The following is a 115,343-nucleotide window of genomic DNA, read 5'->3' on the forward strand; positions in this document are numbered from 1 at the left end:
GTCCGACATTGAATTTAAGTTGCCACAACCCAATTATACTGTAAATACCTTAGCGCATCTAAGAGATAAATTCCCGCAGCATGAGTTTTCGTTGATTATGGGTGAAGATAATTTGAATTCGCTTCACAAATGGAAAAACTACGAGTATATTCTAGAACATCACAATATTTATGTTTATCCTAGATTGAATTCAGGTGAAATAGATGAGCAATTTGTCAATCATAACAAAATCCATCGTGTTGGTGCGCCAGTCATCGAACTTTCATCAACTTTTATCCGAGAAAGCATCAAAAACAAGAAAAATGTAATGCCGATGTTGCCACAAAAAGTTTGGCAATATGTAGATGATAATAATTTTTATAGGAAATAGAAATTATGTTCAGAGGAGAAATTTTCATCCCAAAAAAGAAACCGTTTTTAAATTTAACGTTATCAGAAAAGTTGAATTGGGGTTCGTTAGTAGCTATTTTTATTTATTGTTCTGTTTTTCTAATTGATGAAAAATGGAATTTAAGTGAAATAAATAATTATGTGAAAGAATATGTGTCTTTAAATCAAATAGTTGGTGTTGTTTTTGGGATTACTTTTATTTCAAGTATTTTTCTTCGTTTTAAAGAATTTGAAAACCTTAATGGAGAATTAAAGGGTAAATTAATTATCGATAGAAATGGAATAATTGTTAACGATAAATTATACGAAGCATCAAAAATTCTAAATTTTAAAATTAATATGATTGATTATTATGGACAAAAAACAAACTACTCAAAATCTGGTCCATATTATTTTCAAGGTGTAAAAAACAACTTAAGCTTTGATTTTAACTTAGAAAAAGTTGTTGTTAATTTTCAAATAAATTCAGAAAGACATCTTTATGATTTGAAATGGATGTTATTGAATATAATTTGTGAAGAAAAAAATCCTTTTCAAAGAAGTTATTTAAAGTTTTTTGATGATGAGTTTAGAGATACACCAACATTTAAAAGATTTACCGAAAAACTTTTGTTAGAAAAAAGATTAGTTCATTCAGATATCGAATAATAACTTAACATTCCTTTACCACTTGTTCCTTTAATCGTTTCGTAAATTTGCATTCTAAATATTTTTACAATGAACAATTTCGAATTATACAATCCGGTCAATTATATTTTTGGCAAAGGACAAACAGAAAAACTAGCTACATTAGTTCCAAAAGAGGCGAAAGTTTTATTGGCTTATGGTGGCGGAAGTATCTTTAAAAATGGCGTTCACGAAGCCGTAACTTCAGCTTTAAAAGGTTATGATATCGTTGAGTTTGGTGGCATCGAACCCAATCCAAGATTTGAAACCTTGATGAAAGCCGTTCAAATTATTCGCGAACAAAAAATCGATTTTATTTTAGCCGTTGGTGGTGGAAGCGTGATTGATGGCGTAAAATTTATTTCGGCAGCTGTCAATTTTGAAGGCGATGAAGCCGACATTCTTAAAAAGAGAATTTTATTTACTGATGTTTCAAAAGTCATTCCGTTTGGAACCGTTTTAACCTTGCCAGCAACAGGTTCCGAGATGAATTCTGGTGCTGTGGTAACTATTGAAGCAACCCAAGAAAAACTAACGCTTGGCGGAAGTGCTTTGTTTCCAAAATTCTCAATCGTTGATCCAACTGTAATTACTTCGTTACCAAAACGTCAGTTACAAAATGGCGTTGTTGATGCTTTCACTCACGTAATGGAACAATATTTAACTTATCCGCACGATGCGCTTTTGCAAGACCGATTTGCCGAAAGCATTTTAAAAACCTTAATCGAAGTTGGACCAAATGTTGTTGAAAATCCTAGTGATTATAAATTGGCTTCCAACTTTGTTTGGAGCGCAACGATGGCATTAAACGGCTTGATTCAAAAAGGTGTTCCGTCCGATTGGGCAACGCACATGATTGGTCACGAATTGACCGCTTTATATGAAATTGACCATGCTAGAACGTTGGCAATTATTGGTCCAAATTTGTACAAAGTCATGTTTGAAACCAAAAAAGACAAACTAGCACAATACGGTGAAAGAGTTTGGAACATCACCGGAAATTCTATCGAAGAAAAAGCCGAAAAAGCCATCGAAAAAACCGTAGAATTCTTCCACACCATGGGAATGAAAACCAAAATCTCCGAAAACGCAGAAAACATCGAAAAAACAGCCGATTTTATCGTAAATCGTTTTGAAGAAAGAGGTTGGAAAGCCATGGGCGAAAAACAAAATATCACTTTAGAAAAAGTACGTGAAATTGTTGAGATGAGTTACTAAGTTTTTACAATAAAAATAGTTGAAGCGTTCGGAAGTAATTCTGAGCGCTTTTTTATTCAGAAGCTAATCCTGCTTTCCATTCCAAGATTGCTTGCATAAATCTTTTTTTCTAAATCCTAGAAAGAGCTTCCGTTGGTCGCTTTTCTAAGATAAGAAAAAATAGATTTTCACTGCGCAATGCTTTCCATTTCAATCAGGGCTAAACAAGTCAGTGAAGGTTTGCCCAAGCCATAAAAAAACAGTATTTTTGGTCTTTCAAACGATATAGTAATGAATACAAAACCAAAGTTTGCCGTTATTGGCGGTGGAAGTTGGGCAACTGCGATTGCCAAAATGCTTTGTGTAAATCTTGATGAAATTGCTTGGTACATGCGAAACCAATCGGCAATCGAACATTTAAAAGCTTACAAACATAATCCAAACTATCTAAGTTCGGTTGAATTTGATACCAATAAACTAAAGCTAACTTCCGATATTAACGAAGCCGTTACATATGCCGATTATTTGATTTTTGCTATTCCATCGGCGTTTTTAAGCGCTGAATTAGAAAAACTCACCGTTTCCCTGGAAAACAAAATTATCTTCTCTGCAATCAAAGGAATTGTACCTGAAACCTTTTTGATTGTTGGCGAACATTTCAATAAAAAATTCGATATTCCATTTGAAAATATTGGAGTAATAACTGGTCCATGTCATGCCGAAGAAGTGGCTTTGGAACGACTTTCTTATTTAACGATTGCTTGTGGCGATTCCAGCAAAGCAAAAGTTATGGCGAAATACTTAGCCGGAAACTATATCAAAACCAAAATCTCCGATGACATTATCGGAACAGAATATGCCGCAATGCTGAAAAATATTTATGCTATTGCCGCCGGAATTGCTCATGGATTGGGTTATGGCGATAATTTCCAATCGGTAATTATGAGTAACGCCATTCGTGAAATGAAGAAATTCATTCGAAAGGTTCACAAAATGAAACGTAACATTAATAATTCGGCTTACTTGGGCGATTTATTGGTAACCGGTTATTCTGTTTTTTCCCGAAATAGAATGTTCGGAAACATGATAGGAAAAGGTTATACCGTAAAATCAGCCATGATGGAAATGTCTATGGTTGCAGAAGGTTATTATGCCGTAAAAAGTGCTTACAAATTAAACCAAGAATATGGTGCCAAAACGCCAATTATTGATGCGGTTTACCAAATTTTATACGAAGGAAAAGACGCTAGAAGCACATTTAAAAAATTAACGGAGAAGTTGGATTAAAATGAGTAAAGAGTGATTAGTAAGTAGTGAAGAGCGAAAAAGCATAATTCACTAATCACTTTTTACTAAAACTATCTAACAACAACGCCATTTACCCATAAATGTGGTACTTCTTCAGTAGCGTGTTCGTTAATCATGTTTTTTCTAAAAGTGAATTTTTTGTCGTAAAGTGTATTTCCAATGAAATAGGTCACCATAAATTCATTGTTTAAAGCCAAAACGCTTTTTTCCACCAATTCTACTTTTACTGCTGAAACCGTTGGAACTTTTACAAAAGCATGACGTAAAAGCGATGTTTTTTTCATTTCGCCATCAATAGTGCCAAAAGCTTTAGAAACGACCATTACGCTATCTAAATCAAAGTCAGAATCATTAACTAAATAAATATACCAAACCTTTTCCATAAAATCATCGCTCCATTCTTGAACGGCAGCAAGGAAAACGTTTTCAACTTTTGGGATTACTATATCGGATTTCATGGGATTGTTGATTTAAGATTAACGATTTTTGATTGCAGATTTTAAAATTCTTAAATCAAAAATCGTTAATCATCATTCTTAAATCTAAATACTTGATTTAAACTGCTCCAAGAAACGAACGTCGTTTTCATAGAACATTCTGATGTCGCCAATTTGGTACAACAACATTGCAATACGTTCGATTCCCATTCCGAAAGCAAATCCGTTGTATTCGTCAGGATTGATTCCGCAGTTTTTCAAAACATTTGGATCAACCATTCCACAACCCATGATTTCTAACCAACCTGTTCCTTTGGTAATTCTATAATCGGTTTCGGTTTTTAAACCCCAATAAATATCAACTTCAGCACTTGGTTCAGTAAATGGAAAATAACTTGGACGTAAACGAATTTTTGATTTTCCGAACATTTCTTTGGTGAAATATAAAAGCGTTTGCTTTAAATCGGCAAACGAAACGTCTTTGTCAATATACAAACCTTCAACTTGGTGGAAAATACAGTGCGAACGAGACGAAACCGCTTCATTACGAAAAACTCTTCCTGGAGAAATGGTACGAATTGGTGGTTTGTTGTTTTCCATATAACGAACCTGAACAGATGAAGTGTGAGTTCTCAGCAACACATCAGGATTGGTTTGGATGAAAAAAGTATCTTGCATATCGCGAGCTGGATGGTATTCTGGTAAGTTTAATGCGGTAAAATTATGCCAATCGTCTTCGATTTCTGGACCTTCGGAAACATTAAACCCGATGGTGGAAAAAATATCGATAATTTGGTTTTTTACGATAGAAATAGGATGACGCGAACCGATAGAAATAGGTTCTGATGGACGTGTTAAATCGCCATAGAAACCTTTTACTTCTTCTTTACTTTCTAGTTCTTCCTGAATTGCTTTTACTTTTTCTTCGGCAACAGTTTTCAAGGTATTGATAACTTGTCCAAAGTCTTTTTTCTGGTCGTTCGGGATATTTTTAAATTCAGTAAAAAGCTCTTTTAAAAGTCCTTTACTTCCTAAATATTTTATACGAAAGTTTTCTAAAGCTTCTTTGTTTTTGGTGTTGAATGCTTTAGCTTCTTCGATATGTTCTTTAATCTTGTCTATCATCGTCATTTTTGTAAAGGTGCAAATTTAGTTAAAAGTTACGAGTTGCGAGTTACGAGTTGCGAGTTTTTTGAATATTCTAAACTGAAAACTGCGACCGCGACTGAGAGCTATTCAATCACTTCTTTTTCCAAAAAATAATTCACAATCGCATCTTTCATTAAAATGGATTGTTCGCCAGCTTTTAATGGTGGAAGTTCTTCTTTTACTTTGTAATGTGGCCAACCATCTTTGTCAAAAAAGTCAAATTCGTAGTAACCATAAGGTTCGAGCAAACGACAAATAGCAATATGCATTAGGTTTACTTTTTCGTCTTTTTTGAAAGCTTGTTTGAATTTGCCTAATTCTTGTACTCCAATTAGGTATATAATGGCGTCTAAATCCAACACTTCGCCATCAGCAAACTGATTGGAAAGGATTTCAACGACTTTGTTCCAGCGATTTTTTAATTGTTCGTCTCTTGACATTGTAAAATAGAAAAAAGAAAATAGAAAAAGGAGAATAGACTTTATGCCTAGACTTCAAACTCTACATTCTAAGTTAGGATTGCAAAGATAGACATACTGAACACTAATTACAGAACACTGACGATTAATTCTTAATTTCCTTAATCGCTGAACTTTCAATCCAACCGGTTGTTTCGTCGGTGAGTTCAATTTTCTTCCAGTTGGCAATGCTTTCCAAGATGTACACTTTTGTTCCTTCGTGAAGGATAAAAGCATCAGGACTTGCCGTTTTTGGTTCGTTTTTTACTGGCGTAGTTTCGGCAAAAACGATGGCTGGTTTTTCATTTTCCAAACGGTTTCTTTCAAAAATTCCAGCGGAAACACTCAATGTAATTCCTAGTAAAATAACAAACATTCCTGTGAAAAAAATGCGTTTTTTTAATGTTGTTCCCGAAAAATAATAGCCTAAAAAGAACAAAAAGAAAACCAATGCCAAAGCTACTGCAATCCAAGCCCAAGTATCATAATAATAAGTTGAGGTAAAATCCTGAATGAGTTTATGAAAACCAACTTTTGGAATGATTTTAATATCATCGATTGCCATTTTTCGGGCAAAATCGAGATTGGTTTTTATTTCTTGGTCATTTGGATTTAGAAGCAATGCTTTTTCATAATTATAAACTGCTGGACCAACTTTATGTAATTTGTAATAACAATTTCCAAGATTAAAATAGACATCAGCCGATTCTTTTCCAGAGTTTATAATGCTTTCATAACTGGAAATCGCCGCTTGGAAATTTTCTTTTTGATAATACTGATTTCCTTGTTCAAAAGCATTTTGAGCCCAAGATAATTGAGCAATAAAAAACAATATGTAGAATAGTTTTCTCATTTTTTTAACCACGAAGATCACAAAGAAAGCACTAAGGCCACAATGTTTTTTTAAAGATTACCATTGATAACTCTTCGAACACCTTCTTTTAATAGTTTAACATTAAAGTTTATTAATAATCCTAATTTACAGTCAGATAGTTTTAAATAAGTTAATAATTGTGCCAAATGAACATCATTCAAAGCTTCGACTGATTTTATTTCAACAATAAATTTGTTTTCAATAATGATATCAAGTCTATAACCAATGTCTAATTTTACTTCTTCATAAATCAATGGCAAAGGTTTTTGTTTTTCAACAACTAAATCATATTTTTTTAATTCATAAAACAAACATTCTTCATAAGCACTTTCCAATAATCCCGGACCAAGAGTTTTATGCACCTTTAACGCAGCTTCAAAAACAATTTTTGATATTTCGTCTTCCGTTATCATACATGAAAATTATTTGGTGCTCTTTGTGCTTTCTTTGTGAACTTTGTGTTTAAGAAATCTGTTTTGCTAAATCTGAAATAATACTAACCGCTTTATTGTAATCTTGTTGAATGCTAGCTTCGGTTGATGGCGCATATCGTGCAAATTCACAGTTTTCGGTTAATTTGATAAATTCAGCAACGGTTACTGGATTTCCTTTTCGCGAAAGCAAAATTTCAGTTATTTTTTCTTTGCTCATTTCCGAAGTTTCAATGTTCAATTTGGCTTTCAAGAAATTGTGCATTGCTTTTTCTAAAGCGATATAAAAAGGTTCTTTGTTATTCAGATGTTTATTGGCTTCGGATAAATATTTTTTTGCCAAGGCATTCGATTTTCGGATTTTGTTACCAACAATATCGTTATCCATTGCTTCTTTTTTCTTTTTAGCAACAACTACAAAAGGAATGGCTAAAAACGGCAAAATTAACAACGAGTAAAACAATCCAGAACCAAGAAAATCTTCTTTTTCGGCCGATTTTAAAGTTGTTTTTTGTTTGATATAAGCAAAAGATTTTGGCGCTTCAATTTTGTTTTTTGACGGTTCGTTTTGAGCAATAATTGGCGAAGCGGCAATTCCTGGTCCATCGAGTACATTAATCACAATTTCACCAGAACTGATGGTTTTATAACGTTTTGTAGCCAAATCAAAATAACTGAATGTCAAAGGTTTTATTTTATAATTTCCTTTATATTGTGGAATTATGGTGTATTTATCGGTGATACTTCCAGTCATTCCCGATAATGGAGTTGTAACATTTTCAGTATGTTCTGGATCATACATTTCCAAAGCTGCTGGAACAACTGGTTTTGGTAAATTGAATAATTTCAGGTTTCCGGTTCCAACAACTTTTAAAGTTAAATCCAATGATTCGCCACTTTTTAAAGTTGTTTTTGACGGAATAGCTTTGAAATCAAATTTTCCAACAGCACCATCAAAATCGGCTGGTTTTCCGGCTTCGGGTAAAGCTTTTACCGAAATTACCTTCTTTCCTGCTGAAACGCGTTTGCTGTCTTCGGTTAAAATAGGTTGTCCCCAAAAATTTCGTTTGTTTGTTGGAACTTGACAATCAATATCTAACGAAAGCGGTTCGATTTCTAATTTCCCAGATTTTTGCGGATATAAAACCGTTTTTCTCAAAACAACATAACGATAACGTTCGCCTTTAAACATTCCTTCTTCGGCAACGAGTTGTTTAATGTCAATATTTTGGCTCCAAAAATCGTTGTATTTTGGTTTGCTTAATTCGCGCCAATTTGAAATCCCGATGTTATAACTAAAATATAGTTTGTAAACCACAGTAATCGGTTCGTTTACATACGGATTTGAATTGGAAATATCGGCTACTAAATACAGATTGTCATCGGCAGAAATGGCTGGCATTTCGTTAGGATTTTTAGGCAATTCAACTGCATTGGTAACGTTGATTTTTATTGGCGTAGTTTTATAAATTTGATTATTAATTTCTATTGATGCTTGACGAATGGTTAACGAACCTTTTTGCATTGGCATCAAAATATAAGTATAGGATTTATTGAACGAACTTTTTCCGTTTATCCACGATTGACTGATGGATTGACTTGGTCCTCCAACAACTTTAAAACCTGAGGCTTCAAAATTTGGTGGTGTAAAATTATCACCATCGGCATTCATGGTAAAATCAATGCGAAGCTTTTCGTTTAATCCCAAAGAGTTTTTGCTCACTTTGGCTTCAAATTCTACTTGAGCCAAAAGCGATTGGGTAAAAAATACCAGAATTAAAACTATTACTTTTTTCATTTTAAAAACACAGATTGCACAAATTTACACAGATTTGTTTTTCCTCAATTCTTAATTATATTTTCTCTAACATCCATAGTTTACCAATCTTTTTCAGGTTTGTTTGGATTGGCTCTAACTTTTTCTTTGTTGACTTTATCCTGAACTTTTTTCTCTTCATTTTGCACAGCATCTAACAAGTTTTGTAATCGTTCTTTTGAAATTCCACCAGGTTGAGGTTTTGGTTTTCCTTGATTATTTTCTTTGTTATCCTTGTTGTCTTTATCGTTTTTGCCGTCTTTTTTATCTTCGTTTTTGTCCTTGTCTTTATCTTTATTGTCCTTGTTATCCTTGTTTTGATCTTTCTTTTCTTTCTCTTTTTCGTCTTTGTTTTTGTCCTTATTTTTATTCTTGTCGTCTTCCGATTTTGGCGGATTATTTTTCAGATATTCTTTGGCTAAAGCAAAGTTATATCGTGTTTCTTCATCATTTGGATTACTTCGTAATGCATTTTTATAAGCTTCAACTGCGCCACCATATTCTTTTTCGGTAAAAAGACAATTACCAAGATTATGAAACGCACGATGTTTTTCGGTTTTGGTTTTAGCTTCTTTTATCGCTTTTGCAAATTGATTTTTGGCTTCGGAAACTTGTTTTTGACGATAAATGGAATTTCCTAAATTATAGGAAGCAACCGCTTTTTTTGGATATTTTGATTGCGAAATACGATAATCAGCTTCGGCATCGGCATATTTTTTTTCTGCAAAAGCATCGTTACCTTTTGGCAATGTCTTGTCTTTCTCTTGCGCATTGGTTACACAAGAAATAAAAAGCATGAAACAAGTTATTATTTTTATCATTTTCATAATCATAATCTGGAGATAATTTATTTTTCTCGCTAAGACACAAAGTCGCAAAGCTTTATTTTTTGTCTATCGTCTTTTATCTATTATCTCTTTTCTTCATTAAATAAGTTCATTTTTTTCACCCATTTGGTTTTCTTTTCGAATAAAAACAAATCGATGAAAAGCACTAAAAACCCAAACGCCAAAAACCATTGAAACTGTGATTGAAAATTTGCCATTTGCGTACTTTCAAATTCGGTTTTTTCGATGTTTTCTAAGGCATTTTTGATATAATCGATGACCGTTTTGGTTGAATTTCCATCCACATATCCGCCTTTGGTGCTTTTGGCGATTTTGGTCAAAACTTCGGCGTTTCTCTTGGTAATAACGACTTCATTGTTTTGGTCGCGTTGAAAACTTTCAACTACGCCATTTTTTTTTAATGGAATTGGTCCGCCTTTTTCAGTTCCAACGCCAATAGTAATGATTTTTATTCCTAATTTTTTAGCTTCTTCTGCAGCATTTTCAGCATTATCTGAATGATCTTCACCATCAGAAATGATAATCAGCAACTTATTGGTTTTGTCTTTTTTATCTACAAAAGTTGATGCCAAGTTTATCGCTTCGTCAATTGATGTTCCTTGCGAAGAAACAATTCCTGGGTTCATGCTTTGCAAAAACATTTTGGCAACGCCATAATCCGTCGTAATAGGCAAAACCGGGAAAGCACTTCCTGAATAAGCAATAATTCCAATTCGGTCGCTTCCTAATTGATTGATGATTTGGGAAACCAATTGTTTGCTTTTCTCCAAACGATTTGGCGCAACGTCTTCTGCCAACATACTTTTGGAAACGTCAACTGCAAAAACAATGTCAATTCCTTCGCGTTTTACCGTTTCGAGTTTCGTTCCAATTTTTGGATTAATCAATCCGATGATTAAAAATGTTAGTCCTAATAATACTAAAACTAATTTGAAAACGGATTTAAAAACTGACTTTTCTGGACTTAATTTTTTGATTAAATCCAAATCGCCAAATTCGCGTTGTTTTTTCTTCTTCCAATATTGAATGTACAAGAAAAGTACTGTCAATGCCGGAATGACTAGCAATAAATAAAAATATCCTTTTTCTTCTAACTCGTACATAATTTTTTTCTTAACCACTAAGTACACAAGGTTTTTACACAAAGTGCACAAAATTATTTTAAAATGAACATAGTGAGCTTTGTGCTTTCTTTATGTTCTTTGTGTTTAAATTATTTAGATAAAGCTTCTAAAAACCGTATTTCGCAATCCAAATTCGATTAAAACTAATATTCCGGCAATCCAAACGAATGGTCGGTATTTTTCGTCATAATCATAGAACTTTAATTCTTCGATTTCGGTGGTTTCTAGTTTGTTTATTTCGTTATAAATTTCTTCTAGTTTGCTGTTGCTTGAGGCACGGAAATATTTTCCGCCAGTGTTTTTAGCAATGGTTTTCATCAATTCTTGATCGATTTCTACCGGCATCATTTTGAATAAAAATCCGTTACCGTTTGGCGCATAAGCATAAGGAAATTCAGCCATTCCATTGGTTCCAATTCCAATCGTATATACTTTAATTCCATATTCTTTGGCAATTTGCGAAGCGGTTTCGGGTTCGATAAATCCGGCATTGTTTACGCCATCGGTTAACAGGATGATGACTTTGCTTTTGGCTTTGCTATCCTTTAATCGATTAATCGCTGTAGTTAAACCCATTCCAATTCCAGTTCCGTCTTGTAAAACATTATCATATTTGATGCTTAAAATGGCATCTTGAACAATTCCTTTGTCGCTGGTAACCGGAGTTTTGGTGTAACTTTCGGCAGCGTAAACCACAATTCCAATTCTATCATTTGGTCTTCCTTGCACGAAATTAGAAGCCACTTTTTTCAACGCTTCCATTCGGTTTGGCTTTAAATCTTTTGCCAACATACTTCCCGAAACGTCGATTGCCATTACAATATCAATTCCTTTTGTGGTTTTGGTTTGATTACTAATGTCAACTTTTCTTGGTCTTGCCATAGCGATGATTAGTGAACTCAAAGCCAAAATTCTCAACACAAAAAGGAACGGTTTGATTTTGGTTTTCCATGTTGATGAAAAACCTTTGGTTCCGCTTAACTTTAGCGAAGCTGAGACTTCTTTTCGTTTCCAAAATTGCCAAAAAATAGCGATTGGAAGCAATAAAAACAGCCAGAAAAATTCGGGATTTAAAAAAGAAACGTCTTTCATCATGGCTGGTTACTATTTTGAAGTTCGACCGAATTTAGAATACGTCCCAACATTTGTTTTCCATATTTATCATCTTCTCGATGCATAATTGTGATTTGTTGTAAACCATTATTTTGACCGAAAACTAGAATTTCATAGTACATTTTTACAGATTTTCCACTGATTTTGTCCACCATAACCATTGTTCCATAAGCTTTTCTACCTTTGATCCCTTGTTGTGTGTCAAACTCTTCGGTTTTTACAAAAATATTGGTTGCGCCTTGAGCTTCAAAAACTTTCAAACTTCCTTCTGCGGCTTGTTCTAAGTCGAGTTGTGTTTGTTGTTTAAATGTCGCTGTAGAAACGCCAATGTAGAAATCATCAGTCAAACTTCCATACATGAAAATTTGCATTTCTTTGATTAATGCCATAGCATTTTTAGGCAAAACTTTTTCGGCATCCATTCGTTTCAAGACTTTTGGTGTCTCGATTTTTACAGTTGGATTTCCGTATTCGCTATAAATCCATTCGCCTTCGACTAAATCTTTTGTTGGATGACCAATAAAATTGTCTTTTACGTAATCAAAACCTTTGATAGCGATTAAAATTCCTAACGTTGTGACAACCAAGAAAACACTAACGCTAACACCAATAATGATGCGCTTTCTTTTCTCTTTTTTGAGTTTTTCCAGTCGCGCTTTTTCCTTTTGTTGCTCGTTCCAAAGTTCTAATTCGTCATTTTCTTCAACAATTTCTGGAATAGAATTATGAATGGTTACTATACTATTTGAAATACGTTTTTTATCTTCTTCAATTTCAAAATCAAGCGGTTTTACTTTGGCAAATTTTACCAAATCGGCTTGTTTTAATACTTTTTCCAGATTTTCAACTGTTTCGGCAGAAAGTTTTAATTTCTTTTGTTTGGCGGCATTTCGCAAGCCTAAAATCAATTCAGAAGTTGTGCTTTCCATTGCTGGAATTTGAATTTCTTCTTCGATATAATTTCGGGCAATATCTGTTAGTTCTGAATAATAATTTTTGATTTCACCTTTTTGCCAAAGTTCTTTTTTCTCCAATTGCTGAAGTAAAGTGGTTGCTTTTTCGATTGGCGATTTAAACTCAATAACGACTGGTTTTTCTTCGGTTTTTTTCTTTTTAATAAATCGATAAACGAAATAACCAATTACCGCTAAACCGAGTAAAATCAACAGATAAATCCACCAATTTCCAAAATCACTTTTTACCGGAATGATGTTTTTGATGTCATACATTTTTTGTTTTAATGTATCGACTTTTACATCGCTGATTTCAATTTTTATGCTGTCGCTGAATACTTTCTTTCCGTTAATGATTACGGGTAATTTTGGTATCAGATATTTTCCGCTGTCGAATTGAGTTAAACCATATTTTTTAATCAATTCGTATCGGTTTCCGTTGCGAATGGTATCAATTTTATAACTTTCTAATACTTCAAGATTGCCAAAAAACTTTCCGTTTGGGAATTTTACTTTGGAAAAAGTATCAACATCAGTTTTCAACGTCAGTTTAAACTCGGCACCGATTTTCTTTTTAGTAGAATCAATAGAAGTTGTGACTTTTTGGGCAAAAAGCGATGTTGTGAATAGTAATAATATGTATAATATTTTTTTCATTTTTAGTTTTTTAACCACAAAGTTCACAAAGGTTTCACAATGTTCACTAAGTTTGTGCGCTTTGCGCTTTCTTCGTGTTCTTGGTGGTTATACTATTTATCTCGATTTAAAATAACCTAATAATTTCGTTACATAACTTTCGTCAACTCGTGTGCTGACTGTTCCTGAACCACATTTTGAAAAAATATCCTTGAAATAATTTACTTTTTCGTGATAGTTTTTTTCATATTCCATTCGCGCTTTTTTGGAAGTCGTGTCAATCGTGATGATTTTCCCTGATTCGGCATCTTCAACTTCAATTACACCAACATTTGGCATTTTTTCTTCTCTTTGATCATATACTCGAATTCCGGTAACATCGTGTTTTTTTCCGGCAATTTTCAGTGTTTTTTCATAATCATCATCAACCATAAAATCGGATATCAGGAAAACAATCGCTTTTTTCTTTTGCGTAGCCGATAAAAATTTCAAAGCTTGTGACAAATCAGTTTTTTTACTTTTTGGCTGAAATTCAATCAGTTCACGAATAATTCTCAAAACGTGAGACTTTCCTTTTTTTGGCGGAATGTATAATTCGATGTCATCAGAAAATAGAATTAATCCAATTTTATCGTTATTCTGAGTTGCCGAAAAAGCCATTGTTGCCGCAATTTCGGTTACGATTTCACTTTTCAGTTGGTTTTTTGTTCCAAAATTTTCTGAACCCGAAATATCAACCATCAACATCATCGTCAATTCGCGTTCTTCTTCAAAAACTTTTACATAAGGTTCGTTATATCGCGCGGTAACATTCCAATCAATCGCACGAATATCGTCGCCAAACTGATATTGACGCACTTCAGAAAAGGTCATTCCGCGTCCTTTAAACGACGTGTGATACTCGCCCGAAAAGATATGATCGCTCAATCTTCGGGTTTTGATTTCTATTTTACGAACTTTTTTGAGTAAGTCTTTTGTTTCCATGTTTTGGTTTCGGGTTTCGAGTTTCGGGTTTCGAGTTGATTCAGAAAACTTTCAACTCGTAACTTTCAACTCGTAACCTAATAAATTAAGGTACTTCAATTTCATTCACGATTTTATTGATGATGTCAACCGAAGTTATGTTTTCGGCTTCAGCTTCATAAGTAATACCAATTCTGTGACGTAAAACATCGTGAACCACGGCGCGAACATCTTCAGGAATTACATAACCGCGACGTTTGATAAATGCATAACATTTGGCAGCTGTTGCTAAATTGATACTTCCACGTGGTGAAGCACCAAAACCGATTAATGGTTTTAAAGATTCAAGTTTATATTTTTCTGGGAAACGTGTTGCAAAAATGATGTCTAAGATATATTTCTCGATTTTTTCGTCCATATAAACTTCACGAACGGCTTCTTGCGCACGAAGAATTTGCTCAACCGAAACTACGGCGTTTACTTTTTCATAAGAACCTTTCAGATTTTGACGAATGACAAATCGTTCTTCATCAATTTTTGGATATTCGATAACCGTTTTCAGCATAAAACGATCGACTTGTGCTTCTGGTAACGGATATGTTCCTTCTTGTTCAATTGGATTTTGTGTAGCCAATACTAAAAATGGTTTTTCCAATTTAAAAGTAGTATCGCCAATAGTAACTTGTTTTTCCTGCATCGCTTCAAGTAAAGCCGACTGTACTTTTGCCGGAGCACGATTTATCTCATCGGCAAGAACGAAATTGGCAAAAATTGGTCCTTTTTTGATGGAAAAATCATTGGCTTTGATATTATAAATCATGGTTCCAACAACGTCGGCAGGCAATAAATCGGGAGTAAACTGAATTCTACTGAAACTTCCTTGAACGGCTTGCGAAAGTGTGTTGATTGCAAGTGTTTTTGCCAATCCCGGAACACCTTCCAATAAAATATGTCCTTGACCTAAAAGTCCGATTAACAATCTTTCGACCATGTGTTTTTGACCTACGATAACTTTGTTCATTTCCATCGTCAATAAGTCAATAAATGCACTTTCTCTTTCTATTTTTTCATTGATTGCTCTGATGTCTAAAGCAGCAACATTTTCTTCCATAATTATATTTTTAAAACATTCAATTAGCCAAAAAATTTTAACATTTCAAAAGTGACAATTAAATCACAAGTTGGATGTTAATAATGCGTTAAAACTTTGCAAAACATAGTCTTTTTAAGGACGATTTATGATTTTCTTTTCATAATTTTAAGACCGAAAAGGTTTTTCAAAGTTTTGTTGCCAAAATAATAAAATTTTCAAAAATCAAGCAATACTATATTTAATTTAGGAACATTTAAAATAAACAAATGAAAACACAACTTTCACCCATAGTTGCCGGAACCATGAATTGGGGAATTTGGGATAAAAAACTTTCTACTTCAGAAATGATACATTTAATCAATATTTGTATCGAAAATAAAATTTCAACTTTTGATCACGCCGATATTTATGGTAGTTATACTACTGAAGCTGAGTTTGGAAAAGCATTTGCCGAAAGTAAAATTGCGAGAGAAAAAATTCAGTTGATTTCAAAATGTGGAATTCAGCTTGAAGGAAATCGAAAGAATACAAATAAACACTACGATTATTCTAAGGAATATATAATTTGGAGTGCTGAAAATTCATTGAAAAATCTTCAAACGGATTATTTGGATGTTTTTCTTTTGCATCGTCCAAGTCCTTTGATGATTGCAGATGAAATAGCCGAAGCTGTTGAAAAACTTAAAAAAGATGGAAAAATTATCGATTTCGGATTGTCAAATTTTACTTCTTCGCAAACAGAGTTGATTCGCAAAAAAGCGGAAGTTAGCTATAACCAAGTTCAATTTTCGGCAACGCATCATGAAGCAATGCTTGACGGAAGTTTTGATTATATGCAGGTACATGGCATTCGACCAATGAGTTGGAATCCGCTTGGAACTGTTTTTCGAGAAGATACAGAACAAACTCGCCGACTGAAAAAAGTTTTGGCAGAATTGGTTGAAAAATATGGTGTTGGTTCAGATACGATTTTGTTGGCTTGGATTTTACAACATCCGGCACAAGTTATTCCGGTTGCCGGAACGGTAAATATTGCCCGAATTCAACAATTTATGAAAGCCGTAGAATTGAAAATGGATAAACAAGATTGGTTTGCCATTTGGACAGAAAGTATGGGAAATGAAGTGCCTTAAAAAGGTAATTAGTGAAAAGTGATTAGTGAATAGTAGTTTGCTAATCACTTTTTACTTTTTACTAATTACTAAAAAGAAATGATCAACAAACGTCTTCTTATTAAAAATCTGCTTGCTCACAACGATGAGAGTACTTTTTATGATAAAAAGCGTCAGTTGAATTTGCATACCAAAGAAGGAAAAGCCAAGTTTTTGAAACATATTTGTGCCTTGTCGAATTCCAATCCTTCCAATAATTCGTATATCGTTGTTGGTGTGGAAGATGAAAGCAACGAAATTGTAGGCGATGATTTTTTTGATGACAGCCGAATCCAAAATCTGGTAAATGCTTTTCTCGAAAATCCGCCTAAAATTCAATACGAAAATGTTCCGTTTCCCAATTTGCCCAAAGACAGAGTTGTTGGATTAGTAACGATTAAACCCAAACACAAAACGTCTTTTTTTAAAAAAAATATTCATACGATTTTGGCGAATACTGTTTTTGTTCGTCGTGGAAGCAATTCAATTCCTACGGAAGAAAAAATTCCTTATTCCAAGCAAAATATTGAAACTATTATCAGTATTGAGAATAATTCGAGAAATAGTATTGCTCATACATTGGATGGTGTGATGAATTTTATGGTTGAAAGACATGCTGATATGCTTTCGCAATACAAGGTTTTCAAGGAATTGTTTGTGATTTGTTGGGCTGGAAATCCAAAAAAGATTAGAGATACAACTTATTTGTCGCGAGTTGATATTGAGTTGATTAACGAACAAATTAAGCTGTTTTATTCGGCACTTGATGTGGTTACCATTTCATTTGATGACGAAAGTTTTACCATAATTGAACATGTTCCGCTGGGGTTGAATGATAAAACGAGTTATTATCCATTGGAACAATTGACAATTCGGTTTTTTGACAATGGATATTACAAAATGGAAACCGAAATGCTTTTTGAACCGCCAAAATACAATACCAAAATGTTGCATCATATTTACAATGCTAATCTGGCTGTTTTGAGTAAACTTCAAAAATCTGTTCCAATTTCGGAACGGGAAGAAAAAGACTTGGAGAATTTCCCTTATACGTTAATGATTTGCTATTTGAATGGTTTTCAAGATGCTAAACAAAAACTGATTGATGCCAAACCTTTTTTGAAAGCCAATTCAAATCCATTGGTGTATTTGAATTTTAAAGAAGCGATGCGAATTTTAAGAAAAATGAAATATAACGAATAAGTTTTTTTAACTGTATCGTTCTTTTTTACAGCTAGTTATATTGTTTTTCGGTTTATAATTAAATACTGTTTTAGCAGAATTCTTAGTTTGTTTTTTCGTAAAAGCAACATTTGATTTTGGCGAAGTATTTACCGTCATAATCCACAAATCTCCAAAATATTTTCCATCTAAATTCGAATTATAATAACTTGAAGCAGCATTAAAATCTGAATGATTGCTTACGTAAACATAGCGGTAATTGTTTATCGGATTTATAAAATAATTAGCCGATATTCCTTTCTTTTTAAGTTTTTCGATAAATCGTGTTGCATTTGACGGAACCGCAAAAACATTAGCAATAATATAATAACCTTGAGATAAAGATGAAATAGAAATTGAAGGACTTTCGATAGCTGTAATTCGCACTTTTTTATTGGTTTCAGTAGTTTTTGGAGCTACTTTTGAAACTGAATTTTGATTATTGTTTTTAATAATCGGTTGCGATTTTTCTACTTTTTTTTCAGTTGTTTTTACAACATTTTCTTTGCTTTCGGCTATTGCAACTTTATTAACTGTATTCGTAATCGTTGGAGTTGCGTTGTTAGTAATCGTTGTTGCAACTGCGTTAATTTCAGTATTTAGTTTTTCAGGTTTTATAACTTCCACACAAAAAGCGGTAAAAAACATAAAAAAGCGATCACCATAAGTTTTTAATTGCAACGTAGCTTCTTTAGTATCATTACCAATGATTGAATTATTTGGATTATTAATCGACATGATAAATGAATCGTATCCCAAAGTGTTACTACTGTTAGGATTTCGGGTTTCAAACATGGAGTTTTCTATAGAAATGGAACTGTTAAATACATTCGATTTTTCTCTTAAACCATTTGATAATTGAACAAATTCATCGTTTTTAGATGATTTGAATAAAAGTTGATCGCCTTTTAGATTAAAATCGCCTTCCAAAGCAGCACAAGCAATTTTTGCATTGATATTTCCTTGTGGCATGGTTTGAAATCCGGTGAAATTTATATCTAACGAATTTTTGGTAATTCCGGCAAAACCATCATAAAAAGTGATAAATTTTTCGGTCATGGTTGAATCTTCATAAATGAAGAAAATAGACCAACCAGCAGCTGCGCCACCGCTAATTTTTCCAAGTGTTGATTTTATATTTCCAACAGTATACGTTCCAAATGGATTGCTAGAATTTGTAACCAATGACGTAATGTCGGCAAACATTACATAAGGTGCGCTTGTTTGGAATTTTGGAACATTAAAACCATCAAAAAGCAATTCGCCAACAATATCAGTATATGAATTTTGATTAGGTAATTTGATTTTTACAGTGTCAAATGATGTTCGAGTAGAATCTACAACTTCAAATTTTTGTTTTTTAGAAAGTTTTCCTTCTTTAAACGGATAGGTTGCTGACCAATATAAACCAGCATAGATGATTTTTTTATTTTTTTCGTTGTCTAATTTTAAATCGGCGCTACTGGAAGAAAATGTAGAAGAATCATCATCGATATCGATGTATCGCATGTTTGATTCATCGTTTAATTTGCTTTTAATGTCTCTTTCGTTATAGGGATTGTTTGGACTTTTTTTAATAGCATCAGTATTTACTATGTTGTTGGAAATCATAGTTATATCGCCTTTTATGAATTCTTGATGACGAACTTTGAACGGTTTAGATTGTTGCGAAAATCCTTGAACGGAAACAATAAGAAGAAAACCAATAAGTAGGTGTATTTTAAATACTAAGTTCATATAAAGTTCTATAAAATGACAACAAATACAGACGTAATGTAAAATCAAATGTAAATAAAAAAATCTATTTACTAAATTGAAGCGTTGAAAAAACGAATAAAACTTAAACTAAAGTTGGTATTGCAGTTGTCATTTTTTGGATTACATTTGGTTTTATATACCTTTATATGAGCAGAACATTAGTAATTGGTGACATTCACGGCGGATTAAGAGCTTTGCATCAAATTTTTGATAGAGCAAACGTTTCGAAAGAAGATACTTTAATTTTTCTCGGTGATTATGTTGACGGCTGGAGTGAATCGCCACAAACCATAGATTTTTTAATCAATTTAGGAAAGAAACAAAACTGTATTTTCATTCGCGGAAATCATGATGAACTTTTGTTGGAATGGTTAGAGAACAGCACTGATAACAGAGAATGGTACAAACACGGCGGCGAAGCTACGGTTTTAGCCTATCAAAAAGTAGATTTTGAAACCAAACAAAAGCACATTCAATTTCTGAAAAATTTACAAAATTACTATCACGATGACCAAAATAGATTGTTCATTCATGCTGGTTTTACCAATATGAACGGCATAAATTTTGAATATTTTCCGAAGTTATTTTATTGGGATAGAACACTTTGGGAAATGGCATTGGCATTGAACGAAAGCATTCCAAAAGAAAGCGAATTGTATCCAAGACGATTTCAATTGTATGACGAAATATACATTGGTCATACGCCAGTAACTCGAATTGGCGAAACTGTTCCGATACAAAAAGCCTGTGTTTGGAACGTTGATACTGGCGCAGCATTTAAAGGTTCGTTGACCATTATGGATATTGATACTAAGGAATTTTGGCAAAGTGAACCGTTAAATGAGTTGTATTTCAACGAAAAAGGAAGAAATTAAGTATAAATAACTACTTTTGTAGAATAATAAAAACAGACATAAAATGAGAAAAGTATTCATAATTATTGCAGTATTTAGTGTGTCATTTGCCAATGCACAAGCGTTCAAAGGAAAAGGCGATTTAAAAGGACAAGTAGGATTAACACTTCAAGATGGCGGAACTGGAATTGGAATTTCGACCGATTTTGGAATGGGTGAAAACATGTCTTTTGGAATTGTTGCAGGTTATATGCTGAATGCCGATGAAATTGGTGGCGTAAAAGCACGATTTGAAGACAGAGCCGATTTGAAAGTGCGTTTCAGTGCTAACATTGGAAACGTATTAAAATTAGATGAAAACATGGATGTTTATCCAGGTTTGAATTTAGGTTTGCGCAATTTTGGTGGACATCTTGGGTTTAGATATTTCTTTACCGATGGTTTTGGAATGTTTGCTGAAGCCAATGCGCCGTTAGCACGTTATGATACCGATGTAAACGGATTTGAACATTATAACAACCAATTTGTATTCACGATTGGCGCATCATTTAATTTATAATTGCCAAAATAAAAAATGAGTATCGTTACCGAAAAAAGATTAAAAGACAGAAGCGGTTCAGTATGTGAAATTAGCGGAAGTGATGAAAATCTAGTGGTTTATTTAGTGGAACCTAAAACAGAAGACATTCCCGAAAATTGTATTTTAATTACCAAAAACCTAAAAGATCAAATCGAGAATCCTGAAACCATGAATCCTAACGATTGGCGTGGTTTATCAGATAGTATGTGGAACGAAAACCTTCCGGTGCAAATTGTTTCTTGGCGAATGCTAGCGCGATTGAAAAATCACGATTTGTTGGAAATGATGTATTTGGATGAAGATGCGTTAGAATGGGCAAAAGCAACAGGCGAAGCCGATGATGACGAAGGAAAAATTATCCACAAAGATTCCAACGGAAATATCCTGAAAGATGGCGATTCGGTAGTTTTGATTAAAGATTTAGATGTAAAAGGTGCAACGTTTACTGCAAAACGCGGTGCTGCGGTTCATAATATCAAATTAGTTTGGGATAACGCTGAACAAATTGAAGGTAGAGTTGAAAACCAACATATTGTTATTTTGACGCAATATGTGAAGAAGACGAAGTAATACTATTTTGTCATTCCGAGGAACGAGGAATCTCATCAAGTTGAGATGAATGTTGATTTAGATAATGAGATTTCCATATTTCGGAGAGACAAGATTGAGAGATAGAAAACCTGAAATTTTCAGGTTTTCTGTCTTTTATATAAAAGTCTGTAATTTTTCAAGTCGTTCTATACTTTTTGGGTCGTGACAAGGCAAAATAATTGTAGGTTCGTTGCTTGCAAATTCTTTAATGTTTTGCAAGGTTTTTAGAGCAATTTCGGGTTGAAAGGTTACACCGTCTGTCTTTTCGGTGCGAATGTTTTCTTCGTTATAAGAAGCATCTCCTGCAATAAAATAAGTAATGGTTTCATCTCGGACTACAACGGATAAATGTCCTGTACAATGTCCTGGTGTAGGAATCAAAAATATTTTTCTGTCAGAAGTAATTGGATGAGAGAAAGGAAAATTTCCAACAGGATTTTCAGTGAAATCTATTAATTCAGGTTTTAGCCAGATTGGTTTTCTATGAGGAAGATAGCCCGCTATTTTTCCTTTCAGACTGTTGTATTCATTCCAATTTTCTCTGCTTCCGATTATTTTGGTATGTGGAAAGTGATCCAAACCTCCTGTGTGGTCGTGATGAAAATGAGTTAAAATAACCGCTTTGATGTCTTTTGCAGGATTGATTCCCATTTGATGAAGTTTAAAACCGATTTCTTCTACGGGAGCAACTTTTATGGAAACCATTTTTGTAAAAAAAGGATTCCAAGTTGGTAAATATCCCGGAACAGAATTTTTAGCAGTGTCGCCTGTATCAACGAGAAACAGACCTTCCGGATGTTCAATTAAAAAAGCCAGAATGGGTAATGGTTGCACAAAATTTTGGTCTTGGAAAATATCAATTTTTCTTCCAATTGCAGAGCGACCTTCTTTTGCAGTAACTTGTCTTGTTTTGCAAACAGCTTTCCCTGTTTCTATTGCAGTAACTTTTATCATATTATAAAAATTTGCGACAAAATTTCAAAAACTTTTGAAAACTATTTTTGATTTCAATCAAAAATCAACGTTTTGCTCTTAATCGGCTCAAAGTTTCTTGAGTAATTCCCAAATAAGAAGCAATATGCCCTAAAGGGGAATGTAAAAAAATGGAAGGGAAAGCTGTTTGTAACATTTCATAACGTTCTTTTGGTGTTTGGAATTTGAGATTATAGATTCTGTCGGTTGCATTTTTTACGTAAGAAATCATCATAGAATTGGTAAATTTTTGCAGATTAGGAATCTGTTCTGTGAGTGTTTGCCATTTTTCATAATTGATTGTTGCAACTGTTCCTTTGCTTATAGCTTCAATTCCGAATTTACAGATTTGGTCGTAAAAAATACTGTCAACAGGAAGTCCGATTTGATTTTCTTGAAGAAAATAAAGGGTTATGTCTTTTTCTTTTTTGGCATAGAAAACTCGACAAAACCCGTCTTCAATAAAGAATATTTTTTTAGAGGAATTTTCAACAGGAAGAATTAGTTCTTTTCTATCAAATTTTTTTCTAGAAATGATTTTTGAAATTTGCTCTATTTCAGTTTCGGAGAGTTCAATTTTCGTTTTCAAAAATTCTATAATGTTCATTTATATGGAGTTTTGAAAAAATATTGCTTAAAGTGTAAATATACGAAACACTCCAAATATCCAAATGATATTAGGATAACTTTCAAAAAATTCAAAATAAATACAAATAAAAAACCGCAACATTTTGTGTTACGGTTTTTCTATTATTCTTTAAAAGCTACAAGCTAAATTTAATTAGCAACCAAAACTACATGAATTTGTTCCGGAATAACGTGACATTGATCTCTCGTTATTGAAATAACTCCAGAAGTAAAAGTTTGATAACCTTCTTTGGAAACGGTTATGGTATAATTTCCTTGTCGTTCAAACGCACCAATAAATGTTGGATTGGTTGTGTTTATAACTTGTAATGTTTCTGAATAATTTCCATCGGTTGCTACAACAGTTACACCATCGCTAGTTGGAGTTGTCGAATCGCCTAAACGTACAGTTACATTTAAAGCCGCAACAGCTTCTGTGGTGCAAAAAATGGTTTCGTCGTTGTCATCGCAAGTTGTTGCTAAAAGCAAAGGCGCGCAAAATAGTAATAGAATTATTTTTTTCATAGTTGTTAGGATTTGTTTAATTGAAGATGTGAAATCTTCGGATTAGTTGCGTAGCAAAATAAAAAAGCGTTCCAAAAATTATTTCGGGACGCTTTTTTTAGATTTCCTGCAAGGTCTTTTTTGACCTTGTAGGTATGAAATTATAAATCCTACAAGGTTTTCAAAACCTTGCAGGATAATGCTACAAATCAAATTTAATTCCTTGTGCTAATGGCAAACTAGTTGTATAGTTGATGGTATTGGTTTGTCTTCTCATGTAAACTTTCCAAGCGTCCGAACCTGATTCTCTTCCGCCGCCGGTTTCTTTTTCACCACCAAAAGCACCGCCAATTTCAGCTCCAGAAGTTCCAATGTTTACATTGGCAATTCCACAGTCTGAACCTGCATGCGATAAGAAAGCTTCGGCTTCACGAAGATTATTAGTCATAATTGCTGATGATAATCCTTGTGCCACACCGTTTTGAATAGCGATGGCATCATGAACATCACCGGAATATTTCAATAAGTATAAAACCGGAGCAAAAGTTTCGTGTTGTACGATTTCATAATGATTTTGAGCTTCGGCAATCGCTGGTTTTACATAACAACCGCTTTCATAACCTTCGCCTGAAAGAACACCACCTTGAACGATGATATTTCCGCCTTCGGCAACTACTTTTTCTAACGCTTTGTTATATAATTCTACCGCATGCGTATCGATAAGTGGACCAACGTGATTGTTTTGATCCAATGGATTTCCAATACGCAATTGTCCGTAAGCCGAAACCAAAGCGTCTTTTACTTTATCATAAATACTTTCGTGGATGATTAAACGGCGCGTTGAAGTACAACGTTGTCCTGCGGTTCCAACTGCTCCAAAAACTGCTCCGATTACGGTCATTTTAATGTCTGCATCTGGAGTAACGATAATAGCGTTGTTTCCGCCTAATTCTAAAAGTGAATTTCCTAAACGTGCTGCACAAGCTTGCGCAACGATTTTACCCATTCTTGTTGAACCAGTTGCTGAAACTAAAGGAACGCGTTTGTCATGCGTCATCATTTCGCCCACTTTATAATCGCCGTTGATTAAACACGAAATTCCTTCCGGAAGATTGTTTTCTTTCAATACTTCGGCGATGATGTTTTGACAAGCAATTCCACACAAAGGTGTTTTTTCGGATGGTTTCCAAACGCAAACGTCTCCACAAATCCAAGCCAAAGCAGTATTCCAAGACCAAACAGCTACTGGAAAGTTGAATGCTGAAATAATTCCAACAACACCAAGCGGATGATATTGTTCATACATTCTGTGTCCTGGACGTTCTGAGTGCATAGTTAATCCGTGAAGTTGACGTGATAAACCAACAGCAAAATCACAGATGTCAATCATTTCTTGAACTTCACCATAACCTTCTTGCAATGATTTTCCCATTTCATAGGAAACTAATTTTCCTAGTGGTTCTTTATATTTTCTTAGTTTTTCTCCAAATTGACGAACGATTTCACCACGTTTTGGTGCTGGCATTAATTTGAATGTTTTAAAAGCTTCGGTGGCTGATTGCATTACTTTTTCGTAATCTTCGGCGGTTGTAGTTTTTACTTTTCCGATTAATTGTCCATCTACTGGAGAATAACTTTCGATGATATCGCCATTTGAAAAATGATTATTTCCTGTTGATGTTCCTTCGTTGATGGCTTTTACACCCAAGATTTCTAATGCTTCGGTCATGCCGAATTGTTGTGCAATTGTTGACATTATGTGTTTTTTATGTTTGTTTTTTTAAAGTTTATGCAAAAATAGTGGTTTATTTTGAATTTTTGATAATTAGCCCTGATGGAAGCGGCATCCTTTTTCTTTTTTTGCAAAAAAAGAAAAAGATATAGCGGACAGCAGGAATCAGCTCCTGAAAAAAAATTATTTGGTTACAAATCTTTTGTCGGTTTCCATGATGGTTCCACATTTATCACAAGTTCTTAGTTCTTCGGAATTGTAAAAATGGTTGAAATGTTTCAGGAAGTCTTTTTCGATGTCGTGGAGTTCAAAATAGACTTCATACAATTTGTGATTACAGTTGTCGCAGAACCAAAGCAAACCATCGGGAATGTCTTTTCCGACGCGTTTTCTTTCGACCACTAATCCGATGGAATTTTCGGTTCTAACGGGTGAATGTGGCACTTTTGCTGGAAGTAAAAACATGTCGCCAGCCGAAAGTTTCATGGCTTTTTTCTCGCCATTATCTTGAACGTAAACGGTTATTTCGCCTTCGAGTTGGTAGAAAAGTTCTTCGGTTTCGTTGTAATGATAGTCTTTTCGAGCATTTGGTCCGGCAACAATCATCACGATGTAATCGCCAGATTCGATGTAAAGGTTTTTATTTCCAACGGGCGGTTTTAGTAAATGACGGTTTTCGTCTATCCATTTATTGAGGTTGAAAGGTTTTTGGATTGCCATTTTTTTAAAATTTAAGTAAAGTTACAAAATAAAAAATCCCGACAGAATCGGGATTTGAATTTATTTAATTTCTTTGATTAGATAGATAAACACGGGAAAGTGATCGCTGAATCCTGGTCCGGCGTTTGTGTTTCGCAGTGGATAACCTTTGTATTGTCCAGAAGGTTGAATCATATAAGGTTTGTTGTAAATTCCAGCTTTCCAGTAGCGGAAAGAGGAATAATCTTTACGGATTAATGGTTCTGAAACCATGATTTGGTCAAAAATATCACCAGTATCTCTCCAAAAAAGTGATGCATGTCCTTTATAAAACATTTCTTCAAATGGATTATAAATTCCTTTTTCTTTTACATCTTCTTTCTTTCTTTTGGCACCGATTCCTTCTTTTACACTTTTATTGTAGCTTCCGTCGTTTAAATCGCCCATAGTTATAATTTTTGCATTTGGATTAATAGCAAAAATGGAATCCATGATTTTTCTGTTTAAACGTCCAGCAGCTTCTCTTAGTGGAGAACTTTTCTTTTCACCGCCAGAACGCGATGGCCAGTGATTTACAATGATATTTACTTCTTCGCCATCCAAAAATCCTGTAACTAATAATTGGTCACGCGTGTAAATTCTATCATTTGACTTAGTATCGGTAACAACATCATCTTCTGATTCGTCTTTGTCTTTTTTGTCTGATTTTTCTTCCATGCTTTTGTAAACCAATAATGGAATGTTTTTGAAACTTGTTGGTTTGAAGTGTTTCTTTTGATATAAAAATCCAACGTCAATTCCACGTTTATCAGGAGAATCAAAGTGAACGATTCCGTAATCTTTATTGATAAGCAATGGTTGTTTTACTAAATCTTCAAGAACAGCTCTGTTTTCTACTTCGCATACACCAATAAGTGTTGGTGAATTTCCTGGATTTTCTGAAGTTCCAATTTCTGATAAAACTCTTGAAAGATTGTGAAGTTTTTGTTTGTATTTTTTACCTGTCCAACTCATCGCACCATTTGGAAGCCATTCTTCATCGTTGTTGGAACCTTTGATGGTGTCAAATAAATTCTCCAAATTGTAGAAAGCAACTGTATGAATATTATACTTTTTTGCTTGTGCATTAGCGCCAAAAATTGCGAAAAAAGCAATGAAAAGCGCCATAAATCCTTTAATTCTCATAAATCGTATATTAATTTAATATCAAGTTTATTACAAACTTCGAGCCAAAAGTAAATAATATTATTAAAAGATGTACATTTGTCGGCTGTTATGTTTTTATTAAATATAACGAAGAGAAAAAATTAACTTATTTTTATTTATGAAAAAACTTGTTATTAGTGCTCTATTTGTATTGCAAACTGTTGTAGTTTTCGCTCAAAGTACTGGGTTTTCGGGAAAAGTTGTCGATTCAAAAACACAAAAACCATTACAAAATGTAGTAGCTTCTATTCAAAACACAAATTTAACTGCATTGACGGATATTGCAGGTGTATTTGAATTTAAAAATGTTAATCCAGGAAGTCAGTTGTTGCAAATTAGAAGTACGGGTTACAAAGACCAACTTTTGGCTGTGGATGTTGTTGATGGAAAAATGTTGGATTTAGGTATTGTTGTCTTAGAAGAAGACATTAGTATTGAACAACAGTTGAGTTTAATTACCATCACAGAGAATGATTTAGGTGATGACAACAGTGGTTCTGAAAGTACTTCGGGATTACTTCAAGCGTCAAGAGATGTTTATCAACAAGCTGCGGCTTTCAACTGGGGACAATCTCGTTTTAGAATTAGAGGTTTTGATAACGAATATGGAACTACCATGATAAATGGTATTGTAATGAATAAGTTATATGATGGAAGACCACAATGGAGCAACTGGGGTGGATTAAATGATGCTACTAGAAACCAAGAATTTACAATGGGTTCAGCGCCATCAGATTATACTTTTGGAAATCCATTAGGAACGCAAGAAATTAATACAAGAGCTTCTTTTTATCGTCCAGGATCGAGAATTTCGATGTCGGGTACCAATACAAATTACAGCTGGAGAACTATGGGAACACATGCTTCTGGAATGAACAGAAACGGTTGGGCTTATGTGATTTCGGCTTCAAGAAGATGGGCAAAAGAAGGTTATTTTGAAGGAACAGATTATAGCGCAAACTCATTATTTGCAAGTGTTGAGAAAAAATTCAACGATAAACACAGTTTAAACTTTACTTCAATTTATGCTCAAAACAGTAGAGGAAAATCATCTCCAAATACTAAAGAAGTTACTGATTTAATGGGAGTTGAATATAACTCATATTGGGGATGGCAAGATGGCAAAAAGAGAAATTCAAGAGATAAAGATATTGAAGAACCAATGGTAATGTTATCTCACTACTGGAAATTATCTGAAAACACTAATTTGAATACAAATGTTGCTTACCAAACAGGTCGTATTTCAAACTCAAGATTAGAAAATCCACTTGGAAATAATCCTGATCCAACCTATTATAGAAAGCTTCCAAGCTATGCGCTTAACGATCCAACACAATGGATAACACCTTCAGGATCAACAGAACCTATTAATCCAGAAGCAGATAGATTATTGGAAGAATTTCTTCTAAGTCCGCAAATCGATTGGAATGCAATGTATATTGCTAACCAGAATTCAACTGATGGAGTAGCATTTGCTTTGACTGAACAACGTAATGACGATACTACAATAACAGCTAATATGTTATTAAGCAGTATCATTTCTCAAAATTTAACATTCAATTCAGGAGTAAGTTTTAGAAAATTAAAATCACATAATTATGCTGTAGTAACTGATTTACTTGGTGGCGATTATTTCTTAAATGTTGATCGTTTCTTCCAAGGAGACAATGCACAGTTTGATTTGAACAATCCAGACCAACAAGTTGGAAAGAATGGAACAATTGGATACAACTACAATTTATTTGCTAATGTTGTTGACGGATTTACTCAATTCAAATTCAACTACAAAAAATTTGATTTCTATTTAGCTCAAACTTTTTCAAGAACAGAATACCAAAGAGAAGGTTTATACAGAAGTGGAAATTATGCTAATAATTCATACGGAAAAGGAGATTCTAAAGTATTTGAAAACTTTGGTTTCAAAGGTGGTTTGACTTACAAAGTAACTGGTCAACACTATTTCGATTTCAATGGTATGTATATGACAAAAGCACCTAACTTGAGAAATAGCTTCTATAATGCCAGAAGAAGTAATGAATTTACTGAAAACTTGACTAGTGAAAATATTGTAAGTGCTGATGCAAGTTATATTTTAAGAACACCATCATTCAAAGCAAGATTAACAGGTTTCTTCTCTAGAATTAAAGATGCTACTGAAATCGCATTTTTCTATGCAGAAAATATTGGCGATAGTGATGGAGACGAAGATTCATTCGTTACTGAAATTACAACAGGACTTGAAAAACAAAATTTAGGAGCTGAACTTGGATTAGAGTATCAAATTACATCAACAATAAAAGCAACAGCAGCTGCTTCTTATGGTCAATATACTTATTCTAACAATGCAAGACTACAAACAAGTGATGACAACTTAGCTTCTCAAGGATTAAGTCCTTTAAAAGATTTTGGAACAGTTTATTTAAAAGATTACCATCAACCAGGAATGCCTCAACAAGCCTACTCGTTTGGATTAGAATATCGTGATCCTAAATTCTGGTGGATTGGTGCAAACGTAAATTACCTTTCGGATAGCTACATTAGTGTTTCTAAAATCATGCGTACCGATAATTTCAGTATTGATGATGCTACTGGAGATAACTATGCTGGTGCAACACCAGAAACAGTTAGAGACATATTAAAACAAGAAAAATTCAATAGCTTTACCTTAGTAAATCTAACAGGTGGAAAATCTTGGAGAATTAGCAACAAAAACAGAAATACAGTTGGTTTCTTTGCTTCTGTAAACAACCTTTTTGATGTTGAATATAAAACAGGTGGATTTGAGCAATCAAGAAAAGCAACTTTCCCTGATTTAGTAGCTGATAATGCAAACGGAACGCCATCATTTGGTCCAAAATATTTCTATGGTTATGGAAGAACATACTTTGTTAACTTCTACATTAACTTCTAAAAAAATAAAACTATGAAAATTAAATTTTTAAAAACAATGTTTTTGTTAGCACTTACATCAAGTGTATTAACAAGTTGCGTTGGCGAAGATGATTATGCTATACCTACAGTATATGAATATGTTTTCAACGAAGGATTTACAAGTTCTCCAGTTGGTAGCGGATCAAATGAAGTGCCAATCGCTTTAGAAGGATGGGTTAATCATAACACGACATCTACTAAACTTTGGCATGGAAGAGCATTTGCGGGTAATAATCATGCTGAATTTTCATCATTCTATTCCGCTGTTGGAACTAATGATACGGCTTGGTTAATCACACCAGCAATAGATTTAACAGAAACAACAGGTGAAACACTATCGTTTACAACCAAAACAAGATTTGAAAATGGGTATCCATTAACTGCTTTTGTTTCTACCGATTATGATGGAACAACGGCAGGAATTGCAACTGCAACTTGGACACAGGTTACTTTTACAGCTCCAACAGCTGATGATGTTGTTACAAGTAGTGGAAACATCGATTTGAGTGGATATGATAGCAACAATGTTAGAATTGCTTTCAAATACACAGGAAGCAAAGCTGGTGTAACAACTACATTACAGTTGGATAATATTAAGATTGTTAAAAATTAATAGCTATGAAAAATTTAAAATTAATTCTATCAGCAGTCGTTTTGGCTTCTTTTACAAGTTGCGTTAACGATGATACTTACGGTATTCCTGATTTATCAAAGGAATGTGTAACTGTTGCAAAAACCAAGGAAGTTACCGATATTACTAATATCGCTACGGCTAGTGCTACAAAATACACACTAGCAGAAGGCGTAACCGAAGATTATATTGAAGCTTATGTTACATCTAGTGACGAAGGTGGAAACTTTTATAAGACTATTTCGATGATGTCTTTAGACGGAACAAAAGGATTTAGCATGCCAGTGGATAACTACAATTTGTTCAACGAATTTGAACCGGGAAGAAAAGTTACTATTAAGATGGACGGGAATAGATATTATATGGTAAAATATAATTCAACTATTATTGGTTCATTATTTAATGGAGAAGTTGGAAGAATTTCTGGTAGTGAATACAAAAAGGTTATTTTAAGATCATGTGATAATGTTGATGAGGATGATATTCTAAAAGAGCTTACCATTAATGAAGCAAAAAATGATCAATACTTAAATATGTTGATTGAATTTGACGCTGTCCAATTCACTGATCCATCGCTTGGAAAAAAATACTATGATCCTTCATTAAACAGTATTGGTGGTGCAACAAATCACGAAATTGTTGATAAATTTGGAAACAAAATCATTGTTAGAGTTAGTGAATATGCAAAATTCGCAGGTAGAAAAATCTCTTCTGGAAACGGAAAAGTACGTGGTGTTTTGACAAAATTTTGTAATTCATCAGGTTCATGTGATTATCAATTCATGATTAGAACTTTAGGGGATGTGAAGTTGACGAATGATAGATATGTGCCGATAACTTTATTTGAAGAAGGATTTGCAACTACAACATTTCCTAACTGGACAGCATACAGTGTAGTTGGAGCACAAGTTTGGGGTACAACTAATTTTGGTAATCCAGCACCATCTGCAATAATGAATGGTTTTAGTGGAGGTAATCAAGCTAATGAAGATTGGTTAATATCTCCATCCATTGATTTAAGCACAAACACATCAGCAATTTTGTCTTTTGAAACAAGTACACGTTTTGGCGGACCAGCATTACAAGTATATATTTCTACAAATTATAATGGAACAGGTGATCCTAATACAGCTACTTGGACGCAACTTACAGGATTTAATTTGCCTGTTTGGTCTAGTGGTTCATATACAGCATGGAGTGCTGGTGCTTCTGGAGGAATAGATATTTCTTCTTATACAGGAAATTCAAATGTGAGAGTAGCATTCAAATATACTTCTACTACTTCTGCAGCAGCAGCTTGGGAAGTTGATAATGTAAAAGTTATTGGTGAGTAATTTTTCACATTTATAAATTATAAAGTCCCGATTTATCGGGACTTTTTTTATTTAATAAATTCAATTACTTTTATGGTTCAAACAAACTATCATTTATCATGAAAAAATTAGTTCTAATTGTTACAATAATAATGAGTACAAATTCATTTGCACAAGAAGTCCTTTCGCCCGAAACACTCTGGAAATTAGGTAGAGTTACACCATTAGGAATTTCTGTTGACGGAAAAAATATCGTTTACAAAGTTGCAATTCCTTCGGTGGAAGAAAATAAATCCAATTCAAAATTTTATACTATTCCAGTAACTGGCGGAAATGCTGTTGAGGTAAAAGAAACCAATGATTTAGTAAAAGACAAAAACGTTTCGCCCGATGGAAAATACATCCTTTCTTCTCAAGAAGTTAAAACCGAAAATATACTAGGAAAAGACATTTATCCTGAACTGAAAAAAGCAGATGCTTATGTTTACAACGGATTAGATTATCGTCATTGGGATACGTGGAACAACGGAAGTCACAACCACGTTTTCTATGCCGAAAACAAAGAAAAAGCCAAAGCAATCGACATCATGCCAAATGAACCGTATGATAGTCCGCAAAAACCTTTTGGTGGCGACGAAGACTACATTTGGTCGCCTGACGGAAAAAGTATTATTTACGTAAGCAAAAAGAAATTTGGCACCGATTACGCTTTGTCAACCAACACCGATTTATACGAATACAATATCGAAACCAAAGCCACGACCAATTTAACCGAAAGCAATAAAGGTTACGACATGAACCCAGTTTTTTCTCCAACTGGAAATCTAACTTGGCTTCAAATGAAACGTGACGGATATGAAGCCGATAAAAACGACATCATCGTTCGTTTCAAAGGAATGGACATAAATTTAACGGCGAATTGGGATGGTTCTGTAGATAATATTCTTTGGAGCAACGACGGAAAAAAAGTCTATTTCACAGCTGCTGTTGATGGAACAAAACAATTATTCGAAGTGAATTTTCTGGGATTAACAAGAATTGCTGTTACGGTTAGACAAGTTACTTCTGGTGATTTTGATGTAAACGATTTAATAGGTTTTTCAGGCGATAACATCATTGTGATGAGAAACGACATGAATCATGCACCAGAAATTTATTCATATAATCTTAAGAAAAAAACGTGGTTGCAGATCACAAAAACCAATGACGAAGCGTATGCTAAATTAGCTTTGCCAAAATACGAAAGACGTTATGTAACCACAACCGATGGTAAAAAAATGCTCGTTTGGGTAATTCTTCCACCAAATTTTGATAAAAACAAAAAATATCCAGCTTTATTGTATTGTCAAGGCGGACCACAATCACCGTTAACGCAGAGCTATTCGTTCCGTTGGAATTTCTCACTAATGGCTTCACAAGGCTATGTTGTTGTAGCGCCAAATCGTCGCGGAATGTATGGACATGGACAAGAATGGAACGAACAAATCTCAAAAGATTGGGGCGGACAAGTGATGGACGATTATCTTTCTGCAATTGATGATGTGGCAAAAGAAAGTTATGTGGATAAATCGCGTTTAGGAGCTGTTGGAGCAAGTTATGGTGGTTATTCGGTATATTATCTTGCCGGAATTCATAACAATCGTTTTAAAACCTTTATTTCACATTGTGGTGTTTTCAACATGGAAAGTATGTATGGAACAACCGAAGAAATGTTCTTCACCGATTGGGAAAATGGCGGTGCTTATTGGGAAAAAGACAATGCAATAGCTCAAAAAACCTATGCTAAATTCAACCCAATAAAATTAGTTGACAAATGGAACACACCAATCTTGGTTATCCACGGCGGAAAAGACTACCGTGTACCAATTGGTCAAGGACAAGAAGCATTTCAAGCAGCACAGCTTCGCGGAGTAAAAAGCCGTTTCCTTTACCTTCCAGAAGAAAATCACTGGGTACTAAAACCACAGAATGCTTTGGTTTGGCAACGTGAATTCTACAAATGGTTAAACGAAACATTATAAAAACAAAAACCCAACTTGAGAAAGTTGGGTTTTTATTTTCTATTTATTCTGGATCGTTCATTTTAAACGTTTCCATGAATTTTGTTGTATAATTTCCAGCAACATAATCGGGTTCATCCATCAATTGTCTGTGGAATGGAATAGTTGTTTTAATTCCTTCAATATAAAATTCGTCCAAAGCGCGTTTCATTTTGCTAATTGCTTCTTCTCTAGTTTGAGCAGTAGTAATCAATTTTGCAATCATAGAATCATAGTTTGGCGGAATAGTATAACCAGCATAAACGTGAGTATCAAGACGAACGCCGTGTCCACCTGGTGCATGTAATACTGTAATCTTTCCTGGTGAAGGACGAAAATCGTTATATGGATCTTCGGCATTGATACGACATTCGATTGAGTGTAATTGTGGTAAATAGTTTTTACCCGAAATTGGCACTCCAGCAGCAACTAATATCTGCTCACGAATTAAATCATAATCAATAACTTGCTCTGTAATTGGGTGTTCTACTTGGATACGAGTATTCATTTCCATAAAGTAGAAATTACGGTGTTTGTCAACCAAAAATTCAACTGTTCCAGCACCTTCATATTTAATGTATTCGGCAGCTTTTACAGCAGCTTCCCCCATTTTAGTACGCAATTCATCCGTCATGAATGGAGAAGGAGTTTCTTCGGTTAATTTTTGATGACGACGTTGAACAGAACAATCTCTTTCCGATAAGTGACACGCTTTTCCATAAGAATCACCAACCACTTGAATTTCGATATGTCTTGGTTCTTCGATAAGTTTTTCCATGTACATACCGTCATTTCCAAAAGCTGCTGCAGCTTCTTGACGTGCACTTTCCCATGCTTTTTCAAGCTCTTCTTCTTTCCAAATAGCGCGCATTCCTTTTCCACCACCACCAGCAGTAGCTTTCATCATTACTGGATAACCAATTTCTTTGGCTACTTTTTTGGCTTGTTCAAAATCTTCTAAAATTCCTTCAGAACCTGGAACACATGGAACGCCAGCTTCAATCATAGTCGATTTTGCTGTTGCTTTGTCTCCCATTTTGTCAATCATTTCTGGCGAAGCACCAATAAATTTGATACCATGTTCTTGACAAATTTTTGAAAATTTAGCATTTTCAGAAAGGAAACCATAACCTGGATGGATTGCATCTGCGTTAGTAATTTCAGCAGCAGCAATGACATTTGACATTTTTAAGTATGAGTCTTTACTTGGTGCTGGACCAATACAAACGGCTTCGTCAGCAAATTTTACGTGTAAACTTTCTGCATCGGCAGTAGAATAAACGGCTACGGTTTTGATGCCCATTTCACGACAAGTACGAATTACACGTAGTGCAATTTCGCCTCTATTGGCAATTAATATTTTTTTAAACATAATTTTGTAATTAGATAATTAGACCATTCTGATTTTAGAATTTAGAATTTAGAATTCAGAAAAACTGAATACTTCTAATTTCAAATTTCTAACTTCTAACTTATTATGATGGATCAACTAAGAATAAAGGTTGGTCAAATTCTACTGGCGACATATCGTCAACCAATATTTTTACAATTTTACCTGTAACTTCTGCTTCGATTTCGTTGAATAATTTCATAGCTTCAACAACACATAAAACATCACCTTTACCTATTGAAGCACCAACTTCTACAAATGGAGCTTTGTCTGGAGATGGTTTTCTGTAGAAAGTTCCAATCATTGGGGATTTTATAGTAATGTATTTTGAAGTGTCATCGGCTGGAGCAGCAGGTGTTGCTGGCGCAGCAGGAGCAACTGGAGCTGCGGCAACTGGAGCAGCAATGGCTTGTTGCATTGGTGCTTGTTGTACATAAGTAATATCAGGAGTATTTCCTTCTAACGTAGTTCTAATAGTGATTTTAACATCGCCTGTTTCCAATTTTACTTCGGCTACGCCAGAATTGGATACAAATTTGATCAGGTTTTGAATTTCTTTTAAATCCATAATTAGGTAGTTTAAATTAGTTTTATTGTTTGTTATAAGCCCATTTTAGGTAGATTGATCCCCAAGTGAAACCACCACCAAATGCGGCAAAAATTAAATTATCTCCTTTTTTTAGTTTGTCTTCAAAATCGTGAAGAAGTAATGGTAATGTTGCTGAAGTTGTATTACCATATCTATGGATATTAACTAATACTTTTTCTTCGTCTAATCCCATTCTGTTTGCGGTAGCATCAATAATTCTTTTGTTAGCTTGATGTGCTAGTAACCAGCTTACATCATCTTTGGTTAAATTATTGCGCTCCATAATTTTTTCGCTTACATCTGCCATTCCTGAAACGGCATATTTGAATACAGTTTTACCGTCTTGAAATACAAAATGTTGTCCGTTTTCTACTGTTTCAATTGATGGAGGAAGGATTGATCCACCAGCGTCAATTTTCAAATATTCTCTTCCAATTCCGTCGCTTTTTAAGAACTCGTCTTGAAGTCCAAGTCCTTCGTGATTTGGTTCAAATAAAACGGCTCCTGCGCCATCACCAAAAATAATGCAAGTTGCTCTATCTGTGTAATCTATAATAGAAGACATTTTGTCGGCACCAATTAAAAGTACTTTTTTGTATCTGCCTGATTGAACATAAGCTGCTGCAGTTGACATTCCATATAAAAAGCTTGAACATGCTGCTTGTAAATCGTAAGCAAAAGCATTGGTTGCGCCAATTTGTGTTGCTACATAAACGCCTGTTGAAGCTACTGGCATATCAGGTGTTGCAGTTGCCATGATGATTAAATCTATTTCTTCGGGATTGATATTTGCTTTAGAAATTAGATTTTGAGCGGCTTTAATTGCCATATAAGAAGTTCCTTTTCCTTTTTCTTTTAAAAGTCTTCTTTCTTTGATTCCAGTACGAGATGTAATCCATTCGTCATTGGTATCAACCATAGTTTCCAGTACTTGGTTTGAGAGTACAAATTCTGGAACATATGCTCCAACTGCGGTAATTGCGGCTGTTATTGTAGTCATAAAAATGGTGTTTTTCTCTTCAAATTTTTTGATTTGAAAAGTTGTGGAAATTACAAAATTTTTTTTACCTAACGTTGTTAGATTTCGATATTTTTAAAATTTATAAAAACAAAAAACTCCCACCAATAGTGAGAGTTTGTTTTGTAAAAAACTTTAATTAAGCAACAGCTACTGATTTATCAATAACTACTTGTCCTCTGTAATACATTTTACCTTCATGCCAGTAAGCTCTGTGGTATAAATGTGCTTCTCCAGTTACTGGGCATGTTGCAATTTGAGCAACAGTTGCTTTATAGTGAGTTCTTCTTTTGTCTCTTCTAGTTTTCGAGGTTTTTCTCTTAGGATGTGCCATTTTACTATATTATTTATCCGTTAACAGGTTTTTTAATTTGTCCCAACGTGGGTCAATATTTTCTTCTTTATTATCTTCTTTTTTACTGTCTTTAACTTGAATTGCGTTTAGTTTTTCTAAAGCTTCTGATTTTAATGTGCCGTCTTTAACTCCTGGATGTATTCTCTTGTGTGGAATAGAAAGCGCAATCATTTCATAAATATATTGCGACAAATCTATTTGATGTTCACCATGTGGTAAAATTAATAACTCTTCATTATCGTTATTAAATTCATCTCCAAATTGAACTACTAATTTTAATTTTCCTTTTATTGGTAAATCAAAACTTTCTCCAGTCAAATCACAAGGTACGTTTACTGTTCCTTTGTGTTTAAAGCTAACTTCGAGCATGGTTGTCTTTTTTTCTAAAACAACATCTACTTTAATATCGCAATGCTCGAACTCATCAAAACCAAATTCATCAAAGAACTTCTTACTAATTTGAAAATCAAATTGATGCTTTCCTATTTTTAATCCTATGAAAGGTATTAAATACTCATGGGTACTTTTCATCTCAACAACAATTTTCCTCAAATATTCAGGAGTGCAAAGATATAAAATTATTGCAATTCCAATAATCTTATCAACATTTTTTTGTTTATAATTGCTTTTCCTTTGTTTTTAAGGGGTTTTTACTGATTTCTTGGTGTGATAATCTTGAATTATAGACATCAATTGCTAAATAAACAGCTTCTCTAAACGAATTATGGTCGGCGATTCCTTTTCCTGCAATGTCAAATGCAGTTCCGTGATCGGGCGAAGTTCTTATTTTATTCAAACCAGCGGTATAATTTACGCCATTACCAAACGATAATGTTTTGAATGGAATTAATCCTTGGTCATGATAGGTTGCTATAATGGCATCGTATTTTTCATATTGACCGCTACCAAAAAAACCATCGGCTGGAAATGGACCAAAAACCAATTTTCCTTTGTCAAATAGTTTTTTAATGGTTGGTTTCAAAACTTTGTCGTCTTCATTTCCAATAACTCCATTATCACCAGCATGAGGATTTAGCGCTAAAACCGCAATTTTTGGTTTATTTATGCTAAAATCCTGAACCAATGTTTGATGAATAACGTTGATTTTTTTGATGATTAACTCTTCGGTTAGTTTTTTGGCAACTTCGTTTACTGGAATGTGATCGGTCATTAAACCTACTCTTAAATTATCTTGAACCATAAGCATTAATGCATCGCCTTCCAGTTCTTTATCAAGATAATCAGTATGTCCAGGGAATTTAAAATCTTCCGATTGGATGTTGTATTTGTTTATTGGAGCTGTGACTAAAACGTCAATTTGACCTTCTTTTAATGCTTTTGTTGCCGCAAAAAATGATTTTATGGCATACTTCCCAACGTTATCATCGTTTTTACCAAAATTCAAATCAACGCCTTCTCGCCAAACGTTTAGAACATTTATTTTTCCAATAACAATTTGGTCAAGTTTGTCAATTCCGTGAAGTTGTGCCGTTAATTCAAGGTTTTTTTTGATGAACGAAAGGATTTTTACATTAGCAAAAATTACAGGTGTACACAATTCTAACATTCTAGTATCTTCAAATGTTTTAAGAATAATTTCACTCCCAATTCCATTCAAATCTCCAACTGAAATCCCTACAATTATATTTTCTGCTTTTTTCATAAGAAAGGCACGTTATTTATCGCTAATTTTGAGGTGCAAATTTAGTAAAATAAAAGACAATGTTTACAGGAATTATTGAAACCCTCGGAATTATAAAAGATATTCAAAAAGAAGGAGATAATCTTCACATCACAATAACTTCTTCAATAACCAATGAGTTGAAAATTGATCAAAGTGTTGCGCACAATGGTGTTTGTTTGACGGTTGTAGCAATTTCAGGCGATGAATATACAGTTACAGCAATTAAGGAAACGATTTTAAAAACCAATTTAGCTGAGTGGAAAGTTGGTAATATTGTAAATCTTGAACGAGCGATGAAACTTGGTGATAGACTTGATGGTCATATCGTTCAAGGTCATGTTGATCAAACAGGTGAATGTATTTCTATAGAAGAAGCTAATGGAAGTTGGTATTTTACTTTTAAATATGATAGAAAATTGAACAATATAACTATAGAAAAAGGTTCGATAACAATAAATGGTGTTAGTTTAACCGTTTTAAATTCAAAAGATGATGAATTTAGCGTGGCAATAATTCCCTATACTTTTGAACATACAAATTTTAAAGATTTTACAATAGGTACTAAAATTAACTTAGAATTTGATGTAATTGGTAAGTATGTTTCAAGATTATATTTGCAAAATTCTTGAATTTTGAAATAAAAAAGCGTCTAGTTCAACTAGACGCTTTTTGTTTATTTAAGGTGTAAATTTTGTAAACTCCAAAAGCTAATGAGATTAGTAACAATACAAAAATCCCGCTATCAATAGGTGTTCCCGGTGGTCCAGGAGGTGTTCCTTGTGGCGGTGGCGGTGGCGTTGTTGGTCCGCCAATGACGATATAAGGCAACAAAAAAAGCGCTGCAAAAGTCAGTGTAAATTTATTTGGGACAAATCTCATGGCGGTAAAAGTATAAAAAAAATCCAATCTGAAAAATTAATTGACGATATTATCGATAAAATTAATGAAATGTTAAACTTACAAAGTTTATTTGAAGTTGAAAAACAGCTTTTATGATTAAGTAATTTTTTACAAAAAAAATAATTTTATAAAAAAAAAGACTTCAATTTTGAAGTCTTTTTTTGTGGTCCCACTTGGGCTCGAACCAAGGACCACCTGATTATGAGTCAGGTGCTCTAACCAACTGAGCTATAGGACCATTTTTTACTGATTTTTTAATCAGTAAAACTCAAACACAGCAGTTGCTTTATTTGAGGTTGCAATATTACTATTATTTTTTTTTCGTTGCAACTATTTTTATTGTATTTCTTGGCAAAGTTCAATTAACACGCCATTTGTACCTTTTGGATGCAAGAATGCAACGAGTTTATTGTCGGCGCCTTTTTTTGGAATTTCGTTTAAAACGGTGAAGCCTTCTTTTTTTAATCGTTCTATTTCGGATATTATATTTTCAACGTCAAAAGCGATATGGTGAATGCCTTCGCCTTTTTTTTCTATGAATTTTGCTATTGGACTATATTCATTTGTGGCTTCGAGGAGTTCGATTTTGTTTGGTCCGTTCATGAAAAAAGACGTTTTTACGCCTTCGCTGGCAACTTCTTCTTCTTTGTATGGTGGATTTCCGAATAGTTTTTCAAAAAGTAAATTGGAAGTTTCTAAGTTTTTTACGGCTATTCCTATATGTTCTATTTTTCTCATGATTTTTTCTTTAACCGCAAAGTTCGCAAAGTTTTTCGCAAAGTTTACAAATTGGCTATGGTTTTTTCTTTAGCCCCGATTGTAGTGGAAATCAATTTTGTCAAAGTTAGAAACTTTGACAAAGTTATTGTAACGAAAAGCGGGAAAAGGGTTTATAAATTTGCCAAAAGTTTCGCTCCTAAAGATTATGAAACTTTAAAATTGTATTTTTGCACGATGGAAACGAATAGACAGAAAAAAATTGGCAGTGTGCTTCAAAAGGATTTGGTAGATATTCTGCAAGGTGAAGTGCGTAAAAATGGAATTACAAACTTGGTAATTTCGGTTTCAAAAGTGAGTGTGACGACTGATTTATCTATTGCGAAGGTATATTTGAGTGTTTTTCCACAGGATAAAGCTAAGGATTTGCTGGAAGCTGTGAAAACGAATGCGCCGTTGATTAAACATGATTTGGCGCAGCGCGTGAAGCTTCAGTTGAGAAAAGTTCCGAATTTGGCTTTTTATATTGATGATTCATTGGATTATATTGAAAAGATTGATAATGCTTTGTCGGGCAAAGAAAATCCTATTGAAAATAGAGAACTTTTAGAAAAACGCAAGAAATTTTAAGTTGAATTTTCCGCTTTACATAGCCAAACGCTACCTTTTTAGTAAGAGTAAAAATAATGCTATCAATATTATTACCGGAATTGCTTCGGTGGGAATTATTGTGGGTACGATGGCTTTGTTTGTGGTTTTGTCGGTTTTTAGTGGTTTGCGGGATTTTAGTTTGTCTTTTTCTAATGATTTTGATCCTGATTTGAAGGTAAATCCTGTTTCGGGGAAATCATTTTATATTTCTGCAAATCAGGAGAACGAAATCAAGAAAATTGAAGGCGTTGTTTCGTATAGTAAAGTGATTGAGGAACGAGTGCTTTTTTATTTTGATGGAAAAGAACAAGTAACTTATTTAAAAGGTGTTGACGAGAATTTTACTAAAACTAATCTTGTTGCCGATAATCTTTTTAATGGTCAATGGTTGAGAAAAGACACGTATCAAGTGGTTGTTGGTTATGGAATTTCGGAGAAATTATCGTTAGGGCTTTTTGATTTCAATAATCCGTTTGAGGTTTATGTGCCCAAAAAAGGAAAAGGTGTTATCGAAAGCGAAGCCGAAGCTTTTAATAAATCGGCGTTGATTCCGGTTGGGATTTATGCTGTAAGTGAAGATTTGGATAGTAAATATGTTTTTTGTGATTTGTCTTTGGCACAAGAATTATTGGAATATGAACCAAATCAAGTCTCGGGGATTGAAATCAAAACAAAACCTGAAGTTAGCGAAAGCAAAATCATCGAAAAAATAAATACCATTTTTGACGGAAAAACCGAAGTAAAAAATCGTGCGCAACAAAACGCAACGTTATATAAAATGCTGAATACCGAAAATATTGCGGTGTATTTAATCTTTACTTTAGTGATTATCATTGCGCTTTTCAATTTAATTGGAGCTTTGATAATGATGATTTTGGATAAAAAATCCAATTTGAAAACGTTGTTTAATTTGGGTTCGGAAATTCAAGATTTAAAAAAAATATTTCTGCTTCAAGGAACGTTGCTTAGCGTTTTAGGTGGAATTATTGGATTGGTTTTAGGAATTATAGTTGTGTTAATTCAACAAAAATTCCAACTAATTATGATTACCAAAACATTGCCTTATCCGGTTATTTTTGGATTTAAAAATGTATTAATTGTTTTCGTAACAATCGTTATTCTCGGGTTTTTGGCAAGTTTAATTGCTAGTAGTCGTGTTTCCAAGAAATTATTGGAATAAGAATTTTACACGAATTTCACCAATTTACACGAATTAATTTTACGCTTTTTATTTCACGAACCTCATAAAACGTCGAAGTGATTTTTATGTTTTTTTAAATTTCGTGAAATTTTTCACACACTCAGAATTTGTGCAAATTCGTGAAATTCGTGTGAAAAAACTAAAAACTAAAAAACCTGATAATTAGCATAAACTTCTTGAATTTCTTCCAAAGCTTTAAATAATTCTTCTGGATTTTCAAGTGTTACTAGTTTTAATCGGTGTTCTTTAAAATTGGAAATTCCTTTGAAATAATTGGTGTAATGACGACGCATTTCAACAATTCCTAATCGTTCGCCTTTCCAATCCATCGACCAAGTTAAATGATTTCTTGCGGCTTCAACTCTGTCGGCAATGGTTGGTTTTGCCAAATGTTCGCCTGTGGCAAAATAATGTTTGATTTCGTTAAAAATCCACGGATAACCAATCGCGGCTCGACCAATCATCATTCCGTCGAGACCAAAACGATTTTTATATTCTAATGCTTTTTCTGGAGAGTCTATATCGCCATTTCCAAAGATTGGCATTGTAATTCTAGGGTTGTTTTTTACGCGTTCTATATGCGTCCAATCGGAATGACCTTTGTACATTTGCGCGCGTGTTCGAGCATGAACGGTTAAGGCTGCAACGCCAATATCTTGCAAACGCTCAGCAACTTCATCAATATTGATAGAACTTTCGTCCCAACCCAAACGTGTTTTTACCGTTACCGGAAGATTTGTTCCTTTAATAACGGCTTTAGTCAAGCGCACCATCAAATCAACATCTTTTAAAACACCTGCACCTGCGCCTTTGCACACCACTTTTTTCACAGGACAACCAAAATTAATATCGACTAAATCGGGTTGAACAGCATCAACAATTCGAGACGACATTTCCATTGCTTCTTCATCGCCGCCAAAAATTTGAATACCAACTGGACGTTCGTAATCGAAAATATCAAGCTTTTGTTTGCTTTTTACTGCATCACGAATCAATCCTTCTGACGAAATGAATTCCGAATACATTAAATCGGCGCCGTGAAGTTTGCACAATCTACGAAATGGCGGATCGCTTACGTCTTCCATTGGCGCAAGTAATAGCGGGAAATCAGGTAATTCTATGTTGCCTATTTTGGGCATTTTGATGAAATTTTCTGCAAAAGTACAAAATTTTGTTAGTTTCATGTTTAAGGTTTCAAGTTTCAGACTTATAAATCAAAACTTTGCTTTATATTTGCCGATTAAATGCTTGTTATAATTGGCATTGAATCTTGAACTTGATATTGAAGTTGAATAATGAAGAATATTAGAAATTTTTGCATCATTGCACATATTGACCACGGGAAAAGTACTTTGGCCGATCGACTTTTGGCAGCTACACAAACGGTTACCGCTCGTGAAGAAAAAGCGCAATTGCTTGATAACATGGATTTGGAACGTGAACGTGGAATTACCATAAAAAGTCACGCCATTCAAATGGAATACATGTATAAAGGCGAAAAATATATTTTGAACCTTATTGATACGCCTGGACACGTGGATTTTAGTTATGAAGTTTCGCGTTCGATTGCGGCTTGTGAAGGTGCGCTTTTGATTGTAGATGCAGCACAAAGTATTCAGGCGCAAACGATTTCCAATTTGTATTTGGCTTTAGAAAACGACTTGGAAATTATTCCGGTGTTGAATAAAGTAGATTTACCAAGTGCGAATCCCGAAGAAGTAAGCGATGATATTATTGATTTATTAGGATGTAAATTGGAAGATATTATTCATGCTTCGGGGAAAACCGGTTTTGGTGTGGATAAAATTTTGGAAGCGATTATTGAAAAAGTTCCGGCACCAAAAGGTGATGTTGACGAACCATTGCAAGCTTTGATTTTTGATTCGCATTATAATCCGTTTCGTGGCATTGAAGTTATTTTCCGTGTGAAAAACGGAGAAATTAAAAAAGGGCAAAAGATTAAATTCATGGCAACCGGCAATGAATATTTTGCCGATGAAGTGGGAACTTTAAAATTAAATCAAGTTCCAAAAGATAAAATTTCTACAGGCGATGTTGGTTATTTAATCTCTGGAATTAAAGAAGCAAAAGAAGTAAAAGTTGGTGACACGATTACTGATGCCAAAACACCAACAACCAATATGATTACTGGTTTTGAAAACGTAAAACCAATGGTTTTTGCCGGAATTTATCCTGTTGACACCGAAGATTTTGAGGATTTGCGTGCGTCGATGGAAAAATTGCAGTTGAACGATGCTTCGTTAGTTTTTGCAGCGGAAAGTTCTGCTGCACTTGGATTTGGTTTCCGTTGTGGTTTCCTTGGAATGTTGCATTTGGAAATTATTCAAGAACGTTTGGAGCGTGAATTTGACATGACAGTAATCACAACTGTTCCTAACGTTTCCTATTTGGCTTATACCAAAAAAGAACCCGATACAGCTATTGTGGTAAACAATCCATCGGATTTGCCTGAACCTTCAAAATTAGATCGAGTAGAAGAACCTTATATCAAAGCAACGATTATTACCAAATCGGATTTCGTGGGTAACGTAATGAGTTTGTGTATCGAAAAACGTGGAATTATTACTAATCAAACCTATTTGACTACCGAAAGAGTAGAATTGAATTTTGATATGCCTTTGGCGGAAATTGTATTCGATTTTTATGATAGATTAAAAACAGTTTCCAAAGGTTATGCATCGTTTGATTACTCGCCAATTGGGATGAGAACTTCCAAATTAGTAAAATTAGACGTTTTATTGAATGCACAATCGGTTGATGCGCTTTCGGCTTTGATACACGAAGACAATGCGTATAACATTGGTAAAAAAATGTGTGAAAAACTACGTGAATTAATCCCAAGACAGCAATTTGATATTCCTATTCAGGCGGCAATTGGTGCTAAAATTATTGCACGTGAAACCATCAAAGCATTACGTAAAGACGTTACTGCAAAATGTTATGGTGGAGATATTTCTCGTAAACGTAAATTGCTAGAAAAACAGAAAAAAGGTAAAAAACGCATGCGCCAAGTTGGAAACGTAGAAATTCCTCAAGAAGCATTTATGGCTGTTTTGAAGTTGAATGATTAATAGACGTATATTGTAGAATTGTATAATGTAAAAACCCAATGATGAAAGTTGTTGGGTTTTTTGGATAAAAAAAACAGCCGAGAATTTTCTCGGCTGTTTTAGTTTTTTATATTTTCATTCGGTTGTCATCCGATTGGGTGTCAATCAATTTGTTATATGGATCAACGCCAACTTCGAGCGGTTTTTCGTTGACAATAACTTTGACTTTATTTTCAATTCCGGTGATTTTTATTTTTTTCAAATACAATTCTTTGTCACGTTTTTTACCTTTTACAGTTTCTTCGGCAAAAACACCGATTTCGATATAATCGCTCAACGGATATGATTCAGTAGCATATTTTTTACCTTTTTTGGTTGCTCTCAGCGTTTTTCCGTTTCGGTCAGCAAAGATTCGTTTTCCGTCTTTGTTGGCTTTGTATTTGGTTACATCAAATTCGATAGTTACCTCATATTTCCCGTTTGGTAATTTTTTTGAAGTTGCTTTGGTTACTTTATTATCATATAAAGTAATGGTTTCAAACATATCATTGATAATGTATTTCAAACTATCTGGCGTTGCAGCTCTTAATTCGTTTACTAATTCAATAGAATTGGTATATGGAGCTTCTTGAAATGCTACTTTTTGAACATATTTTTTCAATGCATTGTTCATGTTTTTTTCGCCAATATAATCGCTTAATGCATATAAAACCAATGAACCTTTGTTGTAATGAATGTATTGTTGATTTTCATTATACATCAACGGTTTTTCTTCTTTCCATTCAAAAGTTCGTCCTCTTAAATAACCGTCGAGTGCATCTTTGAGAAATCTTCTCATTTGAGGTTTTCCATATTTATGCTCTAAAACTTTCAACGAACTGTATTCGGATAAACTTTCAGAAAGTAATGTTGCACCTTGAACATTCGCTCCAATTACTTGATGTGCCCACCATTGATGTGCAATTTCGTGAGAAACTACAGAGAATGGATAATCTACAGCATCTGGATCTTCTTCGTCAACTTTGGCAATAAAACCAATGGCTTCAGAGAAAGGAATAGTGTTGGCAAACGATTGTGCAAATGTTCCCATCATGTTTGGAAACTCAATGATTCTCGCTTGCTTGTGCTGATATGGACTAAAATTTTCAGAATAATAAGCCAATGATTTTTTCATCGCATCCATCATTCTGTCCAAATTATAAGCATGGTTTTTATGATAGTAAATTTCAAGATTTACATCGTTCCATTTGTCTCTTTTCACTTCATATCTTCCCGAGTTAAACGCATAGAAATTCAACATTGGTCGATCCATTTTATAATGGAAATAGTTTCTGCCGTCTTTTTTCCATTGTTTTTGCAAATATCCTGGCGCAATTGCCGTTTGATCATCCGAAGTGCTGACAATGGTTTCAAATGTAATCCAATCGGCTTCGTTAGAAATATAAGTATTCTGTCTTGCAATACTGTCATTTGGCAATGGCATTCGCTCTTTTGGTTTCAGATTGTATTTTTTTCGAACATCATTATCAAAAAGTTCTACCGATTCTGGATAACCAAAACTTGGGAAAATACCATTGTTCAAGAATGTACCGTTTTCTATAACTGGCGAACGATCTTTTAAGAACGAATTCTCTTCGTTTTGAACAATAAAAGAAACTTTCAACGTGTCTTTGGGTTGTAATGGTTTGTCTAATTTATAAATGTCAAAATCCATTACGGTATCTTTGGAAACCAACTTGTTTGAAGTTTCAAATTTGATTTCTTTCAGGTTTTTTCCATAGTTTATAAACAACGAATCAATAGGTTTGTTGGTTTTGTTGACCATGATATATTTCACCGTTGCTTTGTAGTTTCGCTCTTTTGGGAAAATTTCCATTGTTACATTAGCATCAACAATTCTTGGTTGCGGATAATGTTCAAATTTTTTATATTTTTTCTCAAAATCAGCACTTTGAACTTCTCTTTCTTGGCTGGAATAGTAAACTTCTTTCTTCGTGTTTTCTCTGTAAAAGCTATAACCTAAAAATAAAAATGCCAATAAAGATACAGTTACCGGAATAGCGATTGGTGCTTTAAATCGGGCAGCAACATTGCGAAGTCTTTCTTTTATTCCTGATAAAATTCCTCTTCTCCAAAACAAAAGCGTTAATCCAAAAAGAACAAATCCAAACAACATCCAATAGATTTTATAGGCAATAAAATTGTTGATGTTACCAAAGCCATTCATGTCCGAATAACTGTAACTTGAACCTGAGTTGAAGAAGAAATAAGGTTGCTCAATTCCCATAAAACCTAATGAGTTCCAAGCCAAAAGAATAGCTAAAATGGCAAAAAATCCAGCCAAATAATTTTTGAACAACGATTGAATGAATAATGCGAAAAATATTAAAATGATGGAAATTACCATTTTGAAACCAAAGAATTCTTTGATGTATTGCGGGAAATCAAAATCGAAAAATCCATGATATATTTGAACTAAAACACACGAAATGATACCAATTCCCATAATTAGCAACGTCATTTTCACTAAAGCCAAAAACTTAGATAAAAGTAATGTCCAGTTTGGAATTGGTGTAGAATCTACCAATAAGTTCATTCTGCTGCTAGCTGATTGTTGCAATAAAACTCCAGCAAAAAGATAAATCAATATTTTGCTAAAAAAGTCAACATTTCCACCAATAGCTTCGATTACTTTCCAGGTAACAGGATAGGTCAACGTTCCATAAAGTTCTTGTCCAAGCGTAAAACCTGAAATTATAATAAATAGCATCAAAATAGCTATAACCGAAATGAAAACCCAGTTTTTAGTAATCGATTTAAACTCAAAATTGGATAAATTCCATGAGGTTTTTAGGTTTTGCAAAAATGAATAATCGTGTTGTACTTTTGGTAAATTGATTTTGATAATACTTCCAAAGTTGTTTTTTACAACGCGTTCTGCTTTTTTCTTTTTGGCTAGTGTAAGTGGCGAATGAGTAAAAGAAAAACTAAAATACAAACCGATAAAAACCAATACCGAAACACCAAGCCAAATCAATCGGTTGTAAATAATTACATCTGCAAAAGGAAGATCGAGCGTATTTTGTTCTTCAATTGTCCAATATTTGGTAACATAATTCAAAGCATCGCCACCAAAAGGTTCAATTAATGCCGCAGCATATAAATTCTCCATGTTGTTGGTAAGATTGCTTATCAACGCTTGCAAAAGGAAAAGAACAATCACAAAAATAAATCCGATGTAAACATTTCGAGTAAGTGTAACCAATGCAAAAATGATTACTCCGGCAAAAATGATATTAGGAACTACAAAAATGATATAAGCCTGAAAATAGGACCAAAGATTAATTGGACCTAAAATATCTTGATTGGCAAATGGCAAAACGGTAGCAAATAAGAATCCTAATCCAACTGAAAACGTAATGATAATTGTGATGGTTAATCCGCTTAAAAACTTGCTCAATAAATAGCTTAACTTATTAAATGGATAAGAAAACAATACCGTATGCATATTGTATTTAAAATCCCGATAAACCGTTGCGCCAATGATTGTTGGTACAATAAAATAAACCAATTGCGACATTCCGGCAATCATTCCGTTGATGGCTAAAGGTGAATTTGCTATAGTATTTGATGAGGTTGTAACCGTAAAACTATCAAAATAACCAACAGCTCCGGCCATCATAAAAAATGAAAACACAAAAAGAACCGCAAAGTAGATATAAAAAGAAAGGTTTCTAAACCATCTTTTAAATTCAAATGAAAATATGGTAGAAAACATAATTAGTTATCTTTTTTTAGGGTTACAAAATAAACATCTTCCAAATGTGGCGTTGCAGGAACAAAAGTTTCGTCGGGTTTAGTTTCACTAAAAACTCTGATGTTAAGTGTATTGTCTTGATTGTAATTGGAAGAAATAATATTGAATTCTTTCTCAAATCTTTCTAATTCGTCGCGTTCTACAATTCGCATCCAAATTTTTCCTTCCAATTCTTTGGTTGCTTCCGTTGGCGTTCCACGATAAAGGATTTTTCCTCCATTTAAAATTGCCAAATCATTACAAAGTTCTTTTACGTCATCCACAATGTGAGTGGAAAAAATTACAGTATGATTGGTTCCAATTTCACGTAAAACATTCAAAAAGCGATGTCTTTCTGCCGGATCCAATCCAGCGGTTGGTTCGTCAACAATAATCAGTTTTGGATTGTTTAAAAGCAATTGTGCAATTCCAAAACGTTGTTTCATTCCGCCGGAATAACCGCTAACATTTTTTTTACGAACATCCCAAAGATTGGTTACTTCAAGTACTTCTTTTACAATAGCTTTTCGGTCAGCTGATGAAGAAATACCTTTTAGCTGCGCAAAATAATCCAATAAACGTTCTGCTGACATATTGGGATAAACGCCAAATTCTTGAGGCAAATAACCTAAAACTTTTCGTAAAGCATTTTGATCTTCCAAAACATTGATTTCATCAAAAGAAATACTTCCTGAATCAGGTTTTTGTAAGGTAGCAATTGTTCGCATTAATGATGATTTTCCGGCACCATTTGGACCAAGAAGTCCGAACATTCCAGTTCCTATTTCAAGATTGAGATTGTCTAATGCTTTAACGCCATTGGAATACGTTTTTGTTAAATTGGATATTTGAAGTTTCATATTTTGGTGATTATAGTTTTTTAAAGATTATTTATCACTATTGGTTACGGTTTTGTGTAAAAAGTTACATTATTTCCAAATATAACAAGTAATAATCAATTTTTAATTAAATTTTTAGTGCCAAAAATCCTTTGTACCTTTGTTGCCTTGAAATTAAACAATATGTTAGAAGATAAAACGCCGCAACGAACACAATTGTCACAACTAGGTGAATTTGGATTGATTGACCATTTGACCAAAAATTTTGATGTAAAACACGCTTCAACACTAAAAAGTATTGGTGATGATGCCGCTGTTTTGGATTTTGGATCAAAAAAAGCAGTCGTTTCTACGGATTTATTAATTGAAGGAGTTCATTTTGATTTGGCTTATATGCCGTTGCGACATTTGGGTTACAAAGCAGTAGTAGTCAATCTTTCTGATATTTGTGCAATGAATGCTAAACCAACTCAGATAACCGTTTCTGTTGCGGTTTCTAATCGTTTTCCGTTGGAAGCTTTAGAAGAACTTTTTGACGGAATAACTTTGGCGGCAAAAGTATATAATATCGATGTTATTGGTGGCGATACAACTTCGTCTCAAAAAGGTTTGATTATTTCGGTTACAGCAATTGGCGAAGCTAATGAAGATGAAATTGTGTACAGAAATGGTGCAAAAGAAGGCGATTTGTTGATTGTAACTGGAGATTTAGGTTCGGCTTATATGGGTTTGCAGGTTTTGGAACGTGAAAAGCAAGTTTTTCAAGTAAATCCAAATAATCAACCCGATTTAGATGCTTATACTTATCTTATTGAACGTCAATTAAAACCTGAAGCTCGAACAGATGTTAGAGAACTTTTGGAGCAATTAAATGTAAAACCAACGTCGATGATTGATGTTTCGGACGGATTATCATCTGAAATACTTCATATTTGTAAGCAAAGTAAAGTTGGGTGTAATTTATATGAAGAAAAAATTCCGGTTGATCCTCAGTTTATTAATGTTTGCGAAGAATTTAATATCGATTCTACTACGATTGCAATTAATGGCGGCGAAGATTATGAATTATTGTTTACCATTGCTTTGGATGATTTTGACAAAATAAAAGCCAATCCAAATTTTACGGTTGTTGGTCATATTGTAAAAGAAGAGGAAAGTTCGCATTTAATTACGAGAGCAAATGCCAAAATTCCACTGAAAGCTCGTGGTTGGAATGCTTTGGAAGAATAGATTTTCAGCAATCTAAATAATTCCTCTTAATCGGGCTAATTTTACTAATTCGATGTGAGTCGCGCCTTTTATATTGAAAAGCTCTTTTAAACGCTCAATTCTAAACTCGATAATGTCAACTTTTAGCGGAACGTGTCGCGTGATTTGTTGTGATTCAAATCCGTTAGAAAGATGAACTAAAATTTGTTTGTCGAGCGAATCAAGTTCTAAAATATTAAAATCTGATTGTCCAAACATCGTTACAACAGTTTGGCTGTAATATTTCTCGTTTTTTAGAATTTTGTCTAAAGCAAAAATCAATTCGTTGAAAGTAATGTCGTTTTTAATAACCAATCCGTTTGGATTTACGTTTTTGATGATGGAATTTATTTTGTCAAATTCAACGTGCATCGTTAGCAGAATAATTCGGCATTCAGGCATTCTTTCGGTCATTAGCTTTGCTAAATCTTCACCAGAATGAATGTTTTTTTCAGCATATTCGGGCATACTAACATCGAACATTGCTAAATGAAAGTCGTTGTTTTCGTCAGTAATTAACTCATAACCTGTCTTACAATCGTTGGCTTGGGTTACATTGAATTCTATACCTTGTTCGCTGTATTTATTCAATGCGTTTTTATATGCTTGAATAATAAACGGATGATCATCTACGATTAATACATTAACGGGATTTTTGCTGTCCATATTTTTTTATTCTAAAGGTATATTAAGAGTGATTTTTGTGCCGTTTTCTTTACTTGAATTGATGTCTAGCTTTCCGTTGCAATCAATGGCACGAGAAATCATATTTTGCATTCCAATTCCTTTACTTTTCTTGGATACATCAAACCCAATTCCATCATCTTCGATAGAAATGTGCAATTCGTTGTTTTCTTTTCTAAAGTTTACAGAAATAGTTTTGGCTTTTGCGTATTTATTGATGTTTTGTAATCCTTCTTGTAAAATTCTGAAAACGTTTATTTTAATATTATTTTTAACTAAATCCCATTTGATTGAACTGTCCATAAAATAAGTCAGCTTTGCCGAGTGAGTTGCAGTTTGTTCTTCAAATAAATTAGTTGTAATGGAAACAAAGTTATTAATTAAATCTTGTTTTTCACGACTTAGGTCATGCGAAATTTCACGAATGTCTTGTTCGATTTCTTTTAACTCATTTAGATATTCTAATCTTTTCTTTACAGATTCTGGATCGTCCAAATGATTAATACTGTCTAGATTTAGTCTTGCGCCAAACATTCGGCTTAAAATTCCATCGTGAAGATCGCGGGCAATTTTCTTTTTTTCAATTTCTCTACTTTGGTCAATAACGTCTTGTTGCGCCATTAATAAATTGTATATTTCTTCGTTAGCTCGTTGTTGTGCTTGCTTGAACATTAATTCTTTGGTTCTTGCGCGTTGTGCTCTAACAACAAATAGCATCGATAATAAAAAAACTACGCCAATAAAAGTATATAAAAGACTTCTGTTTTTGTCTTCTAGAATATCTTTTTCTTTGATGATTTCGTCGGTTTCAAGCTGAATACGTGCAAATTTTTCCTGGGATAAAATTTCAACATTGCGAATACTATCACTTAATCGAATATATTCTTTAGAATAAGTGGAAGCGTTTTGAACGTCAATAATCGATGCTTGTTTAAGTGCGTTTAAATAGTCTCGATATGCTTTTTCTTTTTTGGCTAATGATAAAGCTTCAAAGATGTATTTTTTAGATTTAGCAGTATCATTTACTTGTCGATAATATTCCGAAAGATGAACTTTACTTAATACAATTTGATTAGGATAATTTAATTCTTCTCTAATTTTTAAAGATTCTAAAAAAAGGGCTAATGCCTGATCTAGATTTTCAGTTTTTAAATAGGAGTAACCAAGATTATCCGTTAGTAAATTATAAAGTTCAGGATCTTCTGTTCTAATGGATTTGTTTTTTAAAGCAGATTTAAAATACTCGATGGATTTTTTATAATCTTCAACAGATTTTTTCTGTTCTGCTTTTCTTTGGTATGATAACCCAATGTTGTTTAAACAAGTTTCTTTATTGAATTCACCTATAATATTGTTGTTTTTACTAACAATTTCTAATCCGTAATTAAAATATTGTATTGCTTTGTCGAAATCTTTTGTTTCTAACGAAGTTAAACCCATCATAACGGAAATCGCATATAAATTATCGATTTCGTTATTTTTTTTTGAAATCAAATAGGCATTGTTCAATGTTCTATCAGCGCCAGTATAATCGCCAGTATCAAATTGTATTAAACTCTTGTTTATAAGAACTAATGAAAGTCCTTCTTTGTGTTTAATTTTTTTTAAAATTTTTTCAGCTTCAGTATAATAGATAAAGGCACTATCTTTAGTTGCTTGGTGTTTATAAAAACTACCTTTGCTTCTGTAAGCTTGCGCTAAATAAAAACTATCTTTTGATTTTGTAGCTAGCTTAGTTAATAAATTGACAGAACTTAAAAATTCTCTTTCGAAATTATTTTTGTATAATTCTTTTGTTAATTCAAATAGTTTACTCCTTGTTATTGAATCGTTCTCTTGATTTTTTAAAATAGTAAAAGACTTTTTATAGTATTTTAACTTATCAGCAATTTTTGTATTCTTATTTTGTGCTTTATTTAAATAGATAGAAGAGCTATCATTTGTGGTTATTTCAATTGGTTTTTTTCCATTAGTGTCTTTACAACCAAATGGTAAGAGGGAAAAGAATAAAAAATAGAAATATTTTTTCAAATTAAAAAAATTTCTCAAATATAGTAAAAGACAATTAAAAAAGCCATCTCTTGAAGATGGCTTTAATTTATATTGCAAATGTAATTATATTATAGAAGTTTTTTATTAGTCAGCTACTATTGGTTTTTTTCCACCTGTAGTATAATCAGCTACTACTGGTTTTTTTCCACCTGTAGTGTAATCAGCTACTACTGGTTTTTTTCCACCTGTAGTGTAATCAGCTACTACTGGTTTTTTTCCACCTGTTTCAATTGGAGTTGTAAATGACGTAACTACTAACAATAATGCTAATAATCCGAATGTTGATACTAATTTTTTCATAATTTGAGACTTTATAGTTTGTGTTTAACTTTCTGTTTCAGTGTGTTCCTTGTTAATCGATTTGAGGCAAGTAGGACACTTTCACGATGTAAAACTAAAAAGGATATGCTTCTTAAGCCTTATGAAATCAGGTGTTTATGGTAGAATGCACTCATTTGATAGTGAATGATATTCAAATACGAGTGAATGATTTTTGAGTTTTTTCTTTTTTGTGTCAAAATTTGACTCGTATAGGTGTTTTTTCGTGTGTTTCTGACTTGATTTTTTTGTTGTCGAGTATCGGGAGTCTAAAAAATAAAGTGGTCTTAAATCGAATCTAAAGTGGGTTTTCGAATCGGCTTTGAAAAATTATGATGAAAGATTTGATTGTTTTTTTAGAATGAATGAATGAAGAAGTCAATCAAAGAATAATTTAAAGGAATATCCAATTTGGATAAAAAATAAAAAAGCCGTCTCGTTTTTTGAACAAGACGACTTTTTGAAACGTGGAGAAGATGGGGCTCGAACCCACGACCTCTTGACTGCCAGTCAAGCACTCTAGCCAACTGAGCTACATCCCCAAAAATTATTAAGCAAATATATCATTTTATAAAAACAAATACGAAATTATGAAATAATCTTTTTTTAGATTTCTTATCTTTACATCAAATACATTTTCACTATGTCTGCCGAAAATTCCAATGGATCAATCGAAGTTCAAATCGAAAACAATATTGCAACCATAACATTTAGTCATCCAGCGAGTAATTCATTTCCGAGCGAACTATTACAAAAACTTACTGATGAATTGCAAAATTTACACCATAATAATAAGGTATCCGTAATTATTCTTCAAAGTACTGGGAAAACATTTTGCGCCGGAGCATCTTTTGACGAACTACTTTCCATCAACGACTTTGAAACTGGAAAAAAATTCTTTTCAGGATTTGCCAACGTTATTAATGCCATGCGAAAGTGTTCCAAAATCATCATCGGGAAAATTCACGGAAAAGCTGTTGGCGGTGGCGTTGGTTTAGCATCAGCTTGCGATTATGCTTTTGCACATCAAGATGCGTCGATTAAACTTTCTGAAATTGCTATCGGAATTGGACCATTTGTAATAGAACCAGCCGTTTCGCGAAGAATAGGACAAAACGCTACAACTGAATTAACCCTAAATCCAACTGATTGGAAATCGGCAACTTGGGCAAAAGAAAAAGGATTATACGCCAACGTATTTGAAAATCAGGAAGAATTGAGCGAAAACACAACTGCATTTGCACAAAAATTAGCAACCTACAATCCAGAAGCTTTATCCGAAATAAAAAAAGTTCTTTGGGAAAACACAGAACATTGGGACGAATTGCTTTATGAACGTGCTGCAATTTCGGGAAAGTTAGTGCTATCCGATTTCACCAAAAAAGCGTTAAATGAATTTAAAAAATAAATTATGTTTCTAATTTCTCTTTTTCAACAAACAAACATCGACGAAAAAATTCAAAATGCTCCCGATAACGGCTACCTAATTGGCGTTTGGATTGGAAATATTCTTCCGTTTGTGGTTTTAGTTGGATTAGCTTGGTGGATGTACATTCGTGCCAAAAAAAGACAAAACAACGACTAGATTATATTTTACTAAATTTGCACCGTAAAAATTTCTTCCATGAGTAACATCAGAATTACAAAACAATTCACTTTCGAAACCGGACACGCGCTTTATGGCTATGACGGAAAATGCAAAAACGTTCACGGACACAGCTATAAATTATCCGTAACCGTAATTGGAAAACCCATAACGGATACTTCTAACGTAAAATTTGGAATGGTTATCGATTTTTCTGATTTGAAAAAAATTGTAAAAGAAGAAATCGTCGATATTTTTGATCACGCCACTGTTTTCAACCAAAACACGCCACATATTGAGCTAGCTGCCGAACTAAAAAACCGTGGTCATCATGTAATTTTAGTCGAATATCAACCAACAAGCGAAAATATGGTCATCGATTTTGCCAAAAAAATTAAAGACCGATTGCCAAAAGGGATTCTACTACATTCCTTAAAACTACAAGAAACCGAAACCTCATTCGCCGAATGGTATGCTTCCGATAACTAATTTTTTAAGGAGCGAAACGTTCGGGATTTATCAAGAAACGTCATTCCAGCTTTTCGTTACAATACAAGCAAAAAAGCTTGTATTTTCTCTTCAATCTGGGCTATCAATTGATCAAATCGAACATTTATAAACGTTTGGGCAATCTTTTTTATCCATAAATCTATTTTCTATATTCAATTCTCTTTTTTCTCTCTTTCTAAAAAATCACTAATTTTACCAAATGCAAATCCAACCCAATAAAAAAATATATTTCGCTTCCGACCAGCATTTTGGCGCACCAACTGCCGAAGCTAGTTTTCCACGTGAGCAAAAATTTGTCGCTTGGCTTGACGAAGTTAAAAAAGATGCCGAATGTATTTTCCTTTTAGGTGATTTGTTTGATTTTTGGTTTGAATATAAAACCGTTGTTCCTAAAGGTTTCGTGAGAGTTTTAGGCAAACTTGCCGAAATTCGCGACAGCGGAATTCCAATCTATTTCTTCGTAGGAAATCATGATTTATGGATGCATGATTATTTTGAAAAAGAATTAAACATACCTGTTTATCACGACAACAAAGAATTTATTTTTAATAATAAAACGTTTTTAATTGGTCATGGCGACGGAAAAGGTCCAGGCGACAAAGGTTATAAACGCATGAAAAAAGTATTTGTTCATCCGTTTTCAAAATGGTTATACCGATGGTTGCATCCTGATGTTGGTGTGAAATTGGCACAATATCTTTCCGTAAAAAACAAACTGATTTCTGGTGAAGCTGATGTCAAATTCCTTGGCGAAGAAAACGAATGGTTAGTACAGTACGCCAAACGAAAATTAGAAACCAAGCACTACAATTACTTTGTTTTTGGTCATCGTCATTTACCAATGATAATTCCCGTTGGCGAAAATTCACAATATGCTAACCTTGGCGATTGGATTGGTTATTTCACTTACGGCGTTTTTGATGGGGAAAACTTTGAGTTGAAAGAATACAAATAAATAGAAGCAAATTTCACGAATTTGCACAAATTAATTAGTAAAAATTAGTGAAATTCGTGTTGAAAATTACCTCAAATCCTTCAATCGCAACTGAACCATAACATTGCCATTAAACTCATTTTCATCAATACAAAAAGCGATATCAAACGGATTTTGATTTTTAGTCAATTCCAATTTATTTCCCAATCCAAAACCAATTACACCAAAACCTTCGGAATTATGCTGCTTGACAAACAATTTTAAATGCTCATCATTTTGACCGATTGTTTTGCCATAACCAGTATCTTTCACTCCTTTTGCCATAAAAACTGGTGTCATATTTTGTGGTCCAAAAGGTTCAAATTGGTTTAAAATTCTAATCAATCTTTCGTTAATATCGGATAATTCAATTTCAGCATCAACCGATATTTCTGGAATTAACAAATCAGGATGAATAGTTTTTTCCACTTCTTTTTCAAAAGCTTCTTTGAAAGCAAGATAATTTTCTTCCTTCAAAGTCATTCCTGCAGCATACATATGTCCGCCAAATTGTTCCAAATGTTCCGCGCAAGCTTCCAACGCATTATAAACATCAAAATCTTTCACCGAACGAGCTGAAGCTGCCAATTTATCGCCACTTTTCGTAAAAACAATCGTCGGACGATAATAGGTTTCGGTCAATCGAGAAGCCACAATTCCGATTACACCTTTGTGCCAATTTTCATGATAAACTACCGTTGTAAACTTTTTTTGTTCGTTATTTTCTTCAATTTGCGAAAGCGCTTCAACTGTTATTTGTTTGTCCAAATCTTTTCTGTCCGAATTATGCTGTTCAATTTCGGAAGCAAAAAATTCTGCTTGGTCTAAATCATATTCCGTGAGTAAAGCAACGGCTTCGTTACCGTGTTTTATTCTTCCAGCAGCGTTAATTCGTGGAGCAATGATGAAAACGACATCGGTTATGGTTAAAACTTTCTTTTTTACATTTTGAATTAAAGCCTTAATTCCTGGTCGCGGATTAGAATTGATAACTTCCAAACCAAATTTAGCCAAAACTCGATTTTCTCCCGTAATCGGAACAATATCAGCCGCAATTGCAGTAGCAACCAAATCCAAATAAGGTATCAAATCTTCTATCGTTTGATTTCGGTTTTGTGCCAACGCTTGAACTAGTTTAAACCCAACGCCACAACCACAAAGTTCATCATACGGATAACTGCAATCATCACGTTTTGGATCTAAAACCGCAACGGCTTCGGGTAAGTTTTCGCCCGGTCGATGGTGATCACAAATGATAAAATCAATATTTTTTTCTTTAGCATAAAGTACATGATCAATCGATTTTATGCCACAATCCAACGCAATTATCAACGAAAATCCATTGTCTTCGGCAAAATCAATTCCTTTATACGAAATACCATAACCTTCATCATATCGATCCGGAATGTATGTTGCGACATTGGGATAAAAACTTTTCAAATAACTTGACATTAATGAAACCGCTGTTGTTCCGTCAACATCATAATCGCCAAAAACCAAAATATTTTCTCCTTCAGCAATGGCTTTTTCAATGCGAGAAACTGCTTTATCCATATCTTTCATGAGATACGGATCGTGCAAATCTTCCAAACTCGGACGAAAGAACTGTCGCGCATCGTCAAAAGTTTCAATGCCACGTTGCACCAAAAGTGTTGCAATCAATTCATCAACTTTGAGTTCGTCAACTAGATATCTTACTTTTTCTTGAGAAGGTTTTGGTTTTAAAGTCCAGCGCATTTGATATTAGATTTCGGATTTTAGATATTAGATTTTTTGAAGAAAACTTTAAAAACTATAAATTTCAACAGAACATATTCAAGTAATAAAACAACAATAAAAAGTAGCGATAAAAACAAACTATACATTTCAAAAGCAAAACTTATTCCGCCAATTCTTAAATCAGGTTCATTATAAATTTGATAAACCATACAAAGATTTAAAGATATATAGACAAGTACATTAACTAAAAGAATTAGTTTTCCTTTTCTTAAACCATTAGCATATAACTTATACATAAAGAAAATTATAATGGCAACGACAAGCTGAAGAAAAAGAAATTCTTTCATCAGAGAAGCAAATATTTCTTGATTATAAACTTTGTTCATTTATCAAAAATACAAAAAACACTACAAAAAAGAACAAGTGTTTTTCAATTTATAATTTGTTATTTTTGAATAAAAATAGTTTCAAATGCAAATTCAAGGACAAATTGTCGATATTCCAAACAAACGAATTTTTTCGGGTGAAATTACTGTTGAAAACGGAAAAATTAGTTCCATAATCGAAAAAGAACACAACATTCGAGATTATATTCTTCCGGGATTTATTGATTCACATATTCATATTGAAAGTTCGATGTTGGTTCCGTCGGAATTTGCTAAAATTGCGGTTTTACATGGGACAGTTGCGACAATTTCGGATCCGCATGAAATTGCCAATGTTCTCGGTAAAGAAGGCGTTTATTACATGATTGAAAATGGTAAAAAAGTACCGTTGAAATTTCATTTTGGCGCACCATCATGCGTTCCGGCGACGTTTTTTGAAACTGCTGGAGCTGTGATTGATTCAGAAGAAATTAAGAAATTAATGGCGCATCCCGATATTTATTATTTGGCAGAAATGATGAATTATCCAGGTGTTTTATTTGACGATGAAGAAGTTTTGAAAAAAATAGCTTGGGCAAAACATTTCAATAAACCCGTTGATGGTCATGCTCCGGGATTGCGTGGCGAACCGATAAAAAAATATATTTCTGCCGGAATTTCTACTGATCATGAATGCTTTACTTATGACGAAGCAGCCGAAAAATTATCGCTTGGCATGAAAGTCATTATTCGTGAAGGAAGTGCTGCCAAAAATTTTGAGGCGCTGATTGATTTGCTTCCTGAAAATTATGAAAATATGATGTTTTGTTCTGATGATAAACATCCTGATGATTTGATTTTAGGACACATCAACCAACTTTGTTCACGAGCAATTGCCAAAGGTTTTGATGTTTTCAAAGTCTTGCAAGTTGCCTGTGTCAATCCGGTGAAGCATTACAAAATGGATGTTGGTTTGTTGCAAGAAAATGATACTGCCGATTTTATCGTAGTAGAAAATTTAACCGATTTCAAAGTAAAACAAACGTATATCAATGGCGAATTAGTTGCTGAAAACGGCAAGTCATTTGTTCAACATGTTGATTTTGAAAAACCAAATAATTTCAATACTTCGTCAAAGGTTTTAAACGATTTTAAAATAAAAAGTTCCGCAAAAACCATTCGTGTTATTGAAGCTTTGGAAGGACAATTGATTACGAATGAAATTCATTGCACGCCAAAAATTGTTGATGGAAATTTAGTTTCCGATGTTGAAAATGATGTGTTGAAAATGGCGGTTGTTAATCGGTATTCCAATGCTGAACCAGCGATAGCTTTCATCAAAAACTTCGGATTGAAAAAAGGTGCGATTGCCAGTTCGGTAGCACACGATTGTCATAATATTGTGGTTGTTGGTACATCTGATGAAGAAATTTTAAATGCCGTAAATCTAATTATTGAAAATACCGGCGGAATTTGCGCGGTAAACGGCAACGAGAAAAAATCATTAGCCTTGCCAGTTGCCGGAATTATGAGCGACCAAAACGGTTGGGAAACTGGACGTTTGTATCAGGAAATTGACGCTATGGCAAAAGAATTAGGCAGTTCGTTAAAAGCACCGTTTATGACATTGTCATTCATGGCGTTACTCGTAATTCCTGATTTGAAATTATCAGATAAAGGTTTGTTTAGTGGAAAACAGTTTGCGTTTACGGATTTGGAAGTTGAATAGAGAAAAGATAAAAAAATATTTGAAGTATAATAAAAAACTACTTAACTGTAGTGCTTTTAATTATTTTAAAATGAGAATTGTTCAGAATTAATTCATTTCCTATTTGCAAACCTGTATAAGTTACTTTTTCGATAGCATCTACAATCTCTCCATCAGCTCTAACTTCTACAATTGGCGGACAGTCTTCACAATTAAAAGCCAAAGCTTTAATTTTTATGCTGTCATTCAGGAATATCGCTGTTCCTTTGTATTTGAAAATTTCTTCATGATATTCATATTTTGTAGTATCAGCTATGTTTATTGAAATCGGTCTCTTTTCAATAAAAACTATTTCTTTTTTGAAATGAATTTTCGTTTCAAAATCTTGACTACCATGAGAATAAATTTCGTGTTCAACACCTATAAATGTTTTGTCATTTAAAGAATTTTGACAAGATGAAAAAATGACAATTGAAATTAAAAACATGATTTTACTAAGTTTTCTCATAATACATTTAACTTTCGAATTTGTCTTGTTTCTTGCTTCTTCCTTCTAAAACCTTCCCACCAACAACCACAACAATTTCGCCTTTTGGAGGTTTTGCCTCAAAGTGTTTCAGTACTTCTTCGGTAGTTCCACGAATGGTTTCTTCGTGTAGTTTTGACAATTCTCGTGAAACGGAAACTGGTCTTTCGGCTCCAAAATATTGAATGAATTCCGCTAAAGTTTTTACTAATTTATGTGGCGAAACATAGAAAATCATTGTTCGGGTTTCTTCGGCAAGAGCTAAAAATCGAGTTTGTCTTCCTTTTTTTTCGGGCAAAAAACCTTCGAATATAAATCGGTCATTCGGCAAACCACTGTTGACTAACGCAGGAACAAAAGCTGTTGCGCCAGGCAAACAATCAACTTCTATATTATTTTCGACACAAGCGCGCGTCAACAAAAATCCAGGATCGGAAATGGCTGGCGTTCCGGCATCGCTAATTAACGCAATGGTTTCTCCGGCTTGCAATCGTTTGATTAAATTTTCCACCGTTTTGTGTTCGTTATGCATGTGATGACTATGCATGTGTGTGGAAATTTCAAAATGTTTGAGTAGTTTTCCGCTGGTTCGTGTGTCTTCCGCCAAAATCAAATCGGCTTCTTTCAAAACTTGAATTGCTCTGAAAGTCATATCGTCAAGATTGCCAATTGGCGTTGGAACTATATAAAGTTTGGACATTTAAGCTGAATTTATTTCAGTATCTACTTGAATTTTTTCTCCACGATTTCTAAAAATCGCTCCAAATATTCTTCTTTTCCAACCCAATAATTGTATTCAGGAATAACCATTTCGTTTAAGAAATTTTTCGCGTCAGCAAAAGTGTCAAACGTATTCAATTGCGATAAAACTCGGTTGTAATCTTCGTTGCTTTCGTTAAAAAGATGTTTTACAAAAGCAACTCTATCATTCAACGAAATAGAAATAGAATTGGACAAAACATCATTAAGCGAAACGACTTTTGGTTCGTCTTTTTCCTTTTTTGGTTCTTGGTCAAAAACCGAAATAAACTTATCGTTTAGCGTAACTTCATTTGGTTTCACAAAAACAGGTTCAGTAGCATAGCTATCACCAAAAATATCATCCAACGTTACTTGTTTGGTTTCTGTTTTTGCTGGAATTTCTTCTTTGATTTCTTCTTTAACTTCAACTACATTTTCTTCAACTTCTTCTTTTTCATCGCTATCGTCAAAAGAAAGTTCAAAAGCAGGTTTGAAATTTTCGCCAGCCAAAGCATCACTTTCGTGATCTTCTTTATCTTTTGCTTCCGCTACATCATTATCTTCAAAGCTTTCGTCTTCTACTTCATCTTCATCAATTATGATTTCACCAACAACAACGGGTTCTTCTTCCTCAATTTCTTCAATCGTTTCGATGATTTCTTCTTTGGTTTCAGCAATTGGTTCTGCTTCAACAATAGGTAAATCTACAGGATTTGTAGTTTCTTTTTCTGCCAAAAACGATTCTACTTTTTGCTCCATTTCATCTTGAGAAACTTCGCTTTTTAGTGCGTTATAGTTTTCTTCATAAAACTTTAAAATAGACAAAGCTTCGTATAATTTTTGAGTTTCTTTATACAGTTGGTCGATTTCTGACTTGTTTTTTAACTTCAATATTCGATGTGCAACGCTTATTAATTCAGCTTCCAATCTTTTTTTCATGAGTACAAATTATATTGAGATGAAATTATGTATATTTTTTTAATCGTTATTTGACCAAAGTTTAATCAATGTTTGAATAAATTTTTTCTAAATTTGAAACGATGTAAATGTATAAAATTTATATCGATAAGTTTTGTTACAAAGTAATAAAAACTATTCATTTTAAGCGCAAGAAAATTAGAAAATGTTTCTCGAAAATACAGTAAATCATAAAGAGCAATTTGGTTGGATTGAAGTCGTTTGCGGTTCGATGTTTTCGGGCAAAACAGAAGAACTCATCCGAAGACTAAAAAGAGCACAATTTGCTAAGCAAAAAGTGGAGATTTTCAAGCCATCAATCGACACTCGATATGATGATGAAATGGTAGTTTCTCATAATAAAAATGAAATTCGTTCCACACCAGTTCCAGCTGCAGCAAATATTAGAATTTTGGCGCAAGGATGCGACGTTGTTGGTATTGACGAAGCACAATTTTTTGATGACGAAATTGTAGCGGTTTGCAACGATTTGGCCAATTCTGGAATTCGAGTAATTGTTGCTGGACTAGACATGGATTTTAAAGGAAATCCTTTTGGACCAATGCCTGCGTTGATGGCAACTGCCGAATATGTTACTAAAGTTCACGCCGTTTGTACCCGAACTGGAAATTTAGCGCATTACAGTTTTAGAAAAACTGACAATGACAAACTCGTTTTGTTAGGCGAAACCGAAGAATATGAACCGCTAAGTCGTGCTGCTTATTTCAACGCTATGCGCGAAAATATGGTTGTAAAAGACGCCGAACATTTATCTGAAGAAAAAGAACAATAAAGAAAAATCCTTTGTACGGTAACTTTTTGTAATTTTGTACGTATAACAATAAATTTCAGATTTATTATGGATACTAAACTCACCTTAAAGCTTGATAAAAAAGTAATTGAAAAAGCTAAAGAATATGCTGCGAAGCAAAAAATTAGCGTGTCTTTTATAGTAGAAAATTATCTAAAAGCAATTACGACTAATCATAATGAAGAAAAAATTGAAGATTTAGAAATTTCAGATTTCGTAAAAAGCATTTCTTTGAATAATGGAGGAATTCCAGCCGATTTTGATTATAAAAAAGATCGACAAGATTATTTGATAGATAAATATAATTCGTTATGAAGGTATTTTTGGATACCAATGTGGTAATAGATTTAATTATTAGCAGAAATCCTTTTTATAAAGACATCGCTGAAATTGTAAAAATAGCTGAAAAAAAAGAAATAAAACTTTATACATCTTCATTGTCTTTTGTAAACACATTTTATGTTGCTTCAAAAGTTAATGCAAAAGGATTAGTAATTGAATCATTAAAAAAAATTAGAATTATTTGTGATGTAACGATTATTGATGAGTTAAATATTGACAAAAGTTTACTATCTGATTTTGAAGATTTTGAAGATGCAGTTCAATATAACAGTGCGTTCTATCATGATTGCGAATATATAATTACTAGAGATAAAAAGGGCTTCAAAAATTCAAAAATTACAGTTATGACTCCTGATGAATTTCTGATTTCTTTAAAAAAATAAAATTTGACACTTTCCATCCGAAATATTATTCCAATTATAAAAGCCAATTGGTTTGGGAATAATGATATAAGCATCATCGATACCATTTCTATCGATAGTCGTTCGTTGCAAAATGGCGAAAACACCTTGTTTTTTGCTATTTCTGGACCAAATCACGACGGACATCAATACATAGAAGAACTAATTTCAAAAGGCGTTCAGAATTTTGTGGTTACTCATTTTGATGAAAATCTAAAAAGTAAAGCTAATTTTCTTGTCGTAGAAAATACGCTGGAAGCGTTGCAAAAATTTGCCACTTTCTACCGAAGCCAATTTGATTTTCCAATCATTGGAATTACGGGAAGCAATGGAAAAACCATCGTTAAAGAATGGCTGAACTTTCTTTTAAGTCCAGATTATAACATCATCCGAAGTCCAAAAAGTTATAATTCGCAAGTTGGTGTTCCGCTTTCGATTGTTGGTATCAACGAAAAACACAATTTAGGGATTTTTGAAGCCGGAATTTCGCTGAAAAACGAAATGGAAAAACTGCAAAAAATCATCGATCCAACCATTGGCATTTTAACCAATATTGGTTCGGCTCATGATGAAGGTTTTGCGGATGTTGGCGAAAAAATCAAAGAAAAACTCAAACTTTTTACTTCGGTTAAAGTGTTGATTTTGAATAAAAACAAAACGATTTGTGCGTTTATCAACCAAAAAATAAAGCAATTCACTTGGTCGTCGGATGACAAAAGTGCCGATGTTTTTGTGACCAAAAAGAAAATCGATGAAATTACCGAATTGAACATTACGTATCAAGAAGAAACGTTTCCGGTTCACATTCCGTTTCAAGACCAAGCTTCGGTTGAAAATGCCATACATTGTTTGATGGTTATGCTGTATTTTGGCTATAATCCAAAAGTTATTCAAACCCGAATGACACAATTATATCCAGTAGAAATGCGCTTGAAAGTCAAAAATGGAATTTTCAATTGTACCATTATCGATGATAGTTATAGTTCTGATTTTCAATCTTTAAAAATTGCTTTGGATTTTCTAGAACATCAAAAACAACACAAAAAGAAAACCATAATTCTTTCGGATATTTTTCAAAGCGGTTTAACCAATGAAGAATTGTATTCGCAGGTTTCTCAGCTAATTATTTCCAATAAAATTACGCGTGTGATTGGCATTGGCGAAACCATTTCGCAGTTTAAAAACAAGTTCATCAACGGAATTTGTTTCAAAAATGTAACCGAATTTATTACTGCTTTTGACAATTTGAATTTTGAAAATGAAACCATTTTAATCAAAGGTGCGAGAGATTTTCATTTTGAAGAAATCGTTTCGTTGCTTGAAGAAAAGACGCATGAAACCGTTCTAGAAATCAACCTAAATGCGATTAGTCATAACTTGAATTTCTTTAAATCAAAATTGGCGCCGAAAACCAAATTGATGGTTATGGTCAAAGCTTTTGGTTATGGAAATGGCGGTTTTGAGATTGCAAAATTACTCGAACATCACAAAGTAGATTATCTTGGTGTGGCTTTTGCCGATGAAGGAATTTCGTTGAAAAATGCTGGAATTTCAGTTCCGATTATGGTTTTAAATCCAGAAACTACTAGTTTTTCATCTATAATTCAGCATCAATTAGAACCCGAAATTTATTCGATTAAAGGATTAAAAGCGTTTCTGAAAATAGCAGAACAAAAAAAATTGAAACATTTTCCAATTCATATAAAATTGGACACTGGAATGCATCGTCTTGGTTTTCAAGAAAATAATTTACCCGAATTGATAAAAACACTGCAAGGAAACGAAACGGTAAAAGTGAAAAGTATTTTGTCGCACATGGCAACCAGCGATGATTTAGCGCACAAAGAATTTGCAATTTCGCAAATTGAACTTTTTGAAAAACTTTCATCTCAATTGATGACGGAATTAAAAATAAAACCGATACGTCATATTTTGAATACATCTGGAATTTCAAATTATCCTGAAGCACAATATGATATGGTTCGATTAGGAATTGGTTTGTATGGTGTTTCCAACGATGATGAAGAACAAAAGTTTCTGGAAAATGTTGGTACTTTAAAGTCGGTCATTTCCCAAATTAGAACTATTGAAAAAGGCGAAAGTGTTGGTTATGGCAGACGATTTATGGCAGAACGACAAACCAAAGTTGCTACAATTCCTATTGGTTATGCCGATGGAATTTCAAGACATTTAGGCAATGGCGTTGGTTATGTGATAATCAATCAGAAAAAAGCGATAATTTTAGGAAGTGTTTGTATGGATATGCTAATGGTTGACGTAACCGAGATTGAATGCAAAGAAGGAAATACGGCGATTATTTTTGGGGAAAGACCAACAGTTGTTGAAATCGCTAAACTATTGCAAACCATTCCGTATGAAGTTTTAACAAGTATTTCGCAACGCGTCAAACGAATTTTTTATAGAGAATAAATACAATTTGTTAAAATTTTTATCTAATTTAGTATTTAGTTAACCAATTAAAAAAGTAAATTATGGGTATGATTTCAGAATTTAAAGAATTTATTGCAAAAGGAAATGCAATGGATTTAGCAGTTGGAGTTATCATTGGAGCAGCTTTTGGCGCCATTGTAAATTCATTAGTAGCAGATGTAATTACACCTGCTTTATTAAATCCAGCTTTAAAAGCAGCACAAGTTGAAGATTTGGCAGGTTTAAAAACTGATGGTGGAATTTTATATGGTAAGTTCCTCGCTGCCGTGATTAGTTTTCTTGTTATTGCTTTTGTAATTTTCATTATGGTAAAAGCATTAAACAGCATGAAGAAAAAAGAAGAAGCTGCACCTGCTGCGCCAGCTGGGCCAACTCAAGAAGAATTGCTTACACAAATTAGAGACTTATTGAAAAAATAATTCCGCTACATTACATATTCTAACTTAAACCGCTTTGTAAATGAAGCGGTTTTTCTGTTTTTAAAATCAACTTCAATTTCAAAAGTCAACTTCAAAAATCAATTTCGATATCAAACTCAAATGTTATGGTAAGTTAAACGAATTTTAAGATAGTGCTTTAATAATCTCAAACTTTCCCTTCTGAAATTCAGTAATTTTTATACTTAAAAAAGAAATCGCAATCAAATTTCTCGCTACTTTTGTACTTCAAAATTTTTATCAATTATTAATAAATTAAACGTATGAAAATTGCTGTTGTAGGCGCAACCGGAATGGTTGGCGAAGTTATGCTTCAAGTATTAGCGGAAAGAAATTTTCCCGTAACCGAATTAATTCCTGTAGCTTCAGAGAAATCTGTTGGTAAGGAAATCGAATTTAAGGGTAAGAAGTATAAAGTTGTTGGTTTACAAACAGCAGTTGACATGAAAGCTGATATCGCTTTATTTTCTGCTGGTGGAGAAACCTCTTTAGCTTGGGCTCCAAAATTTGCCGAAGCTGGAACAACCGTTATCGACAACTCATCCGCTTGGAGAATGGATCCAACTAAAAAATTAATCGTTCCAGAAATCAACGCATCCGAATTGACAAAAGATGATAAAATTATTGCTAATCCAAATTGTTCTACTATCCAAATGGTGATGGTTTTAGCTCCATTACATAAAAAATACAATATCAAACGTGTTATCGTTTCTACGTATCAATCCATTACTGGAACTGGAGTAAAAGCGGTACAACAATTAGAAAATGAATACGCTGGAGTTCAAGGTGAAATGGCTTATAAATACCAAATTCACCGAAATGCTATTCCTCAATGTGATAGTTTTGAAGACAATGGTTACACCAAAGAAGAAATGAAATTGGTTCGTGAAACGCAAAAAATCATCGGCGACAAATCAATTGCTGTTACTGCAACAGCGATCAGAATTCCAGTTGTTGGCGGACATAGTGAAGCGGTAAATGTTGAATTTTCAAATGACTTTAATGTAAGCGAAATCAGAGAAATTCTTCACAATACTGATGGTGTTGTGGTTCAAGATAACAATGATACTTATACCTATCCTATGCCGTTGTATGCACAAGGAAAAGATGATGTTTTTGTAGGTAGAATTCGTCGCGATGAAAGTCAGCCAAACTCATTGAATATGTGGATTGTTGCCGATAATTTAAGAAAAGGTGCAGCAACCAATACTGTTCAAATTGCAGAATATCTTGTGGCTAACAATTTAGTATAGTCTATTTTCGCTTTCGCAGAGAAGACGAAGAGAACAATCCGTTTGGTTTTGCAAATCCTAAAATTTGTTAAAATCAAACGGATTTTCTTTTGGTTTAAACTACATTTGCAATAATGAAGCAAAAATTACAAATAACAAACGCTTTCTTAGGATTGATGGTACTGTTTTCAGTGCTTTTTCAATCCATACACACGTTTGAACATGTGATTCAACAATTTTCTGGTGAAATTTGCGTTCATAAATATTCTGAGGATGCTACTTTAAATCACAGTCACCATTGGGAAAAATGTTCGGTTTGTGATTTTGCCTTCAGCCCAACTATCGAGATTAATTCGGTTACCGTTTCATTTGAAAACGCAGTTTTTTATAACAAAACCTTATATTTTTCAACTTCCGAAAATATTCCTTTTTTCAACGGAAGTTCCTTTTCTCTTCGCGGACCGCCAATGGTTTAAATTTCTTGTCCTAATCTAGTGTTAACGAATTAGAAAACAACAAAATGCAAAAATTCAGTATGTTTTTTTGCTTGTTGTGTTTTGGTATTGTTTACAGTCAAAACACCATAAGCGGAAAAATAGTTGATGAAAACAATATGGCATTGGAAAAAAGCCACATTCATATTTCTTCCAAATCAACTAATAGTAAAAAAGACGGCACTTTCATCATTCGAAATATTCCAAATGGTTCAGCAAAAGTGTTAATCACTTATGTTGGCTACAAACCTATTGACACGATTATTGATATCAACGGAAATCTTGAGATTAATTTTAAGATGAAACAAAAGAGCGAACAATTGGAAGAAATTGTGGTAAAACACAAAAACAATTATTTCAATCACTCGGTTTCGGAACAAAAAATCAAAGAGAAAACCATTGAAAAATTCAGTAGTCAATCGCTGGGAAATGTACTCAAAGAAGTTTCTGGAGTTTCAATATTGAAAAGCGGAAGCACGATTGTAAAACCTGTAATTAATGGTTTGCACAGCAGTCGCGTTGGTATTTACAACAATAATGTAAAACTTGAAGACCAACAATGGGGAACGGAACACGCGCCGAATTTTGACGTGAATGCTGCCGGAAAAATTACCGTTTTAAAAGGCGCATCAGGTTTGCAATATGGTGGCGATGCTATTGGTGGAATTGTAATTATTGAACCTTTCAGTACCAAAAAAGACACGCTTTTTGGAAAAACCATCATGACAATGGAATCCAATGGTCGTGGCGTAACCATTTCGTCTAGTTTACACAAAGGAAATTTTTGTGACTGGAGTTGGAATGCGCAAGGAAGCTTCAAATATTTTGGTGACAGAGAATCACCCGATTATATTTTGTCGAATACAGGAAATCGCGAAGCAAATTTTTCGGGAGATGTGAAATATATTGGAAAAAAATTTGATTTTTTCGCTTATTACAGTTTGTACAATGCAACGATAGGGATTTTGAGTGCTTCACATATTGGAAACGTGAATGATTTATTCAACTCGATTAACAATCAAACACCATCGGTTGTTGAAGATTTTACGTATTCAATTCAGAATCCGAAGCAACAAGTGCAACATCATTTGGCAAAATTGAATTACAATTATTATTTCAAAGATGGCGAATCTATCGGTTTACAATATGCTTTTCAATTCAATAACCGAAAAGAATTTGATTTGCGAACTGGTGTTTCAGATTCTAGAGCAGCTTTGGACTTAAACTTGATGACGCATACTTTTAATGCCGATTATAAATTGAGCATTGATAGTTGGGATTTTAAATCAGGAATTATGGGTTTGTTCCAAAATAATTCGGCAAATCCTAATACTGGCGTTCGTCCGTTAATTCCAAGTTACAATAAATTTGATGCTGGAATTTATGCTATTGTTGACAATCATATTTCGGAAGATTTTTCGGTTGAAGCTGGAATTCGCTACGATTTTTCAACTATTGAAGCAACGAAATATTATCTAAAATCACGTTGGGACGAGCGAAATTACAGTCCAGAATTCAACCATTTTATTGAAGGAGATTTTGGTACACAATGGTTAACCAAACCTACGTTTACTTTTCATAATTTTTCAGCAAGTGTTGGAACGCAATATTCCTTTGGAAACCAATATGAATGGTATTTTAACATCAGTCGTGCGGTTAGAAATCCAAATCCTTCTGAATTTTTTAGCGATGGATTGCATCATTCGAGTGGTATGATTGAATTGGGCGATTTGCGTTTGAAACAAGAAAAGTCAAATAAAATCAGTACTTCTTTGCAAAAACAATGGAAGAATTTCAAAGTAAATATCAATCTGTTTTTGAATTATATTGAAGATTATATGTTCTTGAAACCCGTTGGTTTTGAAACTACTATTCGCGGTGCTTTTCCGGTTTGGGAATACCAACAAATCAATGCTTTGTTGACCGGAATTGACTTAAATTCCGAGTGGAAAATCAGTGAACATTGGCAACATCGTTTGCTTTTATCGTATGTAAACGGAAAAGATAAAACGAATGACGATTTTATTATCGATATGCCACCATTGAACATCAACAACCGAATTTCGTTCAATAAAAAAGATTGGAAAAATTTGACACTCGAACTGCAAAGCGAAATGGTTTTTAGACAAACGCAATTTCCAAACAACAATTTCATGACGAATATTATTGTTGACGGCGAATTATCACCAGTTGAAGTTGATATTAGTTCGCCTCCAGCTGCATATCATCTTTTGCATTTTGCCTCTGATTTTCAATTCAAAATGGCCAATAATTCAATGGCAACACTAGGTTTTTCTGTTTTTAACCTATTAGATACTAAATACAGAGATTATTTAAACAGACAGCGTTTCTATGCCGACGAATTGGGTAGAAACTTTCAAATTCAATTAAAAATTAATTATTAAAACAGGAAAACAATGAAATATTTCAATCCAACAAAAGCCTTATTTTTAGCAACAGCTTCTTTATTTTTAGTGTCTTGTAGCGATGACAATAACGGTCCAGTAAATGAGGAAGAAGTAATCACAACGGTTACGACTACTTTAACAAATGGTGCAACGACTATAACTTTAACTTCAAGAGATTTAGATGGCGATGGACCAAATGATCCGCTTGTAACGGTTTCAGGAAATTTGACAGCAAACACAGTTTATAACGGTGAAACGACTTTTTTAAATGAATTAGATACGCCAGCAGATAATATTACTACTGAAGTTGAAGAAGAAGGTGAAGAGCATCAAATATTTTACCAAATTCCAGCAGCTTTAGGAACAATTGGTTACACTGATTTTGATGTGAATGCAAAACCAGTAGGATTGACTTTTACATACACTACAGGAAATGCTGGAACAGGAAATTTAACGGTAACATTGAGACATTTACCAAACAAATCAGCTGCTGGAGTTGCTGCTGGCGATATCACAAACGCTGGTGGTGCAACCGATGCGCAAGTAACTTATCCAATTGTGATTACAAACTAAATTATGAAATTAAAAAATGCGACTTAATTAAGTCGCATTTTTTTTTAAAATCTATTATCGCCATCAAGCATTCGTCCTAAACCGCCAAGAAGACTTCCTTCTTCTCTGGAACTTCCACCATTTTGTGGCGCAGAAGCGATAATTCTATCCGCTAAACGGCTAAATGGCAACGATTGTACATATACCGTTCCTGGACCGCGAAGTGTTGCAAAAAACATTCCTTCGCCACCAAAAATGGTGTTTTTTATGCCGCCAACAAACTCAATATCATAATCTACATCTTTAGTAAAACCAACGATACAACCTGTATCTACTTTCAATATTTCACCTGAAGCCAATTCTCTTTTGGCCAAAGTTCCGCCAGAATGTACAAACGCCATTCCATCACCTTCAATTTTTTGCATAATAAAACCTTCACCACCAAAAAGTCCGCGACCAAGTTTTCTAGAAAATTCAATGCCAACCGAAACACCTTTGGCAGCGCAAAGGAAAGCGTCTTTTTGACAAATAAATTTTCCTTGAAACTGACGCAAATCTATCGGAATAATTTTTCCAGGATAAGGCGAAGCAAAACATACTTTACTCTTCGAATTATTCTGATTTAAGTATGCCGTCATAAAAAGACTTTCGCCAGTTAAAACTCTTTTTCCAGCCGAAAGTAATTTACCAAAAATTCCTTGCTGTTGTGATGAACCATCGCCAAAAATAGTTTGCATTTGAATGCCGTTTTCCATCATCATAAAACTTCCTGCTTCAGCAACAACTATCTCTTGTGGATCAAGTTCAATCTCTACATATTGCATTTCTTCACCATAAATATGGTAGTCAATTTCGTGTGCTATCATTGTATTGTTTTTTAGTATGTATTAGTTTATTAATTCTTCTAAATGTTACAGATGTTCGCTTATGAAATTTAAGGCATAAAAAAAGCGGCAATTAGCCGCTTTTCTATTTTGTTTGTTACTCCATATCTCTTCCAAAACGCTGAAAACGTTTGTTTAGTGAATTGAAAATTGCTTTGTTTTTGTTGTAAAATTCGGCATCGTTATTGTCTTTCATTACATATAAAAGGCTTCTAAATCTTTCGATGTCAGTAATAATATCTGAAGCTATACCGTTTTGAATAGAAGATTGAATTCCGCTATAATAAGTTAAGCTTTGTTTGTATTTGTTTACTAATCTGTCCAATAATTCGCGTGCTTTTTCTTTTTTACCAATTTGATAATAACCACTTGCAAAAGGTTCAACCATGGTATAATAGCCATAAAAATCCATTGGCATTTTGGTTAAAGCAAGTTCAATTATTTTTTCTGCTTCTTGATTTTTTTCTTCATAGATTAATTGTTGCATTAATCTAGCCATATTGGTTCTATAAGAAATACTGTTTTTTCTAGTTTCTGGATCGTGATAAATATCGGTTCTTTCGCCGTTACCCCATTCCCATTTATTGATAATGTTGTACATTTTTTCACTATCGATTTGTCCCATATCCAATGGACTTTCTGGGCTATTTTTAGTTTTTACCGGTACTAATTTGTAAACCAATCCGTCTAGTTGTAGATAATCTTTCATCCAAAGATAATCGTCATCGCCAAAACTTCCTCCAGTAAAATAAACTGGTCTTTTCCAGTTGTTATTTGCAATAACATCCAGCATCATTAATCGGTTTTTATACATTGCTCGTCCTTTGATGGTTAAATCAATATAAGGAACGATTGAATCATTGTATTTAGGATTTACAACTTTGTTTTTAATGATGGTATTTTTGTCAATTGGAATTCGGATTTTATTGGTTGGATAAAAATGAACCGTTTGCCCGTTTTCTAAATTCACCGTTGATTGCGGGTTTTTGATGAAATCGATTAAGCTTTTCAATTCCCAACGCGCTTCGGTTTTTGGAATATGAACGGTGTAATCTAATTTGTCTCCAACATATTCTTCGTGTTTGAATGATATAGGCAATCCATCTGATTCGTAGGTTTTATTTTTTTGTTGATCAATATACCAATCGGTCATGAAAAGACTTGTGTTTACAATTTTCACATCGGTTCTAATACCTTCAATTTCTTGAGCATACCAAAGCGGGAAAGTGTCGTTATCACCAATGGTAAATAGAATGGCGTTTGGTTCACAGGAATTCAAATAATTTTTCGCCATTGCTAAAGCAGTATATTTATTTGAACGGTCGTGATCATCCCAGTTTTGGGTTGCCATTAATATAGGCGAAGCTAGTAAACAAGCTGCAATTACAATTGGACCAGCCAATTTAGATTTGACATAACCAGTTACAATTTCATAAATAGCATAAACTCCAAATCCTACCCAAATCGCAAAAACATAGAATGAACCTACCAATGCATAATCGCGTTCTCTTGGTTCGAATGGTCTTTCGTTTAAGAAAATTTTCAAGGCAATGCTTGTAAATAGGAATAAAACTAAAAGAACGTAAAAGCTTTTTAAATCGCGCTGCGCATGATACATTAAACCGATAAGACCGATGATGAAAGGTAAAAAGAAATATACATTTCGTCCTTTGTTGTTTTTGGCGTCATCGGGTAAATTAGTTTGAGTTCCTTTTCCTAAGTGAAGTTCATCAACAAAATCAATTCCGCTAATCCAGTTTCCGTCTAGATTGTCATATTTTCCTTGAATATCGTTTTGTCTTCCAACAAAGTTCCAAAGCAAATATCGTCCATACATATAACCAAATTGGTATTCAAACATGAAACTTAAATTGTCTAAAGTCGATGGTTTTTCGATGATTAAATAATCGCTGTATTTTTTTAGAAATGCAACATAATCTTCGTTGTCCACTTGTTTTTGAGCATAAGCTGTTTTGAATTCGTTTATGCTAGAGGTTAATTCATTTTTTAGTTGAGCAACTGCTTCGTTGATTTGTTCATCGCTTAATTCTTCTAAATTAACACCATATTGTGCTAAATCTTCTTCATAAGGATAATTATGATTTAGTTGGAATTTTGGAACGCCAGTAAAGGAAATATAATTTTCAATATGTTCTGTACTCCAAAGTCGAGGTAAAACCGCTTTGTGATTATCATCAGTGTTTTGTTCGGCATTTTTATAATTGTTTACAATTACATATTTTCCGGTTTTATAATCTCTTTCATAGTTGGGTTTTTTGTCCAAATAAGGTTGATCTGCATCCAATCCAGCAAAGGTATCAGTATATTGCGGACCATAAAATAACGGATTTACACCATATTGTTCACGATTGTAATAAGCAAGAACTTCGGCAGCATCAGAAGGTTTGTTTTCGTTAATTACCACATTGGCATTTGCTCTAATTGGCAACATCATCCATGTGGAAAATCCAATTAATAAAAACAAAATACAAAGGATAACAGTATTGTAAAACGGATGTCCTTTTTCGCGAGTGTATTTTAAACCAAAATAGAAAAAGGCAATAATCAATAGTAAGGCAAAAATAGTTCCTGAGTTAAACGGTAATCCAATGCTGTTTACCATGAAAATCTCCATTTTTCCAAAGAAAGCCAAGGTAAAAGGCAATAATAATTTGAAGATAAACAACAAAACGGCTACAATAATAATGTTTGCAATGATGAAGTTTTTTACGGTGATTTTTTTGTAATTTTTAAAGAAATATAAAAACCCAATAGCTGGAATTGTCAACAAAGCCATGAAGTGAACTCCAAACGAAAGCCCAATTACAAGCGAAATTAACAACAACCATCGATTGCCTCTTGGTGTATTCATTTCTTCTTCCCAACGCAAACCTAACCAAAGCAATATAGCGATAAACAACGATGCCATGGCATAAACTTCCGCTTCAATGGCACTGTTCCAAAAACTATCAGAAAAAGTAAAAGTTAGCACACCAACAAAAGAACTTCCAAGAACTACTATTAGTTTAGAATTATCAAGCTCGGTATAATTACTAATTATTTTTTTAAGTAAAATGGTGCTTGACCAAAACATAAACAAAATGGTAAATGCACTCGAAAAAACCGAAAGCATGTTTACCATTAAGGCAACTAATTCGTTATTGCCAAAAGCAAACATCGAGAAAAACGCACCAAGGATTTGATAAAACGGCGCTCCAGGTGGATGACCAACTTCTAGTTTGGCTGCGGTAGAAATGTATTCGCCACAATCCCAAAAACTCATGGTAGGTTCAACAGTAAGTGAATAGGTTATAAGTGCAATTGCGAAAGAAGACCAACCTAAAATGGTATTCCATTTATTAAAATTGAAGTTTTGCATAATTCAATACTAAAGTGTTTTTACTTTTTGTGGTACAAAGAAACTATTTTTTACTGCAAATTAAGTTGCTTTAACTAAATTTTCTTAGTTCAAGTGAGTTAATCGTAGGTTAATTAACTAATTTTGAGAAAGGAAAAGTTTTTCGAGTGATTTTTTAAAAAAATTATTTGTGTAGATAAAAAAAAGATGTAAATTTGCACTCGCAATAAGCAAAATACTAGTTCGTTATTATTATTGTTTATTGAAATTCTGGTCTATGGTGTAATGGTAACACTACGGTTTTTGGTGCCGTCTTTCTAGGTTCGAGTCCTAGTAGACCAACAAAAAATCCCGCAACTAGCGGGATTTTTTGATTCTATTAGGTTTTAAAATTAGATTTTAAACGTAACAACTGGTCTAACCGAGTGATTTACTAAGTCTTCGCTAATACTTCCGTTGAAGAAGTGAGCCAAACCTTTTCTGCCGTGAGTACTCATTCCAATTAAATCGGCGTTTACATGATTTGCAAAGTTTAAAACACCGCTTTCTACATTAACATCGTTATAAATATGAGTAGAAAATTTATTGATGGTAAATTTAGAAACAAAATGATCCATGATTTCCTGCGCAACATGTGTTGGTTTGAAGTTGCTTGGTGTGTTAATCATAACCAAATGTAGTTCAGCATCAAATTTATTAGCAAATTCAACTACTTTTTCGAATGGTTTTTTTACTTCATCCGAAAAATCAGCCGCAAAAACAAAACGTTCAACATTGAATGTGCTTTGCTCTTTTTTGATAATCAAAACTGGAATGTTTGAATTTCTAACTACTTTTTCAGCATTGGAACCAATAAACATTTCTTTGAAACCACTTGCGCCATGTGAACCCATTACAATTAAATCAATATCATTTTTTTCGCTGATTTTCATAATTCCATCAAAAGCCAATTCAAACTGAATAACTTCAGAAACCTTTAGGCCTTCAAGACATTCATCTTCCATTAAATCTTCCAGCTTGTTGATTGCTGCGTTTTTAAAAAGCATAATTTCGGGTAATTCATGCCCAACTCCAATAGCATCGCCAGCTTGGCCAGGTAATTCAAGCATGTGTAACAAGATGATTTCGCCGTTGTTTTTTCTAGCAATTTCGGCAGCAACTTTTAATGCATAATAGGCGTGATCTGAAAAGTCTGTTGGGACTAATATTTTTTTCATAATAAAAGGAATAAATAGGTTGTAAATTTGATACAATAAAGGTATTAAAATTTTTTGATACGGCAATGATTTTTTGATTTATAAAAAAATCACTATATTTGTGCCGTTATTTACCATTTTCTAAATAATGAGGGAAGCATTGCTTCCCTCTTTTTATACAAAATATGACATTTAAAGAAAAAGTAGAAGGTTTGTTAAATCAAGGATTAGAGGAAAATCCATCCTTGTTTTTGGTAGATTTGAATATATCAGATAGTTACAAAATTACAGTAACTTTAGATGGCGATAATGGCGTTACACTTCAAGATTGTATTGATATCAGCAAAGTAATTGATCAAAATTTAGATCGAGAAGAGCAAGATTTTTCTTTAGAAGTTGCTTCGGCAGGAGTTTCTTCGCCATTAAAAAATATTCGTCAGTATAAAAAAAATACAGGAAGAACTTTAAAAGTTAAAACACAATCGGGAGAAACTATCGAAGCAGAATTAGCCGAAGCTAATGATGATTTTATAGTTTTAAAATGGAAATCCAGAGAACCGAAAAAAGTAGGGAAAGGAAAAGAAACCGTTGAAAATCAACGCGAAATTTCTTATTCAGAAATAAAAGAAGCAATTGTTACAATAATATTTAATTAAAATTTGGCATGGAAAATATTGCATTAATCGAATCATTTTCAGAGTTTAAAGACGATAAACTTATTGATCGAGTAACGCTTATGGCGATTTTGGAGGATGTTTTTAGAAACGCATTAAAAAAGAAATACGGTTCTGACGACAATTTTGACATCATTATCAATCCTGATAAAGGTGATATGGAGATTTGGCAAAGACGAATTGTAGTTGCTGATGATGATTTAGATTTAGAGCATTTAGAAATTACATTAACTGATGCTAGAAAAATTGAACCTGATTTTGAAATTGGAGAAGAAGTTTCAGAAGAAGTAAAACTTATCGATTTAGGAAGAAGAGCGATTTTAGCTTTGCGCCAAAACTTAATTTCAAAAATTCACGAACACGATAGCACAAATCTTTACAAACAATTTAAAGATTTAATTGGTGAAATTTACACAGCCGAAGTTCACCACGTTCGTCCAAGAGTTGTAATTCTTGTTGATGATGAAGGAAACGAAATTGTTTTACCAAAAGAAAAACAAATTCCATCTGACTTTTTTAGAAAAGGAGATAACGTTCGCGGTATAATCGAAAGCGTTGAATTAAAAGGAAATAAACCACAAATTATCATGTCGAGAACGGCAGATAAATTCTTGGAAAAATTGTTTGAACAAGAAATTCCAGAAGTATTTGACGGTTTAATTATGATTAAAAAAGTAGTGAGAATTCCAGGCGAAAAAGCAAAAGTAGCTGTAGATTCTTATGATGATAGAATTGATCCAGTTGGAGCATGTGTTGGAATGAAAGGTTCGCGTATTCACGGAATTGTTCGTGAATTAGGTAACGAAAATATCGATGTAATTAATTACACAACTAATTCATCTTTGTTGATTACAAGAGCTTTAAGTCCGGCAAAAGTATCGTCAGTAAAAATAAATGAAGAAACAAAACATGCTGAGGTTTTCTTGAAATTAGAAGAAGTTTCAAAAGCCATTGGTCGTGGTGGACACAACATCAAATTAGCAGGACTTTTAACGGGTTACGAATTAGATGTAATTAGAGAAGGAAGCGCAATCGAAGAAGATGATGTTGAATTAACAGAATTCTCAGATGAAATCGATGGATGGATTATTGACGAATTTGCAAAAATTGGTTTGGATACAGCAAAAAGTATTTTAAGCCAAAATGTTGATGATTTAGTAAGAAGAACAGATTTAGAAGAAGAAACTATTCTAGAAGTAATCAAAATATTGAAAGAAGAGTTTGAAGATTAATTCTTTGAAAAAAACAACACAACAACAATAGATAAATATTAAAAAGATTTTATGTCTGAAGGAAATATTAGAATTAATAAGGTTTTAAGGGAATTAAATATTTCTTTGGAAAGAGCTGTGGATTATCTAAAAGATAAAGGAATTGCTATTGAAGCAAGTCCAAACACAAAAATTTCCGATGATGTATACAACATTCTTTGCGGTCAATTTGCTGGTGATAAAGGCAACAAAGAAGCTTCAAAAGGCATCAGCGAAGAGATTAGAAAAGAGAAGGAAGCACTTCGAATTGAAAGAGAAAAAGAGATTGAAGACAAACGTAAACAAGAAGAAGAACGTCAACGTTTAGAATTAATCAAAGCAAAAGCAGTAGTTACAGCACCAAAACAAGTAGGTAAAATTGATTTAGAACCAAAACCTGTTGTTGCAGAGACTCCAAAAATTTCTCCCGTAAAGAAAGAAGAAAAACCTGTTGAAGTTGCAGTTGAAAAACCAGTTGTTGAAACGCCAAAAAGCGAAAGCAAACCAATTGAAAAAGCAACAGAAAAACCAGCTGAGAAACCTTCAGAACAAGCTGCAGAACAACCAGTAGAGGAAAAGTTCACAACGCAGTATCAAAAATTATCTGGAGCAACATTGACAGGACAAGTTATCGATTTGTCACAGTTCAACAAGCCAAAGAAGAAAAAAGAAGAGTTCAAAAAAGATGCAAATAAATCTGGTACGCCAGCAAATAATGCAGCAGGAGCAAACAATGCAAATGCAAATAAGAACAAAAGAAAACGTATTCCGCCAAAACCAGGAGAAGCAAGACCAAACGCAACAGGCGGTGGAAATGCTTTTGGACCAAATAAAACAGGTAACAAACCAGGTGGTTTCCAAAAAGGAAATCGTCCTGCAATAGTTCAAAAAGTTGAGCCAACAGAGGAAGAAGTAAAAAACCAAATCAAAGAAACTTTAGAACGTCTTCAAGGAAAAGGAAACAAATCTAAAGCGGCAAAATACAGAAGAGACAAACGTGATTCGCACCGTCAACGTTCAGAAGACGAAATGCAAGCATTAGAAGAAGGAAGCAAAACACTAAAAGTTACAGAATTTGTAACCGTAGGTGAAATTGCAACCATGATGGATGTGCCAATTACTAAGGTTATTGGAACTTGTATGTCACTTGGAATTATGGTAACGATGAATCAACGTCTTGATGCAGAAACGTTGTCAATTGTTGCTGATGAATTTGGATACGAAGTAGAGTTTATTACTACTGATATCGAAGAAAATCTTGAAGTTGTTGAAGATAGACCAGAAGATTTAGTTACTCGTGCTCCAATTGTTACCGTAATGGGACACGTTGATCACGGTAAAACTTCCTTACTGGATTATATTCGTAAAGAAAACGTAATCGCAGGTGAGTCAGGTGGAATTACACAGCATATTGGTGCTTATGGAGTAACTCTTGATGGTGGACAAAAAATAACATTCCTTGATACACCAGGTCACGAAGCGTTTACCGCAATGCGTGCTCGTGGTGCTCAAGTTACTGATATTGCTATTATTGTAGTAGCAGCCGATGATGACATCATGCCACAAACCAAAGAAGCAATTAGCCATGCTCAAGCTGCCAATGTTCCGATGATTTTTGCTATCAATAAAATTGATAAGCAAGGTGCAAATCCTGAAAAAATTAAGGAAAAATTAGCTGCAATGAACCTATTAGTAGAAGATTGGGGTGGAAAATACCAATCACACGATATTTCTGCTAAAAAAGGAACTGGTGTTAAAGAATTATTAGAAAAAGTTTTGCTTGAAGCTGAGATTTTAGACTTAAAAGCAAATCCAAATAAACCTGCAGTTGGAACTGTTGTGGAAGCGCAACTAGACAAAGGAAGAGGTTATGTGTCAACAATCTTGGTACAATCTGGAACTTTAAGAGTAGGTGATTATGTTTTGGCAGGAAAAAATCACGGTAAGGTTAAAGCCATGCACGATGAAAGAGGTCATAATGTAAAAGAAGCTGGACCATCAACACCAATATCAATATTAGGTTTAGACGGTGCATCAACTGCTGGAGATAAATTCAACGTTTTTGAAGACGAAAGAGAAGCAAAACAAATTGCATCAAAACGTTTACAGTTAATGCGTGAACAATCCGTTAGAACGCAACGACATATTACGTTGGCAGAAATTGGTCGTCGTATTGCATTAGGTCAATTTAAAGAGTTGAACATTATCCTTAAAGGAGATGTGGATGGTTCTGTTGAAGCACTTTCAAGTGAATTCTCAAAATTATCTACTGAAGAAATTCAAATCAATATTATTCATAAAGGTGTTGGAGCCATTACAGAAACCGATGTAATGTTGGCTTCTGCTTCAGATGCAATTATTATTGGATTTAACGTTCGTCCTGCTGGAAATGCTCGTCAATTGGCACAAAAAGAAGAAATTGATATCAGAAGTTATTCAATTATCTATGATGCTATCAATGACTTGAAAGATGCAATGGAAGGAATGCTTTCTCCAGAAATGAAAGAAGAAATTACTGGTACAGCTGAAATCCGTGAGATATTCAAAGTATCAAAAGTGGGTTCAATTGCTGGATGTATGGTTACTGACGGTAAAATATTCAGAAATTCTAAAATCAGACTTATTCGTGAAGGAGTTGTAATTTACACAGGTGAATTGGCAACACTAAAACGTTTCAAAGACGATGTGAAAGAAGTTTCAAAAGGATATGATTGTGGTATGCAAATTAAAAACTACAATGATATTGAACAATATGATATAATCGAAGCTTTCCAAGAAGTGGAAGTGAAGAAAAAATTGAAATAATAATTACACAAAGAAATCCCATCAAGTTGATGGGATTTCTTATTTTTAGTAAGGTTGAAAGTTGAATGCAAATTAAATTAGCATTCTTACAATACGACAAATAACCACAAACATGTCATTCCGTAGAAATCTTATTCAGATTAGAATTGTGCAAAGTGTAAAAGAAACCAAGAATTCACCAGTTTATCAATTATTCCGAAGCTTCGGAACCGATGGAAGTGGAAATCCTCATTGAAATTTAAACGAACAGCGGGAAAACGGATAACAAGAAATCCTAAACCATTCGCTCCAAAAAAAAATTACTTATTCGGTTTAATCAAAAAAGCATTCGGGTATTTTTTCTTTAAAGCTTGAAGGTTTTTCTCGGCTTCGATACGGGTTTTAAAGTTTCCAACCCAAACTTTATACATTGGTGTACTAAAAACGATGGTTCCGTCCATGTTTTTGTTTTCTTTTTTAAAGCTTATCAAGGTTTTCTTTGAGTTTTCGCTATCACCATTAAAAATTTGGATTTTATAACGGTCGTTTACGGTAATTGAACTGTTTATTTTTCTTTTTTCATTCAGCAATTGCTCAAATTTTGGATCTTGATTAAGGGTAATCTTTGCTTCTTGTGCAAAGGAAAAAGAACTTATTTGTAGCGAGAAAAAAAGAAAATATACTGATTTGTTGACTGTTAAAATTTTCATAATGGTTTGATTTTTATACAAATGTAAAACTTAAAAAATTAATCAAAAGAGAATTTATTATTTAGAATTAATATAAATTGGCAATTAAGGGTAATTTAAGGTTTTGAGAATAGTTCATAAGTCGTATTTTTGTGCAAGTTTTTAATAAAGCGATGTGTTTTTTGTGAATAATTCATCACAAAAAATCATGCCAATTTAGTCGATAATCATTAACAAATATGAAAAACGTGGGTAACCATAATTCGATTTCAAGGAAAATACTCTTCAGTTTAGCCTTTACGCTAGTTTTCTCCTTAACGTTATTTGCACAGGAAACAGCAGCTCCAGCTCCGGCAGCTGATGCAGCAGCGACTTCTGCTCCAGCGGCAGCAGGTGATGCGGTTGCAGGAAAAGCGTTGTTTAATGCAAATTGTGCTGCGTGTCACAAATTAGATGCAAAAGCAACTGGTCCAGCATTAAGAGGTGTTGCCAATAAGTATGACAAAGCTTGGTTGTACAAATGGATTAACAACAGTTCTGCTATGGTAAAATCGGGTGATGCAAAAGCAGTAAAGATTTTTGAAGAGTACAACAAGTCGGTAATGACTTCTTTTCCTCAATTATCAACAACAGATATTGATAATATTTTAGCTTACACATCTGAGCCAAAAGCTGAACCAACAACTCCAGTTGCAACTGCTTCTGCAAGCGGTCAAACTGCTGATAGCGGAATTTCTAACAACGTAATTCTTGGTGCATTAGCCTTTGTGCTTTTTATGTTGGTGGTAATGTTGTTCTTTGTGAACAATGTGCTTACTAAAATTGCAAAAGCGAACGGTGTTGAAGCAGCTCAAAAAGAAGCATCATTGCCACTTTGGAAAGCATTTGCTAAAAATCAATTCCTAGTTTTAGTTTCTTCAATTTTCCTATTGTTGGCAAGTGGATATTTTGCTTACGGATGGTTTATGCAAGTTGGTGTGGATCAAAATTATGCTCCAGTACAACCAATTCATTTCTCTCACAGAATTCATGCTGGAAGCAATGGGGTAGATTGTAAATACTGTCACTCGGCAGCAAGAGTTAGTAAAAATGCAGGTATTCCTTCTTTGAATGTTTGTATGAACTGTCACAAAAACATTTCTGAAGTTGCGGATACAACGGCTACAGCGGAATATTCTAAAGCATTCTATGATGGAGAAATCCAAAAATTATACGATGCTGTTGGATGGGATAAATCATTGCAAAAATATACTGGAAAAACAAATCCTGTAAAATGGGTTAGAATTCATAATCTTCCTGACTTTGCTTATTTCAATCACTCACAACACGTTACGGTTGGAGGAATTGAATGTCAAAAATGTCACGGTGAAGTTCAAACCTATGAAATTCAAAAACAATTTGCTCCTTTAACAATGGGATGGTGTGTTAACTGTCACAGAGAAACAAATGTTAAAGTAGAAGGAAATGCTTATTACGACAAAATTCACCAAGAACTTTCTAAAAAATACGGTAAAGAAAAACTTACTGTAAGTGATATGGGAGGTTTAGAATGTGGTAAATGTCATTACTAATAAAATAATTAAGAAGCTAATATTTATATACGATGTCATCTAACAAAAAATACTGGAAAAGTGTTGAGGAACTAAACGAAAATAGTTCTATTGTTGAGACGCTTAGAAATAATGAATTCGTGGAAGCAATTCCAACAGATGAATTTTTATCTGATAAGGACTCATTATCATCTTCATCAACTACTCGTCGTGATTTCTTAAAATATGTAGGGTTTAGTACTGCTGCAGCTACATTAGCAGCATGTGAAGGACCAGTTCATAAATCAATTCCTTATGTGTTACAACCAGAACAAATCATCCCTGGTGTTGCTGATTTTTATGCAACAACTATGTTTGATGGTTTTGATTTTGCAAACTTATTGATTAAAACACGTGAAGGTCGTCCGATAAAAGTTGAAAACAATACCATTGAAGGAGCAAAATTTTCTGCTAATGCAAGAGTTCATGCTTCTGTATTGTCTTTATATGATAATCTAAGATTAAAGCAAACTAAAGTTGCGGGAAAAGATGCTACTTGGCAAGAAGCTGATTTAAAAATTAAATCTAGTTTAGCCGATGCAAAAGCAAAAGGTGGACAAATTGTTTTGTTGACTAATACACTTGCAAGTCCTTCAACTGAAAAATTAATCGCTGAATTTATTGCAAAAAATCCAACAGCTAAACATGTTGTTTATGATGCAGTTTCAGAATCGGCAGCACTTGATGCTTTCGAAGCAGTTTCTGGAGAAAGAGCTTTAGTGGATTATGATTTTTCAAAAGCTAATGTAATCGTTTCTGTTGGTGCAGATTTCTTAGGAGATTGGCAAGGTGGCGGATTTGATGCTGCTTATGCTAAAGGAAGAGTTCCACAAGCAGGAAAAATGTCAAAACATTTTCAGTTTGAAGCTAACATGACTTTGTCTGGAGCAGCAGCTGATAAAAGAGTTCCAATGACTGTTGCTGAGCAAAAATTAGCATTAGTTAAAATATACAGTGTTATTACAGGTTCTGCTGTAGCAACTGGAAAAATTGCAAATGAAGATGCAGTATTAAAAGCAGCACAACAATTGAAAGCTGCTGGTTCAAAAGGAGTTTTAGTTTCAGGAATTCAAGATAAAAATGCTCAATTATTAGTTTTAGCTATTAATCAAGCTTTAACAAGTGAAGCATTTTCAACAGTTGGAACACGTCAAGTTAGAAAAGGTTCTAACGAAAAAGTGGCGCAACTTATTGCTGATATGAATGCAGGAACAGTTCACACACTAATTATGAGCGGAGTTAATCCAGTTTATACTTTAGCAAATGGTGATGCATTCGTTTCTGGATTGAAAAAAGTAAAACTTTCAGTTTCTTTTGCCTTGAAAGAAGATGAAACAGCTTTAGTTTCGTCAATTGCAATTCCTGCACCTCATTATTTAGAATCTTGGAATGATTTAATGTTAACTAAAGGAACGTATTCTTTGGTTCAACCAACCATCAAACCATTATTTAGTTCAAAACAATTTCAAGAAGCGTTGTTAGATTGGAATGGAAACACTCAATCTTTCTACGATTATATAAAAGCAAATGCAGCTAACTATATTTCAGGAACTACTTGGAATAAAGCATTACACGATGGTTTATTTGTTGGTGCTGCAAGTGCAACTTCAATTAGCTCTGCTGATTTTGGAGCTGCTGCTAATGCATTAGCCCAAACTAAAGCTGTTCAAGGATTTGAATTAGTATTGTATACTAAAACTGGTCTTGGCGATGGTCAACAAGCAAATAATCCTTGGCTACAAGAGTTTCCAGATCCAATTACAAGAGTTTCATGGGATAACTATTTAACTATTTCTAGAGCTGATGCAGAAGAATTAGGTTTAGAAAATAGAATTGTAGCCGATGGAGGTTTGAACGGAAGTTATGTTACAATAAAAGCTGGTAATAAAGAAATTACAACTCCAGTTATTGTACAACCAGGTCAAGCTAAAGGAACTGTAGGTTTAGCACTTGGATATGGTAGAAAAGCTGCTTTAAAAGAAGAAATGCAAGTAGGTGTTAATGCCTATGCTTTATATGCAAACTTTAATAATGTACAGTCAGTTACTATCACAAAAGCTGCTGGTGAACACGAGTTTGCTTCTGTTCAATCACAAAAAACGTTGATGGGTAGAGGTGATATTGTTAAAGAAACAACATTACAAATATTCAATACTAAAGATGCTAAGGTTTGGAATCCACAACCAGTTGTTTCTTTAGATCACAAAGAAGTTGAAGCTACTTCGGTAGATTTATGGGAATCATTTGATCGTTCAATAGGACATCACTTTAACCTTTCAATCGATTTGAATTCATGTACAGGATGTGGAGCATGTGTTATTGCCTGTCATGCTGAAAATAACGTTCCAGTAGTAGGAAAAGAAGAAGTAAGAAGAAGTCGCGATATGCATTGGTTGCGTATTGATAGATATTATTCTCACAACGATACTTTCATGGTGGATGTTGAAGAGAAAGAAGGATTTGACGGATTAGGACTTGGTAACTATTTATTTGGTGATGGGGAAGCAAATGCATCGTTACCTGGTTTTGCAAGACTTGAAAATCCAGCAGATAATCCACAAGTGGTATTCCAGCCAGTAATGTGTCAACACTGTAATCACGCTCCATGTGAAACAGTTTGTCCAGTTGCTGCAACATCTCACGGTCGTCAAGGTCAAAACCAAATGGCTTACAACAGATGTGTTGGAACTAGATATTGTGCAAACAACTGTCCATACAAAGTGCGTCGTTTTAACTGGTTCTTGTATAACAACAATGATGAATTTGATTTCTACATGAATGATGATTTAGGTCGTATGGTTATCAATCCAGATGTAAACGTTCGTTCTCGTGGAGTTATGGAAAAATGTTCAATGTGTATTCAAATGACACAAAAAACAATTTTAACTGCAAAACGCGAAGGAAGAGAAGTTTCAGTAGATGAATTTGAAACGGCTTGTTCTGCAGCTTGTTCTACAGGTTCGATGGTTTTTGGTGACGTTAACAACAAAGAAAATAAAGTTGCAAAACTTGCTGAAGATAAAAGAATGTATCACTTACTTGAGCATGTTGGTACAAAACCGAATGTATTCTACCACGTAAAAGTTAGAAATACTTAATAGTAAATTTATTAATAAGAAACAATATAAAGGATTATGTCGTCTCATTACGAAGCACCCATTAGAAAACCTTTAGTTATAGGTGATAAAACTTATCATGATGTAACAGTTGATGTAGCTGCTCCAGTTGAAGGTAGAGCAAATAAACAATGGTGGACTGTATTTTCCATAGCATTGGTAGCTTTCCTTTGGGGAATAGGTTGTATAATTTACACTATATCTACAGGTATCGGAACTTGGGGATTAAATAAAACCGTTGGTTGGGCTTGGGATATTACTAACTTCGTTTGGTGGGTTGGTATTGGTCACGCTGGAACTCTAATTTCTGCAGTACTTTTGTTATTCCGCCAAAAATGGAGAATGGCAATTAACCGTTCGGCAGAAGCTATGACAATCTTCTCGGTTGTTCAAGCAGGTTTGTTCCCAATTATTCACATGGGAAGACCTTGGTTAGCGTATTGGGTTGTTCCGATTCCAAATCAATTTGGTTCACTTTGGGTAAACTTTAACTCACCACTTCTTTGGGACGTATTTGCAATCTCTACTTATCTTTCTGTATCATTAGTTTTCTGGTGGACAGGTTTATTACCAGATTTTGCAATGCTTAGAGATAGAGCAGTTACTCCTTTCAATAAAAAAATCTATTCAATTTTAAGTTTCGGTTGGAGCGGAAGAGCAAAAGACTGGCAACGTTTTGAAGAAGTTTCTCTTGTATTAGCTGGTTTAGCAACGCCACTTGTACTTTCGGTACACACTATTGTATCGTTTGACTTTGCTACTTCGGTAATTCCAGGTTGGCATACAACCATTTTCCCACCTTATTTCGTTGCTGGTGCGGTATTCTCAGGATTTGCGATGGTAAATACACTTCTTATCATCATGAGAAAAGTATCAAATTTAGAAGCTTATATCACTATCCAACATATTGAATTAATGAACATTGTAATCATGATTACAGGTTCTATCGTTGGTGTGGCTTATATAACAGAGTTATTCGTAGCTTGGTATTCAGGTGTAGAATATGAGCAGTATGCTTTCTTGAATAGAGCAACTGGTCCTTATGCTTGGGCTTATTGGGCAATGATGACATGTAACGTGTTCTCTCCACAGTTTATGTGGTTCAAAAAATTAAGAACAAGTATTATGTTCTCATTTGTAATCTCGATTGTAGTAAATATAGGTATGTGGTTTGAGCGTTTCGTAATTATCGTTACATCACTTCACAGAGATTATTTACCATCATCATGGACAATGTTCTCACCAACATTTGTAGATATTGGAATTTATATTGGAACTATTGGTTTCTTCTTTGTCTTATTCCTTTTATATGCTAGAACTTTCCCTGTGATTGCTCAAGCAGAGGTAAAAACAATCTTGAAATCATCAGGAGAAAACTATAAAAGAGAAAGAGAAAAAGAAGGTCATAATCATTCAGATAAACACTAATTGTTGTTATGAGTAGTACTAAAGTTATACACGCATTATATAATGATGATGATATTTTGATGGATGCTGTAAAGCAAACAAGAAAAGCACATTATCATATTGAAGAAGTCTTTACTCCATTTCCAGTTCACGGTTTGGATAAAGCAATGGGATTAGCACCAACCAGACTTGCTATTTGTGCCTTTATTTTTGGCTGTATCGGTATTTCATTCGCAACATGGATGATGTGGAATATCATGATTAACCCAACTGGTGGTTGGCCACAAGATATTGGAGGTAAACCAAGTTTTAGTTATTTACAAAACATGCCGGCTTTCGTTCCTGTAATGTTTGAGATGACCGTTTTCCATGCAGCTCACTTAATGGTAATTACTTTCTATCTAAGAAGTAGATTGTGGCCATTTAAAGAAGCAGAAAATCCAGACGTTAGAACAACTGATGATCATTTTTTAATGGAAGTATCTGTGAATAATAATGAAGACGAATTGGTTTCATTCTTCCAAAAGACAGGTGCAGTTGAAGTTAAAGTTGTAGAAAAGCATTAAAAAGAGAATATGAAAAAGTTACTTAAAGTAGTATTTATATTTGGTTTAACTGTTTCGTTGTCTTCTTGTAAAGATGATAAGAAACCTAATTACCAATACATGCCAAACATGTATGAATCGGTTGCTTATGAAACCTATTCGGAATCTGATGCTTTCAATTCACCTACAGGTTTGAAAGGAAAAGAAGGTCAATTACCTGTTGATGAAACTATAAAAAGAGGTTTTCAGCCTTATGAATATCCAAACACTACAGCAGGATATGAAGCTGCAAAAGCAAGTTTAAAATCACCGCTTGATCCAGCAACTGTTGATATGAAAAAAGCTCAAGAATTATTTGATATTTATTGTGCTATTTGTCACGGAACTGCTGGCGATGGAAAAGGTAAATTAGTAACCAATGAAAAGTTTCTTGGAGTTCCAAGTTATAAAGATAGAGTTATTACCGAAGGAAGTATTTTTCACGTAATTACTTATGGGTTAAATTCAATGGGTTCACATGCTAATCAGTTAAACCAAGAAGAAAGATGGTTAGTGACGGCTTATGTTCAAAAACTGAAAAGCGAATTATAATTGTAGAATAAACTGATTGTTATAGATATGTATACTTTTTCTAGTAAATTAAAAACATTTTCATTCATCTTGATGCTTTTAGGAGTATTGGGAATTGGTTATGGCTTCTTTTCGGCGCCAAAAACAATTCAAGATGTAGAAACTATACTTGCTGCTGATAGTCATGGTCATCATGATGCAAAACATGATGCACATGCAACTGAAAAGCACGATGCAAAAGCAGAAGCTGAGCATCAAGAACACCTTGAGCATGTTTTACACCAATTGCAAAACAAACCTTGGGCAGCCGTTTATGTAGCTGGTTTGTTTTTCATGTTGATTTCTCTTGGAGCTTTAGCTTTTTATGCTATTCAACAAGTAGCACAAGCAGGTTGGTCACCAGTATTATTTAGAGTAATGCAAGGTATAACCGCTTATTTATTACCAGGTTCAATCATTGTTTTTATTATATTATTACTTTCAGGTTTTCACGTAAATCATTTATTCGTATGGATGAAAGATGGTGTAACCGAAGTTGGTCATGAAAACTACGACAAACTTATCGCAGGAAAATCAGGTTATTTGAATTTCCCATTCTGGATTATCAGAGCTGCAATATTTATCGCTGGTTGGAATTTATACCGTTATTTATCTAGAAAAAACTGTTTAGCTCAAGACGAAGCTAATGACAATACATTCTATAAAAAGAACTTCAAAATGTCTGCGGCATTTTTAGTGTTCTTCATTGTTTCTGAGTCTATTATGTCTTGGGATTGGATTATGTCAGTAGATCCACACTGGTTCAGTACATTATTTGGATGGTATGTTTTTGCAAGTTTCTTTGTAAGTGGTATTACTGTAATTTCTATGGTAACATTATACTTAAAATCAAAAGGATATTTAGAACACGTAAATACAAGTCATATCCACGATTTATCAAAATTCATGTTTGGTATTAGTATCTTTTGGACGTATTTGTGGTTTTCGCAATTTATGTTGATATGGTATTCTAACATTCCAGAAGAGGTTACCTACTTCATCACAAGAATAGAGGATTACAACATTACTTTCTTTGGTGCTGTTGCCATGAACTTTATTTTCCCATTCTTGGTTTTAATTAACACCGATTTCAAACGTATTACTTGGATTATCGTTATGGCTGGGACTGTAATTTTAGCAGGTCACTATATTGATTTCTTCAACATGATTATGCCAGCAACAGTTGGAGACCAATGGTTTATTGGTGTAACTGAAATCGCAGCAATTTTATTCTTCTTAGGATTATTTATTTTAGTAGTATTTACAGCTTTAACAAAAGCTCCATTAGTGCCAAAACGTAATCCATTGATTGAAGAAAGTAAACATTTTCATTATTAATATTTTAAAGAAAAAAAACAAATGACAACTTTTTTGATACTTATAGTTGTAGCTTTATTAGCAATTGCTTTGTGGCAGTTAACCAAAATTTTTGACCTAACTCAAGTAGGTTCAAGAGTTAACGATACTCAGGTTGCAGATGATAATGACAATAAAGTTAATGGATACTTAATGTTTGCTTTTCTTGTTTTCATATACATCACTACAATTTATTGTGTATGGAATTATGGACATTTCCCGTTGTTGAGCGACTCAGCTTCTGAACACGGACCATTAGTAGACAATTTGATGATAATTTCATTAGTTTTAATTTTTATCGTTCAAACTATTACTCAAGCATTATTACACTATTTCGCTTTTAAATATAGAGGAAGAGAAGGACAAAAAGCACTTTATTTCGCTGATAACAACAAGTTAGAAGTTATTTGGAGTTCAATTCCAGCAGTAGTTTTAGCAGGTTTAATTCTTTATGGATTATACGCTTGGAACAATATTATGTTTGTTGATAAAGAGCAAGAACAAGATGCTATCATAATAGAATTATACGCAAAACAATTTGGTTGGGAAGCGCGTTATGCTGGAACTGATAATGTTTTAGGAAAAGCAAACGTTCGTTATATTGAAGGTGTAAATAATCTTGGAGTTGATTTATCTGATCCAAATGCACAAGACGATTTTGCTTCTACTGAATTACATTTGCCAAAAGGTAAAAGAGTAATTTTCAAGATGCGTTCTCAAGACGTTTTGCACTCAGCTTATATGCCACATTTTAGAGCACAAATGAATTGTGTTCCAGGTATGGTTACTACTTTTTCTTTCATTCCAACGTTAACAACAACCGAAATGAGAGAAAGACCAGCTATTGTTGAAAAAGTTGCCAATATCAATGCAATTAGAGCTAAAAACAGCGAAAAATTGGTTGCAAAAGGTGAAGCCGCTTTAGAACCATACACTTTTGATTATCTATTACTTTGTAACAAAATTTGTGGTGCTTCTCACTACAACATGCAAATGAAAATTGTTGTTGATACTCCAGAAGATTTCAACAAATGGATGAAAGAAAAACAATCAAAAACTATTGCTGCTGCAGTGAAAGTTGCTGCTGCCGAAGCTGCTGCTACAGAAGCTCAAGCTGCAAAACCTGATACTACTTCAGTAACAACAACTAAAGACACAACTTTAGTGGCTCATTCAACAGAAGTTAAATAATTATTTAAAATATAAAGCTTAATAATATGTCATCAGAAGCTCACAATCACGCACACGAAAATGATCACGGTCACGACCACGAGCATCACCATAAAGATACTTTTATCACTAAATATATTTTCAGTATTGACCATAAAATGATCTCTAAACAGTATTTAATTACTGGTATCATTATGGGTATTATTGGTGTTGGAATGTCTATGTTATTCAGAATGCAAATTGCATGGCCTGAAGAATCATTCAAAATTTTCAATATATTATTAGGTGATAAATTTGCTCCAAATGGAGTAATGACCAATGAAGTATATTTGGCATTAATTACCATTCACGGTACTATCATGGTATTCTTTGTACTTACTGCTGGTTTGAGTGGAACATTTAGTAACCTTTTGATTCCATTACAGATTGGTGCGCGAGATATGGCATCAGGTTTCTTGAACATGGTTTCTTATTGGTTGTTTTTCCTTTCAAGTGTTATCATGGTTATTTCTCTATTTGTAGAGTCAGGACCAGCTTCTGCAGGATGGACAATTTATCCACCATTGAGTGCTTTACCTCAATCTATTTCAGGTTCAGGAACAGGTATGACACTTTGGTTAGTTTCTATGGCTATTTTCATTGCATCTTCTTTATTAGGTTCTTTGAATTACGTAGTAACCGTTATCAACCTTAGAACAAAAGGTATGTCAATGACTAGAATGCCTTTAACTATTTGGGCTTTCTTTATTACAGCAATCATCGGTATCATTTCGTTCCCAGTTTTATTATCAGCAGCTTTATTGTTGATCATGGATAGAAGTTTTGGTACTTCATTCTTCTTGTCTGATATTTATTTGGCAGGTGAAGTATTGAATTATCAAGGTGGTTCGCCAGTGTTGTTTGAGCATTTATTCTGGTTCTTAGGACATCCTGAAGTATATATCGTATTATTACCAGCTCTTGGTATTACATCAGAAGTTATAGCTACCAATGCTCGTAAACCAATCTTTGGTTACAGAGCGATGATTATGTCAATTATTGCAATTGCATTCTTGTCAACCATCGTTTGGGGACATCACATGTTTATCTCAGGTATGAATCCATTCTTAGGTTCGGTATTTACCTTTACAACCTTATTGATTGCAATTCCATCTGCGGTAAAAGCGTTTAACTACATTACGACGTTATGGAAAGGTAATCTTCAAATGAACCCAGGAATGTTGTTCTCTATTGGATTAGTTTCAACATTCATCACTGGAGGTTTAACTGGAATTATTCTTGGAGATAGTACTTTAGATATTAACGTTCACGATACATATTTCGTTGTTGCTCACTTTCACTTAGTAATGGGTATTTCGGCTCTTTACGGAATGTTCGCTGGAATTTATCATTGGTTCCCAAGAATGTTCGGTAGAATGTTGAATAAAAACTTAGGATATGTTCACTTTTGGGTAACTGCGGTTTGTGCTTATGGAGTTTTCTTCCCAATGCACTTTATTGGAATGGCAGGTTTACCAAGAAGATATTATACAAATACTAACTTCCCATTATTTGACGATTTAGCAAATGTGAACGTCGTTATTACTGTATTTGCTCTTGTTGGTGGTGTATTCCAATTGGTGTTCTTGTGGAACTTCTTCCATAGTATTTTCTATGGTAAAAAGGCAGAACAAAATCCATGGAAATCCAATACACTTGAATGGACTGCTCCAGTGGAACATATTCACGGAAACTGGCCAGGAGAACTTCCAGAAGTTCACAGATGGGCTTATGATTATAGCAAACCAGGTCACGATGAAGATTTCGTTCCTCAAAACGTACCAATGAAGCCAGGTGAAGAAGTATTACATCACTAATCGGTTTTAAAAATTATAAAAAATGCCTTTCATCATCGAAAGGCATTTTTATTTGCATCCAACTTTATCCTATATTTGTAGTATGAACGAAAATCTTAATCCAACGAATGCCAATTTTAATCCAGAAGAGCTTGACTTAGAAAAAAAGTTAAGGCCATTATCTTTTGATGATTTTACTGGTCAAGAACAAGTACTTGAAAATTTAAAGGTATTCGTTGAAGCGGCTAATCTTAGAAGTGAAGCATTAGATCATACCTTATTTCACGGTCCGCCAGGATTGGGGAAAACGACATTAGCTAATATTTTGGCTAATGAACTTGGTGTTGGAATCAAAATTACTTCTGGACCAGTTTTGGATAAACCCGGAGATTTAGCTGGTCTTTTGACAAATCTTGAGGAACGAGATGTTCTTTTTATAGACGAAATCCATCGTTTAAGTCCTGTTGTTGAAGAATATTTGTATTCGGCAATGGAAGACTTCAAAATAGATATTATGATTGAATCTGGACCAAATGCACGAACGGTTCAAATTAATTTAAATCCGTTTACATTGGTTGGTGCAACAACACGTTCTGGTTTGTTGACTGCGCCAATGCGAGCTCGTTTTGGAATTCAAAGTAGATTACAATATTACAACACCGAATTATTAACGACAATCGTTCAGCGTAGTTCAGCAATCCTTAAAATGCCAATTACAATGGAAGCGGCAATAGAAATTGCAGGAAGAAGTCGTGGAACACCGCGTATAGCTAACGCATTGCTTCGAAGAGTTCGTGATTTTGCTCAAATCAAAGGAAATGGTAAAATCGATATCGAAATTGCTAAATTCTCTTTAAAAGCATTACATGTTGATGCACATGGTTTGGACGAAATGGATAATAAAATTCTAACGACCATAATTGATAAATTCAAAGGCGGACCAGTTGGTCTTTCTACTTTAGCAACAGCTGTTTCTGAAAGCGGAGAAACCATAGAAGAAGTTTATGAACCGTTTTTAATTCAGGAAGGTTTTATCATCCGGACACCTCGCGGAAGAGAAGTTACTGAAAAGGCATATAAACATTTGGGCAGAATAAAAGGATTTAATCAAGGGGAATTGTTTTAGATTTTGATTAACAATAAACAAAAATATACTCAAATCATCAAAGCCGAAGCCAAACGCCTCGGTTTTCTTTCATGTGGTATTTCTAAAGCAGGTTTTCTGGAAGAAGATGCGCCAAGATTGGAGAAATGGTTAAATCAAAATCATCATGGTAAAATGGATTACATGACTGATTATTTTGATAAGCGATTAGATCCAACCTTATTGGTTCCTGATTCTAAGAGTGTGATTTCATTATTGCTGAATTATTATCCGCCAGACTTTCAAAATGCAGATAGTTATAAGATTTCAAAATATGCCTACGGAAAGGATTACCATTCTGTTTTAAAGAAAAAATTAAAGAAATTATTAAGAGCTATTCGAACTGAAATTGGTGATGTTTCTGGTCGTGCTTTCATGGATTTTGCTCCGGTTATGGAAAAATCTTGGGCAGCAAAAAGTGGTTTGGGTTGGATAGGTAAAAACGCTAACTTAATTACTCAAAAAACGGGTTCATTTTATTTTATTGCGGAATTAATTTTGGATTTAGAATTGGAATATGATAATCCTACAACCGACCATTGTGGTTCGTGTACGGCTTGTATCGATGCGTGTCCAACTGAAGCCATTGTTGCGCCTTATGTTGTTGATGGAAGCAAATGTATTTCTTATTACACCATCGAGCTTAAAGAAAATATTCCGCAGGAGATGAAAGGAAAACTAGACGATTGGATGTTTGGTTGCGATGTTTGTCAAGATGTTTGTCCGTGGAATCGTTTTTCAAAAGCGCATAGCGAACCATTGTTTACACCTTATCCAGAATTGTTGTCCTATTCTAAAAAAGACTGGGAAGAAATCACCGAAGAAACGTTTGCTAAAGTATTCACTAATTCGCCACTAAAAAGAACCAAATTAGAAGGATTGAAACGTAATATTAAGTTTTTGAAATATTAGTTTAAATTAGTTTTATAATATTGTTATTTAAAGTGTTCTCTAAAACTTTAAACTACTTTTTAAGAGCAGTATTTATCATCAAATCATTTTTCAATAAAATTTGATAATATTGTGTTTCTCCAAATAGCTGACGTGCAAATTCGGCAGTTAAATGGGTTTTTACTATTTGCTTATTATTGCTGAGTTTAATGTCTAATCCTGCATTTTTCAAGTAGTTTTCAAATTTTGAAATATAACTTTCATCTTTTTCAAAATCGGTTAAAAAAGTAGCATAAGATAATTTCTTGAAATAATTGCGGTCTTTGTCAATTTGCTCAAAAACAAAATGTCCAACAACTCCCGAATTTAATAAATAAGCCAAACCTTCTTCGCCTTTTTTTACTTCAAGTGGCACAAAAATATCGGGAACAATTCCGCCACCGCCATAAACTATTCGACCTTTTTTGGTTTTAAATTTTAGCGAGTCGGCAACTTTAATTTTGTCTTTTTCATACAATTCTCCGTTTTCAAAACGAGCTTCAAAATCGTGACTGTATTTTTCGCCTTCGCCTTTGGTATAAGGTTTTTGGATAGATCGACCGCTTGGTGTATAATATCGTGCTGTGGTTAATCGAACGGCTGAACCATCATCAAAATCCATTTCGCGTTGCACTAAACCTTTTCCAAAAGAACGGCGACCAACAATTGTTCCTCTATCATTATCTTGAATTGCTCCAGCCAAAATTTCGCTAGCAGAAGCCGAATTTTCATCGATTAAAATAGTGACTTTTCCGTTTTCAAAAATGCCTTTATCAGTAGCAAATGTTTCGTTGGTAAATCCTTTTTTGTTTTTGGTAAAAACAATTAGTTCGTCTTTTTTTAGAAATTCATCGGCAATTTCAACCGCTTTTTCTAAATATCCGCCACCATTGTTTCTAACGTCAACAATAATACTGTTTGCGCCTTTTTTCTTCAACTGATTTAATCCAGTAATGAATTCGTCATAAGTATTTTCGGCAAAGCGATTGATTTTGATATAACCAGTTGTTTTATTGAGCATCAAAGCAATATCAACACTTTTGATAGGAACTGTTCCGCGTGTAACGGCAATGTTTATTTTTTTATTTTCTGTTTTTCGATAAACAGTTAGGTTTACTTTGCTTCCTTCGTTTCCTTTTAGTTTGGTAAATAAACTGTCTGAAGGTAAATTTCTGCCAAAAAGTTTAGTTTTTCCAGCATATAAAATTCGGTCACCAGCTTGAATTCCGGCTTTTGCGGCTGGACCATTTGGTAACGGATTTACAACCGTAACGGTATCTTTATACATGTAGAAATTTACACCAATACCAACAAAGTTGCCTTTCATAATCTCGGCTTCGGTGGCTTGTTCACTTGGCGGAATGTAAATGGAATGTGGATCAAGTTTTTCTAAAATACTGTTGACTGTTAATGCTACAATCGAATCGGAATTTACATCGTCAACATATTCGTTATCGATGAAATCAATTAGTCGGTTTAGTTTGGCTTGACTAGCATTTTTTGGAGAAAGTTTTCGATTAGGAAAATTAATCATACCGCCAATCATGATGCCAAGAGCAACGCATGAAAATAGCAATATGGGTAAATATTTTTCCTTTGATTTCATTGTTTTGAAAACGAATTAAACTTCTAAATCTTTGATTTGAACAACTTCTACACCAGCTTTTACTAGAAAATCTAATCCAGAATCATCGCGATATCCGTTGTGGAAAACTACACGTTTGATTCCCGATTGATGGATGAGTTTACTGCATTCTTTGCAAGGTGAAAGTGTGATGTAAAGTGTTGCGTTTTCGCAGGTTTGGGTAGAACGTGCCACTTTTGAAATAGCATTGGCTTCGGCATGAAGAACATACCATTTGGTTAAACCTTCATCGTCTTCGCAGCAGTTTTCAAATCCTGATGGCGTTCCGTTGTATCCATCTGAAATTATCATTCGGTCGCGAACAATAATGGCGCCAACTTGTTTGCGTTTGCAATAGGAAAGTTTGCTCCATTCGGTTGCTATTCTTAGGTAAGCTACATCGTATTTGTGTTGTTTTTTTTCTTTCATAAAATTCAAATGGTTTCCTTTTTAGCCCCGATGGAAATGGAAATCCTGTCATTGCAATGCCAAAATTTTAATGAGATTGCTTCGTTCCTCGCAATGACAGATTGTAATGAACAGCGGGAAAAAGGATAACAAAGATACCTAAACGATTCGCTTCTAGAAATAGTTTAAGATTTATTTAGTTAAATTTATTTTTGCCAAATTTCGCTTTGGAGAATCATAGGTGTTACAACTCCAATGATGAAGGCTGAAACGGTTAAAATCCAGTCGCGTTTTGAGAATTTAAATAGGGTTTGAAAGATAAAAGCAAGAATTAATGTGGCAATAACAACGATGATTTGAGCAGCTTCGATTCCGAGTGCAAATTCAAACATGGGTAATAATTTGTCGGTTGCTGAACCTGAAAGTATGCTGTTGAAATAGTTGGAAAAACCTAATCCGTGGATAATTCCGAAGAAAAGTGTCACGAAACCAATGAAGGTCATATTGTCTTTTTTGGCAGATTTTCCGGTGGAATAGATGTTGAAAATTGCGGTGATTAATATGGTTATCGGAATTAGGAATTCGATAAAGGTTGGGTTGATTTTTACAATTCCAAAAACAGCTAGAAAAAGTGAAAAAGTATGTCCAAGCGTGAAAAGTGAAACTAGAATTAATATTCGTTTCCAAGCTTTGGCATCATATGGAACGGTTAATGCGAGCAAAAATAAGACATGGTCATAAGCATTAATGTCGAGCACATGCTTTAAGCCAATATTGAAATAAATCCAAAAATCAGACATAGCAAAAGTAGTTTTAGGAATGTAAACTTAGTAAAAAAATTAAAATCGAGTTAGAAATTAGCTCAAAACATTGTGGGTTGACTTTATTAGATTGAGAAATTGAATTATATTTGCACAACTAAAACTAATAGTATTATGTCGATTTCAGATTTATTTGATAGTGAATTTAAAAATAGAAACAAAGGTCATTTTTCGGCTATTGTTCGTGTAGCGATTGCCGATGGCGATTTGAGTAAAGAGGAAAAAGAATTTTTGGATAAATTGGCACGTCAGTTAGAAATTTCTGCGGCTGAATATGAAGAAATTCTAGAAAATCCTCTAAAATATCCTATCAATCCACCGTATTTACATTCGCAACGTTTGGAGCGTTTGTATGATTTGTCAAGAATGGTTTATGTAGATCATATTCTTGGACCAAAGCAAAAAGAAATTTTAACCAAATTTGCTTTGGCACTTGGTTTTACTCCAGGAAACGTTCCTTTTATCATTGATAAAGCGTTGTCACTTCTAGTAATGAATGTAGATTTGGATACGTTTGTTTACGAAATGACACACATGAATAAGTAAAAACAGAAACTCCCGAGAAATCGGGAGTTTTTTTGTTATTTGTATTTCGCCATAAATTCTTCAGCTTTCTCTACCATATTATAGCTTCCGCAGAAAAACGGTACACGTTGATGTAATTCTGTAGGTTGGATTTCCATAATTCGTCCAAAACCGTCCGAAGCTTTTCCGCCAGCTTGTTCCGCAATAAACGCCATTGGGTTGCATTCGTATAATAAACGAAGCTTTCCTTTTGGTGCTTTGTGGCTTGTTGGATAAATATAAATTCCGCCTTTAATCATGTTTCTGTGAATATCGGAGACCAAACTTCCAATGTAGCGCGAAGTATAAGGTCGATCGTCTTCTTCTAGCTGACAATATTTGATATAATCTTTTACGCCTTGTGGAAAATGAACATAATTTCCTTCGTTGATAGAGTAAATGTTTCCATCTTTTGAAAATTTCATATTGGGATGCGAAAGATAAAATGTTCCAATTGCCGGATTTAAAGTAAAACCGTTTACGCCATGACCAGTTGTGTAAACCAACATCGTTGACGTTCCATAAATTACATAACCAGCGGCAACTTGTTGTGTTCCAGGTTGCAAGAAATCTTCCAAAGTTACTGGCGTTCCAACAGGTGTTTTTCTTCTAAAAACCGAAAAAATGGTTCCAACGGAAACATTTACATCAATGTTTGACGAACCATCAAGCGGATCCATCAAGACGACATATTTACTGCTGTGACTTTTATCAGAACCAGCAACGGTAATAAAATCATCGTTTTCTTCTGAAGCAATTCCACAAACAATTTCACGGTTGATTAACGTTTGAATAAAAATTTCATTGGCATAAACATCTAGCTTTTGTTGGTCTTCACCTTGAATGTTTTGGTCGCCAGCGGCACCAATGATGTCGACCAATCCAGCTTTGTTTACTTTGTAATTTACGACTTTTGCCGCTAAACGAATAGAGTTAATAATTCGAGATAATTCTCCCGAAGAATATTGAAATTCTGATTGTTTTTCGATGATAAATTCACCTAAGGTTTTGTTGCGTTCTTCCATTACGAAATCGTTGTAGTTGTGTGTGCAAATATCGATAAATTTGTCAAAGAAAAAATGTATTTCGCAAAGAAATTATTAATTGTACTTTTGTGCTAAATTTTTCCAAAATGATTATCCGAAAAGGAGAACAAAAAGACATGAAATCGGTTCTTGAACTCATTCAGGAATTGGCTGTTTTTGAAAAAGAACCCGATGCAGTTGAATTAACCGTAGCCGATTTAGAACGCGATGGATTTGGTTCAAATCCATTATTTCACACTTTTGTTGCCGAAATCAACGAAAATATTGTTGGAATTGCGTTGTACTATTATCGATATTCTACTTGGAAAGGAAAAACAATCCATTTAGAAGATTTGATTGTCAAGGAAAATCAGCGTGGTTCAGGTGTTGGCTTTGCTTTGTATTCCAAAATCATCGAACAAGGAAAAATTGATAACGTTCGCCGAATTGAATGGGCAGTTTTGGACTGGAACATTCCGGCGATTGAATTTTATAAAAAATCGGGGGCGAAAATCTTAGAAGATTGGAGAATTGCGCAGATGGATGAAAAAGGAATTAATGAATTTATTAATAGAAAATAGAGAAAAGAAAAAAGACTTTGACTTAATGCAACGAAGTGGTCTTGCTTCTTTTCTCTATTTTCTTTCTTCTAAAAATTAAAGAAAAAAATGAGAATTTTCAAATTTGGGGGTGCATCAGTTAAAGATGCTGATGGAATAAAAAATGTGTTTAGCGTTCTTGAAAAAGTTGGTCACGAAGACACGCTTTTGGTAATTTCCGCCATGGGAAAAACCACAAACGCATTAGAATTAGTAATCAAGAATTATTTCGAAAAGTCTAACGAACTTCACGCTTCGTTACAAGAAGTTCGAAAGTACCACAACCAAATTTTGATGGACTTGTTTGACGACGAAGAACACGATGTTTTTTATGCGGTAAACAGTCATTTTGCTGATTTGGAATATTTCATTCGAAGTAATAAATCGCCTAATTACAGCTTTGTTTATGACCAAGTAGTTAGTTATGGTGAAATTATTTCTACAACGATAGTAAGTCATTATTTCAATCATGCAGGTTTAAAAAATAATTGGATTGATGTTAGAAATTTCATCAAAACAGACAATAATTATCGTGATGCCAATCTAGATTGGGAAAAAACACAACAATTTATTTCAAAAGGAATAAAGAAAAAAGCACTCAACATCACACAAGGATTTTTAGGTTCCGATGAAAATAATTTCACTACAACTCTTGGTCGTGAAGGTTCCGATTATACAGCAGCAATTTTTGCCTATTGTTTAAGTGCCGAAAGCGTAACGATTTGGAAAGATGTTCCAGGAGTTTTGAATGCTGATCCAAGATATTTTGAAAATGCTGTTTTGTTAAACCAAATTTCCTATCGTGAAGCTATCGAATTAGCATTTTATGGTGCTTCGGTTATTCATCCAAAAACCTTGCAACCATTACAAAGAAAAGAAATTCCACTTTATGTAAAATCGTTTGTCAATCCGTTATTGCCGGGAACAAGTGTTTCAAAAGGTGCCGATTTAGAACCTCAAACACCGTGTTTTATCGTGAAGAAAAATCAGTTGTTGATTTCGCTTTCATCTATTGATTTTTCATTCATTATGGAAGAAAATATCAGCGAGATTTTTGCATTGTTCCATCAATATAAAATTAAAGTAAGTTTAATTCAAAACTCAGCGATTAGTTTCTCGGTTTGTGTAGAAGATAAGTTTGGTAATTTTGGCGAATTGAAAAATATCCTTTCCAAAAAATTCAAAGTGGCTTATAACGAAGATGTTTCGCTTTATACCATTCGTCATTTTGATGAAAAAGCAGCACAAATTGTTGAAAATGGTAAAAATGTTTTGGTGAAACAAATTTCTAGAGAAACAATGCAATTGGTTACTAAGGAATAATTTTTTACAGAAAATGAAATCATTAAGAAATTAAGTTTCATTAAGAGGTTATGTTTCTTAATTTTTCTTAATTTCTTAATGGTTTTTTTATATTTGAATTTACATTTTTTTATACTCAAAATAGCTTTTTTACGTTATAAATATGTATGCTAAAAAAACTTTTTTTACTGATAATCTTCGTTGGGTTTTCCAAGCTTTCGGCTCAGGAAACTAAATCGTTGTATCAAACTAAAAAAGTTGCTTTTTCTGCCGATACCATTAGCATCGAAAAAGTAAGTATCAATTCGGGGTTTTTCAAAATGCAATTAGCAGATGGAACGCCAATTGATACTTCTTTTTATAAAATCGACTTCAAAAAAGGAAAATTAATCTTCAAAAATGGATTTAGCTCCAAAGACAGCATAACCGTTCAATACCTAAAATATCCCGAATTTTTAACCAAAACTTATAGTATTTACGACCAAGACCGAATTGTTCCTAACGAAGAAGGAAATTTGTATAAAGTCAATCGCTCGGTTAAAAAATTTGTGCCTTTCGACGGATTAAACACTTCCGGAAGCATAACTCGTGGTGTTACCGTTGGAAATAATCAAAATGCAACGGTAAATTCCAATCTTGACTTACAAATCACAGGAAAAATTTCCGATAAAGTTTCGCTTCGAGCTTCTATTCAAGATAGCAATATTCCGTTACAAGATGGCGGTTATTCACAAAAATTGGATGAGTTTGACCAAATTTTCATCGAACTTTTTACTGATAAATGGAACATTCGTGCGGGAGATTTATTTCTTGAAAATCGTCAGTCACGGTTTTTAAATTTCAACAAAAAAGTACAAGGACTTTCTACGCATTTTACTTTTGGTGGCGAAGAAAATAAAACGGATATTTTTGCTTCTGCAGCTTTGGTTCGCGGACAATATGCTCGAAGTTCGTTTACTGGACAAGAAGGAAATCAAGGTCCGTATAAACTAAGAGGAAACAATGGCGAATTGTATGTTTTGGTAATTTCGGGTTCAGAAAGAGTTTACGTCAACGGAATTCTGAAAAAACGTGGTGAAAACAACGATTATATCATTGATTATAATGCCGGAGAAATCACATTTACATCGCTTTTTCCTATCACTTCTGAAATGCGTATCGTTATTGAATACCAATATTCCGACAGAAGTTACACGCGTTTTGTTACCTATGCCGGAGCAAATCACGAAGCTAAAAAATGGAGTTTAGGCGGATATTTGTACTCTGAAAATGATGTAAAAAATCAACCGTTACAGCAAAATTTATCTTCGGAACAAGTTGAGGTTTTAAAAAATGCTGGCGATGATATAAATTTGATGAATGCGCCATCGGCTTATCTCGATACGTATTCAGATAATAAAATCTTATATAAAAAAACGACAATTGGCGGCGTTGAAACTTTTGAATATTCCAATAATCCTGATGATGAGCTATATAATGTGAAATTCACTTTGGTTGGAGTAAATCTTGGAAATTACATTTTGACAAATACATCAGCTATCGGAAAAATTTATCAATATGTAGAGCCAATTTCGGGCGTTCCACAAGGAAATTACGAACCTGTAACTCGATTGATTGCACCAACAAAAATTCAAATTGCAACGGTTGTTGGGAAATTTAATCCAAATGAAAAAACGGTCGTTGATTTTGAAATTGGCGTAAGCAATAACGACCAAAACTTGTTTTCTTCCATCGATGACGACAATAATAAAGGTATTGCCGGAAAATTGAATTTCAAAAAACGATTGTTTAGTAAAAAATGGCAAATAGATGCTTTTGGGAACTATCAGTTTGTCCAGGAAAATTTTCAAACTATTGAGCGATTATTCAATATCGAGTTCAATCGCGATTGGAATTTAACATCGTTTGAAGGAAATCAAAGTTTGCTCATCAGCGGTTTGGATTTCATTTTGCCCGGAAAAGGAAAATTAACCTATCAGTTTGAAAAACTTGATTTCTCGAAAAGTTTCTCAGGAAATCGTCATCTGATAAATGGTTTTTTCAGAGTAAAAGATTGGAATATTCTACAAAATGCTAGCATGTTGAAAAGTGACGGAAATTATGCTTCGTCAACTTTTATTCGTAATCAAACACAAGCAAGATATCATTTCGAAAAAAATTGGGTTGGCGCGAGTTTGAATTTGGAAAATAACAAAGAAAAATTAGCAGCGACTAATCAATTATCGGCTTTAAGTCAGCGATTTACCGAATATGGTGCGTTTGTTGGTCGTGGCGATAGTACAAAAGTGTATGTAGAATTGGGTTATTTGCAACGCATAAATGACAGTTTGCAGAATGGCTTATTGGAAAAAGTGAACACATCACATTCTTATTATTTGAAATCCCGATTGATACAAACCAAAAAAAGTGATTTGTCGTTATTCTTAAATTACAGAAACCTAAAATTTGAAGATAACATTCGTGGAAACGAACCGTCGTTAAACTCAAGATTATTGTATAACGACCAGTATTTTAATCAGTTGATGCAAATAACAACGGCTTACGAAACGACTTCTGGAACCATTGCACAGCAAGAATTTACGTATCTTGAAGTCGAACCAAGTCAAGGCGTTTACATGTGGAACGATTACAACAACAACGGAATTCAGGAATTGGAAGAATTTGAAATTGCACCGTTTCCCGATCAAGCCAAATATGTTCGCGTATTTTTACCCAATCAGGTTTTTGTAAAAACGCATCAAAATCGGTTTTCGCAGTCGTTAACGCTAAATCCTTCGCGTTGGCAAAACGAAAAAGGGTTCAAAAAGATGTTGTCTTATTTATATAATCAAACTTCGTATTTGGTAGAACGAAAAATCTTCAGAAACGGCGATAATTTTGACTTAAATCCGTTTTCTACTTCCGAAGACGATTTACTCGGATTGAATACTAGCTTTAGAAACAGTTTGTTTTATAATCGAGGCAAACAGAAACATTCTGTAACCTATACTTATACTGAAAATCGATTGAAAAGCTTGCTTTCTGTGGGTTCACAAGAAAGTAAAAATAAATCCCATCAGTTGCAATACAATCATTTATTGAAAAAATCGTGGTTGTTCAATATGAATTCAAAAACGATTAAAATCGAATTAGCTTCGGAGAATTATGCTAGTAGGAATTTTGAAGTAATTGGTTATCAGCTAAGTCCGAAGATTTCGTATTTGTTTAATAAAAATACGAGTTTGGATATTTTCTACGAATACCAAAATAAAGAAAATCAGCTTGGCAATGGAGAAGCCTTGCTTCAAAACCGATTTGGAACGTCATTTTCTTATGCAGGCGAAAAGAAATTCACGATGAATGGTGAAATTTCCATGTATCAAAATAAATTTGAAGGCGATGCATTGTCGCCAGTTGCGTTCCAAATGCTTGAAGGCTTGCAACCCGGACAAAATTTAACTTGGCGATTGCTTTTGCAGAAAAACCTAACTGAATTTCTCGATATCAACATCAATTATTTAGGAAGAAAAACCGAAACTAGCCAAACCATTCACACCGGAAATGTGCAATTGAGAGCTTATTTTTAAGAAAATAGGGAAGAGTAAAAAGTAAAGAGTAGCAAATTTTTATATTTGAATGACTATGATTTTCTCAAATGGAGTGAAACGACTTTTTATAAGCATAAAAAATCTATGTTTCTATGTGGTTTAAAAAAAATCATTTGGCATATATTTTGTAAACTAAAAATCACTAATTTTAAACTGTTAAAAAATTAAAATCATGAAAAAACTAATCTTATTATGTTTGGTGTTTGTATTTTCAAATACCATTTTTGCACAAACTGTAAAGGAAAAAGCAAAAACTAAAACCGAAAAAACCGCTGCGGAAAACAAAGCTAAAATTGAAAAATTAAAAGCTGACAAAGCAAAAGAAAAGAAAGAAGCTGAAAAGGAAGCCAAAGCAAAAACTTCTAAAACAAAAAAAGAAGTAGAAGAAAAAGCAACTAAACTTAAAAAAGACGGAACGCCAGACAAACGTTATAAAGATGCTGCTGATAAAGAAGCTAAAAAAACAGGAACAAAAGCAAAAACAGCAGCCAATAAAGCAAATGCAGAAGCAAACAAAACTGCGGCAAAAACTAAGAACACCGTAGCCAAAACCAAAAAAACTGCTGCTGAAGAAACTGAAGATTTAAAAGAAACAGCACTTTCAAAAGCAGCTGAGAAAAAAGTTACTGACAAAGCAACCGGAACATACAAAGGTAAAAAAGTGTACACTGGACCAAGAGGTGGAAAATACTACATCAACAAAAACGGAAATAAAACCTATATTTCTGACGATAAATAGTCAAAATTTCCATCAATAAATTTAAAGTGGTTTTTCAAATCGAGAAACCACTTTTTTTATGCTCAAAAACCAATTTTTAGCGGGTTCAAAAATGTTAAAATTTTACTATGCGTATTTTCCTAATTTCCTCTGTTTATGCGGTTTTTGAAAAATTTACATTTCATAAATTATTGAAAATCAAAATATTATAATTTTTAACAAAATATCGATGAAAGGTCACGTTTGTTAAAAACTAACTCGATTTGTGGATAAGTTTGGCTTTCTTTTTCCGTTTGGTTTGACAATCTTTGTATCACACTCAAAAAGTCAAAAAAAACACCCAAATAATTTTAAAATAAATTCAAAATGGCGACTATCGAACCAATTTTACAAGAAAACAAAAACCGCTTCGTGATTTTCCCAATTAAACATCATGATATTTGGGATTGGTACAAAAAGATGGAAGCAAGTTTTTGGACTGCCGAAGAAATTGATTTGCATCAAGATTTATCTGATTGGAACAATAAATTAAATGATGACGAAAAATTCTTCATCAAACATATTTTGGCATTTTTTGCCGCTTCCGACGGAATTGTGAACGAAAATTTAGCCGAAAACTTTGTCAACGAAGTGCAATATCCAGAAGCCAAATTTTTCTACGGTTTCCAGATCATGATGGAAAACATTCACAGCGAAACCTATTCGCTTTTGATTGATACGTATGTAAAAGACGAAGCCGAAAAAGACCAACTTTTCAATGCTTTGGAAGTTTTTCCAGCCATCAAGAAAAAAGCAGAATGGGCTTTGAAATGGATAGAATCAGATTCGTTTGCAGAAAGATTAATTGCTTTTGCAGCTGTTGAAGGAATTTTCTTTTCGGGTGCATTTTGTTCGATTTACTGGTTGAAAAAACGTGGATTAATGCCGGGATTAACCTTTTCTAACGAGTTAATTTCTCGTGACGAAGGTGTTCACTGCGATTTTGCCGTGCATTTACACAATCACCATTTGATAAACAAAGTGCCAAAAGCTAGAATTACAGAAATTATTACAAATGCTTTAGATATTGAGCGTGAATTCATTACCGAGTCGCTTCCAGTAAGTTTGATTGGGATGAATGCCAATTTGATGACACAATATTTGGAATTCGTTGCCGATAGACTTTTGGTAGAATTAGGTTGTAGTCGTGTTTATAATTCAAACAATCCGTTTGATTTCATGGATATGATTTCACTACAAGGAAAAACTAATTTCTTCGAAAAACGTGTTGCCGAATACCAAAAAGCAGGTGTAATGTCAAAAGATAACGACGACCAAAAAATCAGTTTCGACGCCGATTTTTAATTCGGAATTATTGATTGAAGTTCAATGGCGTTTAGTTGCTGAACCAAGCCATTGATAAGCTTAGCCCAGATTGAAGTGGAAATCCTTTTATTTCGTCAGTTCGAGTTCGCTTGTAAACGAGTATCGAGAACAAGAAATAAAAGATTGTAGCGGAAAGCTGGAATAGCTCCAAAAAAATCTATAAAACGAAAATTTTATAGAAGTTAAGGGATTAACAAAAAAGAAAACTAACCGAAGTAGAGAAGGGATTTTCTATTTCAAAAAAACAAAAATTATGTACGTAATCAAAAGAGATGGTCACAAAGAACCAGTAATGTTTGACAAAATCACAGACAGAATAAAAAAACTGTGCTATGGTTTAAATGAATTAGTCGATGCTGTAAAAGTAGCGATGAAAGTAATTGAAGGATTATACGATGGTGTAACTACTTCCGAATTAGACAATCTTGCTGCCGAAACCGCAGCTGCAATGACAGTAACTCATCCAGACTATGCTCAATTAGCAGCGCGAATTGCCATTTCCAACTTACATAAAAATACCAACAAATCATTCTCTGAAACGATGAATGAAATGTATCATTATGTTAACCCAAGAACCAATCAAAAAGCACCTTTACTTTCTGATGAAGTTCACCAAGTAATTCAAGAAAATGCCGAGTTTTTAAACTCACATATCATATACAATCGTGATTTTAACTACGATTATTTTGGCTTCAAAACCTTAGAACGTTCGTATTTACTAAGAATAAACGGGAAAATCGTGGAACGTCCACAACACATGTTGATGCGTGTTTCTGTTGGAATTCACTTGAACGATTTAGAAGCTGTGATTGAAACCTATGACTTAATGTCGAAGAAATTCTTTACGCATGCAACGCCAACATTGTTCAACGCCGGAACGCCAAAACCACAAATGTCATCGTGTTTCCTGTTAACTATGCAAGATGATAGTATTGATGGAATTTATGACACGTTAAAATCAACCGCAAAAATATCGCAATCGGCTGGTGGAATTGGATTATCAATTCACAATGTTCGTGCAACCGGTTCTTACATTCGAGGAACAAACGGAACTTCAAACGGAATTGTACCAATGTTGAGAGTTTTCAACGATACAGCTCGTTATGTTGATCAAGGTGGCGGAAAGCGTAAAGGAAGTTTTGCTATTTATATCGAAACTTGGCATGCTGATATTTTTGATTTCTTAGATTTAAAGAAAAATCACGGAAAAGAAGAAATGCGTGCTCGTGATTTATTTTACGCTATGTGGACATCCGATTTGTTCATGAAACGTGTAGAAGAAAATGCCGATTGGACGTTGATGTGTCCAAACGAATGTCCGGGATTATATGATGTTTACGGAGAAGAATTTGAAGCATTATATACTTCGTATGAAGCTCAAAACAAAGGAAGAAAAACGATTAAAGCACGTGAACTTTGGGAGAAAATCCTTGAATCACAAATCGAAACCGGAACGCCATACATGTTGTATAAAGATGCAGCAAACAGAAAATCAAACCAAAAGAATTTGGGAACTATTCGTTCATCAAACCTTTGTACAGAAATCATGGAATATACATCTGCAGACGAAATTGCGGTATGTAACTTGGCTTCCATTTCGTTACCAATGTTTGTAGAAAACGGAAAATTCAATCACGAATTACTTTATAATGTAACCAAACGTGTAACCCGAAACTTGAACAAAGTAATCGACAGAAATTACTATCCAGTAAAAGAAGCAGAAAATTCAAATATGCGTCATCGTCCAGTTGGATTAGGTGTTCAAGGTTTGGCTGATGCATTCATTTTATTAAGAATGCCATTTACGTCAGATGAAGCAAAACAACTGAATCAAGAAATCTTCGAAACTATCTATTTCGCAGCCGTTACAGCTTCTATGGAAATGGCAAAAGAAGAAGGTGCTTATTCAACATTTGCAGGTTCGCCAATTTCACAAGGAGAATTCCAATACAATCTTTGGGGATTGAAAGACGAAGAATTATCAGGTCGTTGGGATTGGGCAAGTTTAAGAAAAGAAGTAATGGAACATGGTGTAAGAAACTCGTTATTAATGGCGCCAATGCCAACGGCTTCTACATCACAAATTCTTGGAAATAACGAAGCATTTGAACCATATACATCCAATATTTACACACGTCGTGTACTTTCGGGAGAATTCATCGTGGTAAACAAACATTTATTGACCGATTTGGTAGAAAGAGGTTTATGGAACGAAACGTTGAAACAAGAAATCATGCGTCACAACGGTTCGGTTCAAAATATCGATGGTATTCCGGCCGATTTGAAAGAATTGTACAAAACCGTTTGGGAAATGTCGATGAAAGATATTATCGATATGTCGCGTCACAGAGGTTATTTCATTGACCAATCGCAGTCGTTAAACTTGTTTATGCAAGACGCTAACTATGCAAAACTAACCTCGATGCATTTCTACGCATGGAAATCTGGTTTGAAAACTGGAATGTACTATTTAAGAACCAAAGCTGCTGTAGATGCAATCAAGTTTACTCTAAACAACGATAAAAAAGCAGAACCAATAGCGTCAACTATTGCCGAAAAACCGGAAGCCAAAGCAGTTGAGGTTGTTGCTCCAACAGAAAACGGAGAAATGACCGCCGAAGATTTTGCCGCAATGGTAGAACGCGCACGTGCTGCTGCTGGAACTGGTGGCGATGATTGTGAAATGTGTGGTTCATAAATAGAAAAATAGATTTTTTAAATATTTTATTAACGTTTTTATTAATAATGTGAATTATGGATAAAGTAAAGCAAATTTTAGAGAGTGAATTCAACACTTTCTTATCAAGAATGCCAGAAAGAGAAAACAAATCAGCAAATGGCATGCAAAAAAGATTAGGTTTTGTGCTTGATAATCAGGAAGAATTTCGTAAAATTCTTAATAGTATTGGCAATGATTTTTTAGTTGAAAATCAATTAAATGAAAATGAAAAGTTAGAATTGGAAATATTAATAAAAAAATATTTTGAAAAATATCTAAAGAGTTTTAGTTCGAATTAAATTAATAAAACAGCTGTCAATTTGATAGCTGTTTTCTTTTTAATTACATTTGAAAACAAATAAAAGACAATGTCAAAAGAAAAAAAAGGAGTTTACACTGGAATTATAGAAAAAGACGAACACGGAAATTATTTCTGTGGTGAATATTTGTTGGATTATCAAATGGTTGAAAAAAACTTCAAACTTGGAGATGAAATCAACATCAAATCCGTAATTGCCAATCCAAGCGATAAAAGCTTTAATCAATATCCAAAAAAGTCTAGAAATTTCTTCTTGGCAAACGATAAAAAATGAAACTACTAAAAACCAATTCTAATAATTCTGATTTTCAAAAGTTAACCCGACTTTTTGATGATTATTTGGTTGAAATTGATGGTGATGAGAAAGACTTTTTTGCACAATACAATCAAATATATATTGATAACGTAATCGTTTGTTATGAAGATGAAATCGCTGTTGGTTGTGGCGCTTTCAAAGAATATGAACCAACAGTTGCCGAAATAAAACGAATGTTTGTCTTGCCCGAAAAACGCGGTAAAGGAATTGCTTCGACTGTGCTGAACGCCTTGGAAATTTGGGCAAAGGAAAACGGTTTTCAGCACGCTATTTTGGAAACTTCGAACCAATTAACGAATGCTATTTCGTTGTATCAAAAAAGTGGCTACGAAATCATTCCAAACTACGGACAATATATTGATGTAGAAAGTAGTGTTTGCATGAAAAAAATCCTGAAATAAATGTACTTTTGGGTTAGATGAAAATCTAATATTTAAAATTTAATATCTAATATAAAAATGACCTGGGAACAACTTTTATCTTTAAAACGTCAAGGTGACAAAGGAAAACGACTTCGTGTAGAACAAGACGATACTCGATTGGGTTTTGAAGTCGATTATGACCGAATTATCTTTTCGTCGGCTTTTCGCAGTTTACAGGATAAAACGCAGGTTATTCCGTTGTCAAAAACCGATTTCGTTCATACTCGTTTGACACATAGTTTGGAAGTTTCGGTTGTTGGTCGTTCCATCGGAAGATTGGTTGGAAAAAAAATCATCGAAAAATATCCGCATCTTTCCGCCGTTCACGGTTATCACATGAATGATTTTGGTGCAATCGTTGCTGCAGCAGCTTTGGCACATGATATTGGAAATCCGCCGTTCGGTCATTCGGGCGAAAAAGCGATTGGTGAATATTTTTCTATTGGAAAAGGACAACAATTCAAAGATAAATTAACGCCAAAACAATGGCAAGATTTAATCGATTTTGAAGGAAATGCCAATGGTTTTTCGGTTTTAACGAGTTCGCGTCCAGGAATTGAAGGAAGTTTGCGTTTGTCTTATGCAACACTCGGCGCATTTACTAAATACCCAAAGGAAAGTTTACCCAAAAAACCAACCAAAAATATTTCGGATAAAAAATATGGTTTCTTTCAATCGGATAAGGATTTTTTCAAAGAAGTTGCCGAAGAATTAGGCATGATTTCCAATAAATCAGGCGAAGATATAGGTTATGAACGTCATCCGTTGGCATTTTTAGTCGAAGCTGCCGATGATATTTGTTACACGATTATCGATTTTGAAGACGGAATAAATCTCGGTTTAGTTTCTGAGGATTTTGCTTTGGAATATCTAATCAAATTGGTAAAAGACACGATTGATGCTGCAAAATACCAAACTTTAACCACCAAAGAAGATCGAATTAGCTATTTGCGTGCTTTGGCAATTGGAAATTTAATCAATGATGCCGTTCGTGTTTTTGTTGAAAATGAAGAAGCCATTTTGCAAGGAAAATTCCATTTTGCTTTAACCGATAAAAGTAGATACAAAGCGCAAATGGATGATATCATCAAATTGAGTGTTGCAACTATCTACCAAAGTCGTGAAGTGATTGAAAAAGAGCTTTCGGGTTATCAGATTATCAATACGTTACTCGATAAATTCATCACGGCTTTCAACAATAACCACGAAGGAAAAGCAACAAATTACGACAAACTTTTACTAAAAATTCTTCCGGAAAAACATCATCTGGAAAAAGAAAATCTTTACGACCGATTATTGCATATTTGCCATTATATTTCTATGCTAACTGATGGAAAAGCAGTGGAATTGTTTAAAATAGTTTCGGCTTAAAAATTGTAACTCAAACCAACACCAAGCAATTGTTTTAACTGTAGTTTTGGACCAACAGTTACTTGTTCGCCGTTGCGTTCTTCTTTGGCTTTAATATCATCGTCATAGATAAAATGCGCGCCAATATTTGCTTTAACATATTCGTTTACAACCAATTCTAGTTGCATTTGCCAATCAATATCTACATTGCCAAAACGGTTGATATAATCAGAATACAAACTCAAGCGATTTTCCCAAATGATGTTTTTGTAAATTTCTTTTTTGTAATAATTGGTTAATAAAAAACCGAGTTCCATTCGGTGTAATTCACCTTTTCTAAGAAGATTTCCGTCAACATCATAAACCGCTTTGTTTACTCCAAATGCACCTTGATTTGCCAAAGTTTGATCTAAAACCAAAGTCGTTTTCATCGTTAAAGGCGAAATGTAAACGTTTAATTTCTTCTCTTTATTAGCATATTCCGAACCAACTCCAAGGAAAATATAGGCTGGAGCAAAAGGTTTTGAAATGGCTTTGGTTGTATTTGGATAAGCATAACCATTGGTAAACTGCGTATTAAAATTGAATTTAGCCGATGAATACCAGTTGGTTACATCGTCTTTCCTATAACCCAAAGTAGAATTGAACTGAAACGCATCATCGGTTTTTCTTAGCTCA

The 115,343-nt window shown here is 33.9% G+C and carries 104 protein-coding genes and 3 tRNA genes (2 of these 107 cut by a window edge); 58 read left to right on the forward strand and 49 right to left on the reverse strand.

The window, feature by feature from the left end; genetic code table 11:
* The 4 genes from nadD to G6042_RS11430 form a co-directional block, all read left to right on the forward strand.
* Positions 1-370, forward strand: the 3' portion of a protein-coding gene (nadD, locus tag G6042_RS11415; RefSeq protein WP_169524563.1) for a nicotinate (nicotinamide) nucleotide adenylyltransferase. The gene continues 212 nt to the left of window position 1, outside the view; 370 of the gene's 582 nt are visible here — the last part of the coding sequence; its start codon lies off the left edge, out of view; the stop codon is at positions 368-370.
* A gap of 5 nt (positions 371-375) precedes the next feature.
* The gene (locus tag G6042_RS11420) at positions 376-1,038 is read left to right on the forward strand and encodes a hypothetical protein (RefSeq protein ID WP_169524564.1); all 663 of its coding nucleotides are present in this window, start codon (positions 376-378) and stop codon (positions 1,036-1,038) included.
* Positions 1,039-1,107: 69 nt separating this feature from the next.
* On the forward strand, positions 1,108-2,274 hold the full coding sequence (locus G6042_RS11425) for an iron-containing alcohol dehydrogenase (RefSeq protein ID WP_169524565.1): 1,167 nt from the start codon (positions 1,108-1,110) through the stop codon (positions 2,272-2,274).
* A 270-nt stretch (positions 2,275-2,544) separates the two neighbouring features.
* Positions 2,545-3,540 (forward strand): NAD(P)H-dependent glycerol-3-phosphate dehydrogenase, encoded by a 996-nt coding sequence (locus G6042_RS11430; protein WP_169524566.1) that lies wholly within the window; start codon positions 2,545-2,547, stop codon positions 3,538-3,540.
* 71 nt (positions 3,541-3,611) lie between these two features.
* Here the strand turns inward: G6042_RS11430 and G6042_RS11435 are convergent, their stop codons facing one another.
* The 12 genes from G6042_RS11435 to G6042_RS11490 all read right to left on the reverse strand — a co-directional run bounded on the left by G6042_RS11435 (position 3,612) and on the right by G6042_RS11490 (position 15,474).
* Positions 3,612-4,019 (reverse strand): hypothetical protein, encoded by a 408-nt coding sequence (locus G6042_RS11435; RefSeq protein ID WP_169524567.1) that lies wholly within the window; start codon positions 4,017-4,019, stop codon positions 3,612-3,614.
* A gap of 84 nt (positions 4,020-4,103) precedes the next feature.
* On the reverse strand, positions 4,104-5,123 hold the full coding sequence (locus G6042_RS11440) for a phenylalanine--tRNA ligase subunit alpha (protein ID WP_169524568.1): 1,020 nt from the start codon (positions 5,121-5,123) through the stop codon (positions 4,104-4,106).
* Between the two features lie 107 nt (positions 5,124-5,230).
* Entirely contained in the window at positions 5,231-5,587 is a 357-nt protein-coding gene (locus G6042_RS11445; protein WP_169524569.1) for a hypothetical protein, read from the reverse strand.
* Positions 5,588-5,711: 124 nt separating this feature from the next.
* The gene (locus G6042_RS11450; protein ID WP_169524570.1) at positions 5,712-6,458 is read right to left on the reverse strand and encodes a tetratricopeptide repeat protein; all 747 of its coding nucleotides are present in this window, start codon (positions 6,456-6,458) and stop codon (positions 5,712-5,714) included.
* A gap of 50 nt (positions 6,459-6,508) precedes the next feature.
* Positions 6,509-6,889, reverse strand: a complete 381-nt coding sequence (locus tag G6042_RS11455) for a GxxExxY protein (protein WP_169524731.1) — start codon at positions 6,887-6,889, stop codon at positions 6,509-6,511.
* Positions 6,890-6,941: 52 nt separating this feature from the next.
* Positions 6,942-8,708: a BatD family protein gene (locus tag G6042_RS11460; protein ID WP_169524571.1), complete on the reverse strand. Its 1,767-nt coding sequence runs from the start codon at positions 8,706-8,708 to the stop codon at positions 6,942-6,944.
* A gap of 80 nt (positions 8,709-8,788) precedes the next feature.
* The gene (locus G6042_RS11465) at positions 8,789-9,547 is read right to left on the reverse strand and encodes a tetratricopeptide repeat protein (protein WP_169524572.1); all 759 of its coding nucleotides are present in this window, start codon (positions 9,545-9,547) and stop codon (positions 8,789-8,791) included.
* Between the two features lie 89 nt (positions 9,548-9,636).
* Positions 9,637-10,677, reverse strand: coding sequence for a VWA domain-containing protein (locus tag G6042_RS11470; protein WP_169524573.1), 1,041 nt, complete (start codon positions 10,675-10,677; stop codon positions 9,637-9,639).
* Positions 10,678-10,791: 114 nt separating this feature from the next.
* Positions 10,792-11,790: a vWA domain-containing protein gene (locus G6042_RS11475; protein WP_169524732.1), complete on the reverse strand. Its 999-nt coding sequence runs from the start codon at positions 11,788-11,790 to the stop codon at positions 10,792-10,794.
* The gene (locus tag G6042_RS11480) at positions 11,790-13,421 is read right to left on the reverse strand and encodes a hypothetical protein (protein ID WP_169524574.1); all 1,632 of its coding nucleotides are present in this window, start codon (positions 13,419-13,421) and stop codon (positions 11,790-11,792) included. Before G6042_RS11480 ends, G6042_RS11475 begins: the two co-directional genes overlap by 1 nt.
* Before the next feature lie 96 nt (positions 13,422-13,517).
* On the reverse strand, positions 13,518-14,384 hold the full coding sequence (locus G6042_RS11485) for a DUF58 domain-containing protein (protein WP_169524575.1): 867 nt from the start codon (positions 14,382-14,384) through the stop codon (positions 13,518-13,520).
* Between the two features lie 85 nt (positions 14,385-14,469).
* Positions 14,470-15,474, reverse strand: coding sequence for an AAA family ATPase (locus G6042_RS11490; protein WP_169524576.1), 1,005 nt, complete (start codon positions 15,472-15,474; stop codon positions 14,470-14,472).
* Between the two features lie 248 nt (positions 15,475-15,722).
* Between G6042_RS11490 and G6042_RS11495 the strand changes: the two genes are divergently transcribed.
* Together G6042_RS11495 and G6042_RS11500 are read left to right on the forward strand one after the other, a co-directional pair.
* Positions 15,723-16,589 (forward strand): aldo/keto reductase, encoded by an 867-nt coding sequence (locus G6042_RS11495; protein ID WP_169524577.1) that lies wholly within the window; start codon positions 15,723-15,725, stop codon positions 16,587-16,589.
* Positions 16,590-16,667: 78 nt separating this feature from the next.
* Entirely contained in the window at positions 16,668-17,810 is a 1,143-nt protein-coding gene (locus G6042_RS11500; protein WP_169524578.1) for an ATP-binding protein, read from the forward strand.
* 6 nt (positions 17,811-17,816) lie between these two features.
* On the opposite strand, the gene G6042_RS11505 is transcribed toward G6042_RS11500, so the two are convergent.
* A complete protein-coding gene (locus G6042_RS11505) occupies positions 17,817-19,565 on the reverse strand; it encodes an SPOR domain-containing protein (protein ID WP_169524579.1) in 1,749 nt (582 codons plus the stop codon).
* A gap of 167 nt (positions 19,566-19,732) precedes the next feature.
* Between G6042_RS11505 and G6042_RS11510 the strand changes: the two genes are divergently transcribed.
* From G6042_RS11510 to G6042_RS11520, 3 genes are read left to right on the forward strand one after another with little or no spacing between them, the layout of a single operon-like run.
* Positions 19,733-20,461: a metallophosphoesterase family protein gene (locus G6042_RS11510; protein ID WP_169524580.1), complete on the forward strand. Its 729-nt coding sequence runs from the start codon at positions 19,733-19,735 to the stop codon at positions 20,459-20,461.
* A gap of 43 nt (positions 20,462-20,504) precedes the next feature.
* A complete protein-coding gene (locus tag G6042_RS11515; RefSeq protein ID WP_169524581.1) occupies positions 20,505-20,999 on the forward strand; it encodes a DUF6646 family protein in 495 nt (164 codons plus the stop codon).
* Positions 21,000-21,014: 15 nt separating this feature from the next.
* Positions 21,015-21,590: a PhnA domain-containing protein gene (locus tag G6042_RS11520; protein WP_169524582.1), complete on the forward strand. Its 576-nt coding sequence runs from the start codon at positions 21,015-21,017 to the stop codon at positions 21,588-21,590.
* A gap of 135 nt (positions 21,591-21,725) precedes the next feature.
* On the opposite strand, the gene G6042_RS11525 is transcribed toward G6042_RS11520, so the two are convergent.
* The 6 genes from G6042_RS11525 to G6042_RS11550 form a co-directional block, all read right to left on the reverse strand.
* Positions 21,726-22,565: an N-acyl homoserine lactonase family protein gene (locus G6042_RS11525; RefSeq protein WP_169524583.1), complete on the reverse strand. Its 840-nt coding sequence runs from the start codon at positions 22,563-22,565 to the stop codon at positions 21,726-21,728.
* 64 nt (positions 22,566-22,629) lie between these two features.
* The gene (locus G6042_RS11530) at positions 22,630-23,190 is read right to left on the reverse strand and encodes a Crp/Fnr family transcriptional regulator (RefSeq protein WP_169524584.1); all 561 of its coding nucleotides are present in this window, start codon (positions 23,188-23,190) and stop codon (positions 22,630-22,632) included.
* A 170-nt stretch (positions 23,191-23,360) separates the two neighbouring features.
* Complete coding sequence (locus G6042_RS11535; protein ID WP_169524585.1) at positions 23,361-23,735, reverse strand: hypothetical protein; 375 nt, start codon at positions 23,733-23,735, stop codon at positions 23,361-23,363.
* 181 nt (positions 23,736-23,916) lie between these two features.
* Complete coding sequence (amaB, locus tag G6042_RS11540) at positions 23,917-25,470, reverse strand: L-piperidine-6-carboxylate dehydrogenase (RefSeq protein WP_169524586.1); 1,554 nt, start codon at positions 25,468-25,470, stop codon at positions 23,917-23,919.
* Positions 25,471-25,629: 159 nt separating this feature from the next.
* Entirely contained in the window at positions 25,630-26,166 is a 537-nt protein-coding gene (locus G6042_RS11545; protein ID WP_169524587.1) for a 3-hydroxyanthranilate 3,4-dioxygenase, read from the reverse strand.
* Positions 26,167-26,226: 60 nt separating this feature from the next.
* A complete protein-coding gene (locus G6042_RS11550; protein WP_169524588.1) occupies positions 26,227-27,330 on the reverse strand; it encodes an endonuclease/exonuclease/phosphatase family protein in 1,104 nt (367 codons plus the stop codon).
* Between the two features lie 139 nt (positions 27,331-27,469).
* Between G6042_RS11550 and G6042_RS11555 the strand changes: the two genes are divergently transcribed.
* The 4 genes from G6042_RS11555 to G6042_RS11570 all read left to right on the forward strand — a co-directional run bounded on the left by G6042_RS11555 (position 27,470) and on the right by G6042_RS11570 (position 34,247).
* The gene (locus G6042_RS11555; protein WP_169524589.1) at positions 27,470-30,262 is read left to right on the forward strand and encodes a TonB-dependent receptor; all 2,793 of its coding nucleotides are present in this window, start codon (positions 27,470-27,472) and stop codon (positions 30,260-30,262) included.
* Between the two features lie 12 nt (positions 30,263-30,274).
* Positions 30,275-30,895, forward strand: a complete 621-nt coding sequence (locus G6042_RS11560; protein ID WP_169524590.1) for a choice-of-anchor J domain-containing protein — start codon at positions 30,275-30,277, stop codon at positions 30,893-30,895.
* A 5-nt stretch (positions 30,896-30,900) separates the two neighbouring features.
* Positions 30,901-32,247, forward strand: coding sequence for a DUF5689 domain-containing protein (locus G6042_RS11565; protein ID WP_169524591.1), 1,347 nt, complete (start codon positions 30,901-30,903; stop codon positions 32,245-32,247).
* A 98-nt stretch (positions 32,248-32,345) separates the two neighbouring features.
* Complete coding sequence (locus G6042_RS11570) at positions 32,346-34,247, forward strand: S9 family peptidase (protein ID WP_169524592.1); 1,902 nt, start codon at positions 32,346-32,348, stop codon at positions 34,245-34,247.
* 43 nt (positions 34,248-34,290) lie between these two features.
* On the opposite strand, the gene accC is transcribed toward G6042_RS11570, so the two are convergent.
* From accC to pdxA, 6 genes are all read right to left on the reverse strand, one after another.
* Positions 34,291-35,637, reverse strand: coding sequence for an acetyl-CoA carboxylase biotin carboxylase subunit (gene accC, locus G6042_RS11575; RefSeq protein ID WP_169524593.1), 1,347 nt, complete (start codon positions 35,635-35,637; stop codon positions 34,291-34,293).
* A 103-nt stretch (positions 35,638-35,740) separates the two neighbouring features.
* A complete protein-coding gene (gene accB, locus G6042_RS11580) occupies positions 35,741-36,223 on the reverse strand; it encodes an acetyl-CoA carboxylase biotin carboxyl carrier protein (RefSeq protein ID WP_169524594.1) in 483 nt (160 codons plus the stop codon).
* A 22-nt stretch (positions 36,224-36,245) separates the two neighbouring features.
* Complete coding sequence (locus tag G6042_RS11585) at positions 36,246-37,244, reverse strand: beta-ketoacyl-ACP synthase III (RefSeq protein WP_169524595.1); 999 nt, start codon at positions 37,242-37,244, stop codon at positions 36,246-36,248.
* 157 nt (positions 37,245-37,401) lie between these two features.
* A complete protein-coding gene (gene rpmF, locus G6042_RS11590) occupies positions 37,402-37,596 on the reverse strand; it encodes a 50S ribosomal protein L32 (RefSeq protein ID WP_073308476.1) in 195 nt (64 codons plus the stop codon).
* A gap of 9 nt (positions 37,597-37,605) precedes the next feature.
* Positions 37,606-38,148 (reverse strand): YceD family protein, encoded by a 543-nt coding sequence (locus tag G6042_RS11595; RefSeq protein WP_169524733.1) that lies wholly within the window; start codon positions 38,146-38,148, stop codon positions 37,606-37,608.
* An 85-nt stretch (positions 38,149-38,233) separates the two neighbouring features.
* Complete coding sequence (gene pdxA / locus G6042_RS11600) at positions 38,234-39,280, reverse strand: 4-hydroxythreonine-4-phosphate dehydrogenase PdxA (protein ID WP_169524596.1); 1,047 nt, start codon at positions 39,278-39,280, stop codon at positions 38,234-38,236.
* A 59-nt stretch (positions 39,281-39,339) separates the two neighbouring features.
* Between pdxA and G6042_RS11605 the strand changes: the two genes are divergently transcribed.
* The gene (locus tag G6042_RS11605) at positions 39,340-39,930 is read left to right on the forward strand and encodes a riboflavin synthase (RefSeq protein WP_169524597.1); all 591 of its coding nucleotides are present in this window, start codon (positions 39,340-39,342) and stop codon (positions 39,928-39,930) included.
* A 25-nt stretch (positions 39,931-39,955) separates the two neighbouring features.
* On the opposite strand, the gene G6042_RS11610 is transcribed toward G6042_RS11605, so the two are convergent.
* The 3 genes from G6042_RS11610 to mce form a co-directional block, all read right to left on the reverse strand.
* Entirely contained in the window at positions 39,956-40,180 is a 225-nt protein-coding gene (locus G6042_RS11610; RefSeq protein ID WP_169524598.1) for a PID-CTERM protein-sorting domain-containing protein, read from the reverse strand.
* A 185-nt stretch (positions 40,181-40,365) separates the two neighbouring features.
* Positions 40,366-40,439 (reverse strand) — tRNA-Ile (locus G6042_RS11615).
* 98 nt (positions 40,440-40,537) lie between these two features.
* Positions 40,538-40,939, reverse strand: a complete 402-nt coding sequence (gene mce, locus G6042_RS11620) for a methylmalonyl-CoA epimerase (protein ID WP_169524599.1) — start codon at positions 40,937-40,939, stop codon at positions 40,538-40,540.
* A 216-nt stretch (positions 40,940-41,155) separates the two neighbouring features.
* Here mce and rbfA point away from each other — a divergent pair, with 216 nt between their 5' ends.
* On the forward strand, positions 41,156-41,548 hold the full coding sequence (gene rbfA, locus G6042_RS11625) for a 30S ribosome-binding factor RbfA (protein WP_169524600.1): 393 nt from the start codon (positions 41,156-41,158) through the stop codon (positions 41,546-41,548).
* Position 41,549: 1 nt separating this feature from the next.
* Positions 41,550-42,749 carry an ABC transporter permease gene (locus tag G6042_RS11630; protein ID WP_169524601.1) on the forward strand — a complete coding sequence of 400 codons (1,200 nt, stop codon included), beginning with the start codon at positions 41,550-41,552 and terminating at the stop codon, positions 42,747-42,749.
* A 167-nt stretch (positions 42,750-42,916) separates the two neighbouring features.
* On the opposite strand, the gene dusB is transcribed toward G6042_RS11630, so the two are convergent.
* Entirely contained in the window at positions 42,917-43,909 is a 993-nt protein-coding gene (dusB, locus tag G6042_RS11635; protein WP_169524734.1) for a tRNA dihydrouridine synthase DusB, read from the reverse strand.
* A 156-nt stretch (positions 43,910-44,065) separates the two neighbouring features.
* Here dusB and lepA point away from each other — a divergent pair, with 156 nt between their 5' ends.
* Positions 44,066-45,862 (forward strand): translation elongation factor 4, encoded by a 1,797-nt coding sequence (gene lepA / locus G6042_RS11640; RefSeq protein ID WP_169524602.1) that lies wholly within the window; start codon positions 44,066-44,068, stop codon positions 45,860-45,862.
* 106 nt (positions 45,863-45,968) lie between these two features.
* Here the strand turns inward: lepA and G6042_RS11645 are convergent, their stop codons facing one another.
* Positions 45,969-49,619 carry an ABC transporter permease/M1 family aminopeptidase gene (locus G6042_RS11645; protein ID WP_169524603.1) on the reverse strand — a complete coding sequence of 1,217 codons (3,651 nt, stop codon included), beginning with the start codon at positions 49,617-49,619 and terminating at the stop codon, positions 45,969-45,971.
* 2 nt (positions 49,620-49,621) lie between these two features.
* Positions 49,622-50,497: an ABC transporter ATP-binding protein gene (locus tag G6042_RS11650; protein WP_169524604.1), complete on the reverse strand. Its 876-nt coding sequence runs from the start codon at positions 50,495-50,497 to the stop codon at positions 49,622-49,624.
* A 162-nt stretch (positions 50,498-50,659) separates the two neighbouring features.
* Between G6042_RS11650 and thiL the strand changes: the two genes are divergently transcribed.
* Complete coding sequence (gene thiL / locus G6042_RS11655; RefSeq protein ID WP_169524605.1) at positions 50,660-51,706, forward strand: thiamine-phosphate kinase; 1,047 nt, start codon at positions 50,660-50,662, stop codon at positions 51,704-51,706.
* 12 nt (positions 51,707-51,718) lie between these two features.
* Here the strand turns inward: thiL and G6042_RS11660 are convergent, their stop codons facing one another.
* The 4 genes from G6042_RS11660 to G6042_RS11675 all read right to left on the reverse strand — a co-directional run bounded on the left by G6042_RS11660 (position 51,719) and on the right by G6042_RS11675 (position 55,320).
* Positions 51,719-52,390, reverse strand: coding sequence for a response regulator (locus G6042_RS11660; RefSeq protein WP_169524606.1), 672 nt, complete (start codon positions 52,388-52,390; stop codon positions 51,719-51,721).
* Between the two features lie 6 nt (positions 52,391-52,396).
* Positions 52,397-54,439, reverse strand: a complete 2,043-nt coding sequence (locus tag G6042_RS11665) for a tetratricopeptide repeat-containing sensor histidine kinase (RefSeq protein WP_169524607.1) — start codon at positions 54,437-54,439, stop codon at positions 52,397-52,399.
* 105 nt (positions 54,440-54,544) lie between these two features.
* Positions 54,545-54,760: a hypothetical protein gene (locus G6042_RS11670; RefSeq protein ID WP_169524608.1), complete on the reverse strand. Its 216-nt coding sequence runs from the start codon at positions 54,758-54,760 to the stop codon at positions 54,545-54,547.
* 486 nt (positions 54,761-55,246) lie between these two features.
* Positions 55,247-55,320: transfer RNA gene (locus G6042_RS11675), tRNA-Ala, on the reverse strand.
* A gap of 101 nt (positions 55,321-55,421) precedes the next feature.
* Here G6042_RS11675 and G6042_RS11680 point away from each other — a divergent pair.
* From G6042_RS11680 to G6042_RS11695, 4 genes are all read left to right on the forward strand, one after another.
* Positions 55,422-56,186 carry an enoyl-CoA hydratase/isomerase family protein gene (locus tag G6042_RS11680; protein WP_169524609.1) on the forward strand — a complete coding sequence of 255 codons (765 nt, stop codon included), beginning with the start codon at positions 55,422-55,424 and terminating at the stop codon, positions 56,184-56,186.
* Positions 56,187-56,189: 3 nt separating this feature from the next.
* Complete coding sequence (locus tag G6042_RS11685; RefSeq protein WP_169524610.1) at positions 56,190-56,363, forward strand: hypothetical protein; 174 nt, start codon at positions 56,190-56,192, stop codon at positions 56,361-56,363.
* Between the two features lie 39 nt (positions 56,364-56,402).
* Positions 56,403-56,852 carry a 6-pyruvoyl trahydropterin synthase family protein gene (locus G6042_RS11690; RefSeq protein WP_169524611.1) on the forward strand — a complete coding sequence of 150 codons (450 nt, stop codon included), beginning with the start codon at positions 56,403-56,405 and terminating at the stop codon, positions 56,850-56,852.
* A gap of 220 nt (positions 56,853-57,072) precedes the next feature.
* Entirely contained in the window at positions 57,073-57,828 is a 756-nt protein-coding gene (locus tag G6042_RS11695; RefSeq protein WP_169524612.1) for a UDP-2,3-diacylglucosamine diphosphatase, read from the forward strand.
* Positions 57,829-57,894: 66 nt separating this feature from the next.
* Here the strand turns inward: G6042_RS11695 and recJ are convergent, their stop codons facing one another.
* Both recJ and G6042_RS11705 read right to left on the reverse strand, forming a co-directional pair.
* Entirely contained in the window at positions 57,895-59,583 is a 1,689-nt protein-coding gene (gene recJ / locus G6042_RS11700) for a single-stranded-DNA-specific exonuclease RecJ (protein ID WP_169524613.1), read from the reverse strand.
* Between the two features lie 20 nt (positions 59,584-59,603).
* Positions 59,604-59,951, reverse strand: a complete 348-nt coding sequence (locus G6042_RS11705) for a hypothetical protein (RefSeq protein WP_169524614.1) — start codon at positions 59,949-59,951, stop codon at positions 59,604-59,606.
* A gap of 85 nt (positions 59,952-60,036) precedes the next feature.
* Here G6042_RS11705 and ade point away from each other — a divergent pair, with 85 nt between their 5' ends.
* Positions 60,037-61,659: an adenine deaminase gene (gene ade / locus G6042_RS11710; protein WP_169524615.1), complete on the forward strand. Its 1,623-nt coding sequence runs from the start codon at positions 60,037-60,039 to the stop codon at positions 61,657-61,659.
* 37 nt (positions 61,660-61,696) lie between these two features.
* Here the strand turns inward: ade and G6042_RS11715 are convergent, their stop codons facing one another.
* From G6042_RS11715 to G6042_RS11725, 3 genes are read right to left on the reverse strand one after another with little or no spacing between them, the layout of a single operon-like run.
* Positions 61,697-62,146, reverse strand: coding sequence for a hypothetical protein (locus G6042_RS11715; RefSeq protein ID WP_169524616.1), 450 nt, complete (start codon positions 62,144-62,146; stop codon positions 61,697-61,699).
* A gap of 7 nt (positions 62,147-62,153) precedes the next feature.
* The gene (rsmI, locus tag G6042_RS11720; RefSeq protein WP_169524617.1) at positions 62,154-62,864 is read right to left on the reverse strand and encodes a 16S rRNA (cytidine(1402)-2'-O)-methyltransferase; all 711 of its coding nucleotides are present in this window, start codon (positions 62,862-62,864) and stop codon (positions 62,154-62,156) included.
* Between the two features lie 23 nt (positions 62,865-62,887).
* Positions 62,888-63,844, reverse strand: coding sequence for a hypothetical protein (locus tag G6042_RS11725; RefSeq protein ID WP_169524618.1), 957 nt, complete (start codon positions 63,842-63,844; stop codon positions 62,888-62,890).
* Positions 63,845-64,028: 184 nt separating this feature from the next.
* On the opposite strand from G6042_RS11725, the gene G6042_RS11730 reads away from it, so the two are divergent.
* From G6042_RS11730 to G6042_RS11770, 9 genes are all read left to right on the forward strand, one after another.
* Positions 64,029-64,655 (forward strand): thymidine kinase, encoded by a 627-nt coding sequence (locus G6042_RS11730; RefSeq protein ID WP_169524619.1) that lies wholly within the window; start codon positions 64,029-64,031, stop codon positions 64,653-64,655.
* A gap of 66 nt (positions 64,656-64,721) precedes the next feature.
* Positions 64,722-64,988: a DUF6364 family protein gene (locus tag G6042_RS11735; protein WP_169524620.1), complete on the forward strand. Its 267-nt coding sequence runs from the start codon at positions 64,722-64,724 to the stop codon at positions 64,986-64,988.
* Positions 64,985-65,398 carry a PIN domain-containing protein gene (locus tag G6042_RS11740; RefSeq protein ID WP_169524621.1) on the forward strand — a complete coding sequence of 138 codons (414 nt, stop codon included), beginning with the start codon at positions 64,985-64,987 and terminating at the stop codon, positions 65,396-65,398. The genes G6042_RS11735 and G6042_RS11740 overlap by 4 nt, the downstream gene beginning before the upstream one ends.
* Before the next feature lie 3 nt (positions 65,399-65,401).
* Positions 65,402-67,846, forward strand: a complete 2,445-nt coding sequence (locus G6042_RS11745) for a bifunctional UDP-N-acetylmuramoyl-tripeptide:D-alanyl-D-alanine ligase/alanine racemase (protein ID WP_169524622.1) — start codon at positions 65,402-65,404, stop codon at positions 67,844-67,846.
* Positions 67,847-67,908: 62 nt separating this feature from the next.
* A complete protein-coding gene (gene mscL / locus G6042_RS11750; RefSeq protein WP_169524623.1) occupies positions 67,909-68,286 on the forward strand; it encodes a large conductance mechanosensitive channel protein MscL in 378 nt (125 codons plus the stop codon).
* A gap of 281 nt (positions 68,287-68,567) precedes the next feature.
* A complete protein-coding gene (locus tag G6042_RS11755) occupies positions 68,568-69,557 on the forward strand; it encodes an aspartate-semialdehyde dehydrogenase (RefSeq protein WP_169524624.1) in 990 nt (329 codons plus the stop codon).
* A 113-nt stretch (positions 69,558-69,670) separates the two neighbouring features.
* On the forward strand, positions 69,671-70,012 hold the full coding sequence (locus G6042_RS11760; protein WP_169524625.1) for a hypothetical protein: 342 nt from the start codon (positions 69,671-69,673) through the stop codon (positions 70,010-70,012).
* A 44-nt stretch (positions 70,013-70,056) separates the two neighbouring features.
* Positions 70,057-72,435, forward strand: a complete 2,379-nt coding sequence (locus G6042_RS11765) for a TonB-dependent receptor (RefSeq protein WP_235933291.1) — start codon at positions 70,057-70,059, stop codon at positions 72,433-72,435.
* Between the two features lie 12 nt (positions 72,436-72,447).
* Positions 72,448-73,011: a type 1 periplasmic binding fold superfamily protein gene (locus tag G6042_RS11770; protein ID WP_169524626.1), complete on the forward strand. Its 564-nt coding sequence runs from the start codon at positions 72,448-72,450 to the stop codon at positions 73,009-73,011.
* Between the two features lie 44 nt (positions 73,012-73,055).
* On the opposite strand, the gene G6042_RS11775 is transcribed toward G6042_RS11770, so the two are convergent.
* Positions 73,056-73,856 carry a TIGR00266 family protein gene (locus G6042_RS11775; RefSeq protein WP_169524627.1) on the reverse strand — a complete coding sequence of 267 codons (801 nt, stop codon included), beginning with the start codon at positions 73,854-73,856 and terminating at the stop codon, positions 73,056-73,058.
* A 115-nt stretch (positions 73,857-73,971) separates the two neighbouring features.
* Positions 73,972-77,253, reverse strand: coding sequence for a glycosyltransferase family 117 protein (locus tag G6042_RS11780; RefSeq protein WP_169524628.1), 3,282 nt, complete (start codon positions 77,251-77,253; stop codon positions 73,972-73,974).
* Between the two features lie 250 nt (positions 77,254-77,503).
* Between G6042_RS11780 and G6042_RS11785 the strand changes: the two genes are divergently transcribed.
* Positions 77,504-77,574: transfer RNA gene (locus G6042_RS11785), tRNA-Gln, on the forward strand.
* 50 nt (positions 77,575-77,624) lie between these two features.
* On the opposite strand, the gene G6042_RS11790 is transcribed toward G6042_RS11785, so the two are convergent.
* On the reverse strand, positions 77,625-78,449 hold the full coding sequence (locus G6042_RS11790) for a universal stress protein (RefSeq protein ID WP_169524629.1): 825 nt from the start codon (positions 78,447-78,449) through the stop codon (positions 77,625-77,627).
* A 164-nt stretch (positions 78,450-78,613) separates the two neighbouring features.
* Here G6042_RS11790 and rimP point away from each other — a divergent pair, with 164 nt between their 5' ends.
* The 4 genes from rimP to G6042_RS14455 all read left to right on the forward strand — a co-directional run bounded on the left by rimP (position 78,614) and on the right by G6042_RS14455 (position 83,392).
* On the forward strand, positions 78,614-79,084 hold the full coding sequence (rimP, locus tag G6042_RS11795; protein WP_169524630.1) for a ribosome assembly cofactor RimP: 471 nt from the start codon (positions 78,614-78,616) through the stop codon (positions 79,082-79,084).
* A gap of 8 nt (positions 79,085-79,092) precedes the next feature.
* Entirely contained in the window at positions 79,093-80,334 is a 1,242-nt protein-coding gene (gene nusA, locus G6042_RS11800) for a transcription termination factor NusA (RefSeq protein WP_169524631.1), read from the forward strand.
* Between the two features lie 51 nt (positions 80,335-80,385).
* Entirely contained in the window at positions 80,386-83,157 is a 2,772-nt protein-coding gene (gene infB / locus G6042_RS11805) for a translation initiation factor IF-2 (protein ID WP_169524632.1), read from the forward strand.
* A gap of 112 nt (positions 83,158-83,269) precedes the next feature.
* A complete protein-coding gene (locus G6042_RS14455; RefSeq protein WP_262887313.1) occupies positions 83,270-83,392 on the forward strand; it encodes a hypothetical protein in 123 nt (40 codons plus the stop codon).
* Positions 83,393-83,456: 64 nt separating this feature from the next.
* Here the strand turns inward: G6042_RS14455 and G6042_RS11810 are convergent, their stop codons facing one another.
* Positions 83,457-83,846 carry an SPOR domain-containing protein gene (locus G6042_RS11810; RefSeq protein ID WP_169524633.1) on the reverse strand — a complete coding sequence of 130 codons (390 nt, stop codon included), beginning with the start codon at positions 83,844-83,846 and terminating at the stop codon, positions 83,457-83,459.
* 218 nt (positions 83,847-84,064) lie between these two features.
* Between G6042_RS11810 and G6042_RS11815 the strand changes: the two genes are divergently transcribed.
* The 10 genes from G6042_RS11815 to queG all read left to right on the forward strand — a co-directional run bounded on the left by G6042_RS11815 (position 84,065) and on the right by queG (position 97,508).
* A complete protein-coding gene (locus tag G6042_RS11815) occupies positions 84,065-85,396 on the forward strand; it encodes a c-type cytochrome (RefSeq protein ID WP_169524634.1) in 1,332 nt (443 codons plus the stop codon).
* Positions 85,397-85,428: 32 nt separating this feature from the next.
* Positions 85,429-88,512: a TAT-variant-translocated molybdopterin oxidoreductase gene (locus tag G6042_RS11820; RefSeq protein WP_169524635.1), complete on the forward strand. Its 3,084-nt coding sequence runs from the start codon at positions 85,429-85,431 to the stop codon at positions 88,510-88,512.
* A gap of 36 nt (positions 88,513-88,548) precedes the next feature.
* Entirely contained in the window at positions 88,549-89,958 is a 1,410-nt protein-coding gene (gene nrfD / locus G6042_RS11825; RefSeq protein WP_169524636.1) for an NrfD/PsrC family molybdoenzyme membrane anchor subunit, read from the forward strand.
* Positions 89,959-89,966: 8 nt separating this feature from the next.
* Positions 89,967-90,503 carry a DUF3341 domain-containing protein gene (locus G6042_RS11830; RefSeq protein ID WP_169524637.1) on the forward strand — a complete coding sequence of 179 codons (537 nt, stop codon included), beginning with the start codon at positions 89,967-89,969 and terminating at the stop codon, positions 90,501-90,503.
* A 9-nt stretch (positions 90,504-90,512) separates the two neighbouring features.
* Positions 90,513-91,073: a c-type cytochrome gene (locus G6042_RS11835; protein WP_169524638.1), complete on the forward strand. Its 561-nt coding sequence runs from the start codon at positions 90,513-90,515 to the stop codon at positions 91,071-91,073.
* A gap of 27 nt (positions 91,074-91,100) precedes the next feature.
* Entirely contained in the window at positions 91,101-92,429 is a 1,329-nt protein-coding gene (locus tag G6042_RS11840) for a quinol:cytochrome C oxidoreductase (protein WP_169524639.1), read from the forward strand.
* A 21-nt stretch (positions 92,430-92,450) separates the two neighbouring features.
* Positions 92,451-93,638 carry a cytochrome c oxidase subunit II gene (locus G6042_RS11845; RefSeq protein WP_169524640.1) on the forward strand — a complete coding sequence of 396 codons (1,188 nt, stop codon included), beginning with the start codon at positions 92,451-92,453 and terminating at the stop codon, positions 93,636-93,638.
* A 26-nt stretch (positions 93,639-93,664) separates the two neighbouring features.
* Positions 93,665-95,473, forward strand: a complete 1,809-nt coding sequence (locus tag G6042_RS11850) for a cytochrome c oxidase subunit I (RefSeq protein WP_169524641.1) — start codon at positions 93,665-93,667, stop codon at positions 95,471-95,473.
* Between the two features lie 82 nt (positions 95,474-95,555).
* Complete coding sequence (ruvB, locus tag G6042_RS11855) at positions 95,556-96,578, forward strand: Holliday junction branch migration DNA helicase RuvB (protein WP_169524736.1); 1,023 nt, start codon at positions 95,556-95,558, stop codon at positions 96,576-96,578.
* A gap of 3 nt (positions 96,579-96,581) precedes the next feature.
* Positions 96,582-97,508: a tRNA epoxyqueuosine(34) reductase QueG gene (gene queG, locus G6042_RS11860; RefSeq protein ID WP_169524642.1), complete on the forward strand. Its 927-nt coding sequence runs from the start codon at positions 96,582-96,584 to the stop codon at positions 97,506-97,508.
* Positions 97,509-97,560: 52 nt separating this feature from the next.
* Here queG and G6042_RS11865 read toward each other — a convergent pair whose 3' ends face one another.
* The 3 genes from G6042_RS11865 to G6042_RS11875 form a co-directional block, all read right to left on the reverse strand.
* The gene (locus tag G6042_RS11865; protein WP_169524643.1) at positions 97,561-99,132 is read right to left on the reverse strand and encodes a S41 family peptidase; all 1,572 of its coding nucleotides are present in this window, start codon (positions 99,130-99,132) and stop codon (positions 97,561-97,563) included.
* A gap of 15 nt (positions 99,133-99,147) precedes the next feature.
* On the reverse strand, positions 99,148-99,579 hold the full coding sequence (locus G6042_RS11870; RefSeq protein ID WP_169524644.1) for a deoxycytidylate deaminase: 432 nt from the start codon (positions 99,577-99,579) through the stop codon (positions 99,148-99,150).
* A 185-nt stretch (positions 99,580-99,764) separates the two neighbouring features.
* The gene (locus G6042_RS11875) at positions 99,765-100,358 is read right to left on the reverse strand and encodes a HupE/UreJ family protein (protein WP_169524645.1); all 594 of its coding nucleotides are present in this window, start codon (positions 100,356-100,358) and stop codon (positions 99,765-99,767) included.
* 135 nt (positions 100,359-100,493) lie between these two features.
* Here G6042_RS11875 and G6042_RS11880 point away from each other — a divergent pair, with 135 nt between their 5' ends.
* The gene (locus G6042_RS11880) at positions 100,494-100,925 is read left to right on the forward strand and encodes a tellurite resistance TerB family protein (protein ID WP_169524646.1); all 432 of its coding nucleotides are present in this window, start codon (positions 100,494-100,496) and stop codon (positions 100,923-100,925) included.
* A gap of 35 nt (positions 100,926-100,960) precedes the next feature.
* On the opposite strand, the gene fbp is transcribed toward G6042_RS11880, so the two are convergent.
* Positions 100,961-101,968 carry a class 1 fructose-bisphosphatase gene (gene fbp, locus G6042_RS11885; protein WP_169524647.1) on the reverse strand — a complete coding sequence of 336 codons (1,008 nt, stop codon included), beginning with the start codon at positions 101,966-101,968 and terminating at the stop codon, positions 100,961-100,963.
* Positions 101,969-102,075: 107 nt separating this feature from the next.
* On the opposite strand from fbp, the gene G6042_RS11890 reads away from it, so the two are divergent.
* The 10 genes from G6042_RS11890 to G6042_RS11935 all read left to right on the forward strand — a co-directional run bounded on the left by G6042_RS11890 (position 102,076) and on the right by G6042_RS11935 (position 114,686).
* Positions 102,076-102,549: a GNAT family N-acetyltransferase gene (locus G6042_RS11890; protein WP_169524648.1), complete on the forward strand. Its 474-nt coding sequence runs from the start codon at positions 102,076-102,078 to the stop codon at positions 102,547-102,549.
* 87 nt (positions 102,550-102,636) lie between these two features.
* Entirely contained in the window at positions 102,637-103,890 is a 1,254-nt protein-coding gene (locus tag G6042_RS11895; RefSeq protein ID WP_169524649.1) for an aspartate kinase, read from the forward strand.
* Positions 103,891-104,036: 146 nt separating this feature from the next.
* Positions 104,037-107,435: a hypothetical protein gene (locus G6042_RS11900; protein ID WP_169524650.1), complete on the forward strand. Its 3,399-nt coding sequence runs from the start codon at positions 104,037-104,039 to the stop codon at positions 107,433-107,435.
* Between the two features lie 193 nt (positions 107,436-107,628).
* On the forward strand, positions 107,629-108,195 hold the full coding sequence (locus tag G6042_RS11905) for a hypothetical protein (RefSeq protein ID WP_169524651.1): 567 nt from the start codon (positions 107,629-107,631) through the stop codon (positions 108,193-108,195).
* A 345-nt stretch (positions 108,196-108,540) separates the two neighbouring features.
* Positions 108,541-109,518 (forward strand): ribonucleotide-diphosphate reductase subunit beta, encoded by a 978-nt coding sequence (locus G6042_RS11910; protein ID WP_169524652.1) that lies wholly within the window; start codon positions 108,541-108,543, stop codon positions 109,516-109,518.
* Positions 109,519-109,792: 274 nt separating this feature from the next.
* Positions 109,793-112,237, forward strand: a complete 2,445-nt coding sequence (locus G6042_RS11915; protein ID WP_169524653.1) for a ribonucleoside-diphosphate reductase subunit alpha — start codon at positions 109,793-109,795, stop codon at positions 112,235-112,237.
* A gap of 56 nt (positions 112,238-112,293) precedes the next feature.
* Positions 112,294-112,557: a hypothetical protein gene (locus G6042_RS11920; protein WP_169524654.1), complete on the forward strand. Its 264-nt coding sequence runs from the start codon at positions 112,294-112,296 to the stop codon at positions 112,555-112,557.
* A 69-nt stretch (positions 112,558-112,626) separates the two neighbouring features.
* Positions 112,627-112,851 carry a hypothetical protein gene (locus tag G6042_RS11925; protein WP_169524655.1) on the forward strand — a complete coding sequence of 75 codons (225 nt, stop codon included), beginning with the start codon at positions 112,627-112,629 and terminating at the stop codon, positions 112,849-112,851.
* The gene (locus G6042_RS11930; protein WP_169524656.1) at positions 112,848-113,294 is read left to right on the forward strand and encodes a GNAT family N-acetyltransferase; all 447 of its coding nucleotides are present in this window, start codon (positions 112,848-112,850) and stop codon (positions 113,292-113,294) included. The genes G6042_RS11925 and G6042_RS11930 overlap by 4 nt, the downstream gene beginning before the upstream one ends.
* Before the next feature lie 57 nt (positions 113,295-113,351).
* A complete protein-coding gene (locus G6042_RS11935; protein WP_169524657.1) occupies positions 113,352-114,686 on the forward strand; it encodes a deoxyguanosinetriphosphate triphosphohydrolase in 1,335 nt (444 codons plus the stop codon).
* Here G6042_RS11935 and G6042_RS11940 read toward each other — a convergent pair.
* Positions 114,683-115,343: the 3' portion of a DUF3078 domain-containing protein gene (locus tag G6042_RS11940; RefSeq protein ID WP_169524658.1), read on the reverse strand. It continues 293 nt past the right edge of the window; 661 of the gene's 954 nt are visible here — the last part of the coding sequence; its start codon lies beyond the right edge, outside the window — the gene reads right to left on this strand; its stop codon occupies positions 114,683-114,685. The genes G6042_RS11935 and G6042_RS11940 overlap by 4 nt on opposite strands.

Origin of the sequence: Flavobacterium solisilvae (assembly GCF_012911605.1) — a bacterium.
GTDB lineage: Bacteria > Bacteroidota > Bacteroidia > Flavobacteriales > Flavobacteriaceae > Flavobacterium > Flavobacterium solisilvae.

Excerpts from the sequence above, each read along its gene's own strand:
- G6042_RS11420 (WP_169524564.1), top strand. The coding sequence starts at position 376 with ATGTTCAGAGGAGAAATTTTCATCCCAAAAAAGAAACCGTTTTTAAAT.
- G6042_RS11425 (WP_169524565.1), top strand. The coding sequence starts at position 1,108 with ATGAACAATTTCGAATTATACAATCCGGTCAATTATATTTTTGGCAAA.
- G6042_RS11430 (WP_169524566.1), top strand. The coding sequence starts at position 2,545 with ATGAATACAAAACCAAAGTTTGCCGTTATTGGCGGTGGAAGTTGGGCA.
- G6042_RS11435 (WP_169524567.1), bottom strand. The coding sequence starts at position 4,019 with ATGAAATCCGATATAGTAATCCCAAAAGTTGAAAACGTTTTCCTTGCT.
- G6042_RS11440 (WP_169524568.1), bottom strand. The coding sequence starts at position 5,123 with ATGATAGACAAGATTAAAGAACATATCGAAGAAGCTAAAGCATTCAAC.
- G6042_RS11445 (WP_169524569.1), bottom strand. The coding sequence starts at position 5,587 with ATGTCAAGAGACGAACAATTAAAAAATCGCTGGAACAAAGTCGTTGAA.
- G6042_RS11450 (WP_169524570.1), bottom strand. The coding sequence starts at position 6,458 with ATGAGAAAACTATTCTACATATTGTTTTTTATTGCTCAATTATCTTGG.
- G6042_RS11460 (WP_169524571.1), bottom strand. The coding sequence starts at position 8,708 with ATGAAAAAAGTAATAGTTTTAATTCTGGTATTTTTTACCCAATCGCTT.
- G6042_RS11465 (WP_169524572.1), bottom strand. The coding sequence starts at position 9,547 with ATGATAAAAATAATAACTTGTTTCATGCTTTTTATTTCTTGTGTAACC.
- G6042_RS11470 (WP_169524573.1), bottom strand. The coding sequence starts at position 10,677 with ATGTACGAGTTAGAAGAAAAAGGATATTTTTATTTATTGCTAGTCATT.
- G6042_RS11475 (WP_169524732.1), bottom strand. The coding sequence starts at position 11,790 with ATGAAAGACGTTTCTTTTTTAAATCCCGAATTTTTCTGGCTGTTTTTA.
- G6042_RS11480 (WP_169524574.1), bottom strand. The coding sequence starts at position 13,421 with ATGAAAAAAATATTATACATATTATTACTATTCACAACATCGCTTTTT.
- G6042_RS11485 (WP_169524575.1), bottom strand. The coding sequence starts at position 14,384 with ATGGAAACAAAAGACTTACTCAAAAAAGTTCGTAAAATAGAAATCAAA.
- G6042_RS11490 (WP_169524576.1), bottom strand. The coding sequence starts at position 15,474 with ATGGAAGAAAATGTTGCTGCTTTAGACATCAGAGCAATCAATGAAAAA.
- G6042_RS11495 (WP_169524577.1), top strand. The coding sequence starts at position 15,723 with ATGAAAACACAACTTTCACCCATAGTTGCCGGAACCATGAATTGGGGA.
- G6042_RS11500 (WP_169524578.1), top strand. The coding sequence starts at position 16,668 with ATGATCAACAAACGTCTTCTTATTAAAAATCTGCTTGCTCACAACGAT.
- G6042_RS11505 (WP_169524579.1), bottom strand. The coding sequence starts at position 19,565 with ATGAACTTAGTATTTAAAATACACCTACTTATTGGTTTTCTTCTTATT.
- G6042_RS11510 (WP_169524580.1), top strand. The coding sequence starts at position 19,733 with ATGAGCAGAACATTAGTAATTGGTGACATTCACGGCGGATTAAGAGCT.
- G6042_RS11515 (WP_169524581.1), top strand. The coding sequence starts at position 20,505 with ATGAGAAAAGTATTCATAATTATTGCAGTATTTAGTGTGTCATTTGCC.
- G6042_RS11520 (WP_169524582.1), top strand. The coding sequence starts at position 21,015 with ATGAGTATCGTTACCGAAAAAAGATTAAAAGACAGAAGCGGTTCAGTA.
- G6042_RS11525 (WP_169524583.1), bottom strand. The coding sequence starts at position 22,565 with ATGATAAAAGTTACTGCAATAGAAACAGGGAAAGCTGTTTGCAAAACA.
- G6042_RS11530 (WP_169524584.1), bottom strand. The coding sequence starts at position 23,190 with ATGAACATTATAGAATTTTTGAAAACGAAAATTGAACTCTCCGAAACT.
- G6042_RS11535 (WP_169524585.1), bottom strand. The coding sequence starts at position 23,735 with ATGAAAAAAATAATTCTATTACTATTTTGCGCGCCTTTGCTTTTAGCA.
- amaB (WP_169524586.1), bottom strand. The coding sequence starts at position 25,470 with ATGTCAACAATTGCACAACAATTCGGCATGACCGAAGCATTAGAAATC.
- G6042_RS11545 (WP_169524587.1), bottom strand. The coding sequence starts at position 26,166 with ATGGCAATCCAAAAACCTTTCAACCTCAATAAATGGATAGACGAAAAC.
- G6042_RS11550 (WP_169524588.1), bottom strand. The coding sequence starts at position 27,330 with ATGAGAATTAAAGGATTTATGGCGCTTTTCATTGCTTTTTTCGCAATT.
- G6042_RS11555 (WP_169524589.1), top strand. The coding sequence starts at position 27,470 with ATGAAAAAACTTGTTATTAGTGCTCTATTTGTATTGCAAACTGTTGTA.
- G6042_RS11560 (WP_169524590.1), top strand. The coding sequence starts at position 30,275 with ATGAAAATTAAATTTTTAAAAACAATGTTTTTGTTAGCACTTACATCA.
- G6042_RS11565 (WP_169524591.1), top strand. The coding sequence starts at position 30,901 with ATGAAAAATTTAAAATTAATTCTATCAGCAGTCGTTTTGGCTTCTTTT.
- G6042_RS11570 (WP_169524592.1), top strand. The coding sequence starts at position 32,346 with ATGAAAAAATTAGTTCTAATTGTTACAATAATAATGAGTACAAATTCA.
- accC (WP_169524593.1), bottom strand. The coding sequence starts at position 35,637 with ATGTTTAAAAAAATATTAATTGCCAATAGAGGCGAAATTGCACTACGT.
- accB (WP_169524594.1), bottom strand. The coding sequence starts at position 36,223 with ATGGATTTAAAAGAAATTCAAAACCTGATCAAATTTGTATCCAATTCT.
- G6042_RS11585 (WP_169524595.1), bottom strand. The coding sequence starts at position 37,244 with ATGACTACAATAACAGCCGCAATTACCGCAGTTGGAGCATATGTTCCA.
- rpmF (WP_073308476.1), bottom strand. The coding sequence starts at position 37,596 with ATGGCACATCCTAAGAGAAAAACCTCGAAAACTAGAAGAGACAAAAGA.
- G6042_RS11595 (WP_169524733.1), bottom strand. The coding sequence starts at position 38,148 with ATGAAAAGTACCCATGAGTATTTAATACCTTTCATAGGATTAAAAATA.
- pdxA (WP_169524596.1), bottom strand. The coding sequence starts at position 39,280 with ATGAAAAAAGCAGAAAATATAATTGTAGGGATTTCAGTTGGAGATTTG.
- G6042_RS11605 (WP_169524597.1), top strand. The coding sequence starts at position 39,340 with ATGTTTACAGGAATTATTGAAACCCTCGGAATTATAAAAGATATTCAA.
- G6042_RS11610 (WP_169524598.1), bottom strand. The coding sequence starts at position 40,180 with ATGAGATTTGTCCCAAATAAATTTACACTGACTTTTGCAGCGCTTTTT.
- mce (WP_169524599.1), bottom strand. The coding sequence starts at position 40,939 with ATGAGAAAAATAGAACATATAGGAATAGCCGTAAAAAACTTAGAAACT.
- rbfA (WP_169524600.1), top strand. The coding sequence starts at position 41,156 with ATGGAAACGAATAGACAGAAAAAAATTGGCAGTGTGCTTCAAAAGGAT.
- dusB (WP_169524734.1), bottom strand. The coding sequence starts at position 43,909 with ATGCCCAAAATAGGCAACATAGAATTACCTGATTTCCCGCTATTACTT.
- lepA (WP_169524602.1), top strand. The coding sequence starts at position 44,066 with ATGAAGAATATTAGAAATTTTTGCATCATTGCACATATTGACCACGGG.
- G6042_RS11645 (WP_169524603.1), bottom strand. The coding sequence starts at position 49,619 with ATGTTTTCTACCATATTTTCATTTGAATTTAAAAGATGGTTTAGAAAC.
- G6042_RS11650 (WP_169524604.1), bottom strand. The coding sequence starts at position 50,497 with ATGAAACTTCAAATATCCAATTTAACAAAAACGTATTCCAATGGCGTT.
- thiL (WP_169524605.1), top strand. The coding sequence starts at position 50,660 with ATGTTAGAAGATAAAACGCCGCAACGAACACAATTGTCACAACTAGGT.
- G6042_RS11660 (WP_169524606.1), bottom strand. The coding sequence starts at position 52,390 with ATGGACAGCAAAAATCCCGTTAATGTATTAATCGTAGATGATCATCCG.
- G6042_RS11670 (WP_169524608.1), bottom strand. The coding sequence starts at position 54,760 with ATGAAAAAATTAGTATCAACATTCGGATTATTAGCATTATTGTTAGTA.
- G6042_RS11680 (WP_169524609.1), top strand. The coding sequence starts at position 55,422 with ATGTCTGCCGAAAATTCCAATGGATCAATCGAAGTTCAAATCGAAAAC.
- G6042_RS11685 (WP_169524610.1), top strand. The coding sequence starts at position 56,190 with ATGTTTCTAATTTCTCTTTTTCAACAAACAAACATCGACGAAAAAATT.
- G6042_RS11690 (WP_169524611.1), top strand. The coding sequence starts at position 56,403 with ATGAGTAACATCAGAATTACAAAACAATTCACTTTCGAAACCGGACAC.
- G6042_RS11695 (WP_169524612.1), top strand. The coding sequence starts at position 57,073 with ATGCAAATCCAACCCAATAAAAAAATATATTTCGCTTCCGACCAGCAT.
- recJ (WP_169524613.1), bottom strand. The coding sequence starts at position 59,583 with ATGCGCTGGACTTTAAAACCAAAACCTTCTCAAGAAAAAGTAAGATAT.
- G6042_RS11705 (WP_169524614.1), bottom strand. The coding sequence starts at position 59,951 with ATGAACAAAGTTTATAATCAAGAAATATTTGCTTCTCTGATGAAAGAA.
- ade (WP_169524615.1), top strand. The coding sequence starts at position 60,037 with ATGCAAATTCAAGGACAAATTGTCGATATTCCAAACAAACGAATTTTT.
- G6042_RS11715 (WP_169524616.1), bottom strand. The coding sequence starts at position 62,146 with ATGAGAAAACTTAGTAAAATCATGTTTTTAATTTCAATTGTCATTTTT.
- rsmI (WP_169524617.1), bottom strand. The coding sequence starts at position 62,864 with ATGTCCAAACTTTATATAGTTCCAACGCCAATTGGCAATCTTGACGAT.
- G6042_RS11725 (WP_169524618.1), bottom strand. The coding sequence starts at position 63,844 with ATGAAAAAAAGATTGGAAGCTGAATTAATAAGCGTTGCACATCGAATA.
- G6042_RS11730 (WP_169524619.1), top strand. The coding sequence starts at position 64,029 with ATGTTTCTCGAAAATACAGTAAATCATAAAGAGCAATTTGGTTGGATT.
- G6042_RS11735 (WP_169524620.1), top strand. The coding sequence starts at position 64,722 with ATGGATACTAAACTCACCTTAAAGCTTGATAAAAAAGTAATTGAAAAA.
- G6042_RS11740 (WP_169524621.1), top strand. The coding sequence starts at position 64,985 with ATGAAGGTATTTTTGGATACCAATGTGGTAATAGATTTAATTATTAGC.
- mscL (WP_169524623.1), top strand. The coding sequence starts at position 67,909 with ATGGGTATGATTTCAGAATTTAAAGAATTTATTGCAAAAGGAAATGCA.
- G6042_RS11755 (WP_169524624.1), top strand. The coding sequence starts at position 68,568 with ATGAAAATTGCTGTTGTAGGCGCAACCGGAATGGTTGGCGAAGTTATG.
- G6042_RS11760 (WP_169524625.1), top strand. The coding sequence starts at position 69,671 with ATGAAGCAAAAATTACAAATAACAAACGCTTTCTTAGGATTGATGGTA.
- G6042_RS11765 (WP_235933291.1), top strand. The coding sequence starts at position 70,057 with ATGCAAAAATTCAGTATGTTTTTTTGCTTGTTGTGTTTTGGTATTGTT.
- G6042_RS11770 (WP_169524626.1), top strand. The coding sequence starts at position 72,448 with ATGAAATATTTCAATCCAACAAAAGCCTTATTTTTAGCAACAGCTTCT.
- G6042_RS11775 (WP_169524627.1), bottom strand. The coding sequence starts at position 73,856 with ATGATAGCACACGAAATTGACTACCATATTTATGGTGAAGAAATGCAA.
- G6042_RS11780 (WP_169524628.1), bottom strand. The coding sequence starts at position 77,253 with ATGCAAAACTTCAATTTTAATAAATGGAATACCATTTTAGGTTGGTCT.
- G6042_RS11790 (WP_169524629.1), bottom strand. The coding sequence starts at position 78,449 with ATGAAAAAAATATTAGTCCCAACAGACTTTTCAGATCACGCCTATTAT.
- rimP (WP_169524630.1), top strand. The coding sequence starts at position 78,614 with ATGACATTTAAAGAAAAAGTAGAAGGTTTGTTAAATCAAGGATTAGAG.
- nusA (WP_169524631.1), top strand. The coding sequence starts at position 79,093 with ATGGAAAATATTGCATTAATCGAATCATTTTCAGAGTTTAAAGACGAT.
- infB (WP_169524632.1), top strand. The coding sequence starts at position 80,386 with ATGTCTGAAGGAAATATTAGAATTAATAAGGTTTTAAGGGAATTAAAT.
- G6042_RS14455 (WP_262887313.1), top strand. The coding sequence starts at position 83,270 with ATGTCATTCCGTAGAAATCTTATTCAGATTAGAATTGTGCAAAGTGTA.
- G6042_RS11810 (WP_169524633.1), bottom strand. The coding sequence starts at position 83,846 with ATGAAAATTTTAACAGTCAACAAATCAGTATATTTTCTTTTTTTCTCG.
- G6042_RS11815 (WP_169524634.1), top strand. The coding sequence starts at position 84,065 with ATGAAAAACGTGGGTAACCATAATTCGATTTCAAGGAAAATACTCTTC.
- G6042_RS11820 (WP_169524635.1), top strand. The coding sequence starts at position 85,429 with ATGTCATCTAACAAAAAATACTGGAAAAGTGTTGAGGAACTAAACGAA.
- nrfD (WP_169524636.1), top strand. The coding sequence starts at position 88,549 with ATGTCGTCTCATTACGAAGCACCCATTAGAAAACCTTTAGTTATAGGT.
- G6042_RS11830 (WP_169524637.1), top strand. The coding sequence starts at position 89,967 with ATGAGTAGTACTAAAGTTATACACGCATTATATAATGATGATGATATT.
- G6042_RS11835 (WP_169524638.1), top strand. The coding sequence starts at position 90,513 with ATGAAAAAGTTACTTAAAGTAGTATTTATATTTGGTTTAACTGTTTCG.
- G6042_RS11840 (WP_169524639.1), top strand. The coding sequence starts at position 91,101 with ATGTATACTTTTTCTAGTAAATTAAAAACATTTTCATTCATCTTGATG.
- G6042_RS11845 (WP_169524640.1), top strand. The coding sequence starts at position 92,451 with ATGACAACTTTTTTGATACTTATAGTTGTAGCTTTATTAGCAATTGCT.
- G6042_RS11850 (WP_169524641.1), top strand. The coding sequence starts at position 93,665 with ATGTCATCAGAAGCTCACAATCACGCACACGAAAATGATCACGGTCAC.
- ruvB (WP_169524736.1), top strand. The coding sequence starts at position 95,556 with ATGAACGAAAATCTTAATCCAACGAATGCCAATTTTAATCCAGAAGAG.
- G6042_RS11865 (WP_169524643.1), bottom strand. The coding sequence starts at position 99,132 with ATGAAATCAAAGGAAAAATATTTACCCATATTGCTATTTTCATGCGTT.
- G6042_RS11870 (WP_169524644.1), bottom strand. The coding sequence starts at position 99,579 with ATGAAAGAAAAAAAACAACACAAATACGATGTAGCTTACCTAAGAATA.
- G6042_RS11875 (WP_169524645.1), bottom strand. The coding sequence starts at position 100,358 with ATGTCTGATTTTTGGATTTATTTCAATATTGGCTTAAAGCATGTGCTC.
- G6042_RS11880 (WP_169524646.1), top strand. The coding sequence starts at position 100,494 with ATGTCGATTTCAGATTTATTTGATAGTGAATTTAAAAATAGAAACAAA.
- fbp (WP_169524647.1), bottom strand. The coding sequence starts at position 101,968 with ATGGAAGAACGCAACAAAACCTTAGGTGAATTTATCATCGAAAAACAA.
- G6042_RS11890 (WP_169524648.1), top strand. The coding sequence starts at position 102,076 with ATGATTATCCGAAAAGGAGAACAAAAAGACATGAAATCGGTTCTTGAA.
- G6042_RS11895 (WP_169524649.1), top strand. The coding sequence starts at position 102,637 with ATGAGAATTTTCAAATTTGGGGGTGCATCAGTTAAAGATGCTGATGGA.
- G6042_RS11900 (WP_169524650.1), top strand. The coding sequence starts at position 104,037 with ATGCTAAAAAAACTTTTTTTACTGATAATCTTCGTTGGGTTTTCCAAG.
- G6042_RS11905 (WP_169524651.1), top strand. The coding sequence starts at position 107,629 with ATGAAAAAACTAATCTTATTATGTTTGGTGTTTGTATTTTCAAATACC.
- G6042_RS11910 (WP_169524652.1), top strand. The coding sequence starts at position 108,541 with ATGGCGACTATCGAACCAATTTTACAAGAAAACAAAAACCGCTTCGTG.
- G6042_RS11915 (WP_169524653.1), top strand. The coding sequence starts at position 109,793 with ATGTACGTAATCAAAAGAGATGGTCACAAAGAACCAGTAATGTTTGAC.
- G6042_RS11920 (WP_169524654.1), top strand. The coding sequence starts at position 112,294 with ATGGATAAAGTAAAGCAAATTTTAGAGAGTGAATTCAACACTTTCTTA.
- G6042_RS11925 (WP_169524655.1), top strand. The coding sequence starts at position 112,627 with ATGTCAAAAGAAAAAAAAGGAGTTTACACTGGAATTATAGAAAAAGAC.
- G6042_RS11930 (WP_169524656.1), top strand. The coding sequence starts at position 112,848 with ATGAAACTACTAAAAACCAATTCTAATAATTCTGATTTTCAAAAGTTA.
- G6042_RS11935 (WP_169524657.1), top strand. The coding sequence starts at position 113,352 with ATGACCTGGGAACAACTTTTATCTTTAAAACGTCAAGGTGACAAAGGA.